General features: G+C 65.3%; 105 protein-coding genes (2 of these 105 cut by a window edge). 43 read left to right on the top strand and 62 right to left on the bottom strand.

Annotated features, from left to right (window positions below; translation table 11 throughout):
• A protein-coding gene (locus tag IT430_13765; GenBank protein MCC6909006.1) for an exo-alpha-sialidase crosses the window boundary here: on the top strand, positions 1-432 show its 3' portion. It extends 690 nt beyond the left edge of the window; only the last 432 of its 1,122 coding nucleotides appear in the window; its start codon lies beyond the left edge, outside the window; it ends in the stop codon at positions 430-432.
• A gap of 14 nt (positions 433-446) precedes the next feature.
• Here the strand turns inward: IT430_13765 and argH are convergent, their stop codons facing one another.
• From argH to argG, 5 genes are all read right to left on the bottom strand, one after another.
• The gene (gene argH, locus IT430_13760; GenBank protein MCC6909005.1) at positions 447-1,745 is read right to left on the bottom strand and encodes an argininosuccinate lyase; all 1,299 of its coding nucleotides are present in this window, start codon (positions 1,743-1,745) and stop codon (positions 447-449) included.
• A complete protein-coding gene (locus IT430_13755) occupies positions 1,738-2,700 on the bottom strand; it encodes an N-acetyl-gamma-glutamyl-phosphate reductase (GenBank protein ID MCC6909004.1) in 963 nt (320 codons plus the stop codon). Before IT430_13755 ends, argH begins: the two co-directional genes overlap by 8 nt.
• The gene (locus tag IT430_13750; GenBank protein MCC6909003.1) at positions 2,697-4,022 is read right to left on the bottom strand and encodes an acetylglutamate kinase; all 1,326 of its coding nucleotides are present in this window, start codon (positions 4,020-4,022) and stop codon (positions 2,697-2,699) included. Before IT430_13750 ends, IT430_13755 begins: the two co-directional genes overlap by 4 nt.
• A gap of 41 nt (positions 4,023-4,063) precedes the next feature.
• Entirely contained in the window at positions 4,064-5,179 is a 1,116-nt protein-coding gene (locus IT430_13745) for an acetylornithine deacetylase (protein MCC6909002.1), read from the bottom strand.
• Between the two features lie 79 nt (positions 5,180-5,258).
• Positions 5,259-6,464: an argininosuccinate synthase gene (argG, locus tag IT430_13740; protein MCC6909001.1), complete on the bottom strand. Its 1,206-nt coding sequence runs from the start codon at positions 6,462-6,464 to the stop codon at positions 5,259-5,261.
• A 193-nt stretch (positions 6,465-6,657) separates the two neighbouring features.
• Between argG and modA the strand changes: the two genes are divergently transcribed.
• The 4 genes from modA to IT430_13720 all read left to right on the top strand — a co-directional run bounded on the left by modA (position 6,658) and on the right by IT430_13720 (position 10,088).
• Positions 6,658-7,449: a molybdate ABC transporter substrate-binding protein gene (gene modA, locus IT430_13735; GenBank protein ID MCC6909000.1), complete on the top strand. Its 792-nt coding sequence runs from the start codon at positions 6,658-6,660 to the stop codon at positions 7,447-7,449.
• Entirely contained in the window at positions 7,446-8,135 is a 690-nt protein-coding gene (modB, locus tag IT430_13730) for a molybdate ABC transporter permease subunit (GenBank protein ID MCC6908999.1), read from the top strand. The genes modA and modB overlap by 4 nt, the downstream gene beginning before the upstream one ends.
• Entirely contained in the window at positions 8,132-9,217 is a 1,086-nt protein-coding gene (modC, locus tag IT430_13725) for a molybdenum ABC transporter ATP-binding protein (protein MCC6908998.1), read from the top strand. Before modB ends, modC begins: the two co-directional genes overlap by 4 nt.
• A 193-nt stretch (positions 9,218-9,410) precedes the next feature.
• A complete protein-coding gene (locus tag IT430_13720) occupies positions 9,411-10,088 on the top strand; it encodes a hypothetical protein (GenBank protein ID MCC6908997.1) in 678 nt (225 codons plus the stop codon).
• A gap of 25 nt (positions 10,089-10,113) precedes the next feature.
• On the opposite strand, the gene IT430_13715 is transcribed toward IT430_13720, so the two are convergent.
• Entirely contained in the window at positions 10,114-11,622 is a 1,509-nt protein-coding gene (locus IT430_13715) for a hypothetical protein (protein MCC6908996.1), read from the bottom strand.
• A gap of 118 nt (positions 11,623-11,740) precedes the next feature.
• Positions 11,741-12,124 (bottom strand): VOC family protein, encoded by a 384-nt coding sequence (locus IT430_13710; protein MCC6908995.1) that lies wholly within the window; start codon positions 12,122-12,124, stop codon positions 11,741-11,743.
• A 92-nt stretch (positions 12,125-12,216) separates the two neighbouring features.
• On the opposite strand from IT430_13710, the gene IT430_13705 reads away from it, so the two are divergent.
• On the top strand, positions 12,217-12,867 hold the full coding sequence (locus IT430_13705; GenBank protein ID MCC6908994.1) for a winged helix-turn-helix transcriptional regulator: 651 nt from the start codon (positions 12,217-12,219) through the stop codon (positions 12,865-12,867).
• 17 nt (positions 12,868-12,884) lie between these two features.
• On the opposite strand, the gene IT430_13700 is transcribed toward IT430_13705, so the two are convergent.
• The 3 genes from IT430_13700 to IT430_13690 all read right to left on the bottom strand — a co-directional run bounded on the left by IT430_13700 (position 12,885) and on the right by IT430_13690 (position 18,862).
• The gene (locus IT430_13700) at positions 12,885-14,591 is read right to left on the bottom strand and encodes a cobalamin-dependent protein (protein ID MCC6908993.1); all 1,707 of its coding nucleotides are present in this window, start codon (positions 14,589-14,591) and stop codon (positions 12,885-12,887) included.
• 301 nt (positions 14,592-14,892) lie between these two features.
• The gene (locus tag IT430_13695; protein MCC6908992.1) at positions 14,893-16,974 is read right to left on the bottom strand and encodes a S8 family serine peptidase; all 2,082 of its coding nucleotides are present in this window, start codon (positions 16,972-16,974) and stop codon (positions 14,893-14,895) included.
• 115 nt (positions 16,975-17,089) lie between these two features.
• Positions 17,090-18,862 (bottom strand): S8 family serine peptidase, encoded by a 1,773-nt coding sequence (locus IT430_13690; GenBank protein MCC6908991.1) that lies wholly within the window; start codon positions 18,860-18,862, stop codon positions 17,090-17,092.
• 464 nt (positions 18,863-19,326) lie between these two features.
• Here IT430_13690 and IT430_13685 point away from each other — a divergent pair, with 464 nt between their 5' ends.
• The 5 genes from IT430_13685 to IT430_13665 all read left to right on the top strand — a co-directional run bounded on the left by IT430_13685 (position 19,327) and on the right by IT430_13665 (position 27,507).
• The gene (locus IT430_13685; GenBank protein ID MCC6908990.1) at positions 19,327-21,951 is read left to right on the top strand and encodes a VCBS repeat-containing protein; all 2,625 of its coding nucleotides are present in this window, start codon (positions 19,327-19,329) and stop codon (positions 21,949-21,951) included.
• Between the two features lie 108 nt (positions 21,952-22,059).
• Complete coding sequence (locus IT430_13680) at positions 22,060-24,717, top strand: VCBS repeat-containing protein (protein ID MCC6908989.1); 2,658 nt, start codon at positions 22,060-22,062, stop codon at positions 24,715-24,717.
• 141 nt (positions 24,718-24,858) lie between these two features.
• Complete coding sequence (locus IT430_13675) at positions 24,859-25,278, top strand: alkyl hydroperoxide reductase (GenBank protein ID MCC6908988.1); 420 nt, start codon at positions 24,859-24,861, stop codon at positions 25,276-25,278.
• Positions 25,279-25,410: 132 nt separating this feature from the next.
• Complete coding sequence (dnaX, locus tag IT430_13670; GenBank protein MCC6908987.1) at positions 25,411-27,090, top strand: DNA polymerase III subunit gamma/tau; 1,680 nt, start codon at positions 25,411-25,413, stop codon at positions 27,088-27,090.
• A 33-nt stretch (positions 27,091-27,123) separates the two neighbouring features.
• Complete coding sequence (locus tag IT430_13665) at positions 27,124-27,507, top strand: YbaB/EbfC family nucleoid-associated protein (protein ID MCC6908986.1); 384 nt, start codon at positions 27,124-27,126, stop codon at positions 27,505-27,507.
• Between the two features lie 88 nt (positions 27,508-27,595).
• Here the strand turns inward: IT430_13665 and IT430_13660 are convergent, their stop codons facing one another.
• The gene (locus IT430_13660; protein MCC6908985.1) at positions 27,596-28,636 is read right to left on the bottom strand and encodes a hypothetical protein; all 1,041 of its coding nucleotides are present in this window, start codon (positions 28,634-28,636) and stop codon (positions 27,596-27,598) included.
• Positions 28,637-28,811: 175 nt separating this feature from the next.
• Between IT430_13660 and recR the strand changes: the two genes are divergently transcribed.
• The 8 genes from recR (at position 28,812) to IT430_13620 (ending at position 37,803) form a co-directional block, all read left to right on the top strand.
• On the top strand, positions 28,812-29,444 hold the full coding sequence (recR, locus tag IT430_13655) for a recombination protein RecR (GenBank protein MCC6908984.1): 633 nt from the start codon (positions 28,812-28,814) through the stop codon (positions 29,442-29,444).
• A gap of 78 nt (positions 29,445-29,522) precedes the next feature.
• Positions 29,523-31,022: an RNA polymerase factor sigma-54 gene (gene rpoN, locus IT430_13650; protein ID MCC6908983.1), complete on the top strand. Its 1,500-nt coding sequence runs from the start codon at positions 29,523-29,525 to the stop codon at positions 31,020-31,022.
• Positions 31,023-31,126: 104 nt separating this feature from the next.
• Positions 31,127-32,929: a signal peptide peptidase SppA gene (gene sppA, locus IT430_13645; GenBank protein ID MCC6908982.1), complete on the top strand. Its 1,803-nt coding sequence runs from the start codon at positions 31,127-31,129 to the stop codon at positions 32,927-32,929.
• 59 nt (positions 32,930-32,988) lie between these two features.
• Complete coding sequence (thiL, locus tag IT430_13640) at positions 32,989-33,897, top strand: thiamine-phosphate kinase (protein MCC6908981.1); 909 nt, start codon at positions 32,989-32,991, stop codon at positions 33,895-33,897.
• A complete protein-coding gene (tsaE, locus tag IT430_13635; GenBank protein MCC6908980.1) occupies positions 33,894-34,523 on the top strand; it encodes a tRNA (adenosine(37)-N6)-threonylcarbamoyltransferase complex ATPase subunit type 1 TsaE in 630 nt (209 codons plus the stop codon). Before thiL ends, tsaE begins: the two co-directional genes overlap by 4 nt.
• Positions 34,524-34,562: 39 nt before the next feature.
• A complete protein-coding gene (locus IT430_13630; protein ID MCC6908979.1) occupies positions 34,563-35,786 on the top strand; it encodes a Gfo/Idh/MocA family oxidoreductase in 1,224 nt (407 codons plus the stop codon).
• 40 nt (positions 35,787-35,826) lie between these two features.
• A complete protein-coding gene (locus IT430_13625; GenBank protein MCC6908978.1) occupies positions 35,827-36,237 on the top strand; it encodes a hypothetical protein in 411 nt (136 codons plus the stop codon).
• A 6-nt stretch (positions 36,238-36,243) separates the two neighbouring features.
• Positions 36,244-37,803, top strand: a complete 1,560-nt coding sequence (locus IT430_13620) for a hypothetical protein (protein MCC6908977.1) — start codon at positions 36,244-36,246, stop codon at positions 37,801-37,803.
• Positions 37,804-37,816: 13 nt separating this feature from the next.
• On the opposite strand, the gene carB is transcribed toward IT430_13620, so the two are convergent.
• Positions 37,817-41,362: a carbamoyl-phosphate synthase large subunit gene (gene carB / locus IT430_13615; protein MCC6908976.1), complete on the bottom strand. Its 3,546-nt coding sequence runs from the start codon at positions 41,360-41,362 to the stop codon at positions 37,817-37,819.
• Between the two features lie 359 nt (positions 41,363-41,721).
• Between carB and IT430_13610 the strand changes: the two genes are divergently transcribed.
• From IT430_13610 to IT430_13580, 7 genes are all read left to right on the top strand, one after another.
• Positions 41,722-42,522: a 1-acyl-sn-glycerol-3-phosphate acyltransferase gene (locus IT430_13610; GenBank protein MCC6908975.1), complete on the top strand. Its 801-nt coding sequence runs from the start codon at positions 41,722-41,724 to the stop codon at positions 42,520-42,522.
• Positions 42,506-43,135 (top strand): hypothetical protein, encoded by a 630-nt coding sequence (locus IT430_13605; protein ID MCC6908974.1) that lies wholly within the window; start codon positions 42,506-42,508, stop codon positions 43,133-43,135. The genes IT430_13610 and IT430_13605 overlap by 17 nt, the downstream gene beginning before the upstream one ends.
• Before the next feature lie 21 nt (positions 43,136-43,156).
• Positions 43,157-43,432 carry a hypothetical protein gene (locus tag IT430_13600; GenBank protein ID MCC6908973.1) on the top strand — a complete coding sequence of 92 codons (276 nt, stop codon included), beginning with the start codon at positions 43,157-43,159 and terminating at the stop codon, positions 43,430-43,432.
• 7 nt (positions 43,433-43,439) lie between these two features.
• Positions 43,440-44,516: a mannose-1-phosphate guanylyltransferase gene (locus tag IT430_13595; GenBank protein ID MCC6908972.1), complete on the top strand. Its 1,077-nt coding sequence runs from the start codon at positions 43,440-43,442 to the stop codon at positions 44,514-44,516.
• 75 nt (positions 44,517-44,591) lie between these two features.
• A complete protein-coding gene (gene nuoH, locus IT430_13590) occupies positions 44,592-45,827 on the top strand; it encodes an NADH-quinone oxidoreductase subunit NuoH (GenBank protein ID MCC6908971.1) in 1,236 nt (411 codons plus the stop codon).
• Between the two features lie 33 nt (positions 45,828-45,860).
• Positions 45,861-46,289 carry a hypothetical protein gene (locus IT430_13585; GenBank protein MCC6908970.1) on the top strand — a complete coding sequence of 143 codons (429 nt, stop codon included), beginning with the start codon at positions 45,861-45,863 and terminating at the stop codon, positions 46,287-46,289.
• A 14-nt stretch (positions 46,290-46,303) separates the two neighbouring features.
• Positions 46,304-46,876, top strand: a complete 573-nt coding sequence (locus IT430_13580; GenBank protein MCC6908969.1) for a hypothetical protein — start codon at positions 46,304-46,306, stop codon at positions 46,874-46,876.
• A gap of 231 nt (positions 46,877-47,107) precedes the next feature.
• On the opposite strand, the gene IT430_13575 is transcribed toward IT430_13580, so the two are convergent.
• Together IT430_13575 and IT430_13570 are read right to left on the bottom strand one after the other, a co-directional pair.
• Positions 47,108-50,272: a tetratricopeptide repeat protein gene (locus tag IT430_13575; GenBank protein ID MCC6908968.1), complete on the bottom strand. Its 3,165-nt coding sequence runs from the start codon at positions 50,270-50,272 to the stop codon at positions 47,108-47,110.
• Positions 50,273-50,329: 57 nt separating this feature from the next.
• Positions 50,330-50,803 (bottom strand): BlaI/MecI/CopY family transcriptional regulator, encoded by a 474-nt coding sequence (locus tag IT430_13570; GenBank protein ID MCC6908967.1) that lies wholly within the window; start codon positions 50,801-50,803, stop codon positions 50,330-50,332.
• 301 nt (positions 50,804-51,104) lie between these two features.
• On the opposite strand from IT430_13570, the gene IT430_13565 reads away from it, so the two are divergent.
• The 3 genes from IT430_13565 (at position 51,105) to IT430_13555 (ending at position 55,380) form a co-directional block, all read left to right on the top strand.
• Positions 51,105-52,520: a hypothetical protein gene (locus IT430_13565; protein ID MCC6908966.1), complete on the top strand. Its 1,416-nt coding sequence runs from the start codon at positions 51,105-51,107 to the stop codon at positions 52,518-52,520.
• On the top strand, positions 52,517-53,911 hold the full coding sequence (locus IT430_13560) for a hypothetical protein (GenBank protein ID MCC6908965.1): 1,395 nt from the start codon (positions 52,517-52,519) through the stop codon (positions 53,909-53,911). The genes IT430_13565 and IT430_13560 overlap by 4 nt, the downstream gene beginning before the upstream one ends.
• Before the next feature lie 494 nt (positions 53,912-54,405).
• The gene (locus IT430_13555) at positions 54,406-55,380 is read left to right on the top strand and encodes a hypothetical protein (GenBank protein MCC6908964.1); all 975 of its coding nucleotides are present in this window, start codon (positions 54,406-54,408) and stop codon (positions 55,378-55,380) included.
• 223 nt (positions 55,381-55,603) lie between these two features.
• On the opposite strand, the gene IT430_13550 is transcribed toward IT430_13555, so the two are convergent.
• Positions 55,604-57,142, bottom strand: coding sequence for a DUF4080 domain-containing protein (locus IT430_13550; GenBank protein ID MCC6908963.1), 1,539 nt, complete (start codon positions 57,140-57,142; stop codon positions 55,604-55,606).
• An 18-nt stretch (positions 57,143-57,160) separates the two neighbouring features.
• Positions 57,161-59,590 carry a UvrD-helicase domain-containing protein gene (locus IT430_13545; GenBank protein MCC6908962.1) on the bottom strand — a complete coding sequence of 810 codons (2,430 nt, stop codon included), beginning with the start codon at positions 59,588-59,590 and terminating at the stop codon, positions 57,161-57,163.
• A gap of 194 nt (positions 59,591-59,784) precedes the next feature.
• Here IT430_13545 and IT430_13540 point away from each other — a divergent pair, with 194 nt between their 5' ends.
• The 3 genes from IT430_13540 to ilvE all read left to right on the top strand — a co-directional run bounded on the left by IT430_13540 (position 59,785) and on the right by ilvE (position 63,999).
• Positions 59,785-60,516 carry a sigma-70 family RNA polymerase sigma factor gene (locus IT430_13540; GenBank protein MCC6908961.1) on the top strand — a complete coding sequence of 244 codons (732 nt, stop codon included), beginning with the start codon at positions 59,785-59,787 and terminating at the stop codon, positions 60,514-60,516.
• Positions 60,517-60,540: 24 nt separating this feature from the next.
• Positions 60,541-62,955, top strand: a complete 2,415-nt coding sequence (locus IT430_13535) for a hypothetical protein (GenBank protein MCC6908960.1) — start codon at positions 60,541-60,543, stop codon at positions 62,953-62,955.
• Between the two features lie 183 nt (positions 62,956-63,138).
• Entirely contained in the window at positions 63,139-63,999 is an 861-nt protein-coding gene (gene ilvE, locus IT430_13530; GenBank protein ID MCC6908959.1) for a branched-chain-amino-acid transaminase, read from the top strand.
• Between the two features lie 23 nt (positions 64,000-64,022).
• Here ilvE and IT430_13525 read toward each other — a convergent pair whose 3' ends face one another.
• From IT430_13525 to guaA, 42 genes are all read right to left on the bottom strand, one after another.
• Entirely contained in the window at positions 64,023-65,027 is a 1,005-nt protein-coding gene (locus IT430_13525; protein MCC6908958.1) for a magnesium transporter, read from the bottom strand.
• 65 nt (positions 65,028-65,092) lie between these two features.
• Complete coding sequence (gene folK / locus IT430_13520; GenBank protein MCC6908957.1) at positions 65,093-65,584, bottom strand: 2-amino-4-hydroxy-6-hydroxymethyldihydropteridine diphosphokinase; 492 nt, start codon at positions 65,582-65,584, stop codon at positions 65,093-65,095.
• Between the two features lie 85 nt (positions 65,585-65,669).
• Positions 65,670-66,494 (bottom strand): FliA/WhiG family RNA polymerase sigma factor, encoded by an 825-nt coding sequence (locus IT430_13515; GenBank protein MCC6908956.1) that lies wholly within the window; start codon positions 66,492-66,494, stop codon positions 65,670-65,672.
• Between the two features lie 105 nt (positions 66,495-66,599).
• A complete protein-coding gene (locus IT430_13510; protein ID MCC6908955.1) occupies positions 66,600-67,361 on the bottom strand; it encodes a FliA/WhiG family RNA polymerase sigma factor in 762 nt (253 codons plus the stop codon).
• A gap of 195 nt (positions 67,362-67,556) precedes the next feature.
• Positions 67,557-67,904, bottom strand: a complete 348-nt coding sequence (locus tag IT430_13505) for a hypothetical protein (GenBank protein MCC6908954.1) — start codon at positions 67,902-67,904, stop codon at positions 67,557-67,559.
• A gap of 59 nt (positions 67,905-67,963) precedes the next feature.
• On the bottom strand, positions 67,964-69,001 hold the full coding sequence (locus tag IT430_13500) for a MinD/ParA family protein (protein MCC6908953.1): 1,038 nt from the start codon (positions 68,999-69,001) through the stop codon (positions 67,964-67,966).
• Positions 69,002-69,003: 2 nt separating this feature from the next.
• The gene (gene flhF / locus IT430_13495; GenBank protein ID MCC6908952.1) at positions 69,004-70,593 is read right to left on the bottom strand and encodes a flagellar biosynthesis protein FlhF; all 1,590 of its coding nucleotides are present in this window, start codon (positions 70,591-70,593) and stop codon (positions 69,004-69,006) included.
• A gap of 109 nt (positions 70,594-70,702) precedes the next feature.
• Positions 70,703-72,859 (bottom strand): flagellar biosynthesis protein FlhA, encoded by a 2,157-nt coding sequence (gene flhA, locus IT430_13490; protein ID MCC6908951.1) that lies wholly within the window; start codon positions 72,857-72,859, stop codon positions 70,703-70,705.
• Positions 72,860-72,899: 40 nt separating this feature from the next.
• The gene (gene flhB / locus IT430_13485) at positions 72,900-73,976 is read right to left on the bottom strand and encodes a flagellar biosynthesis protein FlhB (GenBank protein MCC6908950.1); all 1,077 of its coding nucleotides are present in this window, start codon (positions 73,974-73,976) and stop codon (positions 72,900-72,902) included.
• A gap of 17 nt (positions 73,977-73,993) precedes the next feature.
• Positions 73,994-74,785 (bottom strand): flagellar biosynthetic protein FliR, encoded by a 792-nt coding sequence (locus tag IT430_13480; GenBank protein ID MCC6908949.1) that lies wholly within the window; start codon positions 74,783-74,785, stop codon positions 73,994-73,996.
• A gap of 12 nt (positions 74,786-74,797) precedes the next feature.
• The gene (gene fliQ / locus IT430_13475) at positions 74,798-75,028 is read right to left on the bottom strand and encodes a flagellar type III secretion system protein FliQ (protein ID MCC6908948.1); all 231 of its coding nucleotides are present in this window, start codon (positions 75,026-75,028) and stop codon (positions 74,798-74,800) included.
• 45 nt (positions 75,029-75,073) lie between these two features.
• A complete protein-coding gene (gene fliP, locus IT430_13470; GenBank protein ID MCC6908947.1) occupies positions 75,074-75,943 on the bottom strand; it encodes a flagellar type III secretion system pore protein FliP in 870 nt (289 codons plus the stop codon).
• Between the two features lie 17 nt (positions 75,944-75,960).
• Complete coding sequence (locus IT430_13465; protein MCC6908946.1) at positions 75,961-76,632, bottom strand: flagellar biosynthetic protein FliO; 672 nt, start codon at positions 76,630-76,632, stop codon at positions 75,961-75,963.
• Between the two features lie 99 nt (positions 76,633-76,731).
• Positions 76,732-77,208 carry a flagellar motor switch protein FliN gene (gene fliN, locus IT430_13460; protein ID MCC6908945.1) on the bottom strand — a complete coding sequence of 159 codons (477 nt, stop codon included), beginning with the start codon at positions 77,206-77,208 and terminating at the stop codon, positions 76,732-76,734.
• Positions 77,209-77,339: 131 nt separating this feature from the next.
• Complete coding sequence (locus IT430_13455) at positions 77,340-77,879, bottom strand: hypothetical protein (protein ID MCC6908944.1); 540 nt, start codon at positions 77,877-77,879, stop codon at positions 77,340-77,342.
• A 3-nt stretch (positions 77,880-77,882) separates the two neighbouring features.
• A complete protein-coding gene (locus IT430_13450; protein MCC6908943.1) occupies positions 77,883-78,656 on the bottom strand; it encodes a flagellar motor protein MotB in 774 nt (257 codons plus the stop codon).
• 9 nt (positions 78,657-78,665) lie between these two features.
• Entirely contained in the window at positions 78,666-79,448 is a 783-nt protein-coding gene (locus tag IT430_13445) for a motility protein A (protein ID MCC6908942.1), read from the bottom strand.
• A 108-nt stretch (positions 79,449-79,556) separates the two neighbouring features.
• Entirely contained in the window at positions 79,557-79,757 is a 201-nt protein-coding gene (locus IT430_13440) for a flagellar FlbD family protein (protein MCC6908941.1), read from the bottom strand.
• 29 nt (positions 79,758-79,786) lie between these two features.
• On the bottom strand, positions 79,787-81,505 hold the full coding sequence (locus IT430_13435) for a flagellar hook-basal body complex protein (GenBank protein MCC6908940.1): 1,719 nt from the start codon (positions 81,503-81,505) through the stop codon (positions 79,787-79,789).
• Between the two features lie 38 nt (positions 81,506-81,543).
• Positions 81,544-82,071: a hypothetical protein gene (locus IT430_13430; GenBank protein MCC6908939.1), complete on the bottom strand. Its 528-nt coding sequence runs from the start codon at positions 82,069-82,071 to the stop codon at positions 81,544-81,546.
• Positions 82,072-82,090: 19 nt separating this feature from the next.
• The gene (locus tag IT430_13425; protein ID MCC6908938.1) at positions 82,091-82,510 is read right to left on the bottom strand and encodes a hypothetical protein; all 420 of its coding nucleotides are present in this window, start codon (positions 82,508-82,510) and stop codon (positions 82,091-82,093) included.
• Positions 82,511-82,524: 14 nt separating this feature from the next.
• Entirely contained in the window at positions 82,525-84,015 is a 1,491-nt protein-coding gene (locus tag IT430_13420; GenBank protein ID MCC6908937.1) for a flagellar hook-length control protein FliK, read from the bottom strand.
• Positions 83,987-84,709, bottom strand: coding sequence for a hypothetical protein (locus IT430_13415; protein ID MCC6908936.1), 723 nt, complete (start codon positions 84,707-84,709; stop codon positions 83,987-83,989). The genes IT430_13420 and IT430_13415 overlap by 29 nt, the downstream gene beginning before the upstream one ends.
• Positions 84,706-85,155 carry a flagellar FliJ family protein gene (locus IT430_13410; protein MCC6908935.1) on the bottom strand — a complete coding sequence of 150 codons (450 nt, stop codon included), beginning with the start codon at positions 85,153-85,155 and terminating at the stop codon, positions 84,706-84,708. Before IT430_13410 ends, IT430_13415 begins: the two co-directional genes overlap by 4 nt.
• 12 nt (positions 85,156-85,167) lie before the next feature.
• Positions 85,168-86,529, bottom strand: a complete 1,362-nt coding sequence (locus IT430_13405; GenBank protein MCC6908934.1) for a FliI/YscN family ATPase — start codon at positions 86,527-86,529, stop codon at positions 85,168-85,170.
• Positions 86,526-87,290: a hypothetical protein gene (locus tag IT430_13400; protein MCC6908933.1), complete on the bottom strand. Its 765-nt coding sequence runs from the start codon at positions 87,288-87,290 to the stop codon at positions 86,526-86,528. Before IT430_13400 ends, IT430_13405 begins: the two co-directional genes overlap by 4 nt.
• 10 nt (positions 87,291-87,300) lie before the next feature.
• Positions 87,301-88,335, bottom strand: a complete 1,035-nt coding sequence (fliG, locus tag IT430_13395; protein MCC6908932.1) for a flagellar motor switch protein FliG — start codon at positions 88,333-88,335, stop codon at positions 87,301-87,303.
• Positions 88,336-88,344: 9 nt separating this feature from the next.
• The gene (locus tag IT430_13390) at positions 88,345-90,030 is read right to left on the bottom strand and encodes a hypothetical protein (protein MCC6908931.1); all 1,686 of its coding nucleotides are present in this window, start codon (positions 90,028-90,030) and stop codon (positions 88,345-88,347) included.
• A 123-nt stretch (positions 90,031-90,153) separates the two neighbouring features.
• Positions 90,154-90,468, bottom strand: a complete 315-nt coding sequence (gene fliE, locus IT430_13385) for a flagellar hook-basal body complex protein FliE (protein ID MCC6908930.1) — start codon at positions 90,466-90,468, stop codon at positions 90,154-90,156.
• Positions 90,469-90,621: 153 nt separating this feature from the next.
• A complete protein-coding gene (flgC, locus tag IT430_13380; GenBank protein ID MCC6908929.1) occupies positions 90,622-91,026 on the bottom strand; it encodes a flagellar basal body rod protein FlgC in 405 nt (134 codons plus the stop codon).
• 21 nt (positions 91,027-91,047) lie between these two features.
• Entirely contained in the window at positions 91,048-91,488 is a 441-nt protein-coding gene (locus IT430_13375) for a hypothetical protein (GenBank protein MCC6908928.1), read from the bottom strand.
• 126 nt (positions 91,489-91,614) lie between these two features.
• Positions 91,615-93,126, bottom strand: coding sequence for a sigma-54-dependent Fis family transcriptional regulator (locus IT430_13370; protein ID MCC6908927.1), 1,512 nt, complete (start codon positions 93,124-93,126; stop codon positions 91,615-91,617).
• 24 nt (positions 93,127-93,150) lie between these two features.
• A complete protein-coding gene (locus IT430_13365; protein ID MCC6908926.1) occupies positions 93,151-94,134 on the bottom strand; it encodes a hypothetical protein in 984 nt (327 codons plus the stop codon).
• A 3-nt stretch (positions 94,135-94,137) separates the two neighbouring features.
• The gene (gene fliT, locus IT430_13360) at positions 94,138-94,623 is read right to left on the bottom strand and encodes a flagellar protein FliT (GenBank protein ID MCC6908925.1); all 486 of its coding nucleotides are present in this window, start codon (positions 94,621-94,623) and stop codon (positions 94,138-94,140) included.
• 107 nt (positions 94,624-94,730) lie between these two features.
• Positions 94,731-97,247, bottom strand: coding sequence for a tetratricopeptide repeat protein (locus IT430_13355; protein MCC6908924.1), 2,517 nt, complete (start codon positions 97,245-97,247; stop codon positions 94,731-94,733).
• A 146-nt stretch (positions 97,248-97,393) separates the two neighbouring features.
• Positions 97,394-97,786 carry a hypothetical protein gene (locus IT430_13350; GenBank protein MCC6908923.1) on the bottom strand — a complete coding sequence of 131 codons (393 nt, stop codon included), beginning with the start codon at positions 97,784-97,786 and terminating at the stop codon, positions 97,394-97,396.
• 10 nt (positions 97,787-97,796) lie between these two features.
• Complete coding sequence (locus tag IT430_13345; GenBank protein MCC6908922.1) at positions 97,797-98,108, bottom strand: hypothetical protein; 312 nt, start codon at positions 98,106-98,108, stop codon at positions 97,797-97,799.
• A gap of 5 nt (positions 98,109-98,113) precedes the next feature.
• Complete coding sequence (locus IT430_13340) at positions 98,114-98,542, bottom strand: response regulator (protein ID MCC6908921.1); 429 nt, start codon at positions 98,540-98,542, stop codon at positions 98,114-98,116.
• A gap of 118 nt (positions 98,543-98,660) precedes the next feature.
• The gene (aroB, locus tag IT430_13335; protein MCC6908920.1) at positions 98,661-99,785 is read right to left on the bottom strand and encodes a 3-dehydroquinate synthase; all 1,125 of its coding nucleotides are present in this window, start codon (positions 99,783-99,785) and stop codon (positions 98,661-98,663) included.
• On the bottom strand, positions 99,778-100,560 hold the full coding sequence (locus IT430_13330; protein ID MCC6908919.1) for a hypothetical protein: 783 nt from the start codon (positions 100,558-100,560) through the stop codon (positions 99,778-99,780). Before IT430_13330 ends, aroB begins: the two co-directional genes overlap by 8 nt.
• Positions 100,561-100,611: 51 nt before the next feature.
• The gene (locus IT430_13325) at positions 100,612-100,812 is read right to left on the bottom strand and encodes a hypothetical protein (GenBank protein MCC6908918.1); all 201 of its coding nucleotides are present in this window, start codon (positions 100,810-100,812) and stop codon (positions 100,612-100,614) included.
• Between the two features lie 151 nt (positions 100,813-100,963).
• A complete protein-coding gene (gene guaA / locus IT430_13320; protein ID MCC6908917.1) occupies positions 100,964-102,544 on the bottom strand; it encodes a glutamine-hydrolyzing GMP synthase in 1,581 nt (526 codons plus the stop codon).
• Between the two features lie 149 nt (positions 102,545-102,693).
• Here guaA and IT430_13315 point away from each other — a divergent pair, with 149 nt between their 5' ends.
• The 4 genes from IT430_13315 to IT430_13300 are packed head-to-tail and all read left to right on the top strand — an operon-like array spanning position 102,694 to position 104,812.
• On the top strand, positions 102,694-103,122 hold the full coding sequence (locus IT430_13315; GenBank protein ID MCC6908916.1) for a hypothetical protein: 429 nt from the start codon (positions 102,694-102,696) through the stop codon (positions 103,120-103,122).
• On the top strand, positions 103,112-103,573 hold the full coding sequence (locus tag IT430_13310; protein ID MCC6908915.1) for an ATP-binding protein: 462 nt from the start codon (positions 103,112-103,114) through the stop codon (positions 103,571-103,573). Before IT430_13315 ends, IT430_13310 begins: the two co-directional genes overlap by 11 nt.
• A 1-nt stretch (position 103,574) precedes the next feature.
• The gene (locus IT430_13305; GenBank protein MCC6908914.1) at positions 103,575-103,922 is read left to right on the top strand and encodes an STAS domain-containing protein; all 348 of its coding nucleotides are present in this window, start codon (positions 103,575-103,577) and stop codon (positions 103,920-103,922) included.
• Positions 103,923-103,966: 44 nt separating this feature from the next.
• Complete coding sequence (locus tag IT430_13300; protein ID MCC6908913.1) at positions 103,967-104,812, top strand: ABC transporter permease; 846 nt, start codon at positions 103,967-103,969, stop codon at positions 104,810-104,812.
• A gap of 1 nt (position 104,813) precedes the next feature.
• On the opposite strand, the gene IT430_13295 is transcribed toward IT430_13300, so the two are convergent.
• The gene (locus tag IT430_13295; protein ID MCC6908912.1) at positions 104,814-105,791 is read right to left on the bottom strand and encodes a UbiA family prenyltransferase; all 978 of its coding nucleotides are present in this window, start codon (positions 105,789-105,791) and stop codon (positions 104,814-104,816) included.
• A 121-nt stretch (positions 105,792-105,912) separates the two neighbouring features.
• Between IT430_13295 and IT430_13290 the strand changes: the two genes are divergently transcribed.
• The 6 genes from IT430_13290 (at position 105,913) to IT430_13265 (ending at position 110,035) form a co-directional block, all read left to right on the top strand.
• Positions 105,913-106,401 (top strand): 6,7-dimethyl-8-ribityllumazine synthase, encoded by a 489-nt coding sequence (locus IT430_13290; GenBank protein MCC6908911.1) that lies wholly within the window; start codon positions 105,913-105,915, stop codon positions 106,399-106,401.
• Positions 106,402-106,406: 5 nt separating this feature from the next.
• Positions 106,407-106,946 (top strand): transcription antitermination factor NusB, encoded by a 540-nt coding sequence (nusB, locus tag IT430_13285; protein MCC6908910.1) that lies wholly within the window; start codon positions 106,407-106,409, stop codon positions 106,944-106,946.
• A gap of 4 nt (positions 106,947-106,950) precedes the next feature.
• Positions 106,951-107,874, top strand: coding sequence for a signal recognition particle-docking protein FtsY (gene ftsY / locus IT430_13280; GenBank protein MCC6908909.1), 924 nt, complete (start codon positions 106,951-106,953; stop codon positions 107,872-107,874).
• 172 nt (positions 107,875-108,046) lie between these two features.
• The gene (locus tag IT430_13275; GenBank protein MCC6908908.1) at positions 108,047-108,766 is read left to right on the top strand and encodes a hypothetical protein; all 720 of its coding nucleotides are present in this window, start codon (positions 108,047-108,049) and stop codon (positions 108,764-108,766) included.
• Between the two features lie 27 nt (positions 108,767-108,793).
• On the top strand, positions 108,794-109,630 hold the full coding sequence (rsmA, locus tag IT430_13270) for a ribosomal RNA small subunit methyltransferase A (GenBank protein ID MCC6908907.1): 837 nt from the start codon (positions 108,794-108,796) through the stop codon (positions 109,628-109,630).
• A 159-nt stretch (positions 109,631-109,789) separates the two neighbouring features.
• Positions 109,790-110,035: a DUF2934 domain-containing protein gene (locus IT430_13265; GenBank protein ID MCC6908906.1), complete on the top strand. Its 246-nt coding sequence runs from the start codon at positions 109,790-109,792 to the stop codon at positions 110,033-110,035.
• Positions 110,036-110,053: 18 nt separating this feature from the next.
• Here the strand turns inward: IT430_13265 and uvrA are convergent, their stop codons facing one another.
• Together uvrA and IT430_13255 are read right to left on the bottom strand one after the other, a co-directional pair.
• The gene (gene uvrA / locus IT430_13260) at positions 110,054-113,053 is read right to left on the bottom strand and encodes an excinuclease ABC subunit UvrA (protein ID MCC6908905.1); all 3,000 of its coding nucleotides are present in this window, start codon (positions 113,051-113,053) and stop codon (positions 110,054-110,056) included.
• A 368-nt stretch (positions 113,054-113,421) separates the two neighbouring features.
• Positions 113,422-113,814 carry a hypothetical protein gene (locus IT430_13255; protein MCC6908904.1) on the bottom strand — a complete coding sequence of 131 codons (393 nt, stop codon included), beginning with the start codon at positions 113,812-113,814 and terminating at the stop codon, positions 113,422-113,424.
• A gap of 131 nt (positions 113,815-113,945) precedes the next feature.
• On the opposite strand from IT430_13255, the gene IT430_13250 reads away from it, so the two are divergent.
• Complete coding sequence (locus tag IT430_13250) at positions 113,946-115,157, top strand: glycosyltransferase family 4 protein (GenBank protein MCC6908903.1); 1,212 nt, start codon at positions 113,946-113,948, stop codon at positions 115,155-115,157.
• On the opposite strand, the gene IT430_13245 is transcribed toward IT430_13250, so the two are convergent.
• On the bottom strand, positions 115,106-115,343 hold the end of the coding sequence (locus tag IT430_13245; GenBank protein ID MCC6908902.1) for a homoserine dehydrogenase. Its footprint extends 1,055 nt past the window's final position; 238 of the gene's 1,293 nt are visible here — the last part of the coding sequence; its start codon lies beyond the right edge, outside the window — the gene reads right to left on this strand; the stop codon is at positions 115,106-115,108. The genes IT430_13250 and IT430_13245 overlap by 52 nt on opposite strands.

The raw sequence follows: 115,343 nt of genomic DNA, 5'->3' as shown, positions 1-115,343 counted from the left end.
GGCAACACGAGCCACCTCTGGCAGCAGAACCACTGCGGCATCTGGAAGAGCACGGATGACGGCCGCTCGTGGGTGAATGTGTCTGAAAAGAGCGGACCGGCCTCGTTTGGCTTTGCCGTCGCGGTGGATGAGCTTGATCCGCACCAGGCCTGGGTGGCGCCGGCGATCGCCGATGAGTGCCGCGTGGCGGTGGATGGCGCGCTGTGCATCAGTCGCACGACCGACGGCGGAAAGACTTGGAAGGTGCTGCGCGAGGGACTGCCGCAGGATCAGTGCTATGACGTGGTGTACCGCCACGGCCTCGACAAGGTCGGCGACACGCTCGCCTTCGGCACGACCACGGGCAACGTGTACGTCTCGACCGATCGCGGCGAGCGCTGGAAGTGTCTCGGGCATCACTTCCCGCTGGTGTATTCGCTGCGCTTCGCGTGAGAGGCGCCTGCGCGTCAGGCGCGGAGGCTGTCGAGACGCTGGCGAAGCACGTCGAGGCCCAAATTGCCGCTGCCGCCCAGCGAGGTGCGCTGCGCGATGCTCTGCTCGATGGGCAGGTCTCTCATCGCTTCGATCTCGCGACCGACCTGGCGATAGGCCTCGCGGAACGGCACGCCCTCGGCCGCGAGTTGGATGGCGCGATCCGTCGCGAACATGGCCGGCGTGATGGCTTCGCGCATGCGCGGGCGGTCGAACTCCATCGACGCGACGAGGTCGGGCACGATCGCCAGCGCCGCCAGGCCGCGCGAGAATGCACGGATCATCGGTTCCTTGGTCGCCTGCAGGTCGCGCTGATAGCCGCTGGGAAGAGACAAGACGGCGGCAAGTTCCGCCACCGCGCCTTCGACCACGCCGCACGACGCTCGGAGCAGTTCGACGACATCAGGGTTGCGCTTGTTGGGCATGATGGAGCTGCCCGTCGTGAAGCGCTGCGGCAGCGCGACGAAGCCGAACTCCTCGGTCGTAAAGAGGCTCAGGTCCCACGCGAAGCGGCGCACTTCGAGCAGCGCCTGGTGCAGCGCATGCATCGCACCCAGCTCGAAGCGGCCCCGGCTGTTCTGGGCGTACATGGCGTTGATCTGCACGCGCGTGAAGCCGAGTTCATCGGCGACGCCCTGCCGATCGAGATCCAGATTCACGCCGTAGCCCGCCGCGGTGCCCAGCGGGCTTGCGTCGATCCAGCGGCGCATGCCTTGGGCGAGTGCGGCGATGTCGCTGAACGACTCGGTAAACGCGGCGCACCACAGGCCGACCGTCGAAGGCACGGCCCGCTGCAGATGCGTGTAACCGGGCATCGGCGTGGCCGCGTCGGCTTTGGCGCGCTCAAGGAACATCTCAGCGGTGTCCAGCGCCAGCGCGGTGAGCCGGTCGAGCTGGTCGCGCAGATACAGACGCGTAGCGACGAGCACCTGGTCGTTGCGGCTGCGGCCGGTGTGCACCTTGCGGCCGATGTCGCCGAGTTGCTCGGTGAGGTGCGCTTCGATGGCGGAGTGGCCGTCTTCGTAGCGATCGTCGAGCACGAACTGGCCGGCTGCGACGAGTTGCCGCAGGCTTTCGAGCGCGGCGACGAGCGCTTTGGTCTCCTTGCCGTCGAGAATGCCGATGCGATGCAGCCCATTCACATGCGCGATTGATGCGCGGATGTCGTAAGGCAGCAGGTGCTGGTCGAGCCGCACGTCTTCGCCGGCGAGGAACCGCATGAGGCGCTCGTCGATGCTCGCGCCGCCCTTGTCCCAGAGAGGCTGTTCAGCCATTGGCGATGCCCTCCAGCTCATCGAAGCCGCAGGCAAGGTTGACGTTCTGTATGGCTTGCGTGGCGGCGCCCTTGAGCAGGTTGTCGATCGTCGCAATGACGGCAGCGCGAAGCGGCTCATCGCCCACCGCCCAGCCGCCGATGCAGACTTCGTGCCGATCGGCGATATCGCGAACGAGTGGCGGACTGGCTGTCAGGCGGATGAGTGGCTCATGGCCATAGGCTCGCTCGTAGCGCTGCTGCATCTCTTCAGTGGTGATGGCACGGGCCAGAGGCAGCGAAACCGTAACCGTGATGCCGCGGAAGAACGGCGCAACGTGCGGCAGGAAGTGCACCGGCCAGCCGGTGTGCCGCGCCACTTCGCGCTCGTGGATGTGGCCGGTCAACGAATAGGGCAGCAGATTATCGCGGAGAATTTCAGGGTTGTTCTTGTCCGAGGGCGTGGCGCCCGCGCCGCTGTAGCCCGACACGCCGAACACCGTCGCCGGGCCGCCCAGCGCATCGAGCATCGGCGCGATGGCGAGCTGCGCGGCGGTGGCGTAGCAGCCGGGATTGGAAATGCGCCGGGCGCCGCGAATGCGTTCCCTAAAGCGCTCCGGCTGGCCGTAGACCCAACTATCGTCGAATCGATAATCGGCGCTGACGTCAACGATGACTCGATCCGGGCGATCGCCGGCGTCGATCGCGGCGACGTAGCGGTGCGCCTCCCCGTTGGGTAGCGCCAGGATGATGACATCCGCCGACGAAGCCGCGACTTCGGGCGCGTCGAGGCTGCTGAACTTCAGCCCGGCGGGCGCGCCTCTCACGTGTGCTGCAACATCCTGTCCGGCGGTGGAACGCGAACTGACGAACGCAATTTCGAGATGGGGATGGGCCGCGATCAGGCGCACGAGTTCGCCGCCCACGTAGCCGCGTGCGCCGACCACGCCGATGCTGGTGCGCTTGCCGGCGCTCACGGCTCGACCGATCCGTGGGCGATGAGCGACGGCGGCATCGCCAGCGCCATTTCGATGCAGTGCTGCACCTCGGCAAAGCCGTCCAGGCCGTACCAGAACACCGTCCACTTCTCCGTGCGGTAACTGCCGTCGGCCTTCTCGAAGTACCACGGGTTGATCGGATTCTCGGTTCGGCTGCGCCAGAACATCTTCGGATTGTCCTCGCGCATGCGCAGCCAGAGCGTGGCACCCAGGCCGATGCCCTGCGCCTCCTTCGTGACGGCAAACTTGTCCAGGTAGGGAATGTCGTCTTCGAGCGTCAGAATCGCCGTCGCGCGGTACGAGTCAGAGAGATAGAGGCGGTAGCACTGCTTTTTTTCGAAGTAGTTGTCGTCGAGCTTCCGCTGAAAGCAGCTCTCAACCAAAGCCCGCAGGCGCGGCTCATCCGCCTCGCCGAACGACGAGTAGCAGCGGACGCGCTCGCCGGCGCGCACCAGCGTGCCCGAGCCGCGATGCGTGAACAGTTCGCGCGCGAGATGCTCGGGCGAGGTAATCGAGACCGACGAAGTATGCGGCAACTGTTCGAGCAGATCGTTGATCTCTTTGAGCTTCAGCCGCATTCCGCCGCCGAGCCACGCCTGGCTCATGAGGTGCTCGTACTCCTCGGCGAGGTTGATGGCCGGGATGATCCTCCCGTGCTGGTCGAGCAGCCCGCCCGTGGGCGTGAGGAAGATGATCTTGTGCGGCTGGAGTTTGAGCGCCAGCTCCGACGCCGCCACGTCGGCGTTGATGTTGAGAATCTGCCCGCCCGAAGTTTCGCCCAGGCACGCGAGAATCGGCAGGTGCCCCGAGCGGATGCTCGAATCGATCGCGTCGAGGTGGATGCCGGTGACTTCGCCAACCAGGCCGAGGCGCTCGTCCTGCACCGGCCGGGCTTCGAAGACGCCGGCGGTAATGGGGCGGGCCCGCGTGCCGAGGTTCTCGAGCGCTTCGACGAGTTTGAGATTCTCGCGTTGAAAGACTTTGCGCGCCACGTCGAGCACGGCGGGAGTGGTGACGCGCAGGCCGTCGATGCGGCTGGTTTCGATCCCCGCTTCCTTGAGCGCCACATCCAGTTGCGGCCCGGCGCCGTGGAGGACGATGGGATACAGGCCGACGTGGTGCAGAAACGTCAGCGCCGAAGTCAGCGCTTCGAGATGGTGCGTGACGATGCCGCCGCCGACCTTGACGACCGCGAAACGCTTGGAGTCCACGCTGCTGAACTGCTTGAGGTACTGATCGACTTCCTTGCGCGAGCCGATGTTCGAGAGCAGGGTGGTGATGATTTCGCGGGTCTGTCGCATGGGCCGGCACCGGAGGGCAAGCAAACTTTGAATCCAACGAGTCAGGATGATAGAAGCCGCGCATAGGTCGCGGCGGCGCTTTGCAGGTCGGCCAGCGGGATGGACTCGTCGGGCCGGTGAGCCTGGGCGATGTCGCCGGGGCCGAAGACCAGGCTTGGCAACCCCGCCTCGGAAAACAGCGACGCCTCCGACCAGAAGTCCACCGGCTCGCCCGGCGGCAGGCCGAAGCGCTCCGCCAGCGCTTGCGCCTTTGCCACGGCCTGCCCCACATCAGCCGGCGCGGCCGGAAGCGACGGACCCGAAAAGCCCGTGCTCCAGCGGACGCGCCCGGCGTCGAGCGCCCGCTCCTGAAAGGCGCGGATCAGGTCATCGCTCGATTGGCCCGGCAGAGGGCGCAATCCGAAACGGACGCGGGCCTCGGCGGCGATCATGTTCGCCTTCACGCCGCCTTCGAACGTGCCGATGTTGAAGCGCACCCCGTTGAGCGGGCCGAATGATGCGCCTTCCCAGCCGCGGGCGTGCTCGATGGCAGACGCGGCCCAGCGGCAGGCCTCGTGGATGGCGCTGTCGCGCAGCGCGCGGGCCGCCGAGCCGTGACCCGGCGTGCCGAGAAAAACGCCCGAAGCCGTCGCCAAACCGCGGTGCGCCATCACGGCCCGGCAGCCGGTCGGTTCAGCAACGATCGCAGCATCGAATGAATTGAGCAGATCGCGTCGGGCCTTGATGAACGATCGAACGCACACGCTCTGGCCGGCTTCTTCATCGGTCGTGAAGAGCATGGCCGCGTCGGCATCGGTTGCCCGGGCCGCAGCCAGCCAGCACGCCGCCGCGCCCTTGACATCGCACGCGCCCAAGCCGACGGCCTGATCATCCGCGAATCGCAATTGGAATGGCTCGCCGCTCCAGCCCTCCGCAACGGGAACCGTGTCGAGATGGTTGTTGAAGAGCACGCGCGGCGTGCCGCGGATCGCCAGCAGCGCCAGGCACCCCTCGCCGAAATCCATCATTTCGCACGTGAAGCCGCTCTCGTCGAGCGCGGCGCGGGCAATCGCCAGCGCTTGGCCGGCCCGCTGCGAATCGCGCGGCGGATTGGTCGTGTTCACCGCGACGAGGTCGCCCAGCAGATCCAGCGCCGAGTTGAGAAGGGGCGAAGTCATGTCGCGCATCTGCCGGGCAATTCGCTCGCTCCCCTGCGCAGAGTCTTCGGGTCGGGGCTGAACGAATTGCAGGGGCCGGTTACAACTTGTGGATCGGGTTGATCAGCGCCGAGATCGTCGAACTCTGGCCGAACAGTTTGATGAATCCAACGGCTTCGGTGACGGTCCAGTCGGCACTCTGCGCATAGGAAGCGCCTGGGCGTTCGAGCACGTGCTTCGAATCGACCTTGACAGCACAGAGCGAGCCGCCGTGCGTCTCCAGCGTGACCTCGCCGGTGACGAATCGCTGCGAACTGGCCAAGGCCGCTTCGAGATCGGATTTGAGCGGTTCGTAGAAGAATCCCTTGTAGACGAGCTGCACCCACCAGTCCGCCGCCTGTCGCTTGAAGTTCGCCTGCCAGGACGTGTGGATTGCCTCTTCGAGGCCGCGATGCGCGTGCATGAGCGCTTCGATGCCGGGGCATTCGAACACGATGCGGGCCTTGAGGCCGATGGTCGTGTCGCTGGAGTAGATGTGCCGGCCGACGCCGTAGGCGCCGAAGATCTTGTTCAGGCGGCCGAGCATCTTCGGCCCGCTCATCTTCTCGCCGTCCACGCTCACCGGCACTCCCCTGTCAAAACCGATGCGCACCCGCAGCCGCTCGCGGGGCCAGGTGCTCGGGTGAGCGCACATCTTCCACGTGTCGTCATCGGGGGCGTCGTAGCGATCGATTTCCGATCCACTGATGGTCACGCCGAGCACGTTCTCATTGATCGAGTACTTGCTCGTACTCGTGCGCACTTCGATGCCGCGCTCCCTGAGGTAGGCCTGCTCGAAGGCGCGCACCTGCTTGTGCTCGTGCTGGATGTCGCGGATCGGCGAGAGGATGTTGAAATCGCCCAGGGAGCGCACGGTCTGGTCGAAGCGGACCTGATCGTTGCCCATGCCCGTGCAGCCGTGCGCGAAGTTCTTCGTGCCGATGGCCCGGCAGTGTTCGAGGCTCTTGCGCACGATGACGTAGCGATCCGAGCAGAGCATGGGGTACTGGTCCTGGTACGAGCCGCCGAACTGCACGAGCGGCACGACGAATTCGTCCCACAGATCCTGCGCGGCGTCGACGGTGATGTGATCCGCCGCGCCGACGTCCTTGCTGCGCTTCTCGATGTAGGCACGTTCCTTCTCGCTCGTGCCGCCTGTGTCGACGAAGAGCGTGCTGACTTCGTAGCCCCTTTCTCTCAGCCAGGGAACGCAGAAGCTCGTGTCGAGCCCGCCTGAAAACGCCAGTACCACCTTCTCGCCGGCCATGGTTTCGCTCCGTTACGCAGTAGAGGATGAGGATAGGAGAGAGCGAGAGGGCATCAAGGCGGGGGTCGAGGCATCGAGGCATCAAGGCGTCAAGGCGCAAGGCATCGAGGCGGCGTGGCAGGTGGCGGCGGTCTCGCCGGAAATAGCGCGTTTGCCCGGTTGTGGCGGTTCGTCGATAATCACGGCGGCATCTATGCGGATTCCCGCCGTCATCCTGCTCCTTGCCGCCCTTGCCGGCGCTGCGTGTTCGCGCTCGGCTCCGGGCCCGCCGGCGGTGACGGTCTTCGCGGCTGCCAGCACCACCGACGTGATGCGCCACGCGGGGCGGCGATTCGAGGACGCGACGGGTATCCGCGTCGTCTTCAGTTTCGATTCATCCTCGAATCTCGCGCGGCAGATCAGGGCCGGCTCGCCGGCCGACGTCTATCTGTCCGCCGATGTGAAGTGGATGGACGAGCTGGCTGCGGCCGGCGCAATTCAGGAAAGCACCCGCCGTGATCTGCTGGCCAATGATCTGGTCATGATCGCGCCTGTGAACAGTGAGGCTGTGCCTGTGGAGATGTCGAGCGACTTTGACTTCGCGGAGCGGTTGCCGCAGATCGAGCGCATCGCCGTCGGCGATCCCGACCACGTCCCGGCCGGGCGCTATGCAAAGCAGGCGCTCATCGCGCTGGGCTGGTGGGAGACGCTGCAGCCGCGGGTCATCCCGGCGCAGGATGTGCGGGCGGCGCTGCGCCTCGTCGAGATGTCAGAGGCGGATGCCGGCATCGTCTACTTCACCGACGCGATCGCCAGCGCCAACGTCAAGGTCATCGGGCGCTTTCCCGCGGAGTTGCACGAGCCGATCGTGTATCCGATCGCGCAGTGCGGCGACTCCGCCCGGGCCATGGATTTCATCGAGTTTCTGGAGTCGCCCGAGATGATCGAGGCTTTCCGGGAGGCGGGCTTTCGCGTGCTGGGCGAGCCGCAGGATGGTGGCGGATGAGCAGCGCGGAATGGTCGGCCTTGTCGCTCTCGCTGCAGGTGGCGCTGTGGAGCATGCTCATCATGCTGCTGCCCGGCATCGCGTGCGCAGCGCTGCTGGCCCGCAAGCAGTTTCCCGGCAAGGCGCTGATTGACGCCATCATCCATCTGCCGCTCGTGCTGCCGCCGGTGGTGGTCGGCTACGTGCTGCTGCTGTCGCTCGGGCGCCACGGCTGGTTGGGCGGGTTCTTCTACGACACGTGGGGGATCGAGATCGCCTTCACCTGGAAGGCGGCGGCGATCGCCTCGGCCTTCATGGGCTTTCCGCTGCTCGTGCGCGCCGTGCGACTGGCGATGGAACTCGTCGATCGTCGGCTCGAACAGGCGGCGCGGACGCTCGGCGCCAGCCCGTGGCGGGTCTTTCTCACCATCACCCTGCCGCTGGCGCTGCCCGGCGTGCTTACGGGGATGGTGCTCGCCTTTGCGCGCAGCCTTGGCGAATTCGGCGCGACCATCACCTTTGCGGGCAACATCGAGGGGATGACGCGCACGCTGCCCAGCGCGATCTACACCTACACGCAGACGCCCGGCGGCGACGGGCCGGCGCTCCGCCTCGTGTGCATTTCCATTGCCATCTCGCTGGCCGCGCTCGTGGCGTCCGAACTCAGCGCCCGTTGGCTGTCGCGGCGCATTGGCCTGGCATCGTGATCACCGCAACCGTCCAAATTGCGCGCGGCACGTTCACGCTGGATGTCCAGTTCGAGGCAACGGGGCCGGTGCTGGGCGTCTTCGGGCCTTCAGGCGCGGGGAAGTCGACGCTCATCCATCTCATCGCCGGACTGGCCCGGCCCCATCGCGGCTCGATTGTCCTGCGCGAGCAGCCCTTGTTCGACGATGCACGCCATATCAACGTCCCGACGCACCGCCGGCGCATCGGGGTGGTGTTTCAGGAGCACCGGCTGTTTCCGCACTACTCGGTGAAGGGCAATCTCCTCTACGGCGCCAAGGGACACGGTCGGGAAGAACTCGACCGCATCGTTGCACTGCTCGAACTGGCGCCGCTGCTGGATCGGCGCATCAACGATCTTTCCGGCGGCGAGCGCCAGCGCATCGCCCTGGGCCGGGCGCTGCTCAGCGCGCCGCAATTGCTGCTGCTTGATGAGCCGCTCGCTTCGCTCGACCTGCGCCTGCGGCGGCAGATCATCCCGTACCTGCGCCGGGTGCGCGATGAACTGAACGTGCCGATGCTGTACGTCAGTCACGACTTGACGGAGATCCTGCAACTGACCGAAGAGATTCTCGTGCTCGAGCGCGGCCGATCCGTGGGCTGCGGCCGCTACGGCGAGATCGTGCACCGCGACGCCGTGCTCGCACTCGTGCACGATCGCGGGATGAACAACGTGCTGGCCGCGCGGGTGCTTGAGCACAAGGCCGAAGACGGCGTCTCGGTGCTCCAGATCGGGGCGGGCGGGCACACGGGCGCGGCAGGGCGGCTCTTTGCGCCTCTGTGCCCGGCGCAAGTCGGGGAGAGCGTGTCGATCTCGATTCGTCCCTGGGATATCGCGCTGGCGGCTCAACCCGTCAGCGGCGTGTCGATCCTCAACCAGGTGCGCGGCATGGTGTTGCGCTGCACCGAGCACGAACGCCGCATGCTGGTGGATGTGGACATCGGCGCGCCGCTGATTGTCGAAATCAGCCGTCGCAGCGCCGCGGCACTGCACATCGAGCCGGGGGGGTCGGTCGTTTGTTTGATCAAGAGTCACAGCGTGCAATACATTGGCGGCCCTTAGCGGGTGGGCCAGCGGCGCCTATGCTTGCCTCGATCACTCCGGAGGTCCGGCGTTGCGCAACAGTTTCGTGAATCTGGCGCTTGCAGGCGTGCTGGTGTGCCTGTGCTCGTGTGGTAAATCCGAGTCGCAAGAGCGAACGAGTGATCCCTCGGCCGGAGGCGGAGCAACGACGGCGACTCCCGCGTCCCCTCCTGTGCCCGTTGAATCGGGCTTTGCAGATCCGCCCGAGTGGCTCAAGCCGGCGCTCTTCGGCTCGTTTGACGACAGCGGCTACGATCGCGCGCTGAAGCAGATAACAGACGTCCCCGATCACGCGGAGCAGATCGTCGCGTTCGCCCAGGAGGCGAACGACTCGTTGTGCCTGAGCCTGGTGTACATCGTCGCCGCATTGGCCGAACGAAGCCAGGATCCGAAGTACCTCCAGGTTGCCGCCGCATTGAGCGATCGACTTGACGCACTGCAGGTGACGGATGCCGGGCGCATGCTCGTGCCGATGCTCTACCCACCCGAAGTCGTCGGAACGCAGATGCTCAGCGCGCTGCATGATGATTCCTTGACGGCTCTGGATCAATGCGGCGCTGTCAACTGGCTGAGCGAGTGGAATCGGCGCGATCCGCAGGCCGTGGCCGGCATCATCGATTCATCCGCGGACCGGCTGCGGCAGTTTTTCGAAGCATCGATGCGGCACTCCGATCGCGATCACGGCGCCCTGGGGCTTGTGGTCACGCGCACATTGCGCGAGTGCAAACGCATCACACGCGAAGAGAGCCTGCAGATGCTCGACGAGTGGCAATCCCACTATGGTCATATTGCCGGATTCGCGACAATGCATGATCGCATTCGCCAGCAGTGCGACCAGCCGGACAAGTAGGCTGTGTTGCAGCGTCCGCGCCTGGTCACTCCATCTTGTGCAGCCGCCCGATGCGCTGGCGCTTGAACTCGCAGAAGTAGATGTCGCCGGTGGTCGGATCGACGGAGATGCCCGCGGCATCCGCGTACGTGCGCGCGGGGAACGCGTTCAGATCCGGAAGGCGCACGCAGGTCTGCCAGTCGGCCGTGATGAAACCCAGCGAAGTATCTCCCTCCGCCACGGCGGACTGTGTGAACCACAGCCTGCCCTCGAGGTCATAGGCGATCGAATGCACGCGCTGGTTGCGCAGATCGGCGCCGGGCACCACCCACTCGACAATGCAGGGGTTGCGGCCCTCGCCGTTGAGCGACTGGCACGCGGGATCGAGCACCCGGCTGGCGATGAAGCGATCAATCGTGCTGTCGAAGAACTCGCAGAAGATAATGTCGCCGTTTGGCGCCTCGACCATCTGCCACGGGCCTGAGCCGACCACCCACACCGGATCGCCCAAGCCGATGGGCTCGGGCAGGGGGTATTCGATGATGCGGCCCGATTCGGGGTGCAGCACACCGATGCGATTGCCCCAGTACGCGGTGTACCAGACCAGGCCGTGATCGTCAACCACCATGTGTGCGGGGTGCTTGGAGCCGGGCGGCAGGCGATACACGCGATAGCAGTCGTCCGTCGGCTCACCCTGCTCGCAGATCTGATGCAGCAGTGAGGTGCTGAAGTCGAAGTGGTTGTCGAAGGGGATGCGCTCAGGGTCAAAACTGGCGAGGATTGGCCCGGTCTCGAGGCTGCCCTGCGCGACCCACATGCGGCCGCGCGGCTCATCCCACGCCAGGCCGATGATCTCGTTCCAGTCGCCGGGCATGTTGTAGACGCGCCACTCGCTGCCGCCGGGCGCGTGCGGGTCGAAGCAGACCACGCGACTGTGATTGGGGTACGCGCCGCTGTAGAGCGAGCCGCCGCCCTGCGTGAACCAGATGCGTCCCTGCGGATCCACCAGCACATCTTCGCCGAGCACGCTGGTTTGGGTGCGGTGATCTCCAAAGAGTGTGGTGGCGAACGGGCCCGGGTTGGGCGGCTTGGGAATCGCCAGCCCGGTGACGACGCCAGCGCCGGGGTCGAGATGCTGGAACTCGAGATGGAACTCCTGGTTCACCCAGACCTGGCCCTGCCCGTCCGCCTCGATCGACAGCGGCGCACCGTTGGTGCCGGGCGTGGGCGGGATGTCGAACCAGTCGTAGGAGAACACGTCGATCCGGCTGGGCGGGCTGATTCCTTCTGGCGTGCGGACGCGGATCGAACCGCTCCGCGCGAACTCATCCACGGCGAGAACGATCTTCTGGTCGTCCCATGAGACGATCGCATCAGCCGTCGAGGGAATGGTGAGGCGCTGACCGCCGACCCGCGCAATGATGGACGAACCCGGTCCGGGCTGGCCAAAGCCGCTGCCGGGGATGGCGAGCGTGGTCTGCTGGATCGCCGCGAGCAGGGGTGAATCGATCTGCGGCGGAGTGAGTGCGGCTGCGAGCGCAAGCATCGTGAACATGAGATTCTCCGGGTGCGTTGACGGCTACGCTGGGTTAAACCGCCCAGCGTCCCCGGATGTTTCATGTGTCGGAGGCATTCGGCTCATTCAGCCGCTCATCGGGGCCGATGCCTGCACGTCACTCCTGCCCGAGCGACTGGTAGAGCATGAGCGAGTTGCCGTCCGGGTCGTAGAACGTCGCGAGGCGCACCATGCCGGGGTACTCGCGCGTGGGCCCGTCAAAGCGGACCCTCTTCGATTCGAGTGTGGCGCGGGCCTTATCGATGTCTTTCACGCCAAACGTCGGCGTGGGGCCGCCGGGCGTGACTTTTTCGACCTGCGAGAGGCCGAGGTTGACGCGGCCGCCCTCGACGGGCGTCTGGAGTTCGCACCAGCCGATCTCCTCGACGGTGTAGAGGTGCGTGAAGCCGAGGACGCTGGTGTACCAGTCGATGGACTTCTTCAGGTTGGTGACGCTGCTGGAGATCGTGAGTCCGCCGTTGTATTCGATGGGTGATGGCATGGGTTCTCCATTGGTTTGGGCCGGCGGGCCGGCGGTTGATTCACGGAATATAGCCACTATACTTTCTATGTCAAGTGGGGGGGGCGGCGGCGATGAATCAGTTGCGCGACACGCCCTCGCCCCGCCTGCAGCGCCGGACGGTGCTGCGGTGGTTTGCGGCCCTTCTGGTCGCGCCTGGCCTGTTAATCTCGGGGAATCTCACTGCGATGGACCGCCTCGATCGTCTCATGGCCCTGTTTCGACGCCGCTGGGCGTGCCCCATCATGGCTGAACTGGACCGCGCCCAGGGCGCCAAGTTCGTTTCACTCGTCCATGCGCTCGGGGCCAATGCCGGATCCGTGCGGCAGGCGCTCGATGAACTCATCGATCTCGGCTGGATCCGGCGCAATCCGGGCTACGGCCACCCCCTTCGGCCCGAGTACATCCTCACGCGGCGCGGCGAGCGCCTCGCGCCGGCGTGCGGCCGGCTCGAGTGGGCCATGCAGCGGACGGACGCGACCGAGATCGCGCTGCGCAAGTGGTCGATGCCCGCGCTGTTTGTCATCGGCCCAGGGCCCGCGCGATTTACGCAGGTCGCACAGGCACTGGACACGGCCACCGACCGGGCTGTTTCGATTGCGCTCAAGGACCTGTCCCGCGCCGACCTGATCGCGCGGGAACTGCTGGACGGCCCGCCGCCGGGCAGCATCTACCTCCCGACGCGGCGGGGCGAGCAGTACCTGCCCATCCTTGATCAGATCTGACGCGTCGACGCGGCCGATCAGGTCGCGGCGCCGAGGCGCACGTGCGCGTTGTGTTCGTAGAACGTCGGCGGTTCATAGGTCCAATGGTTGGCCAGCCGCTGTTCTTCGCGAGCGAGCATCTTCAGCAGGTAGCGGCCGACCAGCGGCGCTGCGAGTCGAGCCTTCCAGCCGAACTCCTTCTTGATCTCGTCAAGACTGTGCGCGATGCGGGCCGATAGCGCGGCGTTGGCGTGCCTGAAGTGCTCTCGGGCGGCCCAGAGCGCCCCGGCGTACGTCACCGCCAAGTCGCGCGCTTCCCAGGCGAAGCGCGAGCGGATGCGCCGATCCGGGTGGTTCTTGTAGCGCTTCCAGCCCTGAAGCACGGTTCGTGCGATGCGAACGACGCTGGGCCCGTTGACTTCGAAGTCGCGCTGGAACGCGCGGAGGATCAGCCGGCCCTCTTCGCCGCGCGGGATGTGCGGGTGCCGGAAGTTGAACATCAACTGCCCATGGATGTCCGACTCGACGTACTCATCGGGCGGCAGCATTGTGCCGGCCTGCTGGTGCTCTTTGTAGAGCGGTGTGCCGGGGATCGGCGTGTAGAGCATGAACTGGTGAAACTCCGTGTCGTGCTCGACCGCGTAATCGATCGCGTCATCGATGTTGTCGAGCGTGTGATTCTCCATGCCGATGATGCTCGAGCCGAGTACGCGGATGCCGTGCGACTGCAGGGTCCGCACCAGCGTGCGGGTGTCGGCGTCGCGCAGCTTGGTGTAGGCCGCATCCTTGCCCTCCAGGCCCATCCAGACCCACGAGATTCCCAGCGCGACGATCTGCTCGATCGAGTAGGCGCGAAGCACATTGGCCGAAGCGAAGATGTACAGCGACCAGGCCTTGTGGTGCTGCTGCATCAGTTCGAGTAGTCGCAGGGCCCGCTTGCGATGCAGCAGAAAGTTTTCGTCCATCACGAAGAAGGATCGCACTTTCATGTCTGCTTCAAGGCCGCACATGACGTCGAAGAGTTCATCGCCGGTTTCGTAGAAGTGGATGCACGCGCCTTTGCCGCCGAACATGGCTGAAGTGGCGCAGAAGTTGCACCCCATGGGGCAGCCGACGGAGGGCAGGAGCACGGCCGCCACGTCGCCCTGCTTCTCGCGCATGGCGACTCCCATCGTGCGTGAGCCAATCCCCGAGGAGATGCGCGGATGCCTGATCGGCGCGGCGGTGTCTTCGCCAAGATAGCGGCGCATCCACTCAACCCCCTCGCCGCGCACGATGTGGTCGGCGTCGACAAGGCGGTCGAGGTCTGGGTAGTTCGCCACGTGGCCGCCGATCACGAGCGTCGCCTGCGGCTGGTGCCGGCGGATGATCTCGCACATGTGGCGCACCTTGGACAGATTCGGAATGATCGCTCCGATGCCGATGATGTCGTAAGGCTCGGTGCGCAGCTCTTCGATGAGCCGATCGAGCGTCGGAAAGTCCAGCAGCGTGCAGGGGGCGGTGATGTTGCTCTGAATGAGCATCAATCCCCAGGACCGATGGAACATGCGCAGCGAGAAGGCCCGCTGCACGCGCGTGACCTGATTGTGATACAGCTCCATCGGATTCAGCGATCGGCTGCCGTATTCATCATCCCGGGCGTAGGGACCGAACACGCTGGTGAGCAGGACGCGGGCGTTGGAGCCGCGCGGGTGAGTCGGATAGGTCGCGGGTCGATAAGCAGAGTGCGCAACAACTGTGGTCATTCGCTGGGTGCCTTTGGGTGGTTCGACGCACGCGGTCGAGGACTGACCGGCGCGCTGGGTTGCAAAGAGGAGTCGACGAGGTCATGATCCACGCACTTGAACGAGTCGGCTTGGCGACTCGAATAGGGACAATTATATCCATTTAGTGGCGCTCCGGCGCGAGCGGCTCCGGCAAGAACTTTCGCGAAGCTGGAAGCCGTGGGGTTGCCGCCGCGCCGGTCGCGGAAAAGGAACAGCCCCGCGGGCGAGGGCCCGCGGGGCTGATTCTGAACTCGATTGACGTGCTCTTCGAGCGAGCTGGCTACTCGATGTCCTGCTCGACGAGATTGGACTTGCTCCGCTGCTCGACGGCCTGCATCCAGACATGCCGCCCCTGCAGTTCGATCGGGATCAGCTGGCGCAACAGCGCGTAGCCGTTCTGGTCGGCGACGCGCGTGCCCGCCGTGACGGGGTTGAGCAGGTCAACTGTCACGTTGAATTGCGGGATGAAGGTGCTGCCCGTGCCGTCGAAACTGGCCAGGAAGGCGACCGTGGCGCCGGGAGTGGCGCCGAAGACCTCCGCGTCTCCGCGCACGCCGGCGAGCCAGCGCGACACTTCGAGCGTCAGGCGGTACTCGACGGGCTGATCGACGACGTTGGATTTGCGCTGGAATTCGGCGGCCTGCATCCACACGTGCGTGCCTTCGGAGCCGAAGGGAACGAGCATGTGGTGCAGCGCGTAGCCGTCCTGGTCGGCGGTTTCAATGCCGGCGAGGCGCGGCGAGGCGAGATCGAGCGTCACATCCAGCTGGGGCACGTAGGTGCTGCCCGTTCCCTGAATGCTGTAGACGAACGCGACGTGGCTGCCGGGCGTGGCGCGGAAGACTTCGAGATCCGTCTCGACGCCGGCCGTCCACGAAGCCGCGCGAAGCCGCATCGGGATATCGCCACTGATGGCGGCGACGACCGCTTCGTACGCATCCACCATGCCGTAGCCGTAGTTGTTGTCTTCGCCCGGATCGCCGAGGTCGAACGCGGTGTCATAGATGATCTGCTTGATGTCATCAACCGACAGATCGGGGTTGACTTCGCGCATCAGGCAGACCACGCCGTTGATGTGCGGAGAGGCCATCGAGGTGCCGCTGAGGTTGCCGTAGGAGTTGCCCGGCAGAGCGGAACGGACGTTGACGCCCGGGCCGGAGATGTCCGGCTTGATCGCCGGCTGGCCGTTGGGCGTGCAGTTCGTCGGCCCGCGCGAGGAGAAGCCCGCAATGGGCCAGCCCTGCTGGTTGGCGTCTACTGCGGCCACCGCAAAAGTGCGATACTCGTCGGTCGCGCGATCGGACGGGCGGCCGAGCCCCGAGAAGCCTTCGTTGCCGGCCGAGAAGGTGATGAGCGTGCCGGCGGCTTCACAGGCATCCAGGTGCGTCCAGAACGTTTCATCGCACGGCGGATAGCCGTGGCCCGTGACGAGGCGCCACGAGTTGGAGCAGACCGCCGGGACGTCCCAGTTCGTGTTCGGGTCGCCATCCGGATCGACGAGCCACTCGAAGGCGAGCAGCGCATCGGCAACGGTGCGCTGGATGCTCACGCGGTCGATGACGGCCGCGTGGATCCAGGTGGCGCCCGGAGCGACGCCGATTTCATCGCCCGGTGCGCCGCCGCACACCGTGCCCATGGTGTGGGTGCCGTGGCTGCCGAATGCGGTCGGGAAGGTGGTGTTGGTCACCGGATCGAACCACGCCCACTCGGGGTGGCCGGCGTAGCGCGAGTCGGCCACGCCTGCCCAGCGGCTGGCTAGCGCGGGGTGGTTGCCGTCAACGCCGGTATCCAGCGTCGAGGTGAGCACGCCATTGCCCATGACGCCGAACTCGGTCCAGACTTCCGGAGCGCGAATGGCGACGAGACCGGGCTCGGGATTGTCGAGCCCGCCGTTGCCGCCTTGCTCGACGGCGACGGGCGCCCCCATCGGCGCGACGGTTTCAATCGGATAGTTGAAGTAGATGCGGAGCACATCCTGACGACCGGCCAGTTGCACAATCTCGCTGCGTGTGGCGTCAACGCGGATCGCGTTGGAGAGCCAGTAGGGGTGGAAGTCGGAAATGCGTCCGGCGTCCTTCAGGTCCGTCAGATGCTCGACGAGGTCGCCTTGCGTCAGGCCGGCCTTTTCCTGCAGCGAAGTGACGACGAGCCGGTGCCGCTCGCGCAGATTGACTTTCGCCTGGTTCATTGCTGTGTTCATCTGCGCGATGTTGACCTGGTCGTTGAGGAAGACCAGCGTAGAGAGCACCTCGTTGTCGGGTGTCTTGAGGATGATCCGCCGCAAGTCAGGGTCGATTTCACCGGCCAGGACCGGCGTCGCCAGGATCGCTGCCGCAGTTCCCATGAGGAGGAGTCGCTTCATTGTTCCCCGCCTTTCAAGCCACGAAGGGCAAAAAGAGTTAGATGCCGCTCAAGCCACACCGCGGGCCGACTGGCCCGCGGTGCGACTTGGGGACGCTGCGCGCCGAAGCGCGGTATTACTCAATCACCTGATCGGTGACGTTTGACTTGCGCTGGAACTCGCACGCCTGCATGTACACGCGCACGCCCACGGTGTTCGACGGAATGCGCTTGCGGAGCAGGGCGTAGCCATCCTGATCCGCGGTGCGAATGCCGGCCTGGCGCGGCTGGGCGAGATCGAGCGTGACATCCAGTTGCGGCACATAGGTGCTGCCGGCGCCCTGGGTGCTGTACACGAACACGACCGTCGCGCCGGGCGTGGCGCGGAACACTTCCGCGTCGCCGTTCACGCCGGAGACAAACCGCGACGTCACCAGTCGCATCGGGATGTCGCCGGTCATGGCCGCGACGACGGCTTCGTACGCATCAACCATGCCCCAGCCGTAGCTGTTGTCCTCGCCCTGGGTGCCGAGATCGACGGCGGTGTCGAAGATGATCTGCTTGATGTCATCGACGGGCAGATCCGGATTGACTTCGCGCATGAGGCAGACCACGCCGTTGATGTGCGGCGAAGCCATCGACGTTCCGCTGAGCAGGCCGTACGAATTACCCGGCATGGCGGATCGCACATTGACGCCCGGCGCGGAGATGTCCGGCTTGATCGCCGGCTGGCCGTTGGGCGTGCAGTTCGTCGGCCCGCGCGAGGAGAACGACGCGATCGGCCAGCCCTGCTGGTTGCCGTCCACCGCCGCCACCGCAAAGGTGCGGTAGTCGTCGGTCGCGCGATCGGCAGGGCGCCGCAGACCAGAAGATCCCTCGTTTCCGGCCGAGAAAGTGATGAGCGTGCCCGCGGCTTCGCAGGCGTCCAGGTGCGTCCAGAAGGTCTGATCGCAGGGCTGGTAGCCGTGGCCGGTCACCAGTCCCCATGAGTTCGAGCACACGGCAGGAACGTCCCAGTTGGTATTCGGATCGCCATCCGGATCGATCAACCACTCGAATGCGAGCAGCGAATCGGCGACGGTGCGCTGAATGCTCACGCGATCGATGACCGCCGCGTGGATCCACGTAGCGCCGGGGGCCACGCCGACTTCATCGCCGGGCGCGCCTCCGCACACTGTGCCCATGGTGTGGGTGCCGTGGCTGCCGAATGCCGTCGGGAAGGTCGTGTTGGTCACCGGATCGAACCACGCCCACTCGGGGTGGCCGGCGTAGCGCGAGTCGGCCACGCCCGCCCAGCGGCTGGCCAGCGCCGGGTGATTACCGTCCACGCCGGTGTCGAGAGTTGAAGTGAGCACGCCATTGCCCATGACGCCGAACTCGGTCCAGACTTCCGGAGCGCGAATGGCAACAAGACCGGGCTCGGGGTTGTCAAGGCCGCCGTTTCCGCCCTGCTCAACTTCAATCGGTTCGCCGACGGGGGCGACCAGTTCGATCGGGTAATTGAAATAAACACGAAGCACATCGCCGCGGCCGGCGAGACGGACGATTTCGCCTCGCGTGGCGTCAACGCGAATGACATTGGAGATCCAATAGGACTGGTAGTCAGCGATGCGACCGGCGTCCTTGAGTGCGGTCAGGTGGGCGAGCAGCGCTCCCTGCGTGTTGGCCGCCTTTTCATGGAGCGTGGTAACGACCAGACGATGCCGCTCGCTCAGAGGCAGGTTCTGGCGATTGAAATCGTGGTTCATTTGCGCGATATTGACCTGGTCGGAGAGGTAGACCAGCGTCGAGATCACTTCATTATCGCGCGCTTCGAGCAGGATCTTCCGCAGGTCGCCGTCGATTTCGCCTGCCAGCGCCGGGGCCGACAAGGCGGCGGCCGCAGCGCCGACACACACCAATCGTTTCATCTTCTTCTCGCTTTCCAAAGACCAGGTGACTTGGGCACAGTGACGCAAGCTCCAGCCGCACCGCGAGCGCGGGCGACCAAGAGACGCCGATAGAATACCTCAACATAACCGCCGACGGAAGCGAATTTATCCAAACTTCCTGCGGAAATCGCGCCGGATCGCGTCGCGGCGCTGTTCTCACACCTGAAGCGAGTTGCCTGCTTACCCAGTTTCGCGCGGCCGGCGCAGAGGCTGGGCACGCGCCCAGACCCCCGGCGCATCGGGGCGGTTTCCCCGGTTCTCGCCTGTTTCAGCGGTTTGCTCATGCCGCTACCCCCATGGCACCGCCATTGCATTTCGTGAGGCAACAGGCCCAACGGCTGCCCGGCAAGCCGCGAGTGGGCCCGACTTGAGACAACTGGCAGAAATTTTGATCACCGAGGCGAGTGGTGCTCACCGCTGGCCAACTTCGGAAGGAGTGAACCGTGAGTCGAAGGAATTCAAGCATTGCCGCACGAATCACCGGCTTCGCCGCAGGCCTGGCCGCGACGGCGGCCCTCGCCCAGCCTCAAGGAGGCGCTGACCTCGTCGATTCGGCGTGGCGCGCCTACGCGAGCGGCGCGTTCCCCTATTTCGCACCGGTCGCGATTGATTACGCCGACCTCGACGGCGACACCGACTTGGATGTGGTCGTGGCCAACGAGTACTACGGTCAACCGGGCCTCGTCGTCATGCTCAACCAGGGCGGCGGCGTCTTCGAGTTGGCTTCGCGCAACGACGTACCGTACGGCGATGACCTGGCCGACCTCGTGCTCCATGACATCGACGGCGACGGCCATGTGGACGCGATTGCAACCGTGCCGAGCGACTTCAGTCAGGCGCGAAAGGTCTACTGGTGGCACGGCAACGCCAACGGCACCTTCGCCAACCCCTACCGGCTGGTGACCAGCGGGCCGGGCCCGATCGGCCTCGTCGTGGCCGACTTCACCGGCGACGGCTTTCCTGACATCGTCACGGCGGATGGCGACTTCTATGGCAACGGCTCGACCGTCTCGCTGATGGTCCACAACCGGCAGTCGGGCAACCAGACCGGCTTTGCGGCGCCGCGCACCACCATGGTCGGCGCCAACGTTCAGCGCGTCGCTGCCGCCGACATCGACGGCGATGATGATCTCGACCTGCTCGTCGGGCGTCAGAACGCCACCGGAAACGCGATCCTCCTCAACGACGGCGCGGGCAACTTCGGCGCGCCCGTCTTCTATCTGCACGCCAACGATACCCAGTACGCCAATTCGCGCGTTGCGCTGGTCGACGTCGATCGCGACGGCGATCCCGACCTCGTTGCGACTACGGCCACTAACGGCAGCCCGAATCGCGGTATTGTGACCGTTCGGCGCAACGACGGCCAGGGCGTCTTCGGACCCTTCACCACCTACCCCATGGGCGACTGGTCGTGGACGGTTGTCTCGCTCAACGCCGCAGATGTGAACGACGATGGCTGGCCCGATCTCATCGCCGCCAACCCCTCCGGCCGCTCGTATGACGGCTTTGATCTGCTCCTCAATGATCGCACCGGTAACTTCCTGCCCTCCGTCACCTACCGGGCGGCCAAGTGGACGAGTGACGCGGTCGGATTCGACGCCGACGGCGACGGCGATACGGAAGTCGTCACCGTCGCCAACGACTCGACGGTCCTGACGGTGCACGAGAACACCGGCAATGGAGTGTTGACCAGACTGCCCCAGTACCGCATCGGCACGCTCACGCACAACATCGACGAGGCCGACATCGATCGCGACGGCGATCTGGACATCGTCAGCGTCGATTCGCAGGCGTTCATCCTTCGAAACAACGGCGACGGCACCTTCGCGCCGGCCACGACCTACCAGCCGCCGATGAACCCCGGCTCCGTGCTGCTGCGTGACATGAACAACGACGAGTACCCCGACATGGTGTTCGGCCCGGATCGCAGTTCGCCGCCGTACAACTTCGCGGTGTCGCTCAATCGCGGCGACGGGACGTTCTTGCCCGGCGTGATCACGCCCGTGGGCGCTTCGCAAGCCGGCGAACTCGATGCGGTCGATCTGAATCACGACACCATCCGCGACGTAGTCCTGACTGACCCGGGACCGAGTTCGGGCATCTACATCTTCCGCGGCAACGGCAGCGGCACGTCGTTCACGTTCATGCAGAAGATTCAGTCGTCGATTCCAAACGGCCTCAAGGTGGTCGATCTCGATCACGACACCCATCCCGATCTGCTCTCGAACACGGCGCTGGGTATCACCAACTGGCCCGGCCGCGGAGACTTCACGTTTGATCCGGTAATCACGCAGGGCGAGCAGGCCTCCAGGTTTGACGTGGCCGACTTCAACGGCGACGGGCACCTCGATCTGTGTACGCTGCTGCCCCAGCCCTCCTTTGGCACGACTCAAGTCTCCCTGATGCCCGGTTACGGCGACGGCGACTTCGGATTTCCCGTCATCTATCCCGGCCCGACCGGACGTGAAAGCGCCTATCGCATCGCGTCCAACTGCGACGCCGCCGACATCGACGGCGATGGCAACATGGATCTCGTGCTCACCGCCAACGCACCCGGGGACATTTCGATTTACCTGGGCAACGGCGACGGAACGCTTCAATCGCCCCAGCGCTACGGCGCGGGGTACTCGGCTAGCTCGTCGCTCTTTGGCGACTTCACCGGTGATGAGGTCATCGACATCGCGACAATCGTCAGCCTGCCGCCTGGCGGATTTACGGACATGGTCACGATCCTCGAGGGCTACGGCTCCACAGGCGGCGGTTTTTCGCTCGCCATCGACGGACTCTGCCCCGGGACGATCACCCTGACCGCGGACGGCGCCGCGCCGGGGGCCAACGTCGCGTTCATCTACGCCTTCGGCACCGGCTCGGTCGCCATCCCCACCGGCCCGTGTGCGGGCACGCGCCTGGGCCTGAACGGCACCGCGACTCTGCTTCGGACGGCCCGGGCCGACGCCAACGGCCTCGCCATCATCACCGGCAACGCGCCCTCGGGCGCGTGCGGCCGCGTGTACCTGCAGGCGCTCGACGTGTCGAACTGCGCGACTTCCAACGTCGAGGGTCTCTGATCGACGGCGGCAGCGCGGCCCTTCACGCCGCGCTGCCGACTTGCACAACTCCAACTCCGCAATGACCTACACCGCGCTTGCTTCAAGCGCACCCGATGGAGAAAACCCATGAATGCCCGAATGATTCAGTCCCGCGATCGCCTCGCCGCATCGAGCGCCGCGATCGCCGCCGCGGTGCTTCTCGCAATCGCCGGCTCCGCGTCGTCGCAGACGCGTACCGTGCCCTTTGACGTGCCGTGGCTCTCGTATGAGACGGCGGTGTATCCGGAGGGCATTTTCCCCGCCGCATCGCGCGTGGCCGACTTCAACGCCGACCTTGTTCCCGATCTGGCCGTCGTGAGTTTCGGCGGAACGGCGCACCTCTCCATCCTCGTGGGAGATGGCGTCGGCGGCTATGAGCCATTTGTCACCTATCCGCTCACGCTGGAAAGCAATGACGTCGAAGTGGGCGACTTCGATCGCGACGGCGACATCGACGTTGCAGTCGCCGAGACCGGCCGGTTCTGGGAAGGCAACCTCATCTCAATCTGGTCCAACAACGGATCAGGTCAGTTCACCCGCACGCGCCTTCTGGGCGCCGGCTCCACCGGACCCAACGGTCTGACAACCGCCGATCTGAATGGAGACGGCTGGCTCGACTTTGCCGTCGCGCACGATCGATACATCGAATACGGCAACTCGATCGCGGTCATCCTGAGCGACGGCGTCGGCGGCTTTCGCACGCCTGCCGTGTACACGCTTACCGCCGGCACGAATCGCATCACCGTGGGCGACCTCGACGGCGACACCGACGTCGATCTGGCTGTCGGCCATGAAACGAACCGGTGGACGTTTATGCGCAACGGCGGCAGCGGCCAGTTCACCTCTGCCGGCACGTTCACGGGCATCGAGCAGGGCTCGCTGCCGGAAGATCCCGCCATCCACGTCGTCGACTTCGATCGCGACGGCGATCAGGACGTGTTCTATGGCCACGCGGACAGCGGCGGATTCTACGAGGGCGCCTTCGGTTTCTGGCGCAACAGTGGGGGCGGCAGTTTCCCGCCGCCCGAAGCGATCGAACTCAACTCGTACACGCGCGGCCCCAGCAGCATCCGCACCGCCGACGTTACAGGAGACGGCTGGCTTGATGCTCTCGTCGCCACCAGCAGCAGCCAGTGGTATCTTGTGGCGGGCAACGGCAGCGGCGGCTTCGCCGCCCCCCAACGCTTCCGCTGCGGGCGCAATCCGCGCTCCATTCACGCGACCGATCTCGACGGCGACACCGACCTGGAGGTTGTCGTGGTCTGCTCCGAGTCGATGGGCGCATGTGTCTACGAAAACCCCGGCGACGGCACGTTCATCCAGCCGCCCGTCATTGACATGACCAGCCCGGGCCTCTCGCCGGCCTTTCCGACGAACCTTTTGGCGGGCGACATCGACAGCGACGGCGACCTCGATCTCGTCGCCGGCTTCCGCGCGGACTTCGCCGAGCAGCACGGCATCACCGTGCGCCGCAACCAAGGCGACGGCAGCTTCGCCGCGATCGAAACCTACAGCGCGTCAACCTATCCCACTGTCGTGCGCCTTGCCGACATCAGCGGCGACGGCCGACTCGATCTGGTTTTCCGCGACAGCACCGGCGCCATCCGCGCCCGGCTCAACAGCGGCAACGGCTCGTTTGGAGCGATGCAGTTCATCACGTCCGCGTACGTCGAAGGGGACATGAACCTCTGGGATGTCAACGCCGACGGCGCCCTCGACGTCGTGTTCAGCGGATTCTTCGAAGTCAATGTCGCGATCAATCGAGGCACCGGTTCGTTTAATGCGCCGGTGCGCAACACCACGACCGATTTCGTCCGCAAGATCGGCATGGGTGACTTCAATGGCGACGGCTGGCCCGATCTGCTCACTGACTCCGGCCTGCAGGGCAGCGCCACGGTTGCCTTCGGGCTCGGAGACGGTCGTTTCCAGGCGTCGTTCGAGGTTCCGGCCGGTCGTGGCGTGCGCGCCTTCGGCGCCGCCGACTTCGACCGCAACGCCTCGATCGACTTCGCCACCATCTACAACCTCGATGAGACGGGCCTGGGCGTGCGGCGCAACCGGGGCAACGGTGACTTCCACATCCTCGATACGTACCACGGCTCATACGGCTATGCCGATCACACCGCTGGCCTCTACTTCGGCGACGCCGAAGGTGACGGCGAGATCGACGCCTTCACCGCGAACTTCAGCGCGCAGGACGTCTCCTACTGGAAGGGCGTCGGCAACGGCGCCTTCGACCGGCTCATGCGCCTGGGCGTCGGCCAGGATGCCTTTGACATGATCACCGGCGACTTTGACGGCGATGGCACCGTCGATCTGGCGGTGCTCTGCCAGGTTGACAACGGCCGCTGGTGGTACCCCGGCGTGAGCATCTTCCGTGGCGTTGCGCCGTCGGACTATGACATCATCCTCTCACAGACGCCGCTCCGCCGCGGGCAGACGGCGACGCTCCACGCGCAGGGGGCCGTGCCCGGCGAGCAGGTGCACTTCCTCTACAGCACGCGCGGCCTCGGCCAAGGCGCCTGCCCGCCGCAACTCGGTGGTCTGTGCCTCGATCTGCGCAACCCGCTGACGATCATCGACTCGGCCAGAGCGGACGCTTCCGGCGTGGCCTCGCTTCGCCTGAGCATTCCAGGAGGCGCGCCGCTCGGCACGCCGGTGTTCACGCAGGCCGTGATCCGGCGCGGCCCCGGCGGCGCGTGGAGCGTCAAGAGCCGGCCCGTCGAATCTCAGATCACCCAGTAGAAACTCCACGCGACTTCATCCACGTTCCTCCTTCCAGACCGCCGCCGTCGCTCGCTCGCCACAAGCAGCGCACGGCGGCGGTCGCTTTTGGTGTGTGGCCCGCCACAGCTCGCGCGACGCGGCGGCGATATGCTCAACGCCATGCGTGAAGACGTGGGGCCATCCCGGCCGGCTGGGTGGATGCGCTGGGCGCTGATCGCAGCCGGTGTTTACAACATCGCGTGGGGGTTGAGCGCGCTGCTGTCGCCCAACACCGCGTTCGACCTGATGGGCCTGGCGCGGCCGAACTGGCCGCAGGTCTGGCAATGCCTTGGCATGGTCATCGGCGTGTACGGCATCGGCTACCTCATCGCCTCGGCCAATCCGCTGCGCCACTGGCCGCTCGTACTCGTGGGACTGCTGGGAAAGGTGTTCGGCCCGATCGGCTTCGTCGTGTATGCTGTCAAGGGCGAGTTCCCTTGGACGTTCGGCTGGCTCATCCTCTTCAACGACGTGATCTGGTGGCTGCCATTCGGTGTGGTACTGTGGAAGGCACGCCGGCAGCACGCCATCAGCCGCTGAGCTGAGAACGAGCCGTCTGCGGTCGAACCCGGCGCGGGCGCGGCGAGTGGTTTCGGCCCTTGGAGGAGGATGGATGGCGATCTTTCCGGCAACTTTTGCCCACTCGGGGTTTGGCCCCTTCAATAGGGTTCCATGGCCTACACCGTTCTCGCTCGCCGGTATCGCTCCCAGGACTTTGATGAAGTCATCGGGCAGGAGGCGATTGCGCGCACGCTCAGTCGGGCGATCGAGTCCGACCGCGTCGCCCACGCCTATCTCTTCACCGGCACGCGCGGAGTGGGCAAGACCTCGATGGCGCGCATCTTCGCCAAGGCGCTCAACGTCACACCCGAACTCACCGACGCCGAGGCGATCGGCAAGGCGATCATGCAGGGCGGCGACATCGATGTCATCGAGATTGACGGCGCCTCGAACCGCGGCGTGGATGAGGCTCGCGATCTCATCGCCAACAGCATCTACCGTCCCAATCGCTGCCCGTACAAGATCTACATCATCGACGAAGTGCACATGCTCACGCGCGAGGCGTTCAACGCGCTGCTCAAGACGATGGAGGAGCCTCCCTCTCACGTGAAGTTCATCCTCTGCACGACCGAGCCGCACAAGGTGCCGGCGACGATCCAATCGCGCTGCCAGAGGTTCGACTTCCGCATGATCCCCACCAAGCGCATCGCCGAGCACCTGCGGGCGGTGCTCAAAAGCGAGAAGGTCAAGGCCGATGAACGCCTGGTGCTGCAGGTGGCGCGGCTGGGGCACGGCTCGATGCGCGATGCGCTGAGCCTGCTCGATCGATTGCTCTCCGAGGGCGAGAAGACGATCACGGTCGAGATGCTCGCTGAGACCCTCGGCCTGCCCGACCAGGCGCTGGTGCACCAGTTCGTCGAGGCCGTAGCCGATGGCCAGCCCGCTGCGGCGCTGGATCAGATGAACGAGATGCTCAATCGCGGCGTCTCGCCCGATCAGTTCATCGAGATCGTCATCGATCGGCTGCGGCTGCTCATGCTCGCGTGCGCGTGCGGCGTGGAGAGCGAACTGCTCGAACTGGCTGATGATGAACGCGAGGAAATCGCAGCGCAGGCGGGCCGCTTCGACGCACCGGGCCTCGTGTACATGATCGCGCTTCTTGAAAATGTGCAGCGATCAATCAAGTCGAGCGTGACGGGACGGGCGCTGCTCGATGCGGCGGTGGTGCGGCTGGCGCTGAGCGAAAAGTTCGCCGACGCCGCGGCGCTGCTCAAGGGCAGCCCGGCTGGAGACGGGCGCCTCAGCGGCGCTGGCAGCGCGGGCGCCACTCAAAAAAAAAGTCCACAGCGCGCTGAACCGCCGCCGAAACTGAGCGAACTGGCGGCTGCGACGGCTGCCAGGAGCGCCGCCTCGCCGGTCCCGAGTGAGCCCGAGGCGCCGCCGCCGACCGCCGCTCGCGTAGATGTCGATCCTGAGCAGGTGTGGCGGCAGGTGGTGGAAGAGGCGCATGGGAATGCCCGCCTCGGCCCGGTGGTCGATGCGCTGAGTTGGGATCAGCGCCTCGATGGGCCGTCGATCAGCCTCACGCTCAACGACGGCTCGCTGCTCGCCTACGCGCGGACCTGCCTGGGCGCGATCGAGAAGATCTTCGCTTCGGCGCTGGGCCGGCCCGTACGCATCGAATTGATCGCCAGCGCCGCGGCGGCCGCCAACGGCCACGGACCCGGTCCGGCCTTGCCGTCTTCGTCGCAGTTCGCCCAGGCTGCGCAGATTCCGATCGTGCGCAAAGCGATGGAACTTCTCGACGCGCGCATCGTGGATGTGAAGCCCGCGCCGCGGAAATCAAAGTGACTCATTCAGCGCACGGCGCTGCGGGAGAATCTCGTGTTCGACCAGTTCAAGAATCTCGGGCAGTTGTCGAGCATGCTGCGCAACGCCGGCCAGTTGCGCGAGCAGATGAAGCAGGTGCAGGACAAACTCAAGACGATGAAGGCTTCAGCCGAAACCGGCGGCGGCGCCGTCAAGGCGACCGTTACCGGCGCCATGCGCGTGGCGTCGCTCCAAATCGACCCGGCGATGTTCGCGGCCCTCATCGACGCAGGCAGCGACGCGGATCGACAGATGGCTGAAGACCTCATCGCCGGCGCGATCAACGCGGCGATGGAGAAGGCGCAGCGCATGGCGGCGGATGAGATGTCCCGCCGCGCCCGCGAACTCGGCCTGCCCATCGACCCGGGCGCCGACCTCGGCGGCCTGCTGGGGGAGTGAGGTCTCGACACATAGAAAGCGCAAACAAAGACCCGCGGATCGAGTCCGCGGGTCTGTGCGCCTTTCATTTATCCGGTGTTGCTGCCGGTTACGGCAACTGAGCCACGTTGCTCGTCTCGCATGGACTCTCCACTGCGACGAGTTGCAGGTACCCGCCGCAGGCGCCGGTGCCGGCCTGACCGTTCACACTTCCTGAGCCGTTGCCCGTGGCGACCGTATTGACGAGTTGCAGTTGGCTCGTCCCCAGGCCCAGTTGCGTTCCCTGGCACGGGCCGTTGGGAATCACGAACGAGCCGGTGTTGCGCGCAAAGACAATGCCCTGTTGCGTCTGCGGCGGCGCGTTGTTCCATGTGACGCGGATGGTGCCGGGGCACTGGCCGCTGAGCGAGAGCGAGTAGCCGCCGCCGCCGAACTGGAACTCGCCCGCGAGCGCGTTCTGCGTTTCCAGGCCCGGCACGACAACGGTGTTGAGCAACGAACCGCTGCGCGACCACTGTTCGAGGGTGCCCTGGCGATTTCGATCGTGAATCCACAGCGTGCCGTCGGCCGGGTCGATCGCGACGGCCATGTTCTTGGTGTGGCCGGTGGTGAATGAACTGATGATGTTCCCGCTCAGGTCGTACTGCGTGAGATTCGACCCTGAAAACGTGCCGACCCAGAGGGTGTCGTTCTCGGTGTCATAGGCCAGGGCGCCGATGCCGCCGGCGGTGAAGAGGCGCAGCGGATTGGTCCAGTCGCCATCGAACTGCCAGACCACGCCGGCGGTGTCGATGGAGTAGTTGTGCGTGCCGTCGGTCGCGCCGTCCCAGCAGCGCGATGTGCCTTCGGGATGGGTATAGCGAGGGCCGAGATCGACGCCTGTCAGGCTGTAGTCGGCGCCGATGTCGCCGACGTCCGCGCCCATGGTGCGAACCGTGTCTCGAACGACCATCGGATACTGGTAGCGATCGGTGCCGGGGGCGAGATTCCACTGCCGCAGGATCGATCCATTCTGGACGACGGTGAACGTGTCCTGGTCGCCGGAGTGAAGGTAGTACTCGCTCAGCTGGCCCAGGGCGCTGCCGGCGATGCCAAGGGTGAGGGTGGTGGCGGCAGCAAGCGCCAGGCGATTGAGATAGCAGATCCGCATGATTCTCTCCTCTCGAGACGGTGAACCGAAGGTGGCGGTACATTCTAACGCGCGGCGGGAGCCCCAGAGAGGGAACGGCACCCCGAAGTGACGAAAATCTGCCTGCAAGGGCCGGTAATTGAAGCGAAGTGGCCGCCGGCCAATGGCGGGCGCAAGGCTGCGAATACAATGGCCCATGGACCGAAGCGGCCCGTATCCCGATTCGATGGTGCGGCTCATCGATGAGTTCGCCAACCTGCCCGGCATCGGGCGGCGCAGCGCTGAGCGCCTCGCCTTTCACGTGCTCAAGAGCGATCGGGCGACGGCGATGAAACTCGCCCAGGCGATCAGCGACGTCAAGACGCACGTGAAGCACTGCTCGATCTGCTACAACCTCGCCGACCGCGATCCGTGCCCGATCTGCAGCGATCCGCGGCGCGAGCACCAGACCGTACTCGTGGTTGAGCAGCCCAAGGACCTTATCAGCCTCGAGCAGACGGGGATGTACCGCGGCGGCTACCACGTGCTGCTGGGCCACATCGCGCCCCTCGATGGTATCGAACCCGAAGATCTCACGGTCGGCGCGCTGCTCAAGCGCGTGGATGACCCCGCAGGCAACGCGTGCGGCGTGCGGATCGCGGAAGTGATTTTCGGCCTGAGCCCGAACCTGGAGGGCGACGGCACGGCGTTGTACTTGGCCGAACAACTCAAGAGCCGGGGCGTGAAACTGAGCCGCCTGGCGCGCGGCCTGCCCAGCGGCTCGCAGATCGAATACGCGAGCAAGGCGGTGCTCGCGGACGCGATCATCGGCCGCCAGGGGGTTGAGTGACGTTCAAACGCGCCAGCCTCGGCGCTACGATGGCCCGAGCGATGGAGCATCGAGTTCCCAGCCAGAAAACAGCCCGCCATGCGATTTGAAACCTCCCAACATCTTCGCCTCAGCCAGCAGATGAAGATGTCGCCGCGGATGATCCAATCCATGGAGATCCTGCAACTGGCGGCCCCGGCGCTCGAGGAGCGGATCGAGCAGGAACTCGAAGGCAACATCGCGCTGGAGATCGACGAGCCTACGGCAGACGGCATGTCGCTGGCCGAGCAGCAGCGCGATGAGGATCGCGACGCCGCCGAGGGCGAGCGAGCCATGGTCACCGACGATGCAAACGCCGGCGAGGGGTTTGATCGGCTCAACCGCCTGACCAACGAATACCGCGATGTGCTCGACGACCAGTTCGGCGATTCATACCGCCGCCCGCGCCAGGATGGCGAACCCGACGGCAAGATGGCGGCCATGGCCAACACCGCGGCGCGAGGCGAGAGCCTGCAAGCGCAACTGCTCAGCCAGTGGGCGTTGTCGGACGTCGATGAGCGGCACCTGCTCGCCGGCGAGCAGCTCATCGGCTTCATCGACGACGACGGCTACCTCCGCGTCGAGATGGAGACGGTGCTGGGCCAGGCACCGCCGGGGATCACGCTCGAACTGCTTGAAGAGGCGCTGCCCGTCCTGCAGGAGACGCTCGAGCCCGCCGGAATCGGCGCTCGAAACCTGCGCGAATGCCTGCTCATTCAGATCGATGCGCTGGAGCGAGAGAATCCAGGCGTTGATCTTGAAGTCGAGCGGCTTCTCGTGCTCAATCATCTGTCCGACATCGAACAGAACCGCCTGCCAAGGATCGCCGAGACCACGGGGCTGACGATCGACGAGGTCAAGGCGGGGCTCGAAGGGCTGCGGCATCTGGACCCGAGGCCGGGGCGGCAACTGGTCAGCGAGTCGCCCGAGGTTGTCATCCCCGACGCCATCGTCGAGTACGACGACGAGGCGGACGATTACGTGGCGATGCTGTTCGACGGCCGCCTGCCGCGCCTGCGCATCAACCCGCGCTACGCGGCGATGCTCAAGGACGAAAAGGTCGAGAAGGCCACGCGAGAATTCGTCGATTCGAACGTGCGCAACGCTCGCTGGCTCATCGAGGCGATCGACCTGCGCAAGAACACGCTTTTGCGCGTGATTCGCGTCGTGGTCGCGCATCAGCGCGATTTCTTCGACCAGGGCCCGGCAGCGCTCAAGCCGCTGCCCATGTCGCAGGTGGCCGAACAACTCGGCGTGCACGTGGCGACGATTTCGCGCGCCGTGAGCGGCAAGTGGATCCAGACGCCGCGCGGCGTGCTGCCCCTGCGCAAGTTCTTCTCGTCGGGCACGGAGACCGAATCCGGCGAGGACATGAGTTGGGACGCCGTAAAGCAGAATCTCAAAGAAATCATCGACGCCGAAGACAAGCGAGAGCCGCTGGGCGATGACAAACTGGCGGCGGCGCTCAAGGAGCGCGGCATCACCATCGCCCGCCGCACCGTCGCCAAGTACCGCGACCAGCTGGGCATTCCCGCAGCCAAGATGCGAAAGACCTATTGAACGCAGCCCCGCGGCCGGAACCGCTGACCTCAATCCCACTACAATTCGTGTCCGCACGCTTCGGCGGCGGCACGTCCAGAACTCCGTCCGAGCAAGGAGCCGGCATGTCCACGCCCCGTCATTGGTTTGTGTCACTGGTTACTCTGATTCTCATCGCGGCCGCGCTCCCCGCCACGGCGCTGGCCCGGCAGGATCAGCGCATCGGCTGGATCGTCATTGACGGGCCGATCGTCGAGCAGCCCTCGCCGCTTGCGTGGCTCTTTGGCGCCGACGTCGAGCCGACGGTCCGGCACATGACGGCGATGATCCAGGACGCGGCAGAGAGCGACGACATCGCGGCGCTGGTCATTCACCTCAAGGACTTCCAGTGTGGCTTCTCGCAGGTGCTCGCACTGGGCGCCGCGATGGACGATGTCCGGGCCGCCAACAAGAGGGTGCACGTCTTCAGCGAGAACTACGGCCCCATGGAGCTGTTGCTCGGCGCCAGCGCCGACGAGGTGATCATGCAGACGGGCGGCGCCGTCAGCTTTCCCGGCCTCTACAGCGAAGAGTTGTATCTCGCCGATGCGCTCGGCCTGGTCGGGCTCCAGGCCGACATGGTGCAGGTGGGCGATTACAAAGGCGCTGCCGATCAGATGGCGCGCAGCAGCGCCAGCCCTGAGTGGTCGCAGAACATCGATGCGCTGCTCGACGACCTCTGGGCCCAGATGGGCGAACGGCTTCGCGAGGGGCGCCACCTCGATGACGCCCAGTGGCAGCGCGTGCTCGACGAGGGCTGGTCGGCGGACGCCAAGCAGGCCCGCTCGCTTGGACTCATCGACACCCACCTCGACATCCTCGATCTCAAGGATCACGTGGCCAGCCAGTGCGGCACCGATCGCGTCACGCTCGATCTTGGCCCGGAGACCGACGAACTGCAAATGGACATGACCAATCCCTTCGCGATGATGGCGATGCTCATGAGCGAGCCGGACCACACGCCCACCCGGCCGACCGTCGCGGTCGTGCACATCGACGGGCCGATCGTGGATGGCGAGTCAACCGAAGGCGGCCTGTTTGGCGGCGCCAGCGTCGGCAGCCGCACCGTGCGCGAAGCGCTCAAGCGGATCGAAGATGAAGACCTGATCAAGGGAGTCGTCGTGCGCATCGATTCGCCCGGCGGCTCGGCGATCGCTTCTGAGATCATCTGGCAGGGCTTGCGCCGCCTCGCCGAGCACAAGCCGGTGTTCGTTTCCGTCGGGTCGATGGCGGCGTCGGGTGGCTATTACATCGCCGTCGGCGGCGATCGCATCTACGTAGATCCCGCATCGATCGTCGGCTCCATCGGCGTGGTCGGCGGCAAGATCGTCACCGGCGGCCTCTTCGAGAAGATCAACATCGGCGTCACCGCCCGCGCCCGCGGCCCGCACGCGCAGCTCATGAGCAGCACGCAGCCGTGGGACGACAGCCAGAGGGCGATGGTCCGGGCCGAGATGAAGAAGATCTATGACTTGTTCACTTCGCGGGTCGCGGCGGGTCGTGGCAACAAGGTCGATCTCTCGAAGATCGCCGAAGGCCGCCTGTTCACCGGGAGGCAGGCGATTGGCAACGGCATGGCCGACGGCATCGCCGACTTCGACCAGACCATCGGCATGCTCGCGGCCAAGTGCGGCCTCAGCGAAGGCGCCTATGACGTGATGACCTACCCGGGCCCGCAGAGCATCCCAGAGATGCTCGAGTCCATGCTGCCCGGCGGCGTGCACTCGCCTCGTGCGCAGGCCGCCTCGCCGCTCATCAACGTCGAAGCGATCAGAACGCTCGTGGGCGAAGGGGCATGGGAGCAGATCCGCGATTCGCTCAATGCACTGATGCAACTCCGCGAGCGCCGCGTGCTGCTCATCTCGCCGCGGGCGGTGGTGGTGAAGTAGGATCGGAGCTGCGACTCCCGAGGCAGGGCCTGCGCGTTGAACGGCTAGAATTGCAGGACGTGAAGGAATTCCGCCTGCTATCCCGTGTGTACGAGCACAACGCGGCTCTTGATGCGCGCGTGCTGATCCCGCCGGGCGATGACATGGGGATGGTCCGCATCGACGGCGCCGAGGTGCTGGCCGCGGTCGATCAGATCGTCGCCGGCCGGCATTTCACGCTCGATTTGACGCCGTTGCATCTCATCGGCCGCAAAGCCATCACTCGCAACCTCAGCGACATCGCGGCCATGGCGGCCCGGCCGGTGGCGGCGCTGGCGGCTGTCGTGCTGCCGCTGGACTGGCAGGAGTCGCAGGCGCTGGAACTCTTCGAAGCCATGCGGACCACCGCCGAGCAGTACGACTGCCCGCTCATCGGCGGCGACATCTCGATGGCGGAGGCACCGCTGATGTGCAGCGTGACGGTGCTCGCCCGGCCGGGGCCGCGCGGGGCGATTCGGCGCAGCGGCGCCGGGCCAGGCGATGCTGTTTACGTCACCGGACGACTTGGCGGGAGCGTTGCCGCCGACGGGAGCGGGCGTCACCTGACCTTCGAGCCGCGCATCGAACTGGCGCTGGCACTGGCGGAGCGATTCGACGTGCACGCGATGATTGACATCAGCGACGGCCTTGGGCGCGACGCGGGCCACATTGCCGAAATGTCCGGCGTGCAGATCGAGATCGACGCCGCACGAGTGCCGTGCTCGCCCGGCTGCGACTGGCGCCGCGCGATGAGCGACGGCGAAGACTACGAATTGTGCTTCACGGTGCAGGCCGGCGTGGAGCTGCCGGGCGAACTGGCCGGCGTAGGGCTGACGCGCGTGGGCGCCGCAAGGAGCCGGGCGGCGGACGAGCCGGCGATCGTCGTGCGCGCGGGCGGCGACGTGATTGACGGCTCAAGCCTCGGCTGGGAACACGGAGCGGCGACGTGACGCAACAACTCTCGCACAGCGCTGAAGACACCATGCGCATCGCCGCCGACCTGGCGCGCACGCTCAAGGGCGGCGAACTGATCGCGCTGCGCGGCGAGCTGGGCGCGGGTAAGACGTGCTTCGTGCGCGGCCTGGCGCGCGGCATGGGAATTGATCCCGCCGTCGTGAGCAGCCCGACGTTCGTCATCATGCACGAATACGAATCGAAGCAGGATCTGCGGCCGCGCGTGCTCATTCACATCGACGCCTACCGCCTGCGAGGCAGCGATGAACTCGAGAGCATCGGCTGGGATGAACTCGTCGAGAAGCACGATGCGGTCATCGCCCTCGAATGGCCCGAGCGCGTGGCGGGCGTGCTGCCGCATGATCACCTCGACATCACGCTCGAACATCGCGGAGATGAGGAGCGGCTCATCACAATTCAGCCGCGCGGCGATGCGGCGCCGGGCGCGACTCGAGCCAAGCCGTGTCCGATCTGCCAGATGGAAGTGGCCCCCGAAACCGAGACGTTTCCGTTCTGCTCGACTCGCTGCCGGCTGGCGGATCTGAACCGGTGGATGGGCGGCGCCTATCGCGTGAGTCGCCCGGCGACGGATCCGCGCGACTGGGAGGAGAATGCTCTGTAGGCGAGGGGATACACTGCCTCTGCACGTCTGGAAGGAGCGATGGGCATGGGTGGAGGCAGCGGGGCGGTCCGGGTCGGACTCATCGGCACCAAGTTCATGGGCCGGGCCCATTCGAACGCGTGGCTCAAGGTCGGCCGCTTTTTCGATCTGCCGCTTTCTGTCGAGATGTACGCGGTGTGCGGGCGCGACCGGGTGGAGACGCCGAATTTTGCCCAGCGCTGGGGCTGGCGCAACGCGCTGACCGACTGGCGCGAACTGATCGCGGATGAGCAGGTCAATCTCATCGACGTCGGCACGCCAAACGACATGCACGCCGAGCAGTCGATTGCCGCGCTCGAGGCGGGCAGGCACGTGGCGTGCGAAAAGCCGCTGGCGGGAACGCTCGCCGAGGCGCGGCAGATGCGCGACGCAGCCCGCAAGGCGCGCAAGTGCAAAACGTTTGTCTGGTTTAACTACCGCCGCTGCCCGGCGGTCGCGCTGGCGCACCAACTGGTCGCCTCGGGCCGGCTCGGGCGGATTTACCACGTCCGCGCGGCCTATCTACAGGACTGGGGCGGGCCCGACACGCCGCTCGTCTGGCGCTTCAAGGGCAGCGTCGCCGGGTCAGGCGCGCACGGCGATCTCAACGCCCACATCATCGACATGGCCCGGTTCATCACCGACGACGAGATAACCGAGGTCGCTGGCGCGATCGAGGAGACGTTCATCAAGCAGCGATTGATTCCCGAGGGCGTGGGGGCGGCGATCAAGGGCAGCGCCGCGAAGGGCGCCGCGAAGCCGCAAGCGGCAAAGGGGCGCACGGGCCGCTCGACCGTCGATGATGCGGTGCTGTTCCTGGCGCGATTCAAGCGCGGCGCCGTCGCCAGTTTCGAAGCAACCCGCCTCGCCACCGGCAACAAGAACCGCAACACGATTGAAGTCAACGGCGAGCGCGGCGCCCTGCGGTTCAACTTCGAGCGCATGAACGAACTTGAGTTCTACGACGCCACCGCGGATGCCACGACGCGCGGCTGGACAACGATCATGTGCACCGACGCCGCGAAGCACCCGTACGCCGCTGCATGGTGGCCGGACGCCCACGTGCTCGGTTACGAGCACGGATTCGTCAACCAGGCGGCCGACATCGTGCGCATGCTCGCTGGAAAAAAACCGGAAGTTCCCATGCCCGATTTTGAAGACGCGTACAAGACGCAGTGCGTGCTTGAAGCGGCAATCGTCTCGGCGCGGCAGAAACGGCCGGTGGCGATCTCCGAATTCAGGTGAAGCCGCACGGCGCCGGCCGCGGAAAGGAGTACCGTTCACCATGGTGGTCGATCCCTACGACACAGCGGCCCCGTCTGCGCAGCGCCCGGCGTTCCAGGGCGAGTCGATCGGCTCGCTGGTGCTCGGTGCGGCGATTTTCGGCCTGTTCGGCTTTGGTTTGACCTGGATCACTACGTCTCCGGCCTCGCAGTTCGCCATGTGGACTCTCCGCGTCCTGGCCATCGCTTTTGCGCTGACGATCGCCGTGGTGTTCATTTCACCGCGCGTTGGTGAAATCGTGCGCCTGCTGGTGATCGCGCTGGCGGCCGTGCTGCTCTCCGCCGCCGGAGTCTGGGGACTGATCGAACTGGGCCTGAACAACATCACCGGCTGGCTGCTGTTGATCATGGGGGTGTTCGACGGCATGGAGATTGTGAGGTATATTGCCGCGCGGCGCGCGGCGGGAGGATGAAAGATTGTGCGACGATTCCTGATCATCGGTGCGGCGCTGGTCGTTCTGATCGGCGCCGGCGGATACGTGCTGTACCGCTCGGTCGGCCGCGAAGGTTCGGGCCAACTTGAGAACTGGGTCGGCCGTAGCGTGGTGGGCATCATCGAATCGCATCTGACGGCCACGGCCGAGTTCGACCGGCTGGACTACCAGGCGCCGGCGACGGTCGTGCTCGACGGGCTGAAACTGACCGGCGCTGCGGGGCAGCCGCTCGTGCAGGTCGATCGCCTGCAACTGACGCTGGCCCGCACGCCGCGGCTGAATGAGCCGGTGCAGATCGCACGGGTGCAGCTCGATTCACCATGCCTGCACTTCCGTCAGGATGCAGAAGGTGAGCTGGTTGGGTGGAGCAATCTGGTCGATTCGGCGGTGGCTGAAGAGGGGCTCGATGCCGTGCCCGAGCCGTACCGCCTGAGCGAAGTGCTCGTCATGCGCGAGATCGACATCCGCGACGGACGCATCGAGTATCACAGCAGTGGCGATGAGGAGCCGATGGTGCTGCATGGCGTAACGCTGACGCTGCACACCGCCCCCGATGAGGATGACCCAGGCTGGTACGGGCTCAACGGTTCGATGAGCCGTGCGCCGCAACTCGAAATCGACTTCGACGGGCGGGCCAATCTCGATTCGATGCTGCTCGATCTGGCGCGCCTGGAGGTGTCGATGCGGCTGGAGCAGGAGCAGTACGAGTCGCTGCCGCCGCAGTTGCAGACATTGGTGCGGCGCTACGAGTTGCGCGGCCAACTCGAAGCGGCGGGCGGGGGCACTTTTCCGGTATCTGATCTGTCCGGCGGCAACGCGTGGCTCGAAATGACCCTCAGCGATGCGTTTGCTTCGTTCGGCGAGAGCGTGCTGCCGGTGAAGCAGGTGCGTCTCAAGGCAGCCATGGCGGACCGGACGGTGAGTCTGGACGCGATGGCTGATCTTCTTTCAGGCAGCGCCAGCGCCAAGGCGACGGCCAACCTCTACGAAATCATGAGCGTGAACCTCACGTACAGCGCTGCGCAGATTAACCTGCGCCAGACCCTTGCAACGACCGGCCGCGACGCGCCGCCGAAGTACGATGGAATCCTCAGCGCCGCCGGCCAGGTGCGAACGAGCGCGCTTTCGCCGCTCGAATCGATCAGTGGCAGCGGTGACCTCACGGTAGAACAAGGGCGGCTGGTGAACCTGCCCGTCATCTCCGATCTGACGCGCGCGATCTCATCTCCATTCGGCGGCGACAGCGATTCCGGAAGCGATGCGGCGCAGGTTGATTACGACTTCAAACCGGATCGTCTTGAGATCAGCGAGTTTGAACTCGTCTCGCCGCTCATCGTCGCGCGCGGCGACGGTCGGATCTACTACGACCAGCGGCTGTCGCTGGCCGTGAACGCCGGACCGATGGAGAAGGTGCAGAAGGGACTGGGCAAGATCGGCGCGGTGCTCGGCGGCATTACCGATCGGCTCGTCAAGTACTACGTGAGCGGGACGATCGAAGATCCGAGCATTTCGGTCAAGCCTCTGGGCATCGGCGCCGGCAGGTGAGCAGTGCGGCGGCTCAGCGGGCGGCGACGCGCTCAGCCGGTTTGCGGATCGTCGGAGCCGTCGAGTTGGTGGGGTAATGATCCTGCAGCGCCGAAACGCGCCACTGCGAGGCGCGCAGCGCCTCGATGGCGCGGACCACTGCCGCGGCGCACGTGCGCGTCGTTGCCATGGGGATGCCCTGGCGGACCACGGCCGCGCGAATCTTGCCTTCGTCGGTCTTGGCGCCCTTGCGCGTCGGCGTGTTGATGATCATCTGCAGTTCGCGGTTCTTGATCATGTCGAGCACGTTGGGCCGCACGCCCTCGCTGATCTTGCGCAGCACTTTCGTCTCGATGCCGTGTTCGGTGAGCACTTTGTTCGTGCCGCTGGTGGTGTAGACGCCGAATCCCAGGGCCTTGAGTTTGCGAACCAGATCGACGATCGCTTCCTTGTCGCTCTCGCGCACGGAAATGAAGACGTTGCCCTCGGTCGGCAGGAACACCCCGGCGCCCATGAGCGCCTTGGCGTAAGCGAGTTCGAAGTCGCGATCGATCCCCATGACTTCCCCAGTCGAGCGCATCTCGGGGCCGAGGATGACATCGACGCCCGGGAACTTCTTGAAGGGGAAGACGGACTCCTTGACGGAGATGAAGCGCGGATTGGTGTTTTCGGCGAGGTTGAGGCCGTCGATCGTCTCGCCGGCCATGATCTTCGCGGCGGCGCGCGCCCAGGAAACGCCCGTGGCCTTGCTGACAAACGGCACAGTGCGCGAGGCGCGCGGGTTGACTTCGAGGATGAAGATCTCATCGCCGAGTTCGCTGTTTTCCTTGACGGCAAGTTGAACGTTCATCAGCCCCTGCACGCGCAGGCCCTCGGCCAGTTGACGCGAAACGGCCTTGATGCGATTGACGATCGGCGGGTGCAGGCTGTAGGGCGGCAGGGTGCAGGCGGAGTCGCCGCTGTGCACGCCGGCCTGTTCGATGTGCTCCATCACGCCGCAGACCAGCGCTCGTCCGCCCTCGCGCTCGTGTGAATAGTCGGCGATGACATCGACATCCACCTCGAAGGCGTCGTCGAGGAACTGGTCGATGAGAATGGGCGCGTTGGCCAGGTCGCTGGCGACCACGGCCTTGGCCATGTAGCCCAGCAGCGACTTCTGGTCGTCGCAGATTTCCATGCCGCGTCCGCCCAGCACATAACTCGGGCGCACGAGCACGGGATAGCCGATGCGGCCGGCGATCTCTACGGCCTGATCGATGCTCCGGGCGATGCCGCTGCGCGGCTGCATGAGGCCAAGCCGGTTGAGCAGGTCGCGGAAGCGGTCGCGATCCTCGGCGAGATCGATCGAATCGACGCTGGTGCCGATGATCGGCGCTCCTCCGGCGAGCAGGCCGTGTGCGAGGTTGAGCGGCGTCTGGCCGCCGTACTGCACGATCACGCCGTGGACCAACCCGTTGCGGCCGAGTTCATCGGTGCCGTGCCCGCCCAGCGGCCGGCCGTTGAGGCGCTCGATGACGTTGAGCGTGTCTTCGAGCGTGAGCGGCTCGAAGAAGAGCAGATCCGAGGTGTCGAAATCGGTTGAGACGGTTTCAGGATTCGAGTTGATCATGACCGACTCGAAGCCCATCTCGCGCATGGCGAAGGACGCCTGGCAGCAGCAGTAGTCGAACTCGATCCCCTGGCCGATGCGGTTGGGGCCGCCGCCGAGGATGACGACCTTGCGCCGGTCGCTGATGCGGATTTCGTCATCGCAACCCCCAGCCTTCGCCAAAGCTGAGCGTCGATCACCTTCGCTGCGTTGGAACGGCGTCTCGTACGTCGAGTAGTAGTACGGCGTGATCGCTTCGAACTCGGCGGCGCACGTGTCTACGAGTTTGTACACCGGCTCGATGCCCAGGCGCTGGCGGTGCTCGCGCACGCGCATGATGGACGGCGTGGAGATGTCGCCGATGTAGAGATTGGCCAGTTGCGGATCGGAATAGCCCAGCCGCTTGGCCTCGGCGATGACTTCGCGCGGCACCTGTTCAAGCGTCGAATACGAGCAGAGCAGATCCTCAAACTCAACGAGCTGGCGGATCTGATCGAGGAACCAGCGGTCGATGCGCGTAAGGTCGTGGATCTGATCGTCGGTCCAGCCCATCTTCATCGCGTAGCGGATGTAGTACAGCCGGCCCTGGCTCGGCACGCCGAGTTTGCGCCGCAGTTTTTCGAGGTCGATGGGCCAGACGAGCGGCGAGCCGTCCGCCGCGAGCCCCGTCGGGCTGTTGATGTCCAGCGAGAGCTGGCGGTTGTGCTCGATGGCGCGAGCCGCCTCGAGCCACTTGTCGTTCTTGTCCAGGCCCAGCCCGAAGCGCTTGACCTCCATCGACCGGATCGCCTTCTGCAGGCTCTCCTTGAACGTGCGGCCGATCGCCATTGCTTCGCCGACGCTCTTCATCTGCGTGGTGAGCGTCTCATCCGCCTCGGGGAACTTCTCGAACGTCCAGCGCGGCATCTTCGTCACGACGTAGTCAATCGTCGGCTCGAAGCACGCGCTGGTCGTGCCGGTGATGTCATTGCGCAGTTCATCGAGCGTGTAGCCGATCGCGAGTTTGGTGGCGATGCGGGCGATGGGAAAGCCCGTGGCCTTGGACGCCAGGGCCGAGGATCGCGACACACGCGGATTCATCTCGACGACGATCATGCGGCCGGTCTGCGGGTTGGTGGCAAACTGGATGTTCGAGCCGCCTGTTTCAACGCCGATGGCGCGGATGATGGCGATGGCCGCATCGCGCATCCGCTGGTATTCCTTGTCGGTGAGTGTGAGGATCGGCGCGACGGTAATCGAATCGCCGGTGTGCACGCCCATGGGATCGATGTTCTCGATGCCGCAGACGATGACGACGTTGTCGGCCTTGTCGCGGACGACTTCGAGTTCGAATTCTTTCCAGCCCAGCAGCGATTCGTCGATGAGCACCTGCCCGATGGGCGAGGCGTCCAGGCCGCGGCGGACGATTTCCTCGAACTCGTCGACGTTGTAGGCGATGCCGCCGCCGCTGCCGCCGAGGGTGAAGGCGGGTCTGATGATCGCCGGCAGCCCGACCTCGGCCATGAACTCGCGGGCCTGGTCCATGTCGGTTACGGTCCGCGCCCGGGCCTGCTCGAGTCCGATGGCTTCGATGGTTCGGCGGAATTGCTCGCGGTCTTCCGCGCGGTGGATGACCTCTCGGGTGGCGCCGATCATCTCGACGCCGAACTCGTCAAGCGTGCCGTTGTCGTAGAGGGCGCACGCGCAGTTGAGGGCGGTCTGCCCGCCGAGAGTGGGCAGCAGGGCGTCGATGGGATTGCCCAGCCGCTTCTCGTTGGCGATGATCTTGCGGACAGCCTCGGGGGTGATGGGCTCGATGTAGGTCCGGTCCGAGAAGCCCGGGTCGGTCATGATGGTGGCGGGATTGGAATTGACCAGCACGACGCGGTAGCCCTCTTCTTTGAGGGCCTTGCACGCCTGTGTTCCGGAGTAGTCAAATTCGCAACCCTGTCCGATCACGATGGGACCGGAGCCGATGATCAGGATCGTACGGATATCAGAGCGCCGCGGCATGAGTCTCCCTGTTGGGGGGCGTTGCAGGCATGGGACGGTCCGCTTGCATGGCGGGTTTCGGTGGGATGGCTCTAAACTCCGACAGGTTAGCCGCGCAGCCCGAAAGGCTCAAGTGATCGTAATCCTCCGGGGCGGATGGTGCGCAGAAAAATGGACCCGAATCGTCACGCGACGAGCCGGGTCCGCGAAGGAAACGGTGCACCATGCACCGGAGCGATCTGGATTGAGAGGCGGCCCCGTCGGCGCCGCCGCCATCCCGGATGCGCCGATCGCCACCGTCTGGCGGGATTTGCTGCGTCAGGCCGTCATTGCAGCCCGGCGGGGGTTGACTTCGGCCGGCGGCTGCCGATTCTCTGCTTGTGATGCGAGTCGAACTGGTGGTGCCGTTGGTTCTCCTGACCGTCGCGCTGAGCGTCGGCGCCGCCCAGCAACTCGATGCGCTGCGGCGCCGCTGTCCAAGGCCGACCTGGTCAGGTGTGCTCGTCTGGATCGCGTTTCGACTCTTCGCGCGGCTCGTGCATCGGGCTCGGTACGTCGGCGGAGAAGCGCTGGAAGCGGCTGGTCGCCCATTGCTGCTCGTCTCCAACCACACCGGCGCGGCAGACCCGATTCTCCTCCAGGCCGGCTGCCCGTTCGAAGTCCGGTGGATGATGATGCGCGAGATGAACCGCGGCGCGGTGGACTGGTTCACCCGCTACGGCCGAATCATCCTCGTCGAGCGCGATGGCAAAGACCTCGCCTCAACGCGCGAGGCCCTGCGCCACCTCCGTGGAGGCGGGGTCATCGGCATCTTCCCCGAAGGCGGCATCGAACGACCGCCTGAAATGCTCCGGCGATTCCACAGCGGCGTCGGATTCCTCGTGGCGCGATCCGGTGCGGCCGTGGCGCCCGTCTGGATCAGCGGCACGCCCAAGGTGGATAACGCGATGGCCAGCCTCTATACGCGCGGCCGGGCCCGTGTGCAGTTCGGTCCGATCATGCGCTTTGACGACATCAACGACGCCGACGAGATCACGCGACGGATCCGCGACTGCATCGCCTCCATGTCGGGCTGGCCGACCAGCGACGCAATCGCCGACGATCCCATGCAGCCGCCGCCCAAATCCGGCGACGCGAGCCCCGCCTGCCCTACGATGTCTCCACATGATCGTCCGCATTGAAGGAGAGATCGTGGCCGTTGAGGGGCCGTGCGTGCACTTACGCGTCGGGCCGATGGTCTACGAACTGTTCGTCCCCGCCTCGGACCTGCAGAGCCTGCACGGCCGCATCGGCCAGAGCGCATCCTTCGACACGTTCCACTACTTCGAGGCGCAAGGGCAGGGAACGACCATGCTGCCCCGTCTCATCGGCTTCACGACGGCGCTCGACCGCGAGTTCTTCGAGTTGTTCATCTTGGTCAAAGGCATCGGCAACCGCAAGGCGCTGCGGGCGATGGCCCTGCCGACGCGGACCATCGTCGCTGCGATTGCGGCGCGCGATCTCGACACGCTCAAGACTCTGCCCGAGATCGGCCGCAAGAGCGCCGAGACCATCGTCGCCGAACTGCACGAAAAGGTGCGGCCGCTGCTGGCCGGCGGCGCGCCAGCTTCGACGGCCGAGGTGAAGGACGCCGGCCGCAGCGCTGTGGCCCATGATGCGCTGGCCGTGCTCATCCGCCTCGGCGAGCCGCGCCACCTGGCGGTTCAATGGATCGATCGAGCTCTGACGCTGGAACCGGAGATCGCCGACGCCCAGGCGCTGGTGACCGCGGCGTTTCGGATCAAGACGGGCTGAATCACGCAGAGGAGAGACCCGGTGCCCTATATCGCTCGCAAGGATCGCGCTCAGTACCAGAGCGCCATCGACGAACTCGCCCGCCTCGTGCCCAAAGATCGCATGGCTCGGCCGGGCCACATGAACTACGTCATCAGTCTGCTCATCAATCGCGTGTACGGCAACGCCATGCGGTACGCCGATCACAACGAAGTGGTGGGTCTGCTCAATTGCGTGCAGCAGGAGTTCTACCGCCGCCTTACCGCGCCCTATGAGGATGAGAAGATCGAGCAGGAAGGCGATCTGACGGAACTGTGAGTCACTGATGCGGTACATTGTCATCATCGCGGGCGGCTCGGGGACGCGGCTGTGGCCCATGAGCCGGGCTGACCGGCCTAAGCAACTGCTGCCGCTCGTAAATGGCCGCAGCCTGCTCGAACTCGCCGTGCGCCGCGGTGAGGCGCTGGTCGACCCGGACCGACTCTACATCTGCGCCGGAGAGTCCATGCGTGCGGCCGTGCTCGACGCAGGGCTGGTCAGCACGGACCGGTACATTGCCGAGCCGCAGGGGCGCGACACGTGCGCAGCCATCGCGCTCAGCGCTGCGGTTCTCTCAACGTGCGATCCGGACGCAGTCTTCGGCGTGCTGACGGCGGACCATCTCATCGACCCGATCGACCGCTTCGCGCGCACGTTCGAACTCGGGCTGGCGCTCGTGGAAACTCACCCGCAGCGAGCCGTCGTCTTTGCCGTCACGCCGACGTATCCGGCGACGGGCTATGGCTACATCGAGCAGGGCGAGGTCATCGATGGCTTTGCGCCCGCGTGCCGGGTGACCTCGTTTACGGAAAAGCCCGATGAGCAGCGGGCCTGCGCCTTCATCGAGTCCGGCCGCTACGGCTGGAACAGCGGGATGTTCGTCTTCTCGGCGCGCGGCTTTCTGGAGGCGCTCGGCTGCCATCAGCCGGAGATTGCCGCCGGCGTGGCCGAAATCGGTCGGACGTGGGGTACGCCGCAGCAGGCCGAAGTGCTCGCCCGCGTGTACCCGACGCTGCCGCGCATCAGCGTGGACTTCGGCGTCATGGAGCCGCTGTCGCGCGAGGCGGGTGACCTGGTCTGCGCGGTGCCGCTCGATGTGAACTGGCTCGACATTGGCAGTTGGCCGGCGCTGGCGCAGACCCTGGCCGCCGACGAACGCGGCAACCGGACCAACGCGCTGCTGCGCACCATCGACTCGCGCGGCGTCACCGCCTTGAGCGACGACCCCACCCACACGATCGCCGCAATCGGCTGCGAGAATCTCATCATCGTCCGCACCGCCGACGCGACGCTTGTCGTGCCGGCTTCTCAGGCCGAGAAGGTCAAGATGATCGCCGGAATGGTGGACCGGCGCGTGCAGTAGGCGGTGGGCGTCGACTTCAATGGCGGAATTCGCCTCAGTTGAGCCGGGCCGGGCGGCGGTTAGCATTGCCCTTCCATGCCGCACGTCGATTCGATTCCGGCCCAGGTCTTTGTCAGCGTGATCGTCTGTCTCGTCGTCTTCGGCGCGATCCAGGGCGTCATTGCGTACCTGATCCTGTGGGAGCGCAAGGTCGTCTCGTGGATTCAGGACCGCATCGGCCCCAACCGCGTCGGCCCCGCCGGGCTTCTCCAGCCGCTGGCCGACGGGCTGAAGCTTTTCTTCAAGGAAGACTACACCCCCGGCCAGGTCGATCGCCGCCTGTTCATCCTCGCGCCGGCGTTCATCATCATCCCCGCGCTGATCGGCTGGGCGATCGTGCCGTGGGGCGGGCAGTGGAACTTCCCGGGCATGACGCTCTGGGGCTGGCTGCCCATCATCGGCGGGGCGGTGATCGAACCCGCGCGCGTGAACGTCGCCGCGGCGGGCAGCGTGAGTGTCGGCATCGTCTACGTCATCGCCACGGCCAGCATCGGCGTGTACGGCGTCGTGCTCGGCGGCTGGGCCTCCAACAGCAAGTACGCCTTTCTCGGCGGCCTGCGCGCCGGCGCCCAGATGATCAGCTACGAGATCCCGCTGGGCGTGGCGATCCTTATCGTGCTGCTCACGAGCGGGTCGCTGCGGCCCGACGTGATCATCGAATCGCAGACGGCCGGGGCGTGGTTCCTCATCGCGCATCCTCTCGCGGCGGTCATCTGCTTCGTCTCGATGCTTGCCGAGGCGAATCGCGCGCCCTTCGATCTCGCTGAAGCCGAGCAGGAACTCGTCGGCGGATACCACACCGAGTATGCGGCGATGAAGTGGGCTCTGTTCTTCTTCGCCGAATACGGCCACATGATCACGAGCAGCGCGATCTTTACCGTGCTGTTTCTCGGCGGCTGGCACCTGTTCCCCTTCGTTCCGCAGCCGGTTGCGGGCGGGCTGATCGCGGTGCTGCTCAAGGTGATCGTCTTCGCCGCCAAGGTGGGCCTGCTCATCACCTTTATGATCGTGATCCGCTGGACGCTGCCGCGTTTTCGCTACGACCAGCTCATGAATCTCGCCTGGAGGATGCTCATTCCGCTCTCGGCGCTGCTGCTCGTGGGCACCTCGGTCCTGGTCTACCTCGGCCTGACCCAGTGGTGGTGGATGCTGGCGATGAACATCGTGATCGGCGGAGTCATCTACCTCGCGCAGCCGATGTTGCCCAGAACCCGCAGCAGCAATGAAAAGGTCCGCCTGCTCGGCTCGCGGTTCCACGCTCCGCAGGCATGATCAGGCTTCCGCAGCGGGAGAGTCGCCATCCTCATGAACGTCAGCGACCCGCCGCGGTACTCGAGCACGGCGTTCATTCTCTTGGCGAACATCTTCGGCTCGCTGCTGCTTTTCGTCGGCGGGCCGTGCGGAGCGCCGCTGGTCGGCATCGCCTTTCTGCCCTGGACCTGCGAGATGATGCGCTATCGCGCGGCGTGGCTGGTGTGGTGCATGGTTTACCTGCCGCCGATCGTGCTGGGCATCGTCCTGTGGCAGACCGTGGCCGATAGCGCCGCGATCCTCGGCACGATTGTAACGTTCATCATCATGGTTCCGCTGGCGGACCGGCTCCTGCAGGAATATCCGCCGCCGCCCAACGCCTGTCGCCAGTGCGGCTACGACCTGCGCGGTCTGAAGCACGAGCGATGTCCGGAGTGCGGATCGGAACAACAGTGTGATCCGCCTGCGCCTGATCATCAATAGTGCGGGACTGCTGCATGGACTGGATTGTAATCATCCTGCTCGTACTTGCCGTGATTGTGGCGGTGGTGCTTTGGGAGTATATCGAAAGGTGGTTCCTCAAGCGTCATCCCGACTTCTGGCGCAAGCAATCTGCGGCCATGAGAGAAGCAATAGAGAGCATGGGGCGCACCTGCCGTCAGTGCGGATACGACCTGCACGGATTGGAGGGAGACCGGTGTCCGGAATGCGGCGCCCAACGACACACTCTCGAAAACTGGAAGCGCGGGAGGATCGAGGTTCGGTCGACTGAGTTGCAATATGAATCGCCGAGAGGCAGAATCACCCAGGTTCCGTTCGCGTGCACCAGGTGCATCACGGCGTACAAGATCGATGTGTTTGCCTATGAACGTGTTTGTCTCCTCTTCGAATACGAGGTGGCCGGCCGGGTAGAGCGCCTTGAAGTCGATGAAGAGATGGTCGGGTTTGCCGAACTGACTCGTGCACTACCCCAGCACTTCGCTCTTCGGGATGAGGGCTGGTGGCACAAGGTGGCATTCCCGGCATTTGCGGCCAACACAACGGTACTCTGGCGGCGAGAATCGGAATAGGCGAGTGGGCTCGATTTACGCAACGAGGTTTTTGCGGCGTCAATCTCGATGTCCGGTGCATCCGTTCCAAGTGCGGTGCAGCACTGGAACGACCGAATCAGCGGCTCGCACAAGATCGGCGCGACGGTTCAGAAAAAGAACCGGGCGCCGCGCGGCGCCCGGTTTCTCTCTCCTCCATGAGCAGGTCCGGCCGGGGGCGGTGGCGGACCTGCATGCAGGCGCGGTTGCGACTCAGCGGGCCGGCTCGTCGTGCTCGGCTTCGTTTGTCACTTCCCAGTGGACCTCGTGCGAGCCGTCGTGGCTCTCGACGTGCACGGTCTTTTCCATCTGCTCATCGTGCTTTTCGAACGCGGCGACGATCTCCTTGAAGCGTGGATGGTTGTGCAGAGCCTTCAGATCGGGATCGGAGTTCACGAATGCGGCGTTGAGGATCCCGCCGTGGTCCTGCGTCGCGAGCTGGGCGAGTACCTCGATGGCCCGGTCGTGCCGGCCCAGGGCCGTTTCGCAGCAGGCGATGTTGTACGAGGCGATCGACGGGGCAAAGCCCAGTTCGCTCTGCCGCGCGAAGGCCGCGCGGGCGTCTTCGTAGCGGCCCAGGCGCAGCAGGGCCCATCCCTGCCGCAGGTGCGCGCCGCCGTTGGTCGAGTCCTTGGCGATCTGCTTCTCGGACTGGCTCAGGAGGTGATTCCAGTCTGCAGCGCCGAAGTTCTCAAGGATGCGCGAATCGTTGGCGAGGTTGATGATGTCCTCGAAGCGCTTCTCGTCGCGGATCGAGGCGAGATCGTCGTCGCCTTGCATGTGCTCGGCGTCGAGGAATCCCGCGTGCACCGCCGCTTCGAGATAGCCCAGCGCCGCAGTGGTGCGGCCCTGGCGGGCCGCGCAGCACGCGAGGTTGTAGACAGCGTCGCCGGCGTCGTGACCGCGCTGCAGGGCGCGAAGGAACGACTGCTCCGCCTGCGCATATTCACCGTCGCCGAACTGGGCATAGCCGAGCGACCACGAGAGATCGCCATTCTGATCGGCCATCTTGCCGGCCGCCTGGAGCAGTTTCGCCGCGTGCTGATAGTCGCCGGCCTCGATCGCATCGGCGATCTCCTGTTTGGGCCGCGGCGCGCTCTCGACTGAGGCGACGAGGTCGTTGAATCGGCTGTTGCCGCGCAGCCCGTCGAGATCGGGGTCTCCGCGCACCAGTTCGAAGTCGCGGAAGCCGAGATTGATCGACGCGGCCAGATGATCCAGCCCCGAATCGACGCGGCCCTGAATCGCATCCACGCACGCCGCGTTGTAGTGGCCCACGGCCGGGAGGTGATCGAGTTCGATCTGCCGCGCCTGGGCGGCGCGGGCCGTCGCGAGATACTCATCGCGCCGGGCGTCGCTGTCGGCGTCGCGGCTGGCGAGGATACTGGCGTAACTGAGCATGTGCTGCGCCTGGCCGTCATTGGGCGCGAGCCTGGCCAGTTTGCCGAAGTGGACCGCCGCCGCGGCCCAGTCTTCCTCGTTGATGGCCTGCTGGCCCTGCTTCTGAAGCGAATCGACGAAGTTCACGTCGCCGGCGAAGGCGCGGAAGCGGTCATCGTCGCGCAGGGCGTCGAGATCGGAATCCGTGTTGACGAGTTCGAGTTGATCGAAGCCGTACTTCACGGCGGCGGTGAGTTGTTCGAAAGCCGCGTTCGTCTGCCCCCGGCGCGCGAGCACGCAGGCCAGGTTGTAGTGCGCGATCGCCGGCTCGCGACTCTTTTCGATCTGCTGCTCGAGGAGTTGTTGAGCGCGGTCGAGTTCGCCCATGGCCATGAGGCAGTACGACAGGCGACTCGCGGCATGGGAATGGTCCGGCTGGGCCTGCAGGATCGCTTCGTAGGCGCCGGCGGCGCGCTGCCAGTCTTTGGTGTTGTAGAAGGTTTCCGCGCGGCGTTGGAGAATGGCCTCACGGATCAGATCGCCGTGTTCGGCCGCGATGGCCGGATCGATGCTGACTTCAGTCGGGGGCGCGAGCCAACCCGAAGCGCCACCGGCCCACGAAGGCACCAGCGCCGCCACGCCCAGCAATGCGGCCAGAGCAGCCGCGGGCGACAGCCGGCACACCGTCCGTTCTTTCACGATCATGATGAGTCTCCTTTCAACCAGGGAGCGACGTGACGAAGTCCCCACCCCCAGCGCCAACGCTGCCCGGGGAGCCGTCGAAAGTTGTTCAATCAGGTCCACGATCGACGCCGCGTAGAGCCCGCGATGCGTCGGGAGCATCGACACGACCCACGAATCGCATGCGAGATCGGCGTACTCGTGCAGCCGGCGGCACGCCAGGTGCGCCAGCGGATGCCACCAGAGCAGCGAGACCGCGAAGACCTCAAACCACGCCAGCCAGTGGTCTCGGCGGCGCAGGTGGGCCAGTTCGTGGACGACGATGCCATCGCAGCGCTGCGCATCGTGCTGGGCCAGCGCGGCGTCGCCCGTCGGCCAGAGCAGCGTTGGAGCGCCGAATCCCCAGATCACCGGCGAGCTCAGGCCGCGCATCGTCCGCACCGCCGGCGCGGCGAGTCCCAGTTCATCCGCGAGTCGATCGACTCGGTCTGCCAGCCACCGCGGCGCCATCGGCGCCTGCCGCGCTGCCGCGTGGAAGCGGGCGATGCGCCGGATGTGAATCGCCAGCGCGACCAGCGCGCCGACGGCCCAGATCGCCAGCAGGGCCAGACCCAGAGTGCGCAGCGAGCGCGCGGCCCAGGGCGGCAGGGTCATCGAGCCGTCCGCGTCGCCGGCCGCGGCGCGGAGCAACTTCTTGTCGGCGTAGAGATCTTTCCACGCGACCTGCTCGCGCTTCATTTCCGCGAGCGTCATTTCAGACGCCATCGGCTCGGCTGACTCGGCTTCATCCGGCTGAGTCGGCTGAGCCTTCGGATCGCTGTTCCACGCGTTCGTGGCATATTGAACGGCATTCGACTCTGCCGGCGGCGAAGGCTGCGCGGTGGGGGCGATCCGCGAAGCCGGCTCGGACGAAGAGGAGTCTGCCAGCGGCTGCGGCGACGCGGCCGCAGCGGCTGGCGCGGTCTGCTCTTCCGGGAGCAGCGCCGGTTCAATGGGGTTGGGTTGAACCGGCGCTGCGGAACCTGCGCTGACGGAGCGGTTGTCAGCATGCAGCGCTCCTCCCGAAAGAGACAGGTAATGTGCAAATTGAGACGCGATCTGCGTCGAATGCGAATCGACGAAGCCGCTGATGCGATCGCGCATCGGCTCGGGCGGCCAGTGCGTGATCGACACCGGCGGCGCGACGAGGCGCACCAGCACGAGCACCCAGAGGAAGTGGCACACGGCCGGCCGGGCTTTGAACAGTCGGCAGGCGATGCACACGCCTGCGGCCAGGACCAGCGCCATCACGGTGTTTTCAACGATCCACTCAAGCATGGTTCGACTCCGCTCTCTCTTCGTGGCTCCCACCCCGACGTGTGAACTGTGGTTCGCTCAGGCGCGCGGCTCATCGCGCCCGCCGCGCCGACGGCGCTTGCGCAGCCGGGCCGGCGAAGGCGGCGCGGCCGCCTCGTCGCGCGGCGACTCGTGCTCCATCTGTTTGAGCAGTTGGCGCAGTTCGCTGATGTCCTGCGACGACAGCGAGCGCCGCTGGACGAGCGAAAGCAGCAGGGGAGAGGCCTGGCCCTCGCACAGCCGCTGCATGAGGTCATCGAGTTGGCTGCCCAGCAGGTCTTCACGCGAGACGGCGGCCTTGAAGACGTGGGCCCGCTCCGAGGCGTCCTTGCGGATGCAGCCCTTTTCTTCGAGGCGCTGGAGCAGCGTCTGCACGGTGGTGTAGGCCCAGTCGCGGCCGGCCGAGCGGAGCGCCTCGTGGAGGGCGCGGACGGTGGCGCCGCCCTGGCTGTCCCACAACTGCTTGAGGACTTCGAGTTCCGCATCGCTGATTGGCTTGCTCGGTTCAACCATCTCGGCCGGTCTCCGGATGCAGGTCGCGGTGGATTCGGTGGAGTTATACGGAGTCCGACAGGTTGTAGTAGCACAAATCTGAGAAAAATCCTACAAGTTGTCGGATTCGAGGGCCGGTAAGTGTGCCCGCTGTTGTCCGCCGGGGAAAAACCGGCCGAAACGGATGAGAAAGTCCGAAAAATAGAGCCGCCCAGACGGCCTGTGACCGTCAGGAGCCGAGGATCGCTGCGCGCCCGCGCCGAGCTGGAGCGGTTGTTACGACGCGGCCAGTTGCCCCGAAGCCCGTTGCGCGGACAATGCGATGGTGCTCTGGCTCGTCACATCCTGGTTGCTGTTCGGCGCTGCATTGGGCTGGGCGGGGTGGTTTGTCGGCCGGCGGGTGTGGCGGCGTCGGCGCTTCCGACTCTACTGCGAGTCCTGCGGCTACGACTTGCGCGGCGGCGCCGCTCCGCGCTGCACCGAGTGCGGGCATGACACCTCTCGACCGATGCGATTGATCCGCTTCCGCCGCGCCCTGCTGCACTCGATGGTCGTCTTCGCGCTGCTGACTGCGTCGCATCTCGTGTATCGCGTCGAGGCGATCCAGAAGCGAGGCTGGATCGCCGCCGTGCCGACGACAGTGCTGATTGCGCTGCTGCCGTTCGAGCGTGGATCTACTGACTACGAAGGATCAGTGCTTGTGCAGGAGGTGCTGTCCTTCCGGGCGCAGCGCGCCGATGCTGCGCCAGACGCTCAGCGTCGCAGTGTGCATGGTCCGGAGTACCCGATGGCGAGATGGCAGTGGTGGTGCGCCATCGAAATGGCCCTGAAAACGGAGTTCACCTTTTTTGATACACCCACCTGTTGGCAGATGAGCGCCGAGTGGCTGCTGAATGCGGCGGAGTCTGCCGACGCCGCAACGCGCGACCAGCTCCGTCGCATACTCGATGTTGTCGTTCTGGACCTTCGTACTCGTCCCCAATGGCCTGAGGGGGTGGAGATGCGGGCTGACTTTGGTGTGTTGTCGATAGACAGCGGATGGCGATTCGATTTTGAGATACATCCTCTCGAGCCGCACCGGCATTTGGCTTCATTTCGTCCAACGGGCACTTCAAGTGGAACCTATCCGGACTGGAATGACTACACCGATGTGCTTGGAATGGCCGAATCGCTCGGGCCAGTTCAATACGAGTTCATCATTCAGCGACGCGATGGTACCGAACATCCCTGGCGGGAGCTGAGTCGAGAAATCCGCACCGTCACGACGGTCGTGCCCGCAGACACACCGCTTCTTGATCCCATCCTGATCGCCGATGAGGTGGTTGCGGGGATTGGCGTTCGTATGAAGATCATTGAGAGTCCGCTTCCCGGCTCAGAGTCCTGTCTCGTCTATCTCAACTTTGTCCGGAACCGATCGCTGATCGACGCCGTCGGTGCCGGCACCTTCGCCGTTCGGATTCGATTGAAACTGAATGGCGAGCTTGTTGGCGAGAGCATCGGCTGGTGGTCAAACCGCCTTCCGTGGAAGAACTCAGTGGATCGCGATGAGTGGATCATCGAATACGACCTGGACAACGAATTGCTGGAGCGAGCCCGCAAAGCTGGTCATTCGGACTGGTCGTTGGAAATCGAAGGCGACCCCATCCTCGCCCTGCGCGACTTTCAATCTACCTCCTACTGGGCCGGAAAACACGAGTTCAGGAATATCCCCGTCGAGCGCGTGGAGAGCGGCAAGTGATGTGGCTCGTCACATCCTGGATCTTGTTCGGCGCTGCTCTGGCGTGGGCGGGGTGGTTTGTCGGCCGGCGCGTGTGGCGGCGTCGGCGCTTCCGACTCTACTGCGAGTCCTGCGGCTACGACCTGCGCGGCGGCGCCGCTCCGCGCTGCCCGGAATGCGGGCATGACACCTCTCGACCGATGCGATTGATCCGCTTCCGCCGCGCCCTGCTGCACTCGATGGTCGTCTTCGCGCTGCTGACGGCGTCGCATCTCGTGTATCGCGTCGAGGCGATCCAGAAGCGAGGCTGGGTCGCCGCCGTGCCCACGACGGTGCTGATTGCGCTCGTCGCGCCGGAGGAGCCGGACCCGGGCCTTCCGTTCGGTCACGACTCGCCCTTGCTCGTCGAACTGGGCTACCGAACGGATCTTCTGTTCCTCCCGAGGGTGCCCGTGCTGCAGTCCGCCGGCGATGGAGTGATGCACTGGCAGGAACTCTGGCTCGTACGCAAGGCGTTGCGCGTCAAGTACGGTCCGGAACTCGGAGCCCCGGATTGGCAGATACCCGCCGTAGGTATTCTGCAGTCAGCCTACGAAAGGGGACTGCTCACCGATCAGCAGATGCGGCAACTCGAGGATTCGTGGTATGTCCACGTGGAGACACGCAGTGCGTGGCCCTTGGGTGCGACGGTCACGGCGCGTTTCCACCCGCAACTCGCGATTTTCAATGACGGCTACCGGCTGACCGCGCATGCCCTGACTCCCGGCTTTCAGCGCTATGTCGAGTCGTACCGGATCATCGACTCAGTTATCCCCTTACCGTCAAGCCGATCGATCGGCGTCGCCGAGCAGACTGGTGCGGTGGAATACGAGTTCATTATGGAGCGCTACCACGACTCCGCGAACACTTGGGAGGAGATTGGTCGCCAGAAGCAAGTGATCACGACGGTCTCGGCCTCGAACAATCATGGGCTTCAAGCACGGGAAGTTCCCGCTGAGTTGATTGCGACGCTCAGTCCTCGACTCAGGCACCTGCCCTCTGGAAAGGTGGAGATCTTGTTTGACATGGACGCCGATCCGAAGTTCGGCGAGGCGCTCGGGTCTGCGGCGTTTGCCATCACGCTTACGCTGTACTGCGACGGCGAGCAGGTTGGCAGCGGATCAGGAATGTGGATTTCGCCGGACCGGCCGGCCAGCGTGTGGGAATACATCCCGCGCCTCGCCTCGCCGCCTTGGCGAGTACCCGTGACCATTACGAGCCAACCGACTCCACCAGCAATACCAATGGTCCACCGCTGGACCCTCATCATCGAAGGCGATCCCGCCGGCGCTCTTGCCGACATCGACTCGACGCTCTACTGGTCGGGCAGGTACGAGTTCGCCGACATCGTTGTGGACAGCAATGGCCCGTAGTTCTAACGGTTGATCGCCGATCGGCCAGATCACTCGCACTCCACCGGCGCGCTCACGCGGAACTTGTGGCCGTCGGGGTGCTGGAGGTGGAACTCGCGCACATGCCATGGCTCGTTTTCGGCGGCCGGGTGATCATCATGGCCAGCCTCCTGGCCAATGCGTGAACTTCATCGACCTCGGCGGGCGTTCTGAGCCACCACGACATCCACGCGCCGCGGGTGCCATCATCGCCGGGCCGTCGCGGCGGACGGCCGTGGTGGGGCCTCTGGCCGGCGCAGCGGCGAAAGACCACACTGGACTGGCGGGTTGGGCGGGGCGGCGGAACGCCGTTTTCAGCCCGAGAACGGCCATGGCGACGGCGGTCTGGGGCCGGATGGGCCTGCCGTGAAAAATCCCCGGTCCGGCCTGAAATCCTGTTCCCCGGCCGCCCAACAACTTGCTGACGACCACACGTACACATCCACGCCTCGTCAGCAGTGGGAAAGGATCAAGCCATGTACATCGGCAAAACCATCTTTCGAACGGCTCTCATCGGGGGTCTGGCGGTCGGCGGATTGACTCTGCTGGTCGGTCCTCAGCGCGTCATGGCTGGGGCAGCCCAGATCCAGCACCACTTCATCTCGTGGTTCGACAGCAATGTCGAGGACCCCACGCTGATCCGCTATCAACTCAAGCAGTTGCAGAAGGAGTACCCGGAGAAGATCCGCGAAACGATCCGCAACCTCGCTGAGATCGACGCCGAGATCGGCGCTGTGCAGCGCGACCGCGACGTGGCCGAGCGGATGATCGCCACCGGCCAGTCGGACCTCGCTTCGCTGCGGAGCCTGGTGGACAAGGCCAGTTACGTGCAGCAGGCGTCGTACGGCGACCGCCCGGTGCTCGTCAAGTTCCAGGGCCAGCACCTGAGCGTCGAGCAGGCCTATTCCAAGGCGGCGACGATCCAGCAGACGGCCATGAACTACAGCGAACGCCTCGCCGTCAACGAGCGTGACCTCAAACTCCTGCTTGGCCAGCGCGACCGCATGACGGCTCAGCTGGATGAACTGCAGAATGAATACGCCCAGTTCCAGGCCAAGACGGCCCAGATCGAACGGCAGATCGCCTCGATCGAGCGCAACGAGTCCATCACCAAATCACTCGAAGAGCGCGAGGAAATGCTGACGGACAGCGACCGCTGGAACGTCTGCAATCTGGACCAGATCGTGAATCGGCTGTCTGCCGTGCAGAGCGAGCAGGCGGCGATGCTCGAAGCCCTGAGCAAGCGGGCGGTCGAGCGGGACTACGAGAAGGAGGCCCTGGGCCGCATCGCCCTCGAGAATATCAAGGCTGACCCCTTCTCGATCACGCACTCGGCGACGAAAGCCGCCTTCCCCGTCGCCCCGATCGTGGTCGATGAATCGACGCCTGACCCGGCCCCAGCCGACGACGCCGGTGAAACCGTGGCTGCTCTTCCGCAGGGTGGCAACTGACCCGCAACCGGCCGGTATACCCCTCCGGCCGATCATCCGGCGAGACTCCGTCGCCTGATCCGATCCGTCTCCGTCGAACACACTGCCCGGGACTCGTTCCCGGGCCGGTGTGTTTTTGCGATGGGGCGCGTGACTCATCGGCGCCACCTTATCGGATCTCAATGCGTACTCAGCGGTCTCTGCGGTAATCATGCAGTCCAGGGCAGGGCGGGATGAGCAGGTCCTATTCCGACTGACGCGCCACGACGTGCCGCGCCTGCCGCGCAGGTGCGTCAACGGTCGGCCGCGTGACTGCCCGGCGCTCTTCCTCGCTCAGATGTCCTCGCAGCACGACCGGGACATCGGACCGGCCGCCGCGCGTGTAATCGCGCCACAGTTTCGGCGCCACTTCCGCTGGGTTCAGGTCGCGCGTATCGATGAGGAATGACCAGACGAGTTCGACGAGTCGGTGCAGCGAGATGCCGTGAGCCCGACCTTCCGCCGCGTGCAGCGCCTCACTGAGCGACATGAACCCTGCAAAGGGACTGCTCTTGCCCCAGATGAGCGGCAATGTCTCGATGAAGTTGCCGCTGTTGGCGATCATGTCCCAGTAGCGCGCAAAGCGGCGCAGGCGCTGCATGCCTTCGAAGTCGATGAGTTTCGTCTGCAGGACTTCATACGGCGGCGCGGCGCCGTAGACCATCTGCCACGCCTGGTCGTGCCGCACGATTGGCGTGCCGCGCAGCCGCTTGAGCATGCCCACCTGGATCTCCTGCGGCCGCATCGCCACGAGCCAGTCGAACCCGGCCGCGAAGCTCTCCACGTCTTCGCCGGGCAGGCCGACGATGAGATCCGCGTGCACGTGCACACCTGTTTCATCACAGAGAAACGCGAGATTGTCGACGATGCGATCGTGTTCCTGGCGGCGGCTGATGAGTTCTTCGACCGCCGGGTTGAGCGTCTGAATGCCGACTTCAAATTGCAGCGCGCCCGGCGGGAATGCGCGAATCGGCGCGCGCAGCGCTTCGGGCAGCCGGTCGGGAATCATCTCAAAGTGCAGGAACAGCCCCGGCTCGTAACGCTGCAGGAAGAAATCGAGAATCGCGCGGCTCACCTTGAGATTCAGATTGAATGTGCGATCGACGAACTTGAACTGCCGCACGCCGCGATCGAGCAGCGACTGCATGGCACTCAGAAACGGCTCAAGCGGCGCCTGGCGCAGCGGTACGTCAAGTGAGGAGAGGCAGAACTCGCACTTGAACGGGCAGCCGCGGCTGGCTTCGACGTAGATGACGCGATGCGCGATGTCGCGCTCGTCGTAAAGGTCGTAGGGGAGTTCGAGCAGATCGAACTCGGGCAGGTCCGCGGGGATCACCTTGAGCAGCGGCCGCTGCCCGCCCAGAACCCGCCCGCACAGCGCTGCAAAGGCAAGATCGGCTTCACCCGTAATCGTGTAGTCAGCCAGCGCGATGATCGGCTGCTGATCGGTTTCGTAACTGACTTCAGGTCCACCGAGGATGACGGTGATGTGCGGCGCGGCTCGCTTGAGGTCGGCAACCAGTTGGAGCGACTCGGCCGCGTTCCAGATGTAGACGCCGATGCCGACGATGCGCGGCTGCTCGCGGAGGATCGCTTCGAGAATGTCGGTGGTGCGCTGGCTGATGTCGAACTCGAGCAGGGCGGCGCGGTCGTGCAGGTCGCCGAGGTTCGCCATGAGGTAGCGCAGCCCGAATGACGCATGGGCGTAGCGCGCGTTGAGGGTGGTGAGAACGATCTCGGGCACGCACAAGTCTATCTGGCGTTACGACAACCGCTCCAGCCGCGCGTACTCGGCGATGAGTGTCTTGGTGCCCACATCGCGGAATCGAACGCGGATGCGGGTGTGCCGGCCGGTGCGGGTGACGGACTCGACCTGCCCGTCGCCGAACTGCGGGTGGCGGACGCGGCAGCCTGCGGGAAAGCCGCCGGCGTCGTCCGCGGTTCGCTGTTGCGTCCACTGCTTGACGTTGCGGACCTCTTCCGCATCATCGAACTCGCTGCGCTCGCGCCTGCCGCTCTGTGAACCGAACCCGCTTCGCCGCCCGGGCCAGCCTGATTCCGATTCGGCCTCGAAGTCGCCGTGGTGGCGCGCCGCCTGCTCGCGCCCGTGCCATTCGATGCCGTCTTCGGGCAGTTCGCCGAGGAACCGGCTCATGATGGTCGGCTCGCGCAGGCCGCGCCACGACCGCACCGTCGCGTGAGTCAGCACGAGGCGCTGTTTGGCGCGGGTGATGCCGACGAACGCCAGCCGGCGTTCTTCCTCCAGTTCGGCGTCGCTCTCACGGCTGCGCGAGTGCGGGAGCAGGTTTTCCTCAAGGCCGATCATGACGACGACGGGAAACTCGAGCCCTTTGGCTGCGTGCAGGGTCATGAGCGTGACAGCCCCGGCGTCCGGATCGAATGCTTCGACATCGGACACGAGCGCGACCTGTTCGAGATAGGCCCGGAGACGCGCCATGAGCGGCGGCTCCTGCGCGGCGACTGAAAATGTCTCGACTTCAAACCCGAACGGATCAGTCATGGCGTCGGCGCCGCCGGCCTGCTGGCTGGCAAATTTTTCTTCGAATTCGGCGACGGCCGTGACGAGTTCATTGAGGTTGTCGAGCCGCTGGGCGTCTTCCTCGCTCTTGCCGGCGTTCAGGGCGGCCTCCATGCCCGAATCGGTCACGACGCGGCGAACGAGTTCGGCCAGTTCGCCGACGGTTTCCATGCCCATGAACGAACTCTCGCCGCGCCACGATTCGAGGAGCCGGCCGAAGCGCTCGAGCGCGCCGATGGCGCGCGCGTTGAGGTCAGCCATTTCGCGGCAGCGGCCGATCGCGTCGACGAGGGTGATCTGGTGTTCGGCGGCGAACTGTTCGAGGCGGTTCACCGTCGTCTTGCCGATCCCGCGCGCCGGCTCGTTGATGATGCGCTTGAGCGAGACGCTGTCGCCTGGATTGAGAATGACGCGGAGATAGGCGAGCGCATCGCGGATTTCCTTGCGGTCGTAGAAGGCCGTGCCGCGCACGAGCACATGAGGGATCTGCCGCTCGCGCAGCGCCGCTTCGATGTTTCGGCTCAGCGCGTTGGTGCGGTAGAACACGGCCATGTCCTTCCAGGTCAGGCCGTGCTCGCGGTTCATCGAATCGAGGTAGTTGGCGACGAACTCGGCTTCGTGATGCTCGTCGATGCAGGTCATCACGATGGGCTTCTCGCCGCCGTGGCGCCTTGTGAACAGCGGCTTGTCCTTGCGCCTGACGTTGTGCTTGATGAGATGGTCGGCGACGTGGAGAATGGGCGCAGTCGAGCGGAAGTTCTCGCCGAGCTTGACAACCTGTGCCTCGGGATAGTGCTCCTGAAACTCGAGGATGTTGGAGATGTCCGCCCCGCGCCATCCGTAAATTGATTGGTCAGGGTCGCCCACGACGCAGATGCGGCGGTGGCCGGCGGCGAGGCCGTCGGCGATGAGAAACTGGGCATGGTTCGTGTCCTGGTACTCATCAATGAGGACATGCCGGAACCGGTTGCGCAGTTCTTCGCGCACCTGTGCATCATCGCGCAGCAGGGTCGCGATATGCAGCAGCAGGTCGTCGAAGTCCACCGCGTTGTTCTGCCGCAGCGTCTTTTCGTACTCCTCGTACACGCGCGCGAACTGCTTCGTCCAGAAATCGCCGCCCGCGGCGCGGACGTCCTGCACGCGCTGCATGGCGTTCTTGGCGTTGCTGATGCGAGCTGACATCGCATCAGGCGGGAAGTTGCTGCGAGAGAGATCGAGGCGATCGAGCGCATCCTTGATCGCGGCCTTCTGGTCGCTCGCGTCATAAATTGTGTAGTTGCCGCTCAGGCCGACGCGCTCGGCGTATCGCCTCAAAAGTCGGGCGCAGAAGGCGTGAAACGTGCTGATCACCAGCCCGCGGGCGGTGCCGGCTTGCGGCGGGATGAGCCGCTCAATCCGCTCGCGCATCTCGGTGGCGGCTTTGTTGGTGAACGTCAACGCCAGGATCGACCACGGCGGGTTGCCCTGCGCGATGAGGTGCGCCACCCGACGGGTGATCGTCAGAGTCTTTCCCGAACCGGCCGCCGCCAGGACCAGCAGCGGGCCCTCGGTGTGAAGCACGGCCTGGGCCTGGGCTTGGGTCAGGCCGTGCAGAAGCGGGTCGGCGTCAGAATCGGTCGGGAGAGATGTGTCGGCGGAGGCGGGTGTGGACATCGGGCAATCGTACCAGGGGCGGCGTGACTCGCACGACGGGCTATTTGGGCCCGCCGGATTTGACGCGGAGAGGATCGGTGGCACCTTATAATGCGGGAGTTGCTCAAGGCCCCGCAGGATGATAGGGCAAAGTTCGGTATCCCGCCGCCTGTGAAACTGCGGCCCCCCAAAGCGGAACAAGGACGGTGAAGGGTATGAACGCGCTGACGACCAACTTCGTTCGCCGCCTCCGCTCGGGAGATGACGCCGCCTGGTTCGAACTCTGGGAGGTGTTCGGCCCGGTGCTGCAGGCGCAACTGGCCAAGTGGGGCCGGGGCAAGGTTGGGGCGGAAACGGTGCGCGACCTGAGCCAGGAGACGCTGGCAGCACTCTCCAAATCCATCGATCGCTATGACCCGGCACGCGGGGCGCGGTTCAGCACCTGGCTGCTGAGCATCGCCCGCCACACGCTGGGCGACGAGATGGACCGGCGCGGCGCGCTCAAGCGAGGCGGCGGCAGCCGGGGCATCAGCCTCGACGAGTCTTTCATGGGAAACTCCGCCGTCCTCGAAGCCGACGAAACCTACGAGCGAAGCGTCTTTCGCGCCAAGGTCGAGGCTGCGGTGCGAAAAGTTGAGAGCGATTCCGACTTTGTCAGTTTCCAGGTCTACCGCATGCGCGTCTTCGACGGCATGAGCGGCAAGGACGTCTCGTCGCAATTGGGCATCTCCGAGCCGACGGTCAGCCGACACCTTGCCAAGGTGCGCCAGAGTCTGCGGCGGAGGCTGGCGGAGACTGTGGCCACGTTCAGTTTTACCGATGAAGAAGCGCGCGAGGCCGAAGAGGCGGGCCTGTACCAGGATGATGAACTCTTCGATAACGCGCTGAGCGAGATCTATCACCAGCAGTTGCAGTCGCCGATGAATCGGATCACCGATCGATTCTGAGCGAGCAGTGCGGAGGCCGGAGCCATGGTAGCAATTGGACCCATCGTGGCAGTGATCGCAGCGCTGGTCGGCGCTGTGCTCCTGACGGGCATCGTCATGTTCATCATCGTGCCGATCTTCAAGGGCATCGGCTTTCTGCTGGCCCACCTCGGGCAATTCATCGGCGGCATGTTCCGCGACATCTTCCGCTTCATCGGCGCCGTTCCCGCCGCCATCGTCTTCGCCACGCTGAGCGTGCTCAATGTGATCATCGGAAGGTGGTCGGCCAGTGCCCATTTTGGCGCCAACGTCCAGCGCGAACTCAAGACGATGGCCTCATGCGTGTATCGCGTGGGCATCGGTCACCCGCTGCGCCTCATCGGCCTGGGGTCGATGCTTGAGGGCATCGAGCAGCGCGTGCCTGCCGCGGTCGCCGAGTCTCCGGGCCGCGAGCGGCCCAGCCGCCGCGCCGGCCAGTTCGACGGCTACACGATTGTCGGTTCACTGCCCGGCGGGGGCAGCGGCGGTCGCCTGTACGTCGCCGAGCCCTCTCCCGCCAAGCGCGAGCGCATCGCGCGGCAAATGGGAGACTGCCCCGACCGCGTCGTCATCAAGTCGTTCGCCATTGCCGACGGTTCGAGCCTGCCGCAGATCGTTCGCGAATCGCGCGCCCTCGAAGGCGCCCGGCAGATCGGATTGATCCTTGAGCACGAATTGACGGACGACCGCTTCTTCTACGTCATGCCCTATGTGCCGGGTGAGAACCTCGGCGTGCTCGCCCGCCAGTGCCACGCCGCTTCGGGCGAGCAGGGCCTGGGGGACCGGCATCTGCACGAGATGCTCGGCTACATGTCAGACGTCGTGGCCACGCTCAACCACTATCACCGCGGTGGACTGTGGCACAAGGACATCAAGCCGGAGAACATCGTCGTCCACGCCGGCCAGGCGCACGTGGTCGATCTCGGCCTGGTGACGTCGCTGCGATCGGCGATGACGCTCACCACGCACGGCACCGAGTATTTCCGCGATCCCGAGATGGTGCGAATGGCGCTGCGCGGCGTCAAGGTGCACGAAGTGGACGGCGCCAGGTTTGACATCTACGGCGCCGCTGCGGTTATGTACTTCATCTTCGAGGGCACGTTCCCGTCGCACGGCGGCCTGAGCACGGTCACGCGCCGCTGCCCCGACGCGGTCAAGTGGATCGTCCGGCGCGGCATGACCGACTACAACCAGCGCTACGCATCGGCCGAGCTGATGCTTCGCGATCTCGAGGCCGTTCGTCGTCACCCCAACATCTGGGCGATGAAGCCGATCGAACTGCCGAGCATGAAGGCGGCCGGCGCTGCCGACCAGCAGGCCGAGCCACAGCCTCAGCCACAGTTCGCTTCCTTCGGCTCGATGCCAGGCGCCGCGGCTGCCTCTGCGGCGGTCGGCGCCGTCGGAGCCGGCGGGGATTATGGGCGGCCCGGCGTTCAGGTTGCCAACTGGTGGACCGGGCGCATCGGCAACGTGACGCCGCGTACGGCGTCGATGGCCGGGATCGCCGGCCTGCACGAGGCCAAGGACGAGATCCGCAAGGCCGCACACACGATTCGCTCGGAAGTCCGCCGCGCGTGGCAGGACATGCGAGGCGATCAAGCCGCCGGCACCGCCGGTCCGGTTGTCACGCCGGGTCCCGAGGCGGTGCGCATCAACTTCGGTGACGGGCCGCGGCATTCCGCCTTTGAACAGATCTCCCGAGCGCGGGCACGGGCCCAGGAGCGCCGTCGCACGGCGCGCGCCCGCCGACATCAGTACCAGCATCCCGCCGAACGCATCAACGGCGGGATGGTCGTTGCGGCCATCGCCGTGCTCGGCGTGATCGGCTTGGCTTCGATGATCACGTGGGGCGGAGCGCGGCGGATGCGGACTGCGACCGCGACGATCGAATCGGGAATGGACAACGCGCTCACCTATGGCAGCCGCTCCATCTCCATCAGCCCCACGCACGGCGTAGTGGTCAACATTCCCGGCGCGCCCGAAGCGCCGGCGGCCGAGGCACGCGACGCGGCATTGGCTGCTTCCGTGGCAAGTCTGCCCGACCACTACCTGATCATCAACGATCATCCGGATCTGCGCAGCGCCGAAGTGCGCGACCGCGTGGCGCAGATCGCCCAGGTGCTGACGACGCTCGGATTCGAACCGCTCGAAGACAGCGCTCAGGAGGCGACGCTCGACGCCCGCATCCGCACCGAGGTCAGCCGCGTCGGTCCCGTGAACATCGAGAAGAACGAAGTGCTCGACGCCGAGGTCGCCGTCGGTTCGCTCCTGGGCAGCGATGATGAACTGGCCGACATCGGCTGCGTCGTCTGGCTGTCCCGCGGTTCGAGCGACCGCATTCTGACCTGGGTGCTTACGCCGCAGTGCGCCACGTCGGAGATCGACGACCGGATCCTGGCCCGCCTCAGCAGCATTCACTGATCCGAATGCAACCTCCGTCTTTACCCCGCCTGCCGCCGAACGCGGCAGGCGTCATTTTTCAGGGCGACAGCCCTGATTCTGCCCAGGGAACCGGTGATTGTGGCTGGACGGCATATACTGCCGGCGCACCGCGACCCCCGGTTTCGGGCGGCGGGCTCAGGAGGAAAGGGCGGACACTTGCAGATCTGGATGGATGGGAACCTGGTGCCGCGCGAGCAGGCCGTCGTGAGCGTCTTCGATCATGGCGTGCTCTACGGCGACGGCTGCTTCGAGGGCATTCGCGCCTACAACGGCCGCATTTTCAAGGCCGCGTCGCACATCAACCGGCTCTTTGCCTCGGCCGAGGCGATCCGGCTCAAGTCGCCCTATACCCATGAGCAGTGGATCGAGGCCATGCGCAAGACGCTCAGCGCCAATGGCCTGCGCAACGCCTACATCCGCGTGGTCGTGACGCGCGGCGTGGGCACGCTGGGCCTGAACCCCTTCCGATGCCCGCACCCGACTTGCTTCATCATCGCTGATTCGATCGAGTTGTATCCGCCGGCCCTCTACGAGAGCGGCATGAAGGTCATCACGGCGCGCCGGCCGCGCAATCTTCCCGCGGCACTGGACCCCAGCATCAAGAGCCTCAACTACCTCAACAACATCCTCGCCAAGATCGAGGCGATCGACGCGGGCGTGCTCGAGGCGATCATGCTCAACCACGAAGGCTACGTGGCCGAGTGCACCGGCGACAACATCTTCATGGTCAAGGATGGCCGGATCGCCACGCCGCCTGACTCGGCCGGCCTGCTCAAGGGCGTGACGCGCGCGTTCGTGCGGTCGCTGTGCAGTGACTTCAAGATCAAGTGCGAGGAGCGGCTTTTCCGGCTTGACGAGCTCAAGCAGGCCGACGAGGTATTCCTCACTGGCACCGCGGCGGAGATCATCGCCGTCTCGCAGATCGACGAGACGATCATCGGGGACGGCGCCATCGGCCCCATCTGCCGCCGGTTGACGGATGAGTTCCGCACGCGCGTGGCGAGCAATGCGCCTGAAGATTAAGTCGCGGCCCGGCGGCCGGTCGGTCAGAGCAGCAGACCGGCGAGATTGAGATAGAACAGAAGCGTCGCGACGTCAGCGGTTGCAAGCACGATGGGCCCGGACGCGATGCGCGGGTCCTGACGCAGCGCCCGCATGACCATCGGCAGCGCCACGCCCACGAGGCAGGAGGTGACCATGGCCACGGCGATGCTCAGGCCAATGACCATCGCGACGATCATCTCTCCGCGCCACAGAGCTGAAATTGTGAACAGCGCCAGCCCGCACGCCGAGCCCAGCAGCGAGGCCGTAAGGAACTCTCTGCCGATGCCCACGCCTGCTCGCTTCCAGTTCAGCCGCCCGCCGTGCAGGCTCTGAAGCGTGATCGTCATCGACTGGATGCTCACACTTTCGGAAAGCGCCAGAACCACCGGAATAAACAGCGCCAGGGTGATGACCTGGTTGAGCAGCGAGTCGTACAGGCTTGCCAACAGCGCGCACAGCGTGCCGCCGGCAATGTTGCACAGCAGCCAGGGGAAACGATCTCTGAACGCGGCCCACGGCGAACCGCGCCGACTCAGCGCGACGTGCACGCCGATGAGTTGGAAGAGGTCGTCCGCTTCGCGGCGCTCGGCCAAGGAGAAGACCTCATCGGTGAACAGATCGACGTCGGCCACGCCCAGCAGCCGATTCTCGTCATCGACCACCGGGCAGGCGAGGAATCGATGTATCGCAAAGAACTCGCACGCGGTCAGCACACTGGCGGATGCAGGGATAGAGACGACGTTGCCGTCCATGATGCCCGAGATCAGTTCCGTGGGGCTCGCAAGCAGCAACTGCCGTGTCGGGACGACGCCGACGAGGCGATCGTCGTTGTCGAGCACGTAGAAGTAGATGATCGTCTGCGTAATCCCCCGCTTGCGGAGTGCATCGAGCGACTCTCCGACCGTCTGGTCGGCGCGCAGTGTCAGCACGTCACGCCGAATGTGCGGCAGGAGCGGCTGATCGAGATTATCTATACCGATGGCGGATTTGGCGCGGTCAGGTGTCACGGTCGCGTTCAGGTCAGACGGCGAGAGTGCCGGTGCGGCGGTCAATGGTATGCGCTGACCGGTGTTCAGACCGACCGTGAGCGGGATGAACTGCACAGCTCTGACATCGTGAGATCCAGAGTCGGATGACGTACCTCACCGGCAATGATCGCAAGCGGTTCAAGAACAAACTGCCGCTCGTGCATTCTTGGGTGCGGGATGCGCAGACCGGGTTCATCGACGACGGCGTTGCCGTAGAGCAGCAGGTCGAGATCGATCGTGCGCGGGCCCCATCGCTCTCGGCGCTCGCGCCCGAGTTGCGCTTCGATGCCCAGCAGCAGGTCGAGCAGTTCGCGCGGCGAGCGGGCGGTGTGCAGTTCGCATGCGGCGTTGAGAAACGCTCCCTGTCCGGGCGGGCCGCCTACCGCCGCGGTTTCGACCAGCGGACTGCTCTTGATCACCCTCGTGCGGTCGTCCGCATCCAGCATTGCCAAGGCGCTCTCGATGAACGCGCGGCGGTCGCCGAGGTTCGATCCCAGCGCGATGTACGCCGTAGCGGGTTGGGGGGGCGATGTCACGCGTCGATCATACGACGCACGGGCCGCAAATCGCGGATTCGTCGTCGGCTACGACGGCTCGCAGTTTCGTCTCGAGGCGACCTCCTCACGCATCGACCAACTCGCGCTCGCGGTGGCCGAGTTGGGCCCGGAGCCTGGCGAGGACGGACTTGTGCATCTGCGACACGCGCGACTCGGAGAGGCCCAGCGTGTGGCCGATCTCCTTCATCGACAGCTCCTCGTAGTAGTAGAGCACCACGATGAGGCGCTCGACCCGGCTCAGGCCGCGCGTGATGAAGTTTCGGATATCCCGCTTCTGCATGACCGACAGTGCATCGGGCTGCGACGCATCCTCGATCGTGAACGCCTGCTCCTCATCGCGATCGGTTTCCGTGGGACGCCAGCAGTCGCTCGTGCAGGTACACCTGACGAGCGCACTGCCATCGAGGATGCGCTGAGCCATCTTACGCTGCGGATGGAGGAGCGGCAGCAGCTCGAGGTCGGTGGGGTTGTAGCCGTGGCTGGCAAAGAACTTCTGGCGGGCTTCCTGCACCATCCGGTACCGCGTCCGCGCTCCGCGCGACGCATCATCGATCGATCGAAGGTAGTCGACCATGGCGCCATTGACGCGCTGGATGCAGAAGGTTTCGAACTTGGCGCCGTGATCCGGGTCGAACGCGCTGATGGCGTCGAGCAGCCCGAACGATCCCTGCTGAATGAGATCGCTGAGATCGACCGCGCGGGGCAGCCGCGCGTGCAGTCGCTCCGCCCGGGAGCAAACGAGCGGGAAGTAGCGCTCGACCAGCCAGTTGCGCGTCGGTTCGTCGAGCGTTTGCTTGTAGCGGCGCCAGATGGAGTCGATCGACTGCTCCTGGCTATCTGCAGACGTTGACGTGCGTCGGGCGCGTTCGCGAATCATCGCAACGGTCATGAACACCCTCCCGTTCTTCACTTGACATGGCGGCGCACGAGACGCAGGGCGCGCAGGGCGCAGCAGAATGCCGCGCCCCGCAGGTCGCGGCGGGAAAAAGCAAAATCAGCCGGCGTAGAACTCGCGCTCGCGATGAAGCATCTGCGCTCGCAGGCGAGCCAGAATAGACGAGTGCATCTGCGAGACGCGCGACTCGGAAAGGTCCAGCGTCTGGCCGATCTCCTTCATCGTCATCTCCTCATAGTAGTAGAGGACGACGATGAGTCGTTCGGCGCGGCTGAGGCCCTTGGTGATGAGGTCCTTGAGGTCGCCCTTCTGCGTTTCAGAGAGCGGATTGGCCTGAGTCTCATCTTCGAGGACGTCGATTTCACGCACGTCCTTGTTTGAGTCGGTCTCGAAGCACTTTCGGTTCAGGCTCACCACGCCCACGGCCCGGCCGTCCTTGAGGAGCTTCTTCATCTCCTCTTCGTCGGCGCCGATGTGCGTGGCCAGTTCCTGGTGATCGGGGTTGCGCCCGAGGCGGGCCTTGAGCGACTTGCGGGCGGACTCGATCTTGCTCGTGCGCGAGCGGACGAGGCGCGGCACCCAGTCCATCGACCGCAGTTCGTCGAGGATGGCGCCGCGGATGCGCTGGGCGCAGTAGGTTTCGAACTTCACACCGTAGCCGAGATCAAACGCGTCGATGGCGTCGAGCAGGCCGAAGAACCCGGCTTGCACGAGATCATTGACGTCAACCTCGACGGGAAGTTTGGCGTGCTGGCGCTCGGCGTTGTAGCGGACGAGGTGCAGATAATGCTCGGTAAGCCAGTTGCGAAGTGTCTCGCTTCCGGTCTTCTTGTATTCGAGCCAGACCTCGTTGATGGGCATATCGTCGAGTGACGATACGGAAACTCGGCGCGAAACCTTGCGCGAGGACGCTTTCACCTTCGTCATCGGGTCGTCTCCCTGACCTCGAGCCACAGTCCGTTGCAGCCGGTCCGTCCTTGGACCGCTTGGGCTAAGTATAAGTTATTCGACGCCTACTGCAAGACTTTCGGCCAACTTTGCCCAAAATAACTACGCTTACGCCGATTTCGCGGCGATGTTCGGTTTCGATTCGGTGGACTTATCCACACGCAACTCGCCGACAATGTCATCAAGTGAGATATCGGAATTCGGGATCGGGTGGTCGGCGACGTATTGGCGCAGGTGATCGCGAATGGCGAACGAAAGAATCTCGCCCGCAACCAGACCCATCAGATAGGCGCCAAAGAGCGCGATGAGCGCGCGCGAGAGCACGACGCTCGGCGGATTGGCCGCGAAAATTCCGCAGACGATCGCGATGGAAAAGGCACACATGCCAAAGCACCCCGCAATGACCCTCGCGGGCGGCGGTACCGGCTCTCGCAACTGGCTGGAATGTTCCGCCATGGCGTATCCGTGGATATCGGATGATCAGCCTTGCGGATCAACAAAAACGGAAGAAAAAGTCAAGTTGCGGCCGGTCGGCGCGCCGCGGCGAACCACTTGCCCAGCCGCGCGAAGAACCCGGTGCGGCCCGGGCCGGTGAGTTCATCCGCCCTCGCCGTGCGGCGAACCAGCGCCGCGCCGAGGTGCCCGACCGCCAGCGATGCCCGCCCGTTCGGATACGCCAGACAGAAGGGCACGCGCCGGAGTACGCTCGCGCCCACGGACCGGTCGAGCGGAATCGAGCCCGCAAAACCAACTTCGCGCTGGAGAAAGCGGCGGGCGACCATCGCGATGCGCTGGTGCACCTCTTTGCCCTGCAGTTCATTCTCAACCTGGTTCACAAGCAGGTAGAGATTCGCCAGCGGCGTGCGCTTGAGCACCGACTTGACCAGGCCGTACGCGTCGGTGACGGCCGTGGGCTCGGGCGTCGTGACGACAAGCACGGTATCGGCCATGCCCGCGAAGGCGATGACGGCCGAATTGATGCCCGCGCTGGTGTCCAGGATGACAAAATCGCACTGCGACTCAATCTGCGTGAGGTGGTTGATCAGGCGATCGAGCATCGGTGCCGGAAGATCCGCCATGTCGCTGATGCCGTTGGCGCCCGGGATGAGTTTGAAGCCTCCCGGGGCATCGACGGCGATCTCGCGGAGTTTGCGCTTCTGCGGCCCGATGAGGTGCGCGAGGTTGTAGGGCGCCTTGACGCCGCAGATCACGTCGGCGTTCGCCAGGCCCATGTCCACGTCCACCAGCGCGACTTTCTTTCGCAGCTGCGCCAGTGCGACCGCGAGGTTGACGGCTACGTTGGTCTTGCCCACGCCGCCCTTGCCGCTGGCCACGGCGATGACGTGGGCTTTAGGGCGCGGCTGAGCCGGCGTGGCTTCATCGTCCTGCCGCCCGCACGGCGCGGCGGCCGGGCGCGGCGGCGCGGCGGTCGGCGGCTGAGAGCGCACCGGACGCGACGCCGTCGGCGCCTGCTGCTTGGCGTCTGCTTCGGTGCGGGCGGCCTCGCCGCGAACGAGGTCGCGCAACCGCTGGGCCTGATCTGCCACCGCCATCGTTATCCCTTCTCCCCGAGCACCAGAGCGGCGAGCCGTTCCGGACTGCCTGCCTCGATGTGATCAGGAACTTCCTGACCGGTGGTGATGAACGAGAGTTCCTTGCCCGCCTTGCGCATCACGTTGATCAGGACGCCCAGGCTCACGGCTTCGTCCGTCTTTGTAAAGATGACGCGATCGGTCTTGACCGTCGAGAATCGTTCGATGGTTCGCATGAGGGCCGGTTCGCTGCAAGTGCTGGAAAGGACGAGATGGATCTCGTGAGGGTCTGCCGCCGTGGCAAACGCCCTGATCTCGTCAAGCCGAGCACCATCGTTGGGCGAGCGACCCGCGGTGTCAATGAGGATCACGTCGCAGTTGGCAAGCGATTCGCAGGCTTCGGCCATCTCGTCGGGAGTAAGCGCGACCTTCAGCGGCAGGCCGATGATGTTGGCGTAGGTCCGCAGCTGGTCCACCGCAGCGATCCGGTAGGTGTCGGTCGTGATCAGCCCGACGCGCTTGCCGTGGCGGAGTTTGAAGGCGGCGGCCAGCTTGGCGACGGTGGTCGTCTTGCCCACCCCGGTTGGGCCCACCAAGGCGATCGTCAGCGGCCGGCCGTCGTGTGACTCCACGAGCAGCGAATCCGGCGCCACGGGGACATACTGGGCGAGGTGCCGGCGGAAAGCGTCGCGCACCGCGCGAGGGTTCTTCAAGTCGGCCTCGGACAGTTCCCGGCGAACGACGTCGCAGAGTTCATCCGCGATCTCCTGCGCCACTTCGTTTTGGATGAGGCTGACGTACTCATTGAACAGGGCCTCGGGCATGGCGGGCTGGAGGGTGCCCGACTGCCGTTGAAGCACCTGGCCCACCATCTGCTTGAGTGTGGTGAGTTCGTCGTGCAGCGCTGTCTCCGCGCGACCGGAGTGAAGGGGTTCGGCGCTGCGGGCAGCCTTGGTGACCGGTGCTTTGCCGTTGGATCGGGGCAGTTGCCTTTGTGGCGGGGGCGCGGACGATGAGGGCGGCGAGGCCACCGGCGCATCGGGCGACAGCACATACCGCCGTGCCACGGGCAGCGGAGCGGGCTCCTGGCGCGGCCGGCCGGGCGTCTTCTGGTCGGCCGGTAGCGCCGGCGCGACCTGCCGTCGGACAGGAGGGGCCGGCCTTGGCAGCTGCGGCGCGGCGGGAGCGTCTGCAGCATCGACCAGCGGGCGGCTGAGTTCGACTTCGATGCCCGGCCGTGAGAAGCGCGTCACTGGCGGAGCGGGCGAAGGTGCATCGGCGGGAAGTGGCGGCGTGGCGGACTGCTGCCGCCGGCGCGCCTGCTCGGCCAAGGCGAGGGCCATCGCCGCCGTGCGAGCCGAATCATCGGCCACGGTCCGATCGAGGTCGCGCCGGCGCATCGCGGCAGCGCGCTGGAGCGATTGGGGCTTCACCTCAGCCCGCGGGGCCGGCGGAGACGCGGTGACTTCATAGATGAGTTGGCCGCCCAGCCCGAGCATGCCGCCGCGCCGGAATGTGCGCGAATGGAGGACGACGGCGTCCTCGCCGAGATCAGCCTTGATCCGCGTCAGTGCTTCGGTGAGTGAAAGTGCCTGATAGGTTCGAAGGTTCAACGTCGCGCCCTTCCTAGGCCTGAAGATCGGGTCGGCCTCCTGCCAGTGTCCAGTCGCCTTCGGCTGCGCTCCATCATACCACGATCACCCTGCTTCTTGCAAGCCTGTCTCAAGCGGCCGGCGCGGACTTTGCCTGTTTGACCTCGGGCGGCTGGACGAGCGCCAGCGATTCGACTTCGAGCCCCTGCGGCACTTCGTTGAACCCGAGCACCGCCGCCTGCGGCAGGTGCGGCTCGATGATCCGCCGCAACGGGCCGCGTACCTGCGGCGAGGTGAGGATGACCGGCGGCCGCCCCGCATGGATCAGCGATTTGAGCGATGCATCGAGCGACTGCACAATTCGATTCGAAACCGACGGCGGCATCGTGATGGTCGTGCCCACGTCGGATCGCTCAACAAAGGACGCGATGAGGTCTTCCAGCCGCGGGTCGATCGTGATGCAATACAAGCGCGGCCGGCCCTGCTCGTCGGCCGTCGTGTACTGCGCTGCGATCGTCCGCCGCAGGCCGTTGCGCACGTATTCGACGAGCACGTCCGTGTCGCGCGTGTGGCCGATCCAGTCGCCAAGCGTCTCGAGAATCGTTTCGAGATCGCGGATCGGCAGGCGTTCGCGCAGCAGGGCCTGGAGCACCTTCTGCAGTTCGCCGGGTTTGACCTTGTCCGGGACGATTTCTTCGGCGAGTTTGGGCGCCCGCTGCTTGAGCGTCGAGAGCAGGTTGTTCACTTCCTCGCGCGTGAGCAGTTCGTCGGCGTATCGCTTGACCGTCTCGGTGAAGTGGGTGATGAGCACGCTGGTGGCGTCAACGACGGTGTAGCCCTGAGCCTCGGCCCGCGCCCGGAGGTGCTCGGGAATCCACCACGCGTCGAGGCCGAAGGCCGGCTCTTTCGTCGGCTCGCCGTCGATCGGCCCCTGGGCTACGCCTGAATCCATCGCCAGCCACGAACCGGGGTAGGTCTGCCCGTCCGCCACCTGCGCGCTGCGGATCTTGATGCGGTAGGAGGTCGTTTCGAGTTGCGAGTTGTCGCGGATGCGAACGGGCGGCAGGATCAGGCCGAGTTCCGCGGCGAGTTGGCGGCGCACCATCGAGATGCGTTCGAGCAGATTGCCGCCTTCGGATTCATTGACCAGGCGGACCAGCCCGTAGCCCACTTCGAGTTCGAGCAGATCGACTTTGAGCAGATCGTCGGGCGACGGCGCCTCGGGCTTGGACTTGGCTGATTCGCTGGCTTCACTCGCGAGCCGTTCGGCTCTGACGGCCTCGACGCCGCGCGAAACAACGTAGCCCATGCCCGCGATCGCCGCGGCGCACGAGAGCATGGGGATGAGCGGCAGGCCGGTGAGGGACATCAGCACCAGGAAGCCCGAGGTGATGTAGAGCGCGCGCGGCTTGCTCGTGAGTTGATTGGTGAGATCGGTGCCGAGGTCCTGCTTGGCGCCGCTGCGCGCGACGATGAGGCCGGCGGCGATGGCGATGATGAAGGCGGGAATCTGCGAGACCAAGCCGTCGCCGATGGTGAGTTTCGTAAACACGGCGAGGCTTTCGCGGATGCTCCAGCCTTTGGAGATTGCGCCGACGGCAAAGCCGCCGAGCACGTTGATCAACGTGATGATGATGCCCGCGATCGCGTCGCCGCGCACGAACTTCGAGGCGCCGTCCATGGCGCCGTAGAAGTCGGCTTCGCGCATGATGGTCTCGCGCCGCTCGCGCGCTTCGGATTCTGTGATGAGCCCGGCGGTGAGGTCGGCGTCGATGGCCATCTGCTTGCCGGGCATCGCGTCGAGGGTGAAGCGGGCCGCGACTTCGGAGATGCGCGTCGAGCCCTTGGTGATGACGACGAACTGCACGATGACGAGGATGCAGAAGATGACCGTGCCGACGATGGGCGAGTCGCCGGCAACGAAGCGGCCGAAGGCGCGGATGACCTCGCCGGCGACGCCCTCGGCCTCGGCCGGTGAATTGACATCCGCCGAGAGGATCAGTCTCGTGGTGGCGACGTTGAGACACAGGCGATAGAGCGTGGTGCCCAGCAGCAGGGCCGGGAAGACGGAGAAATCGAGCGGCCGCTCCATGTAGACGACGGTGAGCAGGATCACCGCCGCGCCGCTGATGTTGGCCGCGATGAGCACGTCGAGCATTGCCGGCGGCAGCGGCACGACGAGCACGACCATCATGCAGATGAACAGCATGGGTACCGCCAGCGTTTTCCAGCGCGCTGCGCTGCCGCTGAATCGCAATGCCGGATTGCCCAGGGCCCTGTCAGCCATCACACCTGCCGTCTGTCAGTGGCGCTTTGTCTCGGCGCATTCAGCCCGCCTTCTGTTTCCGGTTGAGCCGGTACACGTAGGCGAGCACTTCCGCGACCGCCTGGAAAAAGTTGGATGGGATTTCCTGTCCGACCTGCACAACGGGGTACATGGCGCGCGCCAGCGGCTTGCGCTCCACGATCGGCACGCGATTGGCGATGGCGATCTGTCGGATGCGCAGGGCGATGTAGTCGGTGCCCTTGGCCAGCACTTTGGGCGCATTCATGGTCTGCGGATCCCACTTGAGCGCGATGGAAATGTGTTCGGGGTTGGTGACGACGACGTCAGCCTTGGGCACGGTCTGGTTCAGGCGCTGGCTGAGGATCTTGCGAGCGAACGATCGCTGCCTCTGTTTGACCATTGGATCGCCCATGGTCATGCGCATTTCTTCCTTGACTTCGTGCTTGGTCATGCGATTCTGCCGCTCCCACTGCCACTTCTGAAAGGCATAGTCGAGGATGCCCAGAATGATGAGGACCGCAGCCAGCCAAAGCAGCAGTTCAACGAGATACCATCCTGACTTGGCGGCCGCCTGCGCGAATTCGAAGCGCGGCAGCATGAGCACATCCGTCCAGCGCCGCGCGATGAAAGCGACGGAGACGGCGAGGATGAGCAGCACCTTGCCGAAACTCATGCCGGCCCGCCCGGCGGCCTGGGCGCTGAAAAATTTCTTGAAGCCGGCGATCGGATCGAGTTTGGAGAACCTCGGCCGCAGCGGCTTGGCGGTGAACAGCCAGCCGACCTGCCACACCGCCGCGAGATAGCCGACGATGAACATGAGACCGACGAACGGTCCGGCCGCGGCGACGAGGATCTTCAGGCCCCGCTCCAGTTCATCCCCGCCCGCATAGCCGTGCGTGCCTACGTCTTTTGAGCTGTCCTCAAGCACTTCGCGCAGGTAGATCGTCAGATCGCGCATCATCAGCGGAGTGAGCCAGAGCAGAAGAATGACGGCCCCGAAGAGGCAGATCGCCGCGGTGAGATCCATAGACCGCGCGATGCTGCCGTCTTCCCTGGCTTCGCGCCTGCGGCGCGGGCTGGCGGCTTCGGTTTTTTCGCCGAGGTCCTGTTCGGCCATGGCTGGTGGTTACCTGGTCAATGAGTGACTCTGAAGAAATCCGCCATCGCGTTGAGCATGTCGCCGGTCTGGTCGAGCACACCCTCGTTGATGGCTCCGAGCGACGCGATCAGCGCGATCGTTCCGAGGATGATGCGAATCGGAAAGCCGAGAGAGAGAATGTTGAACGCCGGCGCGGTCTTGTTCATGAAGCCAAGCGCGAACGACTCGAGAAAGATGAGGCAGAGCACGGGCGCCGCGATGCGGACCGCCAGCTCGAACGCGCTGGTCAGCAGCGCCGCGATCAGCGCCACGAAGTCTTCCGTGATGCGGAACTCGCCGGGCGGGATGCGGCCGAACGTGTTGAGCAGCATCGAGAAGATGATCTCGAGTCCGCCGAGGCCGATAAAGACGCACAGCGCCATGTAGAACAGCATCTGACCGATTACGTCGGCATCCGACTCCATCGCCGGGTTGTAGACGCGGGCAAACCCCAGGCCGAGCTGCTGACCGACGATCAGGCCGCCCAGTTCGGTGGACAGCATCGGCAGCGAGGCAAGAAAGCCGATGGCCACACCCACGAGCAGTTCGAACGCGATCATTGGCCCCAGTTCGAGCAGCGAAACCGGTAGCGGGATCGGACTCTGCGCGCCAATCGCCGGATAGAGCACCGGGTACGCCGCGGCGGTGATCGCCAGGGCCAGCAGCGCCTTGATGCGCATGGGAATCATCGAACTGCTCAGCACCGGCGCGAAGACGAACAGACCCGTCACGCGGCTGAGGACGATCAGCAGCGGGCCGATGTGGGGAAGGAGGGGACGAAGATCCATCGCGGGGCGTCATCAGTTTCCGGTGAACATGGCGGTGGCGTAGTCGATCATCACGTTGATGATCCACGGGATGATCGCGATGCCGACGAGGATCATGCCCGCGATCTTGGGAACGAAACTCAGCGTCTGTTCCTGCACCTGCGTCACGGTCTGGAAGATCGAGACGATCAGGCCGATGACCAGACCGGCCAGCAGGATCGGCGCGGCCAGGAGCAGCGCCTGCGAGAGCGCTTCACGCACCAGATCGACTCCTAAATCAACCACGCGACACCTCCACTTGCACGCCCGTCACGCGAACCCGCCGGCCGCCAGCGCATGCTGCAGAGCCGGGAGCAGCGCGGAGTAGGTTTCCGTGTGCGCCACCGTTCCGTGCAGCAGGTTGCCCAGCATGAGCGTCCAGCCGTCCACGAGCACGAACAGGAGCAGTTTGAACGGTAGAGAGATCAGCACCGGCGGCAGCATGAGCATGCCCATCGAGATCAGCAGGCTCGACACGACCATGTCGATGATGAGAAACGGCAGGTAGATGCGAAATCCGATGAGGAATGAGACCTTCAATTCGCTGAGAATGAATGCCGGCACGAGCGTGAGCATGTCTACGTCGTCGTAAGTGAGTTCCTCGGGTTTCGACGTGTCTACGCCGCGGTAGTCGAGGATCATGTACACGCCATCCCAGTTTTCGGCGGCTTCGATCTGGGCGAACATGAAATCGCGCAGCGGGTCCTTGGCGCGGTTCCACACGTCGATCTGGCTTTGAACGTCGGGATCACCCTGCTTGTAGGGCAGGTAGGCCTCGTTGTACATGCGCGTGAACGTGGGCTCCATGACCAGAATCGTCATGAACACGCTCAGCCCGACGATGATCTGGCTGGGCGGCAGCGTCGCGGTGCCGATCGCCTGGCGCACGAGGCTGAGCACGACGACGAATCGGGTGAAGCACGTGCACATCATCAGGATCGACGGCGCGATGGTGAGCACCGTGAGCAGGATGAGCACGTTGAGCGCGCCGCTGAGTCCGCCTTCGAATCCGGGAATGGCTTCTGATGCGCTTTCCAGCGCACCGACCGGGTTCAGGTCGGTGATCGAGGCGGCCGGGGCGGCGTCCTGCGCCAGCGCCGGGCCGGCCGCGAACAGAACCGTCGCCAGCAGTGCAAGCATGATCAGCGCCAGTCGTCTCACGCGCGGCCTCCATCCGCGAGCATACTGGCCACGCGCCGGGCCGCCGCGACCCGGCGCGACCGAGTCAGGTCGATGACGGTGGGTGACGGTTCACCCGCATCGGCCTCGTCCCGCACCGGCGTGATGAGCCGCTCGAACTGGCGCGAGAAGGAGTCGCCGCGGTCGTTGCGAATGCGTCCGATGAGCGAGGCAACCTGCTCTGCATCCGTGATCTCAGAGAGCGTGGAGAGGCCTTGGGGCGTCTGGGCGACGAGCAGGATGCGCCGGTCTACTTTAAGGAGTAGCAGTGTCTGGCCGCGCGCCAGTGGAAACCGGCCGAGCACTTCGACGACTCCGGCTGGCGCCTTGGCTCGCCCGAGCGGGCTGCCGCCCAGCCGCAGCATTGCAGATCGCAGCAGGAGGATCAGGCCGATCACGCCAGCCAGGGCGCCGATCGTCCGCCACGTGCCTCCGGGAACCTGCAGCGGAAAGCGGGCTGAGGTCTGGTCGCGCGAGCCTGAGCGGGACGTGCGCGGCGGGAGTGCGGGGGCGCTGGGCGCATCGTCGCGAGATTCAATCAGGGGAGGTGCGGTGACGGGATCCGCCAGCGTCGGCGCTGGTTGGAGCAGCGCGCTCAGGCCGACCACAAGGCCGAGCAGCAGACGAAGGCAGTGGGGTGGTCGGTTCATGGTTCGCCATCCTGGCGCTGTGCGATCATGGATCGCGGCCCGGCTCCGCCGGACGGTTGAAGACGTGTCGCACCGATCCATCTGGACCGGCGCTGGGGTTCAGTTGTCACCACCTTCGTCGCCGCGCGAGAAGATCTCGCTGATGCGAACGCAGAAGGTGTCGTTGAGCACGAGCACTTCACCGCAGGCCACGTGGCGGTCGTTGACGTAGACATCCACCGGGTCGCCCGCGAGTTTGTCGAGTTCGACGACGCTCCCCTGGTTGAGGCGCAGCACATCTTCGACGAGCATGCGCGTGCGGCCCAGTTCGATCCGCACGTTGAGGTTCACCTTTGCCAGCAGGTCGATGCCGCTGACGGGATGCTCGGCGTCGTAGCCGGCGAACTCGGGCAGTTCGAGCGTGGATTGATCGGTCGTCGCCGCGGTGGCCTCCTGCGAGATTTCCTCGACCGCTTCGCGCGCCGATTCCAGGGCCTCCTGGGGATCGGGGGCGCCCTGCGGATCGGGCGAGTGCGGCTCGCCGCCCGGCTGCTCCGGCGGGTCGGGGTGTCTCGTGATGAAGCGATTGTGGTTCATGCGCTTAGCCTCCGCCACCACAAGGAGGCGGAGTCCATCGGTTATCGGCAGCATCCGCGCGGCCTCTGCAAGATCAGCGCTGAGCGCAAAATATGCCGCTTGACGGGTTGACCCGGGCGGGTGCGGTGCGGTCAGATGCCGGCGCGGTAGGGCGTGACGCCCTCGAGCAGAATCGCATCGAGCAGGCTCTCGCCGGTCGTCGGATCGCGCGGCATGATTTCTTTGAGCGTCTCGGTGGCCTGGCGCGTGAGTGTGCTCAGCAGCGGCTCGTCGAAGTGTCGCGGCTCAGCATTGCGCCACAGCGCCGCGATGCTGGTCTTGATCAGCGCCTGGTTGGCCTCCACGAATTCCGTGATGGCCTTCTCGTGGCGCGCCTTGACGCGCGCGGTGATCTGCGTGTCATACAGGTAGAGGATGCCCTGCTTGCTGTTGGGAAAGCGATCATGCACGATGGCCACTTCGACGATGCGGTTCAGCGCCGCCTCCTGCTCCGTGACGAACCCGCTGTCGGCCTTGACGGCGGGAGTGCTCGTGAACATCGCCACGCCCAGAAGTACGCCCGCCTCGATGACCATGATGACCGCGATCATGATGATCACCTTGAGCGGCGACTTTTTGCTCTCGCTGGCGGCTTCGGCGGGCTTGGACTTGTCGTGTTTGGCGTCTGGCATGGTTCACCCTCCTCGTGCGTTGGACGGGTCGGTGTAATCGCTGTCGGGGTTGAAGTCATCGACCACGCTCTCGCTGAGAATGATCTCGACGCGCCGGTTCACCTGCGACGCCTCGCCGCCCTGGGCCCGGGCGTTGATGGGTTCGCTGTCAGCGCAGGATTCGACGCGAAAAAGTTCCTGCCGCATGCCGACTTCCTCCGTCAGGAAGAGCATGACCGCCTCGGCCCGCGCGAAGCCGAGTTCATAAAGGTTCTTCCACGGCGCCGAGGGCGAAAGCCGCTTGGTGTCCGTGTGGCCGCGGACAAAGATGCGGTTGTTGCGGCCTTCGATGAGCCTGGCGATCGAGCGCAGTTCTTCCTTGACCTCGTCCTTGAGCACTGCTGACTCGCGATCGAACGTGCTCGAGCCGCCGATCGTGAAGACGAGCCCTTCGCGCACCGTCTTGACGGTCGTGTGCTTGCCCTGCACGCCCTGCACGTCGCTCTGGCTGATGGCGAACTTCGGATCGTGCGCGCTGGCGGCCTGGCTGAGCATGGTGACGACGGATTGCATCGATGCCTGGTCGGTCGGGATCGCGCCGCCGCTGCCCTGCGTGAAGCCGAAGGCCATCATGATGCTGTGGGCCACGACAGTGTACTCTTCCTCCTGCTTGAGTTCCGAGAACGCGGCGAGCAGAATGAAAAAGCACAGCAGCAGCGACATCATGTCGCCATACGTCACGATCCAGCCAGGTACACCCTCGGGGCAGGGTTTGGGTTTACACTTGCACTTGCCCATGGCGTGCCCTTACGCGGCCTTGCGGTTCTCGTCGGCGGCGGGACGGCTTGAAGGCGGGATGAACGTGAGGAGCTTCTGCTCGACGATGCGCGGATTGTCGCCTTGCTGGATGCTCATGACCCCGCGGATGATGATCTGTTTGATAAACGCTTCCTCCCCGGCCCGCAGCGCGAGTTTGTCCGACATCGGGAGGCAGACGAGGTTCGAGATGAGCGCGCCGTAGAGGGTGGTGAGCAGCGCGACGGCCATGCCCGGGCCGATCTTCGACGGGTCATCCATGTTCTGCAGCATGGCCACCAGGCCCAGCAGCGTGCCGATCATGCCGAACGCGGGCGCATACTTGGCGTAGGCGTCGAGCATCGACTTGCCCTGCTGGTGCCGGGCCGTTTCGTTCTCCACTTCCGATTCGAGGATGGACTCGATCAGTTCAGGATCGGTGCCGTCCACCGCCATCCCGATGGCGCGCACGATGAAGGGGTCGCCCATCTCGCTGGTCATGCTTTCGAGGCTGAGGATGCCATCGCGGCGTGCGATCTCTGCATAACTGACGAGCTTCTTGATCAGTTCGGCCGGATTCTGCGGCTTGGCGAAAACCGTCTTGAGGACGACCCGGGGAATCGACGTCAGGACGGTGATCGGAAAGGAGATGATGACGGCGCAGAAGCCGCCGAACACCACGAGGATGATCGAAGGCAGGTCAACGTATGCGGCCAGCGCGTTGCCGCCGACGACGATGCTCAGGATGGTGAGCGCCCAGCCCACAATGAGGCCGAAGACCGTCGCAATGTCCACCTCTGCGCCTCCTCACCGGTCAGCCGACCGCGCACCGCGGTCCTGCCGGTTGTATCGTCTGAGGCGAGAGGAGACTTGAGTCCCATACCGGCGGCGCGGCACGGGCCGTCAGTCCAGGGCCGGAAACGGCGAGCGCAGCCGCCGCCCATACTCGATCGCCCGCTCGACGACCTCCTCCATCGGCTCGCGCACGATGATGTGATCGCCGTTGGTGAGCATGATCGTCGTGTCCGGATTCTCCTCGATCGTGCGGATGAGTTCCGCATTGAGGATGAACGGCTTGTTATTGAGGCGCGTGAGAACGATCATGGGCAGGATCCGACGTCAGGGGCGACTCATTATCGGCCCAGCAGCAGCAACTGCTGCATGAGGTCGTTGGCGGTGGTGATGATGCGCGTCGAGGCGGAGTAGCCGGTGGACGCAAGGATGAGGTTGATGAACTGCGCGCTGAGATCGACGTTGGACAGCTCCAGGGCGCTGCTGATGACCCGGCCGGCGCCGAACGACAGCGGCGTGGCGACGACCGGCGAACCCGAGTTGGGGCCCGTCGCGAAGAGGTTGTTGCCCTTGTCCACCAGGCCCTCGGGGTTGCTGAACGTCGCAAGCGCAATCTGCCCGAGGTCGCGGATCAGGCCGTTGCTGAACGCACCGACGACGACGCCGGATTCCGCAATGCTGTAGTCCACCAGCGTGCCGATCGGCGAGCCGTCCTGGAACACCGCCGCCAGGTTCGTTCCGGTGTCGCTGAACGCGGTGACCGAGTTGCCGTTCGCGTCGAACGACAGCGTCATGGCCAGCGGCGTCGCCGCGCCGGTGTTCGATCGGTCGAGCGAAATGGGGATGTCCGGCAGCGAACTCACCTGGCCGTCGGTGCCGAAACTCATGGTCCCGGTGCCTACGCGGATGTCGCCGCCGACGTTGTCGGCCGACTCGGCGTAGTAGCGCCACGTCGTGCCCGTGGAGTCCTTCGACTCCAGCACGAGCGTGAGATCCACCTGCAGCGGAGTGCCGAGCGAGTCGTAGACAAGGAAGGACGTGCGCACCGATTCGCCGGCCGACTCTCCGGACTTGGTCGTCGTGAACGGCTGGCCGAGCGTGGTCCCACCCGAGTCGACGGTGGAGAGGCTGCTGCTCTCGACGGTGAGATCGTTCGCTTCGCCCATGTTGCCTTCGATGGTGATCACGCCAGTCGTGTTGTCGATCGTCACGCCGCCCGGTTCGCCCGGCACGGAGGTGTCGATGCCCAGCGACTCCTCAAGAAACGCCATGTAGTCGGCGATGGTCGTGGTGTTATCAATGGCGAGCGTCGCGTCGGGCAGCCGGGCGCCGTTCTTCTCCGCACCCGAGAGCAGAACCGAATCGCCGTTTGTGAACATGGGGTTGCCCGAGCCGTCATCAAGATCAACCAGGCGCGTCGTGGAGTCGGCAAAGGGCGGATTGGCCGGCGGCGGGACCGCCGTTCCCAGGGCCATCATGGGATCGAAGGTGATGATCGACCCCGTCGTGCCCACGTCGCCGGCCGCGTTGAGATTGCCGCTGAACGAGACGTTGCGCGTGGCTTCGGCGATCGTCAGGTTGCCCACGGGAATGGTCATGTCCTGCAGCGTGCCGGTCTGCACGTTGAACTGGCTGTCCACGCCAAAGCCCTGCACGCGCGCGCCCGAGGTCGTGACGAGTTCATTCTGGGCGTTGAGTTGGAACGAGCCGGCGCGCGTGTAGAACGTGTCGGCGCCCTGGCTGACGATGAACATGCCTTCGCCCTCGATGGCGAGATCGGTGTTCACGCCGGTGACGCTGATCGAACCGTTGTTCATGTTGCGCTGCGTGCCGGCGACGCTCACGCCCAGGCCGATCTGGCTCGGGTTCGATCCGCCGCTCTGTGCCGTCGGCGCCGTGCCGATGCCCAGCGTGCGGCTGAAGGTGGGCGCGAACGTCAGGCGATTGGACTTGAAGCCTTCAGTGTTGACGTTCGCGATGTTGTTGCCGATCACGTCGAGCATCTTGCTGTTGGCGAGAATGCCCGAAAATCCGGTGAGCAGCGCGGTTGTCGATGCCATGTCTCTGTTCCTCCGATGGAATCGCGGTTCTGGCCGCGTCAATCTCCGATGGTGTCGTGCGCTCGGCGCGATGGATCGCGCTCGTCGCCTTGAATCAACTTTGAAACGGCCCCGGCGCCGAGGCGCCCTGAAAGTCGGCCCAGCATCAGGTCGTGAACGGGACGGCCGTCCTTATCCGGCGCGAGCCGCGAAACGACAACGGTGTCCACGTCGGTGATGATGCGCTCCGACTCCCGCTGGCCGCGCAGGTCTTCGTGCACCTCTCGGCCCTGGACGTCCAGAAGCAGCGCCTGGCCGTCGAGCAGCACGAGCGCGGTGCGGCTGTCGTGGGCGAGCGCAGCGTCGGCGGCCCGCTCCAGGCGGCCATGCTGTTCCGTCGTCAGTGAAATCCCCGACGCCACCGTCACGGGCCGATTTGTGCGGCGGATGTCGTCCTGAGCCGTCGCGATGAGCGTGCGGAAGTCGGCCTCGCCGACTCTGCGTCGCGATGCGGCATCAGCGCGGCGGATCGCCGCGGGGGCCGAAACCGGCTCGAGATGGCGCAGGATGTCCGTTCGACTCGCCACGGTCCACTCCCGATCCTGGTCAGCCGAGAGGATCCTCGGTTTCAGAGATGCTCTCGATGTTGTCCATCGGCACGCGTTCGCCGGTGGCGAGCGTGAGCACGATCTGGTTGCCTTCCACCGCCGCGGATTTCACGCGCCCCTGGACGGGAAGGAACGTCTCATCCAGACCCGTGATGGTCTTGCCGACCAGCGTGCCGGCCATGGCGAACTGATTCTGTGAGACGAGTTGCGTCAACTGGTCCATCAGTTGGACGTTCGACTCGATGCTGCGCACCGTGTTGATCTGGTTGAGCAGCGCCTGCGTGTCCTGCGGCTGAAGCGGGTCCTGGTTGGACAGTTCCGTGAACATGATCTTCATGAAGTCCTCGCTGGTGAGGTCTTCGAAGCGGTTGCGCGTGCGCGAAGCGCCGGGCAATTGTGAGGTCGGCGGGATTTCCATGATGATCTCCTTGCTCAGGATGCCTGGACCGGCACGTGACTTGGATCGGCGGCGGAGGCGGTGTTCCACTGCTGGCTCCACGCGGCTTGGCGCTGCGCCTGCCGGGCAAACTGCCGCGCGGCCTGTCGGTATTGCGCCTCGCGCTCAGATGTGTCGGCGTGGCCGCGGCTCTGCTGTCCGCCGGCGTCGTGCTTGTTGGACTGGTCGCCGCCGCTGTTGGAATTCGATTGTGGCGATGACTGTTCCTGGCCCGTCGAAGCCGAAGAGCCAGACCGGGCAAGCGTGTGAATCTGTACCGCATCGAGTTTCAAGCCGTGCGCCTCCATGGCCTGCCGCAGCGTCTGCACGTGCTGGCTGAGCAATCCCCGTGCCTCGGCCGTTTCGGCGTGAAACTGGATGGCGACGCGGCCCTGGCTCAACTGCATCTGGATTCGCAGCGAGCCGAGAGTTTCCGGTTCGAGCCGCATGGTCATCACTCCGCCGGTTGTGCGCGTCATCGCCAGCGCGCCGCGCACAATCTGCGGGCCCAGTGAGTCCGGCCGCGGTTCAGGGGCTGGTGGAGTCGGCGCGCCGGGGGAGGATGTGGAGCCGGTCGTCGGGCTGCCGTTCGGGGTGCTGGCAGCATGGCCGCTGCTCGCCGTGGCCGCTTGAGGTTGCAAGTCAAGGAAACTCGCTCCCTGTCCCTGAGAAGTCGGCGCGGCAGTCGACGACGAGGTCGAACCCGGAGTTGACTTCACCGCGGGCGCTTCCTCGGTAGCGCCGCGCTTCTCTGACGCGGACAATTCGAAAGCCTGCGGCGCCGCAAACCGAGAGCCGTCGGCGGTGTGACTTGGTGCGCCGCCAGCGGCTCCGCTCGCAACTGCCGCGTTGCGGGAGACCACAGGCGGACGCTGCTGCGGCACAGTCTGCTCGGCCGATTCAGGCGACGGTGCAATGTTGAGCGAGGCATCTCGGTGCTGATGGGACTGCGGCGCTTCAGGCGCGACACAGCGCGTCGAATCGTCAGGCGGCGCCGGCTGCCGCTGGGAGCCATCCGGCGAAGGTGCCGCGGGCGCGGCGGGCTTCGATTGCTCGCTGGCGCGCTGCGGAGCAGGCGCTGCCGGCTCGGGCGACTGATCGACGGGCTGATCGTCCTCGCTGGAGTGCGGCTGCTCCGGTCCGTGCTGATTCTCCGCTTCAGGTGGCGTCTCGTCCGCGGACTCGGCGCGAGGCGGCAATTCCTGCGCGACTTGCGCGGGTTCCTCGCCCTCCTGCGCAACGATCTCCTCGTCGGCGATGGCCGACCCTGGCGCCTGAGCCTGCTCGGTTGTGGGTCGAGGCTGCGCGGCTGGTTCAGGCCGTGCCGCCGGCTCGGCGAGCGCCTGTTGACGCGACGCGTTGACGAGATGATGCTCGAAATCGGCGGCGTTTTCGGTCAACCGCGCTGCGGGCGCCGACGGAACCGCCTCGGCCGCGGGCACGAGGCTGCAGGCAAACTCACGGCTGCTGGTTTGAAGAAGTTCCATCCCCGATCCCCAAAGGCGCGGCGCCAGTGCCGCGGTCCTTGAGGCGCAGGAGCAAATTCGCTGCCAGCCGGTTGTCCGTCTGATCGGCGTACAGCGCCAGCAGTTTGGATGCGGTGCGCGCGGGCAGCGCTTCGAGCAGATCCACGACGAAGTCGTAGCGCTCATCCGCAAGGTAGACGTCCACCTTGGCTTTCAGGTCGTCAGGCTTGAGACCGGCCAGCAGCGACACCGTCTTCTGAAACTGCTCGTCCTTTGCCAGCGTCCGATCGCGCTCGATGGCGTCGAGCACTTCCTGCTCGCGGCGCGCCAGCTCAGCCTCGCGCCGCTCGACTTCGGCCAGGCGGAGTTCGATCAGTTGGTTGATGGCTTCGACGTCGCGCTGTGCGCGATTCACGATTTCCTGCTGTGCCTGCTCCATCGTGCGAAAGTGCTCGTTGCGCGACTCGACGCCGGCGTTGGCCACATCCGTCTGCGCTTCCCGGCGCGCCTGCTCAGCGGCCTCCTGCTCGGCCTGCCTGGTTTGCTCGGTCTGCTCCTGCTGCTGCGTGATGGTCACGGCCAGGATGCTGCGAATCTGCTCGAGTCGGTCGCGGCTAAGGCGATCGCTGACGCCCAGAAACGTGATGAACCCGGCGAGCGCCACGAGGTGGGCAATGGCCAGGATCGACAAGGCTGAAAAAAGCGCTTTCTTCATGATGGCGTGCTCCATGCGGCTCGCACCGTCGTCAGGTCATCGACAATCGCGGCCTCGCGCTTGCTGATCGCTTGCTTCCACTCCTGATATCGGCGGTCGCGAAGACGCTCGATCGCCTTGGCTCGCGTGCGAGCCTCAAGCAGTTCCACCCGCGCGCGATCGATTCGACGGTATACCTCGGCGAGCACCACCACCAGCCGGCGCGTCTGCGCGTCGAGTTGCATCGACATGGCCGCCTGGCTGCGAATGGCCGACGTGTCGACCGAGCCGATCAGGCTGCGACTCAGTTCGGACTTGTTGTCGGCGATGCGCTGCTGCATGGCACGAATGTGATCCTCGATCTCCAGGCGGCGGCGCTCCAGCACCGCCAGGGCTCGCTGCTTCTCGCGCTCGAGGCGCTGGCGGTGCTTGAGCAGCGGGTCGAGATTGAATCGGAAACGGGCCATGGCTCGCGTGCCTTACGATCGCGCCTGCTGCGGGCGGCGCTGGCTGAGCAGATGCCCCGCCTCCACCGCGAGTGAAGTCAGCGCGCCGGCGGTGCTCTCAAACGGGGCGGAGTCCGAAGATGGCTGCTGCAGCAGCGCGTCGATGCGGGGCTTGAGTTCGATCGCCACGTCGCACTCGGGGTTCGAGCCGCGCACGTAGGCGCCGATGTTGATCAGATCTTCGATCTCGGCGTAGACGGCCAGCAGGCGCGCGATCATCCGCCGCGCCTGGATATGCGTGGAGGTGCAGACGGAGTCGGCGACGCGGCTGACCGAATCGAGAATGTCGATGGCTGGATAGTGGCCGCGATTGGCGAGTTTTCGCGTCAGCGAGATGTGGCCGTCGAGGATGCCGCGGGCCGCGTCGGAGATCGGCTCGGTCATGTCATCGCCTTCGACGAGCACGGCGTAGAACCCGGTGATGGAGCCGGAGTTCTCAATCGCGCCGGCTCGCTCGAGCAATGACGGCAACAGCGAAAAGACGCTCGGAGTGTAGCCCTTAGTCGTGGGCGGCTCGCCGGCGGCCAGGCCGATCTGCCGCTGCGCCTGGCACAGTCGCGTGATCGAATCCATGATGAGTACGACATCCGCGCCATTGTCGCGGAACAACTCGGCGGCGGCAGTCGCAATCATCGCGGCCCGGATGCGCATCAGCGGCGACTCATCACCGGTCGAGACGAACACCACGCTCCGCGCCAGCCCCTCGGGGCCGAGCGTGCGCTCGATGAATTCGCGCACTTCACGGCCGCGTTCGCCGATGAGCGCGATGACGCTCACGTCGGCCCGGGTGTTGCGGGCGATAGAGCCCAGCAGCGTGGACTTTCCCACTCCCGGCCCGGCGAACACGCCCAGCCGCTGGCCCTTGCCCGCCGTGAGCATGCCGTCGATGGCTCGCACGCCCGTTGCCAGCGGGCTGGTGATCGGCTCGCGGTGAAGCGAGGACATGGGCAGCGGCGAAACCGGTCTCAGTTCAACATCACGCAGCGGCCCTGCGCCATCCAGCGGGCGGCCCAGGCCGTCAAGCACCCGGCCGAGCATGTTGACGCTCAGCGCCGCCGTGGGCGCCGTCTGCACGGCGGTGATGCGGTCGCCCGGGCCCAGACCCGTCGCACTCGAGAAGAGCATGATGATGGTTCCAGCGTGATCCGCGGCGATGACTTCGCCAAACGTCGGCCGGGTGGCGCCGCGACGGCTCTCGATACTCACCAGCGCACCGACCGGCAGGCTGAGAGGTTGCGTCGTCACCGTCTGGCCGCGCACGCTGCTGATGCAACTGCTGATCTGCCTCGTCTGGAGGCGATCGAGCATGTACCAGGCTGGAGCGAGGACCGTCATGATGCGGAATCGGCTGAGTCGGTGGTGGGCGGAAATTCGCGCGTATCCTGCTGCTGCAGTCCCGGATCATCGGGCAGCAGCGTCGCAATGATTCGGTCGACTTGCGTCTCCAGGGTCGCGTCGATGGTCGTGGTGCCTGCGTCGAGGATGCAGCCGCCGGGCGTGATCGACTCATCGGCGCTCAGCGCGGCGTGTTCGCACTGATGCATCCTTGCAGTCAGCGCCGGCAGCACTTCCTGCGCATGCGCGAGGTCAGAAGGGTGCACCCGGATGACGACGGCCGATCGTCGCGCCAGCAGGCTCATCGCTTCGGCCATCTGGTCTTCGATGACGGTCGGGTCGAGTTCGACGGTGCGGAACACGACGCGCTCCGCGATCGCCAGCGCCAGGCGGAGCACATCGAGCCTGGCTTCGATGAGCAGGCCCTTTCGCGCCTCGGTGAAGCCGGCGAGCGATTCAGCCCACCTTGCTTCGAGTTGCTCGAGTTGGGCACGGCGTTCTTCGAGCGCCTGCTTCTGCCCGGCTTCGTGACCCTGACGGCGCCCTTCGGCCAAACCTTTCTGCAAGCCCTCCTCATAGCCGCGCTTCGAGGCGCTCTGGGCGAGTTGACGCGCTTCATCGTGGGCCTGTTTGAGAATCTGATCGGCCTGGGCCTGCGCGCGCTGCTTGAGTGCTTCACCCTGCCGGGCGAGATCGCCCAGGTCGAGGACGACGGCCTCGCGCACGAGTGCGGCGGCTTGCTTGCTGCGAATCAGTGCCATGCGCTGAGCCTCAAACGATCAGATCCTTCTCGCCGCCGCGGCCCGCAATGATGATCTCGCCTGCGTCTTCGAGCCGGCGCACAATATCCACAATCCGCTGCTGGGCGGCTTCGACGTCGCTGACGCGCACGGGGCCCATGTACTGCATGTCTTCCTTGATGAGTTCCGCGGCGCGCTCGGACATGTTGCCGAAGATCTTCTCCTGCAGTTCCTTGCTCGCCGTCTTGAGCGCCAGGGCGAGTTCGTCGTTGTCGATCTCCTTGAGGACCGCCTGGATGCCCTTGCCGTCCACGTGGATGATGTCGTCGAAGACGAACATGAGCCGGCGGATCTGCTCGACGAGGTCCGGATCTTCCGACTCGAGGCCCTCCATGATTGACTTCTCCGTCGAGCGGTCGGCGAGGTTGAGAATCTCCGCGACCGTTTCCACGCCGCCCGCCTTCTCCATCGACTGCATGAGCATGTTCGAGAGGCGCGACTCGAGGGCCCGCTCGACGGTCCGAATGACTTCGGGGTTGGTCTGATCCATGTTGGCGATGCGCTTGACGACTTCGATCTGCTTCTGCGCCGGCAGTCCGATGAGGATCTCCGCCGCCTTGTGGTGGGCCAGGTGGCTGATGATCAGCGCGATCGTCTGCGGGTGCTCGTCCTGGATGAAGGTCAGGAGGTTCTCCGATTCCGCCTTCTGCAGGAAGTTGAACGGCGTCTTCTGCACGTGCGTCTGGATGCCCGACATGATTTTGTCGGCCATCTTTGGATCGACCGAGCGCGACAGCAGCGAGCGAGCGTACTCCAGTCCGCCTTCGTTGGCGTACTTGCTCGCGAGGATCGTGGTGTAAAACTCCTCGACGACGGAATTTCTCAGCGAGCGCGGAACCGGGCCCAGCGACGCCAGTTCGCGCACAACGTCGTTGACGACCTGCTCGTCGAGCCCCTTGAGAATGGCCGAAGCCGTTTCCTGGTCCACGCTGACAAGCAGCACCGCCGCCTTGGTGGTGCCGTCGAGTTCGGCGATGGTTTCAGGAAGTTTCTGGCCGGCCTTCATCGCCACGGGTCATTCCTCGGAAGAGATCCATCGATTCACGACGCGCGTCGCATCGGTCGCGTCATGGCTTACGAGTTCGCCGATCTGCTGCATGATGGTGCGGGTTCGCAGTTCTTCGTCGTCAAGTTCGACGGCGTCGATGGCCGGATCGGACTCGTCCGCCTCGCCGATCAATTCGTCGATCGAAGGCGTCAACGACGGCGGGATGCCCACCAGTTCTTCGGCCGAAGGCAGATCGCGAGCCGACGTCGTGCTCCGCACGAGCCGGAACATCATGAACAGGCTCAGCCCCGCCAGCAGCGCCATGCCCATCGATCCCCACGGCAGATTGACGAAATCGCCCGGCATGCCGAGGAAGCCGGCGTCGGCATTCGACTCCGGTGCGAGTGCGGCGATCGGCTGCAGGTCGGTGTAGCTGTTGACCACGACGGTCCCGATGTAACTCTGCGAACCATCGATGGCGTTGGTCGCCTCGGTGTCGATCAGCACGTTCACTTCCTGGCTGATCTTGGCGATCTCGTCGGTTTCGATCGGCTTGAGCGCTGCGTCGTTCGGCGGGCTGGTCGCGTCGGGGTTGCGCTTCTCCCAGATCCGCTGGAAGTAACTGCGGGGAATCTTGACGGTGGCGTTGATCTTGCGGGCGTAGCCCTTGGGATCTTCGCGCGTCGTTTCGCGCACGCCGGTTTGAGGGGCGAACTCGCTGGTGGATTCAGATGTCGTATTGCTCGGGGTTGCGGAATTGCTCAGGCTGATGCCCTGGCCGGTGTTGGGCTGCACGCCCGCCACGCCGCCCGAACTCGCTTCGGTGGATTGCGTCTTGCTTTCGGTTTCCAGCGTGATGGGGGTAACGGAGCCTTCGCCTTCTTTCTTGTAGGACACGTCATTGCTGCGCTCGCGCGAGGCGTCCACAGTGGCGTTAACCTGCACGATGACGCCGGGAATGTGCCGCAGGTTGTCCTCGATCTTGGCCCGCCAGTAACTGTCGATGCGGGTCTGCAGTTCCATGTAGGCACCGTTCGAGCGGTCGTTTTCGTCAGGCGTGCGCATCGGGTTGCCGGTGCGCGAGTTGATGACGGTGACGCCCTCGGGTTCCAGGCCCGCGACCGAGCCGCTGACGAACATGGCAATGCCTTCAACCTGCTCGGTGGTCAGGCCGGTGCCGACGGGGGTGATCGAAACCGAGGCGGTCGGCTTGGAGGCGCGGCGGCCGATCGCGCCCGGACCCTCCTCGGGCGGGGTGAGGATGACCTCCGCCTTCTGGACGTAGGTCCAGCGGCCGATGATGTCGCTGAGCACCTGGTTCAGGGCCGCGTAATACTGCTGCTTGTTCTGATGCCGGTTCGCATACCAAGGCTGCTCTTTAATGAGCCCAAGCAGCACGGACGAACCGGCCGCGCTCTTGTCCACCTCTCCCACGATGGCCAGTGCATCCATCTGCTGACGGCGCGGCACGAGGAAGTCATTGCCTGCAGGAGTCGCGGTGATTCCCTGGGCGGCGAAGCGGGTGAGCACCGCATCGCGCGAATCGGGCGAGACTTCGACGAGTTCCATGCTCGACTTGCCGGCGTACTGCGCGACGATGAACATGGCCATCAGAAAGACAAGCAGGCCCGAGCCGACGAGCACCTTGTGCAGGGGCTTGAGGTCGGCGAGCCGGCCGCGAACGAACTCGAATGACTGGCGAAATCGGTCCACCGTGCGGGCCTCCATGCCTCAGCCGGCGCTGTCCAACCGAACTCGTCGCAGCAGCCGGACTGCTGCGACGCGCGACGAGCCGGCATCCTCCTGACGCCGTGCGCCGCCGCGCCCGAAGTGGCGCTACACGCGGATCTGCTTGACCTCGTTGTAGGCGTCCATCACCTTGTTGCGCACCTGCAGCAGCATCTGAAAAGCCGTATCCGCCTTGCGCTGGGCGGTGAACACGGCGTCAAAGTCGGTTCGCTTGCCGGTCGTGAAGTCTTCAAGCGCCTGGGTCGTCTCCTGCTCGAGGCGATTGACCTCGCGCAACTGATCGAGGAGCATGTTCTTGAAGGAGCCCTGGGTGCCATCCTGCGCGCCCGGCAGGGGCTGATGCGCGCGCGCGAGCGGCTGCGCGGCGCCGGCCGATTGGATCAGTCCAAGTGGATCACTCACGTCAGGCCTCCTCAACCCGCCTCAATCGGGCGGGCGTGCGAGCCGTCGCAGCCGGATGGCCCGTGTCGGCCCGGTCCCATGCGCCGCTCGCGGACGGTTTCGCACATCGCTTCATCGGTTCGACTCCGTGCAATCCTTCAAATCCGGCCCGGCTCACGCCAGGATTCTCAACGAGGCCGAGAGCATCGCCTTGGTCGCCTCGGCCGCCATGATGTTTGCTTCGTACGCGCGCGACGCTTCGATCGCGTTGACGGTTTCGGTCGTGATGTCGATATCCGGCGTGTAGACCATGCCCTGCTCGTTCGCGAACGGGCTGCCGGGCATGTACCTGGGGCGAAACTCGCCGTCCGCCAGATCGATCCTGGCCACGTGGACACCCATGGAATCGCCCGAAACCGGATCGCCCGGCGCGAGCATCGCGATGCGGCGGCGAAACGGCTCGTTGTTGCCATTTGGATCGAGAATGCTGTTGGCGTTGGCGATGTTGGCGGTCGCCACTTCCACGCGCGTTCGCTGTGCGATCATGCCGGAGGTTGAAACGTCGAGCAGGCCGTACATCGGGCGGTGGTCCTCTCAGTATCAGACGCGCTCGCGAATGGCGGTCTGGAGCGTGGCGAAACGGGCTCGGAGCAGTTCGGTCGCGGTGCGGTGCGTCAGGGTGTTTTCCGCCAGTTCGGCCATGAGCCCTTCGAGATCGCGGTCGTTGCGGTCATGAAAGAGAATGCCCCGGCCGGTCGGGCGCGGCTTGAAGTGCATGCCGTGATTGGTGAACTCGATGTCAGCCGTGTCCTTGGGTCGAATCGGCGTCTCGGAGCGCAGCCCTGGATGCGTGGCGCGACGCCGGCCGAGCGCCTTGGCCATCGACTCGCGAAAGGCGCCGGCATCCACATCTGTCGGACGGTAGTTTGGTGTGGACAGGTTTGCGATGTTGTTGACGATGAGGCGGTGGCGCTGCCCTGCGAACTGGACGGTCCGCTCGAGCACATCGATGCCGGATTCGCGAAAGAGTCCCTCGATCATGGTGCCGGTCCTCGGCGGAAGTTGCGCCTTCACATCCCCGCAGGGCGGATGAGCAACCGGCGCGCCAGCCTCCGACCCCACCCAACGCCGATCGGATCGCGTTCTCGCGCAACAGTTGCGCGACGATCAGAGATCGGCGGCGACGAGGTCCAGTTCCTTCCACTTGCGCAGTTTCAGGCCAAGCGTGCGCACGCCAATGCGAAGTTCGCTGGCCGTCTTCTGGCGATGGCCCTTGTGCCGGTGCAGGGTCGCGACGATAACATCGCGCTCGATGTCTTCGAGCGGCCGGTCGAAGACGGGAATGGCGATCTGCTCGCCGCCGATGGGGGGAATTGCGGAATCGGCGGGTATCCGGGCGGTGCGAGGGGCGAGACCGTTGCCCAGAGGCTGGCGAACGACGACGTCGCAGATCACGTCCATCGGATCCGCAGGATCGGCCGCTGCCGCGCCAGCGGACATCGTCATCTGCAGCCAGGGCGCCACCAAGTCCGCCGGGATGGTCTCGCCCGGCGAGAGGATGCTCGCCCGCTCGCAGATGTTGTAGAGTTCGCGCACGTTGCCAGGCCAGTCGTAGGCCGCGAGCAGCTGCAGCGCCGGTTCGTCAAAGCGGCGCTGGGGCCGGCCCTCTCGGCGCGCCACCAGGCCGAGGAAGTGGTCCGCCAGCAGAGCCACGTCGGGCCGGCGCGTGCGCAGGGGTGGGACGCGCACGGGCAGCACGTTGAGCCGGAAGTACAGGTCCTGGCGGAATGCGCCGCGATTGACGGACTCTTCAAGGTCCCGGTTGGTCGTGGCAATGACGCGCACGTCGGTGCGTTGCGTGACGCTCGACCCGACGCGCTCGAAGGCCCGCTCCTGCAGCACGCGCAGCAGTTTGGCCTGAATCTGCGGCGGAATCTCGCTGATTTCATCGAGCAGCAGGGTTCCGCCATCGGCGAGTTCAAACCGGCCCTTACGCAAGCGGTCCGCGCCGGTGAAGGCGCCCTTTTCGTGGCCGAAGAGTTCCGACTCGAGCAGCGAAGGCGAGAGTGCGGCGCAATTGAGCGTGAGCAGCGGTCCGGTCGCGCGGTCGCTCAGCGCGTGGACGAGTTGCGCGACGACTTCCTTGCCCGAGCCTGACTCACCAGAGATCAGCACCGTTCCCTGCGTGGGCGCGATGCGCTCGATCTGCTGGCGCAACTGGGCCATGAGCGGCGTCTGGCCCACCAGGGTGGGCTTGTCGCTTCCGCGGCCGCGCGTCGATTCGAGCTTGCTCTGCAGCACGGCGTTTTCGCGCAGGAGCCGGGCGTGCTCAACGGCGCGCCGGAGCGTTGCGACGAGTTGATCGCCTTCGAAGGGCTTGGTGATGTAATCGAAGGCGCCCGTCTTCATGGCCTGCACCGCCGTCTGCACCGTGGCGTAGGCCGTCATCAGCACGACGGGCAATTGCTCGTCGTGCCGCCTGATTTCGGCGAGCAGTTCGAGACCGGTCATGCCGGGCATCTGCAGGTCGGTAATCACCGCCGCAGGTCGCTGCTCGGCGATCATCTTCATGGCTACAGCGCCGTCGGGAGCCACGGCGGCCTGCATGCCGGCCCTGGCCAGCGTGGTGGCCACACTGTCGCGCATCAGTTCCTTGTCATCCACTACAAGCACTCGCACGATGGTCGGCTCCTCCCGAAGTCGTCAGGTGTGATGTGAAGCGGCCGGCGCCGCGGCCGGCCTCGATGCCGTGGGCAGACGCAGCGCGATCGACGCGCCGCCCGCGCCGTTGCGTCCGACGGTGATCTCGCCGCCGTGCGCATCGACGATGCGGTGCACGATCGCCAGCCCCAGGCCGGTGCCGCTCTGTCGCGTGGTGAAGAAGGGATTGAAGATCCGCTCGACGATTTCCGGCGGGATTCCGGGGCCGGTGTCGTCGATCGTGAGGATGCACCATTCGTCTCCGGCGCCATCGTCATCTGGCGCCGACGGCGGGCGATCTGCGCGGAGGGCGGCCGAAAGGGTCAAGGTGCCGTCGCCCGACATGGCTTCGATCGCGTTGCGGATCAGGTTGACCAGCGCCTGGTTGAGCACGGCGGCGTCGACGTGCAGTGCAGGCAAGCGTGATTCGTTCTTGAGGTTCCGTCGAACCTCGACGCGCGAGTCGTGCAGCAGCCCGCGGCAGGCTTCGATCGCCTGGTCGAGCAGCGAGGTCACGCGCGCCGCGGCCGGGTTTATCTTCAACTCGCGCGCAAAGTTGAGCACGTCGCCGACAACCGCATCCAGGTCGCGCACGGCGCGGGCGATCTGCGCCGCCAGGCGGTTTGAATCCGGCCGGTCCGAAAGATCTTCCGCCAGCATCGAGGCGTACAGGCGGATCGAAGCCAGCGGATTGCGAATCTCGTGCGCGATGCCTGCGGCCATCTGGCCAAGCGCCGCCAACTGACGCGAGCGGCGCAACTGCTCGTTCGTCTCGTGCAGTTCATGGTTGAGCCGCCGGACTTCGGCCTGCAGCGTCTGGTGCGCGCCCTGCAGGCGGTCGGTGACCTGCGTGAATGCGGTCATGATCTCCGCGAGGTCCTGGGCCTCGCGGGCGGCGAGCGCGGAGTCGATTGGGGGGCGCTGATCGGTCTCTTCACGTTCGATCAATGCCGGCTGCTCAAGATGTTCGATCACACTCGGGCTCATGGGTCAGCCTCGCCTGTCCATGAAGCGCGTTCGACCCGGCGCTGCTGCCGCGGTCGTCCCCGTGACGTAAGCGCGATTGGAGTTGCGCCCCGTGAGCAGTTCGCCCAGCGCGTCGCTGACTTCGGTCCTGATCTCGCTCAGCCGCTCGCTGAGCAGTGCATCAATCGTGCGAACACGCTGGAGCAGATCGTCGAATCGGCCGGCGAGCGTTTCGGCCTCGCGCCGCGGCGCGGGTCCGAGCGTGGCAAGGTGAGCGGGCCACGAAGGACAGCACGCAGCGAACTGGCGATTCAGGCGGCACAACTCGTCCACAAGCGGGCGCCGGGCGTCGAGCAGCGGCATCGCCTCGTCAGATTGCCCTTGCTTGAGTTGATCGAGGAGGTCGCCCGAGAACCGTTCGAGTTGCAGGCAGATCTCGACCTGCTGGCCCAGGAGATGAACCGGGTCGTGGTCTTTGAAAGCGACGGTGCTGGTGCGTGTTGCGGTCATCCTGACCTTCCGTCCGTGGCCGGCTCCGCCGGCCGTCGCTGTGATGCGTCAATCTTCCTCTACATCATCCATCGCCGCGTGAAATCATGAACTTTTCGCCTCGCTCGCTACGGCGAAGGGCTCTGGGCCGAAGTCAGTTCGCCCTGCGCGGTCATCTCGTTGGAGCGAAGCACGCGCTCCCAGGCATCGCGATCGAGCGGCAGCGGGCTGCTCTCGAATGCTGCGGCCGGCAGATCGCGCAGCAGCCGCCAGGCCCGGTTCTGTGCCGTGCGGGCGGCGGGCAGGTCATTCAGCGCCGCGTAGGCGTTGACGATCTGGATCAGCGCCACAATCGCCGTGGCGTCCTCGCTGTAGCGGTCCGCAACGCCCGAGTAGAGCCGGATCGCTTCGTGATAGGAGCCCTGGTCAAAAGCGCAGTCCGCCCGCCAGAACGCGGCAAACTTGAGGTTCTGGCTCACCTCGGGCGAGCGCTTGTAGGGTTCGATTGACTCGAAGCCGCCGATGGCGATCGCGTAGTGCCTGGCCGCCTCGGCGAGATGTTCATCACGTGTCTGGTTCAACTGGATCCGCTCGGCCTCGGGCCGCTCCAGCGCGAGTTCCTCCTCGATGGATTTGGCGCTGAGCCGGTAGGCGTGGGCCAGTTCGTAGTGCAGATGGTTGAGTCGTGGGTCCGCGGGGTAGCGTTCGATCGCCTCGGTGAGACGGCGGATGGCCTCGGGGTAGTACTCGGCCGGGGGGCGGGGCATTGGATATTCGGCGGCGTGGCTGTAGAGCCTGCCCAGTTCGATGAGCGCATCGGCGAATTCCCATGCATCCGGATCAAGTTCAGCGCCGCCATCCACCACGTGCGTGAGCAGTCGTTCAGCCTCGGCGGGATTCGGCCGCTCCAGTCTGAGATAGCACTGCGCCAAGGGCACGTAAGAGCGGTGCGCTTCGATTGAGTTGTGGTGGTCGGCGATGAGCGTCTTGAACTGGGCGATGGCGCCCTCGTAGTCGCCCAGAGACTGGTAGGACCGGCCAAGCATGTGCACTCCCCAGAGTTCGCGCGACTGGCCGGCACTCAGGCGGACAAACTCCTTGAGGCACTGGACGGCCACGAGGTATTCGCCGCCGCGGTCGAAACACCTCGCCGCCCAGCGCAGCGATTCTGCCGCCGCGTCGGGATCGAGTTGAATCGCCATTTCCGCCAGCAGGCGGTAGTACTCTCCGCCATCAAGGAAGAAGCGCTGCGCCTGGCGGCGCGTAGCGGCATCGACGCGCGACGCATCATCCGGCTGGACGGGCAGGCCTTCGGCGTCGAGCTGGACGCCGGCGGCGGACCACGCCTCGGCCAGGATCTGGTCACCCAGCGACCAGTTCGTCTCCGCCAGCCGCAGCACGAGATCCTGAGGCATGTCCCTGGCCGTGGGATAGAGGCTCTCCGCCAGCTTCGCGAATTCCAGTGCCTCGAGCAGCCGTCCGTCATCGCGCCGCCGGTCATGCCAGACGAGCAGACTGGTGCAGACCTGGCGCGGGGTCAATTGCGGCGTCTCATCCGGGCGTTGCCGCGCCGCCTCAAGAGCGCGCACGACCGCATGGTAGTCGTTGACCGACTCATTATGGTTACCGAGCTGGGCTTGCACCTCCGCCCTGGCCATCAGGGCGGGCAGGTAAGCGCGCGTGCCGGGATAGGTGACGACGACATCGTCGAGCATCTGGTATGCGTCATCCCATTTCTGCCGCTGCTGGACGATGCGAGCCTGGAGCAGTAGCGCTTCGCCGCGCAGCGCGCTGGAATTGGAAAGCCCCTCGGCCGCGGTCTGGAGGTGCTCCTCGGCGCGTGCGTAGTGGCCCAATTCGAAGTAGCCGCGGCCCAGAAGCAGGTAGAGTTCAGGAAAGTCCCGTACGCCGTCGGCGCGCAACTGCTGCATGGCCACGAGCAGTTTGTCGATCGCCTCGTTGACAAATCCCTGGCCGAGCCGCAGTTCCGTCAGCCGCGCATAGGTCCAGATCCGATCCTCAGGCGCGAGATCGGGTTCGGTCATGAGTTTCATAAGCAGATCGACGGTCTCGGCGTACCGGTCTTCGGACATCGCCAGATTCTGATCGACAAGAGACTTGATCAGGCGCTGGCGGAGCGGCGCGGCGGTGGGAGGCAGCCGTTCGATGAGCGGCGGCACTTCGTCCGCCCGGTTCAGGCGGATGAGCGCATCGGCCTGCTGAAAAACCTGCTGGGGCGTCAGCGTTGCGCCGCTTTCCTCGGCGTCAACGTAACCGTCCACGGCTTGAGTCAGGTTGTGCGAGGCGTCCCCACCATCCGCCAACTGCCGGGCGTAAAAGAGATCCGCCCGCGTCGCGAGGAACCGGCGGATGTCTTCCTCGGTCATCCTGAGGCCATAGCGTTCGGTTTCGACGAGTTTATCGATCGCGGCCTCGTACTCGCCGGCGTCCCCGAGCCGCTTCACTTCCCTGAGCACCTCGGGAAAATCGATTGAAGGCCGGGTCGTGAACATGAGCACGACCGCCAGCAGCACCAGGCCCGCGCTGGCCACCGCGGCAGGCAACTGCCACACGTGTGCCCATGAAACCGGTGCGGCGGCCGGCGCCTGGTCGGGAGTCGGATTCTGATTCTGCTCAGGCGCCACGGCTGACTTTCATCTGACGAGGCGGCTGAACGCGGCCGCCGAGGTCCAGATCGTTTATCGGCAGCCCGCGGCCGGCGGCTGCATCTCAGCGCAGAATCTGCCGGTCGAAAGCTCGCGGCAGCGATCGATGTTCGGCGGCGACCTTTTTATGAGGACGATTGAGCGTCCGCAGCTGCACGCTTCTCCGCCAGGCGCCGGGCGTACTGCCGCACCCACGTCTCCCAACTCTTGCCCAAGGCCGTGTCGCGCCCCGTGAAGGCGAGCCGGCGGATCTGCCGCGCGGGGACAGTCTCCTTGGCCGGCGAGGAGGTCAGCATGAGCCGAACCAGCAGCCGGCCCTGCTCATCGTGGCGACGGTCGAACAGGTAGCCTTCGACGGTTCGGCCGCCATCGAGCGTGAGCGTCACGTCGCCGCGGTAGTCGAAGGCCAGTTCGAGCGCTTCTTCCGCTTGGCGAGGGTCGGCAAAGTCGTAGACCCGGCCCTCGGGCGAATCGGCGGCTGCGGCCGGAACATGATGTTCGTGTTCGACTTCAGACATGAGGGATTGGTCAGGAGAACGAGAGCGAGCGGCCGGATTCGAGATCGAGCAGTTGCCAGTGCGTCGTCTTGCAGATTCGCGTCAGCACCGTCCAGGCGATGTCCTCGTCGAGCACGGCGACGAGCATCTGGCTCAGTTCTTCGGCGCCCGGCGTCATCTGCATGGTCAGGCCCGGGCCGTAAAGGAATTCGCCGCCTTCGACATCGGGACAGGTGTTGAACTTCGAAAGCGTGGCGAGCACTTCGCGCTTTGAGCCGAGGGTGGGTGCTTCATCCGGATCGCTGGGCGCCGGGCCGGTGATGACAAGTTGCCGCTTGGCCAAGGGCTTCAGTCCTTTGTGCGCGAGCCGGCCCGCGCCTTGACCTCATCGGCCTGCTTGAGCAGCTCGACGGATTTTTCAACCAGCACATCCATCGAAAACGGTTTCTGCAGGTACAGATCGGCGCCGAGCCCCGTCGCGAAAGAGCGGTGCCGCTTGCCCTCGTTGGCCGTGATCATGATCACCACGGGCGAGTCTTCGTAGCCCTTGATCTTCTCAAGGACCAGGAAGCCGCTGCGGCCGGGAAGCATCATGTCCAGAACCACCAGGTCGGGCTTTTCGTCGAGGCAGATTCGAACCGCCGAGTTGCCGTCGGACACGGTTCGCGTGCGCGCGCCTTCCGCCTTGAACACCGTCTCGACGGACTCGCGTATGTCAGATTCGTCATCGACAATGAGCACGGATCGGTCGGCAAGTTGGCCTTGCGGCTGGGGCATCGCATCTTCTCCTCTGCTGCGCGGCAGCCACGGTGGCGACAGGCGCCATGGCGGATCAGCGGCGCGGGCGGGCGGTGGGTGTCCATAAGGATACGCGCCGCCCGCCAAGCGGGGAAGGTCAGGGGGAAATGGACGCCAGCCCAGCTTCCACAGCCGAATCCGGAGCCGACCGGACCATCTCCACCACTCCCACGTCGACCGGAATGAGCAGCCGCAGCTTCCCGTCCTCGGTCTTTTTATCTGCGTTCATGGCGCTGAGCACTTCGGCCAGAGGTGGGCTGGAGGTGAGGCGCACGGGGAGCCCGAGCTGCCCGATGACCGCGCGCAGCCTGGGCCGCAATTCGAGGTCGGTGATCTTGAGATGCTCGCCCGCGGCGCAGGCCGCCAGCAGACCAAGCGCTACGGCCTCGCCATGTTCAAGGCCGAGTTCCGGCCGCGTTTCGATGGCGTGCGCGAAGGTGTGGCCGAGGTTGAGCAGCAGGCGCTGACCGGTTTCTCGCTCATCGCCGGCGACGACGTCGGCTTTGATCCGGGCGTTTCGTGCAATGAAGTCGATGAGTTCACCGCTTCGGGCCGGCTGAAGCGCGGCGCTGTGAGCCTCGATCCAGTCGAGCATTGACGGGTCGGCGATGAGCGCGTGTTTGAGGCACTCGGCCAGGCCGCAGCGAAAGGCGCGCGGCGGGAGCGTGTGCAGCGTCGCGGCGTCCATGAGCACGGCCGCGGGGTGGTGAAACGCGCCGACGAGGTTCTTGCCCAGGACTGCGGAACCGGGCAGGGGAAAGTTGACTCCCGTCTTGCCGCCGATTGACGCATCCACCATGCCCAGCAGCGTGGTCGGCGCGTTGATGAGCGTGATGCCGCGCATGAACGTTGCGGCGGCGAATCCGGCGAGGTCGGTCGTTACTCCTCCGCCGAGCGCGATCAGGGCGCTCGACCGATCCAGCGAGGCTGCAAGCATCGCCTCGTACAGGCGAGCGGCCGATTCGACGGTTTTATGTGCCTCGCCGGACGGCACGGCAATCTGATGGCAATCGAAGCCCGATCTGGAGCACGCGCGTGCAAGCGTCTGCCCGTGCGTTTGAGCGACGGCGGCGTCGCAGATGATGGCCAGGCGCCGGCCGCGAACGTGCGGCGAGAGGATTTCACCCGCCTCTTCGAGCAGCCCGGAGCCGACGTGGATGGCGCATTCGCGCGGCGCTGAGGCCACGTGCAGATCGATGCGAACGCGGTGGCGATCACTCATGCGTCATCGTATCTTCGCCGCGCCGGCGGAGTTCGGCCAGCGCCTCGGCGGGCTCATCGGGAAGATCCGCGTCGTTCCACTGCGGCTCCCCGGCATCGACGCCTGAAACAGGACCGCCCGCCAACCGCGGTCGTGCCGCTCTTCGCACAATCAGCAGCATTGCCCCGCCGACCACCAGTGCTGCGACCAGCCCGGTCCATTCGTCGATGCCGCCGCTCCGAAGCGGCGTATAGCGAGGACTGGTGCCGACGAAAACGAGAATGCGCCGCGGCAGCGGCGTCGCGCGCACAGTTTGAACCATGGTTTCGCGTAGGGGGTGAAGATCCGCCATTGCGGTCTTCCAGAATGCCGCATCGAGTTCGATCGAGTCGATGTACGTTGGCGCTGCCGCCGCATCGGGCGATGATGGTGTTGGCGGTTCATAGACGAGCAGCAGAATCGGTTCGACGATCGCCGGAGAACTCGTCTGCCACGCGCTGAGGCCGTCGATGCCAAAAGCCCGCTCGGCAACGCGCGTCGCAGGCCCGGTCATGAAGTGAAATGTCCGGCCACGGAACTCAGCCGGAGTTTGGGCGATGGCGATCCAGTCCGGTGCGGCAGCGCCGCTCGAGGCGGTCGCGATCAGGGCCGGTGAGATGAGCGCATCCAGGCCTGCGTCCGCCGCGAGCGGCTGATCGTCGACGACATCGCCGAGCGCTTCGAGCGCTGTCGGCGTCAGGCCGGCCGGTGGGGAGGACAGCAGGACCAGAAGCGCCAGATGCAGGGGCATCAACATGGTGGATTCTAACGCAAAGCCTCCACTGGCTCTGGCGCGCCGAGTGGCCATCTACCACTCGTAGCCCATGTCTTCAGCGATGCGGTAGACGCTGGCGAACAGGACGGCGGCGTATTGGCACGTGCGCGCAGCCGGTGCATCCCCTTCACTCTGCCAGTGCGCTGCCAACTGCTCAAGTTCGTGGATGATGGGTAGGGCGTTACGGGCCCCCGCAATTGTCGCACTCGCCTCTGAGTCACTTCCGGAATGCATGACGGATTCGGTCATCCGAAAGGAATCTGACGACGTCACCCGAGCGAAGAACTCGCGATCGCGGGATGTTGGTCACCGCGGGGTGGTTCATGCCTTGATTATCGGCGCGATCTCGGCTGGATGCCAAATGCCTTCGGTGACCCTTCGCCGCCTACTCCCACTCGATCGTCGCCGGGGGCTTGGAGCTGATGTCGTAGACCACCCGGTTTACGCCGCGGATTTCGTTGATGATCCGCGAACTGATCGTCGCCAGCACGCTGAAGGGAATCCGCGCCCAGTCGGCGGTCATGAAGTCCTGCGTCTCCACCGCGCGGATCGCCACCACGCTTTCGTAGGTCCGCCCGTCGCCCATCACGCCGACCGACTGGATGGGCAGCAGGACGGCGAAGACCTGGCTGGTGCTGCGGTAGAGGTTGTTGGCCACGATCTCTTCGAGCAGGATTTCATCGCAGTCGCGCAGCAGATCGAGCCGCGCTTTGGTCACCTCGCCGACGATGCGCACCGCCAGCCCCGGGCCGGGGAACGGATGGCGCCAGATGATCTGGTCCGGCAGGCCGAGTACGGCCCCGAGTTTTCGCACCTCATCCTTGAAGAGATCGCGGAGCGGCTCGATGAGTTTGAAGCCAAGTTGCTCAGGCAGGCCGCCGACGTTGTGGTGCAACTTGATGTTCGCCGCGGTCCCGGCGTGGCTGTGGCCGGATTCAATCACGTCGGGATAGAGCGTGCCTTGCGCGAGGAATTCGAAATCGCCGATCTCGGCGGCCGTCTGCTTGAAAACTTCGATGAATCGATGGCCGATGCGGCGGCGCTTCTCCTGCGGGTCGAGCACGCCCTTGAGATCCCCCAGAAACTGCTCTGACGCATCGACGACGCGCAGGTCCGCCTGGAAGTGATCGCGAAAAGTGGATTCGACCAGTTGCCGTTCCGCTTTGCGAAGCAATCCATTGTCGACAAAGACGCAGGTCAGTTGCTCGCCGATGGCCCGAATGAGCATCGCCGCCAGCACCGATGAGTCGACGCCGCCCGAGAGGCCGCAGATGACGCGCTTGGCGCCCACTTCCTCACGGATGCGTCTGCACTCACTTTCGAGGAATTCGCTCATTCGCCACGTGCCCTTGCACTGGCAGATCTCGAAGATGAAGTTGCGCAGGATGTCGATGCCGTGCGGCGTGTGGGTCACTTCCGGATGGAACTGGATGCCGTAGAACTTGTGCTTGAGGTGACGCACCGCGGCGATGGGGCAGGTGGGAGTCGTTGCGATGGCTTCGAACTCCTGCGGCAGCGTCTCGACCTGGTCGCCGTGACTCATCCACACAGTCGTCGAGGCGGGCAGGTCGACAAGCAGCCCGCGCTCCTCCACGGGCAGGATGTTCAGGTTCGCCCGGCCGAACTCGCGCTTGCCTGCGCTGCGGACGTCGGCGCCGAGCATCTGGCAGCCCAGTTGCATGCCGTAGCAGATGCCCAGGACCGGCACGCCCATCTCAAAGAGCCGCTCATCGCAGCGCGGGGCGCCGAATTCGTTGACGCTCGCCGGCCCGCCCGAGAGGATAATGCCCTTCGGACGGAACTGCGCCAGCGTTTCAATCGGCGCAGACGGCGCAACCAGCACGCTGAACGCCCCGGCCTCGCGCACCCGCCGAGCGATCAGTTGCGCGTATTGCGAGCCGAAGTCCAGAATGACGATGACTTCTGTGTTGTCGGGAATGCGGATGGTCGGTGAAGTGACGGCCATGGACGCGCGACCCTTTTCGAGGTGGGAAACGAGAGTGTATGGCTGATTCGCCGCCCATCCAATCCACGAGGTTCCCGAACCGCCGGTCCGAGTCGCGCCTCCGGGGGCGAACGGCTCTCGGCATGCGCCTGAGGCCCTACCATTGGCCGATGCGGTGTGCCTCCTTTCTTGTGCCGGCTGTGATTGGCGCGACCCTGCTCGGCCCGGCGTCATGTGGTCCGCCGGCGATCACGGGCGACTTCGACTCGCCGCAGCCGGCGGCACGGCTCTTCGCCACCCGTCGCGCCGCAGCCGAGACCGACCCCGGCAAGGTCCGGGCCGCCATCCCCGGTCTCATCCGCAACCTCGAATCGGACGATCCCGCGGTTCGCCTGCTCAGCGCCGAGGCGCTCTACGAACTGACGGGGGAGACCTGCGGCTACCGGCACTATGACCCGGAGTGGGTGCGGTCCCCCGCAGTGAAGCGATGGAGCGAAGCCTGGCTCGGCGGCGAACTCACCCTGCGCGACGGCACGCCGCTGCTGCCGGATACACTTGAAACGACCTCAGCGAGCGAAAGGACGCTCCTTGACCGCTGACCCTCACGTGAAGATCGACATGCTCTCTCAGCCGCGCTACCTCGCCGGAGCGCGGGCGATGATCGCGTCGGTGGCCCGGCGGCTGGGCTTTCGCGAGGCCGACTGCGCCCACGTGGCGCTGGCGCTCGATGAAGCGCTGTGCAACGTGATCAAGCACGGCTATGGGAAGCGTGAAGACCAGCACATCTGGATCAGCGTCTGGCCGCTTGAGGGTCAGTGTTGCGGCATCCGCATTCTCATCGAAGATCGCGGGCGCCAGGTCGAGCCGTCGGAGATCCGGTCGCGCCAACTCGATGACATCCGGCCCGGCGGCCTCGGCGTGCACATCATCAGCCAGGTGATGGATCGAGTGCAGTACGAGAAGCGCGACGGCGGCGGCATGTCGCTGCTCATGGAAAAACACATCGCGGGCGAGCAGTCGATGCCGCAAGCCAGGAAGGAACCGGCCTGACATGGCCAGCACAGACGAAGTCCCGGTTGAATTTGAGCAGCAAGGCGACGCCGTCGTCCTGCGCCCTTCGGGGGAGATCGATCTGGCGCGCTCGCCGTCGCTGCGCACGACCATCAGCCGCGCGCAGACCGACAAGCCGCGGCGTCTGATCTTCGACCTCACGGAAGTGCCCTATATGGACAGTTCGGGCGTGGCAACGCTCGTCGAGGCCATGCAGGTTGCCCGCCGCTACCACGGATCCGTGATTCTCTGCGGCCTGCACGAGCGGGTTCGTTCAATCTTCGAGATCGCCCGGCTCGATATGGTTTTCAAGATCGTCGATTCGCTTGACGAGGCGCTGCTGGCCTAGGCTGCACCGCCTCGACTGCCGCCTGTTGATTTGCACTGCATCCCATGAGCGAAGCTGAGCCCCAGACCGAGCCCGCCTCCTCCCGCGCCGTGCAGGGCGTCGCGTTTGTCGGTGAGCGGTGGCTCGACTTCCAGCACAACGTCGGGGGCGTGTGGTACCTCTTCGTTGACGTGATGCGCTGGATCACCAAGGCGCTCGCCTCGCGCCGCATCCGGCTGGGCCGCGTCGCTATCGTCAGCCAGGTCGTCCGCCTTGGCGCGCGGGCCATCGGCATCGTGATGCTGCTCTCGATGGCCATCGGCGCCATCCTGGCGCTGCAGATGGAGCCGCCGCTGCGCGATTTCGGCCAGACGGACAAGATCGCCAACATCATCGGGGTGGCGGTGCTGCGCGAACTGGGCCCGCTCATCAGCGCCGTTATCCTCACCGGCTTTGCCGGCGCCGCCGTCGCCGCCGAGGTCGGGACCATGGTGGTCGGCGAGGAAATCGAAGCGCTCGAGGCACACGCGCTCAATCCGGTGCGGTTTCTCGTGGTGCCGCGCGTGATCGCGACCACGTTCTCGCTGGTGTGCCTGACGGTGATCTCCAACATCGTCGCGATCGCCGCGGGCATGTTTATTTCGGTCTACGTGCACGATGTGCCGGCGGTGCAGTACTGGGACAACACGCTCAGCCAGTGCAAACCCGGTGACCTGCTCACGGGGCTGGTCAAGGCGGCGGTGTTCGGGATGCTCATCGGACTGATTTCGTGCTACAACGGCCTGCGCGTAACCGGCGGCGCCGCGGGCGTCGGTCGCGCCACCACCGCGACCGTGGTGGCGAGCGTGGTGTCGGTCATCTTCGCCGACCTGATCTTCACCACGATCTTCTTCTCACTCGAGTGGACGTGATTCACCATCGGTAGCCGATGGGCTGCTCAATCCACGCGCCCAGGTCGCGCACCACCATCATCCAGAGGACGGCGGCGGCGACGAGGCAGGCGAGAATTGCCGCGCCCGTCCAGAGGCCGGTGCCAAGCAACCAGCAGATGCCGTACACGCCGATCCAGAGCGAGCCGTAGCGCTGGAGTTTTTCGGCCGCAAAAGTTGGGCTGGACGCAAAGCGCACTTTGTGGACGCTGCTGATGAGAAAGAGCAGAGCCGCGGCGACAGGCCAGATGATCCCCACCCACGGAAAGGCCGGGTCCCACAGCCAGCCCTTCTCGCGCGATTGCCAGAGCAGAAACACGCAGATCGCGATGTACCCGATCACGCCGCCGATGATCGTCAGCGGAGTGAGGCGCGGCCGCTTCTGCTCGAGCCGGTAAGCGGCGGCCTGCACCACCATGGCATGCGCCACCACGAGCATGATCGGCCAGACGAAGCGCAGGCCGAAGTTGAGAATGAGCATCTCTGACGCGTAGACCACTCCCAGCGTGACCAGGCCGACTCCCGGCACGTACTTGGCCGCGGCGTTGTAGAAGAGAATCGCCGCGGCGCAGAAAAGCGTCATCAGCAGCACCGTCTGATCGAGAATCGCCGCGACCAGAAGCGCGCTGAGCAGCGAAACAAAGCCGATGATCGCCGCGGCCTGGGCCGAGATGCGTCCCGAGGGGATTGGCCGGTTGGGCGCGAAGGTGGTGTCCCGGTTGGCGTCAAAGACGTCGTTGAGCGCGCCGCCGTAGGTCGAAAGCCCCACGCCGAGGATCGACGCCAGGGCTAAGGCGATCCAGAGAGGCGATTCGCCGATCCTCGCCGCCATCTGGTGCTCGAGATTGACATCCCGCGACCACAGGATGATGAACCACAGGTTGGCCACGGCGGCGAACGCGTGCGTCAGCCGGGTGAGTTGCACCGTCGAGAGCAGGTTGACGACGAGCGGGCGGATCATTGGCTCTCATGGTAGAACCCGCCGCAACCGGGCGGCAGCCGTTTCCATCGCCTCCAGCATGCGCCGGCCGCCACCTGTCTGGAACCCCGCCCCGCCAGCTCGTACCATCCCTTCTCGATTCATGGTTCAAACTCTCGATCCACAGCGTGATGTTGCCTCGCTTCGCGTGGCGATCGTCCGAAGCACCTACCATTCCTGGGCTACGGGAAAGATGCTCGAAGCAGCCGTCGATCGCTGGCGGCGCCTCGGCGGGCATGAGCAGTCGCTGGTTGTGGCCAGCGCTGCGGGCACATGGGAGTTGCCCGCCATCGCCCGCGCCTTGGCGCAGAGCGGAGCAGTGGATGCCATCGTCGCCCTGGGCGCGGTCATTCGCGGTGAGACGGACCATTTCGAGTACATCTGCCAGGGAGTTACGCAGGCGCTGGCTGACGTGACCTCGCGCACTGGCGTGCCCGTTGGTTTTGGCGTGCTCACCTGCGACACCGCCGAGCAGGTCAAGGCCCGCACGGGAGGCGATGCAGGCAACAAGGGCGCGGAGGCCATGGACGCCGCCGTGCAGACCGCACTCATGATTCGGGCCGTGCAGGCAATGCGGCCAGGGGAAAGTTGAACCACGTGTCTACTCCGACTCCGCACAACGTCCGCCGCCTCGCCCTGCAGATGCTCTATCAGCTCGATGCGCGTCAGGGTGAAGACGCGGATGCGATTCGCGATTCGCTGCTCAACGCGTCGCGCGGCGAGCAATTCTCCGGGCCGTGGGCCGTGCCCACGCTCGACGACCCGAGCGCCCATCGCCAGGCGTTTGTCACGGCGCTGGCCGCATGGAACGCGCGCGGCCAGGCCGATCAGATGGCCACGGCCCTGGCGCCCGAATGGCCGACGCACCGCCAGCCCGTGGTCGATCGCAATGTGATCCGCCTGTGCTGGTACGAGATGACCGAAGGCGGCGTGCCCCCCAAGGCCGCCGTGAACGAAGCCATCGAACTGGCCAAGGAATTCGGCACCGACCGCAGCGGCGCGTTTCTCAACGGCGTGCTCGATCGCATGCTCAAGCGCGTGCTCAACGCCGAGCACGAGCACGAGCACGAAGCCGGCGAAGCGCGCGAGCCGGTGGACAACCCGGTCCTGCACACCGAGTACTGGAGTTCCGAATAGACCGATGGGGCTCTTCTCCTCGACCGTCGGAGCGATCAAAAAGGGGCTGTCGCGCACCCGCGACTCGTTCGTGGGGGGCCTGCGGTCGCTGTTGCGCGGTCGGAAGCTCTCCGAAGACGTCATCGACGAGATCGAATCGCGCCTCATCCAGGCCGACGTGGGGGTCCGCACGACCACGCGGCTGATCGAGCATCTGCGCGAGCAGTATCGGGCAGGCAAAGTCACACAGGGCGAGCAGGTCATCGGGTTCCTCAAGACGGAACTCAAGTCTTACTGGCCCGCGGCAAATCGACAGATCGCGCGCGCTGCATGCAAGCCGACGGTGATCCTCGTCGCCGGCATCAATGGCGCGGGCAAAACCACCAGCGTCGCCAAGATTGCCAAGAGCCTGCTCGACGAGAAGCGCAGCGTCATGCTGGCCGCGTGCGACACGTTCCGAGCCGGGGCGGTGAATCAACTGACGATCTGGTCTCAACGCCTCGGCGTTCCGATCATCAAGGGCCAGCAGAATTCCGATCCCGCCTCCGTGGCGTTCGACGCCTGCGAAGCGGCGATGGCGCGCGGCGTGGATGTACTCGTCATCGACACCGCCGGTCGGCTGCACACGCAGGATCCGCTGATGAAGCAGCTCATCAAGATCCGCGACGTGGTCGCCAAGCGCATTGCCGGCGCGCCGCACGAGGTGCTGCTTGTGCTCGACGCGACCACCGGCCAGAATGCCATTGAGCAGGCGAAGAAGTTCAAGGAGGCGATCAACGTCACGGGCATCTTCCTCGCCAAACTCGACGGCACGGCCAAGGGCGGCATCGTCATCGCGATCCGCGAGGCGGTGGACATCCCCGTCAAACTCATCGGCGTCGGCGAATCGCCCGAAGACGTCGAACCCTTCGACCCCGAAACGTTCATCGAGTCGATGTTCGCGGAATAGTTTCGCACAATACCAGACCGACGCGCCAGCGAGGACGAAGCCGACGACCTCGCACGAACTCGCCGCGCGCGCATCTGTCATGCTCGCGCTTCGATCTGGCATCGCTCACTCATTCAAGCCCGCGCGATCCAACCTCCGATCTCTACCACCAGCCAGTGCGATGGGAGGCACGATGAGCGAAGTTAGCCGAATCCTGTTTGAAGTGGGAGCGGGAACGCTTGCGACGGTGCTCGGCATCCTCTCCCAATGTCGCGCCGCTCGCCGCTCGCGCCAGGAAGCGGATTCCGGTGGCGGGATGTCTCTCGAAGAGATCGGCCTCCAACTCGACGCGCTCGATGCGTTGATCGAGGCGGAGACTGAGCCCGCCGTGCGAGTGCGACGTGAAGACCACGAGTGGCGGGCAATGATCCGGCGGACTCTGCTCGACATTGACGACCTGGCGGCCCTGCCCGATCCGCCGCCGCGCGGAGCGCACGACGAACTGCTTCAACTCGGCCCGCTCGGGACTGCGGTCGCCGACGCGATCTCCTCTGATCCGCAAGCCGGCCCGGGCGAGCGGGCGCGGGTGTTCCTGTCCACCGGACGGTTCTTTAATGGCAACGGCGGTTCATTCTCATTCCTGCTGGTTGGCAATCGCGGCCGCCAGCAGCTCACGATATCCTCAGGGGCGAGCCAGTCCGACATCGTTGCTTGGATTCGGCAGTTCTCCGAGTTCACGGGTATGGTCGGGCTTGTGGACACTGCGAACCCCGACCTGATCCGCCTGACGTCGTTGCGTCGCGGCGCAAATCACTTCGTCGGAGCCGGACGCATATCCGGCAGTCCGCATAACGCCTTCTACGACGAAAACCGCGCCAACCCCGCCGATCGCCAGCTCGATTTCGGCGCGTGAGCCGCGTCGGCCATACGATCCGCCGAGGTGCAGACGCTTTCGCAGATCCGTGAACTTCTCGCCCAGCGCGACCTGCGGCCGAAGCACCGCTTCGGGCAGAACTTTCTCCACGACCAGAACCAGCTGCGCAAACTGATCGCCGCCGCGGATGTGCGGCCAGGCGAATTGATCCTCGAAGTCGGCCCCGGCACCGGCACACTCACCGAGGCCCTGCTCGAAGCGGGCGCAGAAGTAGTCGCGTGCGAAATCGACGCCGACATGGCGGGCATCGTCGCCGAGCACGTGACGCCGCGATTCCCCGATCGCCTCACGCTCATCGAGACGGATTGCCTCTCCACCAAGCACGAGATTGCGCCGGAAGTGACGGCACATCTCCGCCGTCCGTTCAAGCTCGTGGCGAATCTGCCCTACCAGATCGCCAGCCCGCTGCTCTCGACGCTGCTCATCGACTGGGTCGACCCGGCGCCCGCCACGCCCTGCACGGGCATGTTCATCACCGTGCAGCGCGAGGCGGCCGAGCGCATCGTCAGTGGCCCGCGGACGAAGCAGTACGGCGTTCTTTCGGTGCTTTGCCAGGCGCTGGCCGAAGTTGAGATGATCGCCAGGCTCGGGCCGCAGTGCTTCTGGCCCGCGCCGAAGGTGGACAGCGCCATGATCGCCATCCGGCCGCGACCCGAACCGGCCGTGCACGACCGCCGCGGCTTTGCGGCCTTTCTGCAGCGTCTCTTCAGCAGTCGGCGCAAGCAGTTGGGCGGCATTCTCGGCCGCGACTGCCGCTGGCCTGAAGGGATAGATCCCTCGCAGCGACCTGAGGAACTTTCGGTGTCGCAGATCGCCGCGCTGCTCGAAGCCGTCAGAGGGTGAGTCACCCTGTTTTGATCCAGCGCAGCGTGAATTCTCCCGACAAGTCCGTCTTCGCGCGAACCTTCAGAGGGCCAGCCCCTATCATCGTTAAACAAGGTAATCTGGATCGTCTGGGAGTCCGACTCGACTCGCAGACCTGACACGTTGGGAGGGATTGGCATGGCAACAAACCGCTCAGGCAACATCAGACCCGGGGGCACAGGCGTCGCCACCCGCTCGCGGTCGGAACGCTCGGTCGCGCCGCCGGCGCCCGTGGAGGTCCCAGCGCTCGCCCGTCGGCAGACGCCGGGCGTCATCACGCACGACATGATTGCCGCGCGGGCCTACGAACTCTGGAAGATGCGCGGCGGCGATGCCGACCAGAACTGGCGCGAGGCCGAGCAGCTGCTGCGCAGCGGGATGTAGTCGTTCCGCCTGGCCGGTTCACTTCCGCTTGACGCTCTGCCGCACCTTCTTGCGAGGAGCAGGCGATTGCTTCTTGGGTGAGCGCTTGGCGCTGCGCGGCTTGGCCGGGCTCGCGCCATCGCCGCCGCCGAGATGTTTGCGCATCCACCGTCCGGTGTGGCTCGCGTCGATGCGCATCACGTCTTCGGGCGTGCCCGCGGCCACGACGCTGCCGCCCGCCTCGCCGCCTTCGGGGCCGAGGTCAATGATCCAGTCGGCGCACTTGACCACATCCAGGTTGTGTTCGATGACGACGAGCGTGTTGCCCTGTTCAGCGAGTCGATTCAGCACCGACAGCAGTTTCTTGATGTCGGCAAAGTGCAGCCCGGTGGTGGGCTCGTCGAGGATGTAGAGCGTGTGCTGGCTCTGGCCGTGCAGCGTCGAACCCTTGCCCAGTTCGGCGGCGAGTTTGATGCGCTGCGCTTCGCCGCCTGAGAGCGTCGTCGAAGGCTGGCCGATCTGGATGTAATCGAGCCCCACGTCGTGCAGGCACTCGAGCATGCGCAGAATCGCCGGGTGGGCTTCGAAAAACTCGACGCCCTCTTCGACGGTCATCGCCAGCACCTGAGCGATGTTCTTGCCCTTGAAGGTGATTTCGAGCGTTTCGCGGTTGTAGCGGGTGCCGCCGCACGCCTCGCACTCGACATAGACGTCGGGCAGGAAGTGCATCTCGATCTTCTTGGTGCCCTGGCCCTCGCAGACTTCACAGCGCCCGCCCTTGACGTTGAAACTGAACCGGCCCGGCTGGTAGCCGCGCACGCGGGCTTCCTTCGTCTTCGTGAAGAGTTTGCGGATGTCATCAAAGAAGCCGGTGTACGTCGCGGGATTGCTGCGCGGCGTGCGGCCGATGGGAGATTGATCCACGTCGATGATGCGGTCGATCTTGTTCAATCCGGTGATGCGCTTGTGCTCGCCGGGCTTGTCGCGGCCGAGGCTGAGATGGCGCCGTACGGCCTTGAGCAGCACTTCGTTTACGAGCGTCGATTTGCCCGAGCCGCTCACGCCGGTCACGCAGATGACGCCGCCCAGAGGAAATGAGACGTCAATGTTCTTGAGGTTGTTGGCGCTGGCGCCCTTGACGGTGATGGCCGTGCTCGCGCTCATCTCGCGCCGCTGCTGGGGAAGTTCAATGCGTTCTCTGCCCGAGAGATACTGTCCGGTGATCGAGTCCTTCGACGCAATAATGGCCGCCACGTCGCCCTGCGCGACGATGAGACCGCCGTGCACGCCCGGCCCGGGGCCGAGATCGAGAATGTGGTCGGCGGCGCGGATCATGTCTTCATCGTGCTCGACGACGATGACGGTGTTGCCGATGTCGCTCAGGTGTCGCAGCGTCGCAATGAGCCGGTCGTTGTCGCGCTGGTGCAGGCCGATGGTCGGCTCGTCGAGGACGTAGCACACGCCCACGAGTCCCGTTCCCACCTGCGTCGCCAGGCGGATCCGCTGCGCTTCGCCGCCCGAGAGCGTGCCCGTGCGCCGGTTGAGATTGAGATAGCCCAGGCCGACGCTGCGCAGGAAGCCGAGCCGGGCAAGAATCTCCTTGAGAATCGGCCGGGCGATCTCCTGCTGCTCGCGCGTCAGGACGAGGCCCGCGGCGAAGTCGTCCGCTTGCTCGACGGTCATCTCCGTGAAGTCGGCGATGTTGATGCGCCGCTCGCCGGGGCCGGTCAGGAAGACGTGCAGCGCTTCGACCCGCAGGCGCCGCCCGCGGCAGGCCGGGCAGGGTGTCTGGCTCAGCAGCATGCTCAGTCGCTCTTTCACCCGCTCGTTCTGCGTGTTGGCGAAGCGCTCCTTGAGGATCGGAATCACGCCGGTGAAGTGGGGGGCCGCCTTGCCGTTGCGCTTGCGGCCGCTCTGGCCCGAGCCGTCGAGGAGAATCGAGCGGTGCTCGCGCGGCAGCGAGGCAAATGGCGTGTGCATGTCGATGCCGAAGCGCTTGCACGCCCGCCGGATCGCCGCCGAAAACCACGAGCGGTACGCGTGGCCGATCTTCGCGAACGCGCTGATGGCGCCCTCCGCGATCGTCAGCGAAGGATCGTCAACGATGAGATCGAGATCGAACTCCTGGATCGTGCCCAGACCCAGGCACGTCGGGCAGGCGCCAAAAGGCGAGTTGAAACTGAACAGGCGCGGCTCGAGTTCCGGCAGACTGCACTCCGGATGCACCGGGCAGGCGAAGTGTTCGCTGTAAAGTTGATCCAACCAGGTGTCGGTTCCCTCCGCCCCTTGCTGGGTCGAGACGATCAGCAGCCCCTCGCCCAACCGCAACCCCGTCTCGACCGAATCCGCCATGCGCCCGCGCCCGTCCGCCCGGACGATCACGCGATCGATGACGGCTTCGATGCTGTGCTGTTCGTAGCGCCCGAGATTGAGCGGATTCTCGCCCGGCTCCTTGAGCGCTTCGCGCAGGTCGATGATGCCGCCGTTCACGCGGGCGCGGACGAAGCCTTCCGTTTGCAGCTTCTCGAGGACGTCACGGTGGTAGCCCTTCTTGCCGCGCACCAGTGGCGCCAGCAGCATGAGTTTCGTGCCTTCAGGCAGGGCCATGATGGCATCGACGATCTGCGTGGCGCTGGATCGCTGGATGACGCGATCGCAGAGAGGTTCGCTGCCGTCAGCGCCATGCCAGCAGCGCGGCGTGCCGCAGCGCGCAAAGAGCAATCTCAGGTAGTCGTAGATTTCCGTCGTCGTGGCAACGGTCGAGCGCGGATTGTGTCCGCTGGCGCGCTGCTCGATGGCGATAGTCGGCGGCAGGCCCTCGATGGTCTCGACATTGGGCTTCTGCAACTGGTCGAGGAATTGCCGCGCATACGCCGACAGCGACTCCATGTACTTCCGCTGACCTTCGGCGAAGATCGTGTCAAACGCGAGTGAACTCTTTCCCGAGCCCGACAGGCCGGTGACGACGATGAGCTGGTCGCGCGGTATATCTACGTCGATGCCGCGCAGGTTGTGCTCCCGCGCGCCGCGCACGCGGATGCTCTGGCTGGTTGAAGTCCGATTGGGCAAAGGCCGCTCCTGGTTGGAGTCAATGATATGCTCGGGCCACGGAATCACGGCCGGCCGGGCGTGCCACAAGGCCGAGACGGATGCGGCGAGACTCTTCCTCTACTGCCTCCGCTGCGCGCACGAGAAAAAATTCTTTATCCGAACAGCGGTGGGCTGGGCGGCGGCGATACTCGCACGCCAAGCGGCGGGCGGTGCGCGCCTTCCCGAGCAGGCACAAGACGGAGCCATCAGGGTTGAGTTTTCGCGAGGGGGCGAAGCAGTTGCTGCGCGCGAAAGAGATGGAAAGGGTCCAGCGAGGGTGCTGTGAGACCGGGCCGCCGCAGATGCTCACATGCGAATCAGTGAAGATTGGCAATCTGATCGCAGTGCTGTTTGAGCGAATCGAGAACGCCAGCTTCGTCTTGGTATTCAATGTTTTTCAATTGGTGAATTGCGGCAATTGCGTCGTCTTTCAGTCCCGGATAGTTGAGTACGAGCTGATACAACAGCCCGGGGAGTTGGCACGCCGCTTCATCGCGAGTTTGGCGCAGCGGCTCGGAAGGCATCTCTATGACGACCTCATCCAAGTGGTCGATGAGGAGGCGGGCAAAGTTCTCGGAATGATCGAATCGAACTGCGTGGTCAAAAGCGGGATCAAACGTGTGACACAGTTCGTCAAGTCCCGGTCCGTCGCCAATCGGATAGGCGTTGCGCAACATTCGGCGAAAGTCATCAAAAGAAAGATCTGGCATTCATCTCTCTGCCTGTGCAAGCCGCCCCCGAGAGAGTGGGAGCAGATCGCGCACACAAACCATAGGCCCGAAGGCGTCGCAGGCGGCGCTGCTAAACTTCGTTGCCTCCGGCTCTCCCTGATGCCTGCTTCATGCTCATCCTCCACCTCTCAACCCGGCTCATACTCGGCGGCTCGCAGGAGAACACCGTTCTCTCCTGCGAAGGGCAGGCGCGGGCCGGGCATGAAGTGCACCTCGCATTTGGCCCCATCTACGGGCCCGAAGGCTCGCTGCTCGAACGCGTTCAGGCGTTTCGCACGGCCGATGCTCGCGGCATAACGACGCACACCGTGCCTCATCTCGTGCGCGAACTATCGCCCTGGCGCGATCGGATGGCTTACAGCGAGTGCCGCCGCCTCATCGCGAAGATCGATCCCGACATCGTGCACACGCACTCATCCAAGGCCGGCATCCTCGGCCGCCTCGCCGGGTGGAAGGAGGGTGGCGCTGCCGGTCGGCGCGGCATCATCCACACCATCCACGGCCTGCCCTTCCACCCCTACGAGTCGCGCTGGCGTAACTGGGTCTACATTCAGGCCGAACGCATTGCGGCGCGGCGCTGCCACGCCATCGTGACCGTCTGCGACGCCATGAAGACCCAGGCGCTGGCTGCGAAGATCGGCCGCGACGACCTTTACACCACCGCCTACAGCGGCATGGAGACCGAGCAGTTTCTCGATCCCGGCGTGACGCGCGAGCAGGTGCGCGAGCAACTCGGCCTGTCACCCGAGGATTTCGTCATCGGCACCGTGGCGCGCCTTGCCGAACTCAAGGGTCACGATGATCTGCTCGACGCGATCGGCGAGATCATGCGCGTCAGTCCGAACTGGAAAATGCTCTGGGTGGGCGACGGCTGGTGGCGCGATCGGCTCATGAGCAGGGTGCGCGAACTCGGGCTCGAGAAGCAGGTCATCCTGACGGGCCTGGTTCCGCCGGAACAAGTGCCGGCGATGATGCGCGCGATGGATGTGCTCGTTCACCCGAGTTACCGCGAGGGGCTGCCGCGCACGGTGCCGCAGGCGCTGCTCAGCGGTGTGCCCGTCGTCGCGTACAGCGTAGATGGCGCGCCGGAGGTCTGCATCGACGGACAGACCGGTCGGCTCGTTGCGCCCGGACAGCGCCGGGCGCTGAGCGAGGCGATCGCCTGGATGGCGGATCACCCCGCCGAGCGGGCAGCAATGGCCGAGCGTGGCCGCGAACTCTGCCGCGAACGCTTCAGCGTGCAGCGCATGGTCGACGATCTGCAGGTGGTCTACGAACGCGTCCTCCAGCGGCTGACGGGCCGGTCGTCCGGCTCGACATAAGGCGCCACGAGGCAGTGGCGCATCTCATCATTGACGAGATGACGCGCCAGCGCCAGGGCGCGATCGCGGCCGACGGGCATGGTGTGCACCACGGCGCGCTGATCCACGAGCTCGGTCGTGTCCACATCGATTCCATGCAGATTCAGGGCCGCGAATACCCGCTCCGGAGAGAAGGCTCTGCCCGGC

It is taken from the genome of Phycisphaerales bacterium, assembly GCA_020852515.1.
Lineage (GTDB): Bacteria > Planctomycetota > Phycisphaerae > Phycisphaerales > UBA5793 > UBA5793.
The sequence above is the reverse complement of the archived record's forward strand: the minus strand, read 5'-3'. Positions and strand labels throughout refer to the sequence as shown.

What these genes read in the sequence shown, in the direction of transcription:
- carB (MCC6908976.1), bottom strand. Translation starts at nt 41,362, where the DNA reads ATGCCGCGGCGCTCTGATATCCGTACGATCCTGATCATCGGCTCCGGT.
- IT430_13365 (MCC6908926.1), bottom strand. Translation starts at nt 94,134, where the DNA reads ATGAGCCCGAGTGTGATCGAACATCTTGAGCAGCCGGCATTGATCGAA.
- IT430_13605 (MCC6908974.1), top strand. Translation starts at nt 42,506, where the DNA reads ATGATCGTCCGCATTGAAGGAGAGATCGTGGCCGTTGAGGGGCCGTGC.
- IT430_13300 (MCC6908913.1), top strand. Translation starts at nt 103,967, where the DNA reads ATGAGCGAAGCTGAGCCCCAGACCGAGCCCGCCTCCTCCCGCGCCGTG.
- IT430_13700 (MCC6908993.1), bottom strand. Translation starts at nt 14,591, where the DNA reads ATGACCACAGTTGTTGCGCACTCTGCTTATCGACCCGCGACCTATCCG.
- IT430_13505 (MCC6908954.1), bottom strand. Translation starts at nt 67,904, where the DNA reads ATGGCGGAACATTCCAGCCAGTTGCGAGAGCCGGTACCGCCGCCCGCG.
- IT430_13425 (MCC6908938.1), bottom strand. Translation starts at nt 82,510, where the DNA reads ATGGAAATCCCGCCGACCTCACAATTGCCCGGCGCTTCGCGCACGCGC.
- IT430_13455 (MCC6908944.1), bottom strand. Translation starts at nt 77,879, where the DNA reads ATGCCAGACGCCAAACACGACAAGTCCAAGCCCGCCGAAGCCGCCAGC.
- IT430_13400 (MCC6908933.1), bottom strand. Translation starts at nt 87,290, where the DNA reads ATGGCACTGATTCGCAGCAAGCAAGCCGCCGCACTCGTGCGCGAGGCC.
- IT430_13745 (MCC6909002.1), bottom strand. Translation starts at nt 5,179, where the DNA reads ATGACTTCGCCCCTTCTCAACTCGGCGCTGGATCTGCTGGGCGACCTC.
- flhB (MCC6908950.1), bottom strand. Translation starts at nt 73,976, where the DNA reads ATGGCCGAACAGGACCTCGGCGAAAAAACCGAAGCCGCCAGCCCGCGC.
- flgC (MCC6908929.1), bottom strand. Translation starts at nt 91,026, where the DNA reads ATGTACGGCCTGCTCGACGTTTCAACCTCCGGCATGATCGCACAGCGA.
- IT430_13330 (MCC6908919.1), bottom strand. Translation starts at nt 100,560, where the DNA reads ATGTTGATGCCCCTGCATCTGGCGCTTCTGGTCCTGCTGTCCTCCCCA.
- IT430_13250 (MCC6908903.1), top strand. Translation starts at nt 113,946, where the DNA reads ATGCTCATCCTCCACCTCTCAACCCGGCTCATACTCGGCGGCTCGCAG.
- IT430_13575 (MCC6908968.1), bottom strand. Translation starts at nt 50,272, where the DNA reads ATGCTTGAGTGGATCGTTGAAAACACCGTGATGGCGCTGGTCCTGGCC.
- ftsY (MCC6908909.1), top strand. Translation starts at nt 106,951, where the DNA reads ATGGGGCTCTTCTCCTCGACCGTCGGAGCGATCAAAAAGGGGCTGTCG.
- IT430_13555 (MCC6908964.1), top strand. Translation starts at nt 54,406, where the DNA reads ATGTACATCGGCAAAACCATCTTTCGAACGGCTCTCATCGGGGGTCTG.
- IT430_13420 (MCC6908937.1), bottom strand. Translation starts at nt 84,015, where the DNA reads ATGGAACTTCTTCAAACCAGCAGCCGTGAGTTTGCCTGCAGCCTCGTG.
- IT430_13290 (MCC6908911.1), top strand. Translation starts at nt 105,913, where the DNA reads ATGGTTCAAACTCTCGATCCACAGCGTGATGTTGCCTCGCTTCGCGTG.
- IT430_13625 (MCC6908978.1), top strand. Translation starts at nt 35,827, where the DNA reads ATGGTGGTCGATCCCTACGACACAGCGGCCCCGTCTGCGCAGCGCCCG.
- IT430_13255 (MCC6908904.1), bottom strand. Translation starts at nt 113,814, where the DNA reads ATGCCAGATCTTTCTTTTGATGACTTTCGCCGAATGTTGCGCAACGCC.
- IT430_13350 (MCC6908923.1), bottom strand. Translation starts at nt 97,786, where the DNA reads ATGTCTGAAGTCGAACACGAACATCATGTTCCGGCCGCAGCCGCCGAT.
- fliP (MCC6908947.1), bottom strand. Translation starts at nt 75,943, where the DNA reads ATGCTTGCACTGCTGGCGACGGTTCTGTTCGCGGCCGGCCCGGCGCTG.
- IT430_13535 (MCC6908960.1), top strand. Translation starts at nt 60,541, where the DNA reads ATGGTAGCAATTGGACCCATCGTGGCAGTGATCGCAGCGCTGGTCGGC.
- sppA (MCC6908982.1), top strand. Translation starts at nt 31,127, where the DNA reads ATGTCCACGCCCCGTCATTGGTTTGTGTCACTGGTTACTCTGATTCTC.
- IT430_13675 (MCC6908988.1), top strand. Translation starts at nt 24,859, where the DNA reads ATGCGTGAAGACGTGGGGCCATCCCGGCCGGCTGGGTGGATGCGCTGG.
- IT430_13585 (MCC6908970.1), top strand. Translation starts at nt 45,861, where the DNA reads ATGAACGTCAGCGACCCGCCGCGGTACTCGAGCACGGCGTTCATTCTC.
- IT430_13305 (MCC6908914.1), top strand. Translation starts at nt 103,575, where the DNA reads ATGGCCAGCACAGACGAAGTCCCGGTTGAATTTGAGCAGCAAGGCGAC.
- IT430_13630 (MCC6908979.1), top strand. Translation starts at nt 34,563, where the DNA reads ATGGGCATGGGTGGAGGCAGCGGGGCGGTCCGGGTCGGACTCATCGGC.
- IT430_13680 (MCC6908989.1), top strand. Translation starts at nt 22,060, where the DNA reads ATGAATGCCCGAATGATTCAGTCCCGCGATCGCCTCGCCGCATCGAGC.
- IT430_13435 (MCC6908940.1), bottom strand. Translation starts at nt 81,505, where the DNA reads ATGGCATCGACAACCGCGCTGCTCACCGGATTTTCGGGCATTCTCGCC.
- IT430_13515 (MCC6908956.1), bottom strand. Translation starts at nt 66,494, where the DNA reads ATGACCGTTGCGATGATTCGCGAACGCGCCCGACGCACGTCAACGTCT.
- IT430_13570 (MCC6908967.1), bottom strand. Translation starts at nt 50,803, where the DNA reads ATGGTTGAACCGAGCAAGCCAATCAGCGATGCGGAACTCGAAGTCCTC.
- modA (MCC6909000.1), top strand. Translation starts at nt 6,658, where the DNA reads ATGCGGATTCCCGCCGTCATCCTGCTCCTTGCCGCCCTTGCCGGCGCT.
- IT430_13265 (MCC6908906.1), top strand. Translation starts at nt 109,790, where the DNA reads ATGGCAACAAACCGCTCAGGCAACATCAGACCCGGGGGCACAGGCGTC.
- IT430_13275 (MCC6908908.1), top strand. Translation starts at nt 108,047, where the DNA reads ATGAGCGAAGTTAGCCGAATCCTGTTTGAAGTGGGAGCGGGAACGCTT.
- IT430_13715 (MCC6908996.1), bottom strand. Translation starts at nt 11,622, where the DNA reads ATGTTCACGATGCTTGCGCTCGCAGCCGCACTCACTCCGCCGCAGATC.
- IT430_13440 (MCC6908941.1), bottom strand. Translation starts at nt 79,757, where the DNA reads ATGATCGTTCTCACGCGCCTCAATAACAAGCCGTTCATCCTCAATGCG.
- aroB (MCC6908920.1), bottom strand. Translation starts at nt 99,785, where the DNA reads ATGAGTGATCGCCACCGCGTTCGCATCGATCTGCACGTGGCCTCAGCG.
- flhA (MCC6908951.1), bottom strand. Translation starts at nt 72,859, where the DNA reads ATGGCTGACAGGGCCCTGGGCAATCCGGCATTGCGATTCAGCGGCAGC.
- IT430_13315 (MCC6908916.1), top strand. Translation starts at nt 102,694, where the DNA reads ATGCGGTGTGCCTCCTTTCTTGTGCCGGCTGTGATTGGCGCGACCCTG.
- IT430_13405 (MCC6908934.1), bottom strand. Translation starts at nt 86,529, where the DNA reads ATGACGGTCCTCGCTCCAGCCTGGTACATGCTCGATCGCCTCCAGACG.
- IT430_13705 (MCC6908994.1), top strand. Translation starts at nt 12,217, where the DNA reads ATGAATCAGTTGCGCGACACGCCCTCGCCCCGCCTGCAGCGCCGGACG.
- argG (MCC6909001.1), bottom strand. Translation starts at nt 6,464, where the DNA reads ATGGCCGGCGAGAAGGTGGTACTGGCGTTTTCAGGCGGGCTCGACACG.
- IT430_13545 (MCC6908962.1), bottom strand. Translation starts at nt 59,590, where the DNA reads ATGTCCACACCCGCCTCCGCCGACACATCTCTCCCGACCGATTCTGAC.
- IT430_13450 (MCC6908943.1), bottom strand. Translation starts at nt 78,656, where the DNA reads ATGGGCAAGTGCAAGTGTAAACCCAAACCCTGCCCCGAGGGTGTACCT.
- IT430_13595 (MCC6908972.1), top strand. Translation starts at nt 43,440, where the DNA reads ATGCGGTACATTGTCATCATCGCGGGCGGCTCGGGGACGCGGCTGTGG.
- IT430_13295 (MCC6908912.1), bottom strand. Translation starts at nt 105,791, where the DNA reads ATGATCCGCCCGCTCGTCGTCAACCTGCTCTCGACGGTGCAACTCACC.
- IT430_13510 (MCC6908955.1), bottom strand. Translation starts at nt 67,361, where the DNA reads ATGCCCATCAACGAGGTCTGGCTCGAATACAAGAAGACCGGAAGCGAG.
- IT430_13480 (MCC6908949.1), bottom strand. Translation starts at nt 74,785, where the DNA reads ATGGATCTTCGTCCCCTCCTTCCCCACATCGGCCCGCTGCTGATCGTC.
- fliT (MCC6908925.1), bottom strand. Translation starts at nt 94,623, where the DNA reads ATGACCGCAACACGCACCAGCACCGTCGCTTTCAAAGACCACGACCCG.
- IT430_13690 (MCC6908991.1), bottom strand. Translation starts at nt 18,862, where the DNA reads ATGAAACGATTGGTGTGTGTCGGCGCTGCGGCCGCCGCCTTGTCGGCC.
- IT430_13540 (MCC6908961.1), top strand. Translation starts at nt 59,785, where the DNA reads ATGAACGCGCTGACGACCAACTTCGTTCGCCGCCTCCGCTCGGGAGAT.
- guaA (MCC6908917.1), bottom strand. Translation starts at nt 102,544, where the DNA reads ATGGCCGTCACTTCACCGACCATCCGCATTCCCGACAACACAGAAGTC.
- IT430_13695 (MCC6908992.1), bottom strand. Translation starts at nt 16,974, where the DNA reads ATGAAGCGACTCCTCCTCATGGGAACTGCGGCAGCGATCCTGGCGACG.
- IT430_13340 (MCC6908921.1), bottom strand. Translation starts at nt 98,542, where the DNA reads ATGCCCCAGCCGCAAGGCCAACTTGCCGACCGATCCGTGCTCATTGTC.
- IT430_13565 (MCC6908966.1), top strand. Translation starts at nt 51,105, where the DNA reads ATGGTGCTCTGGCTCGTCACATCCTGGTTGCTGTTCGGCGCTGCATTG.
- IT430_13410 (MCC6908935.1), bottom strand. Translation starts at nt 85,155, where the DNA reads ATGGCCCGTTTCCGATTCAATCTCGACCCGCTGCTCAAGCACCGCCAG.
- argH (MCC6909005.1), bottom strand. Translation starts at nt 1,745, where the DNA reads ATGGCTGAACAGCCTCTCTGGGACAAGGGCGGCGCGAGCATCGACGAG.
- fliG (MCC6908932.1), bottom strand. Translation starts at nt 88,335, where the DNA reads ATGAAGGCCGGCCAGAAACTTCCTGAAACCATCGCCGAACTCGACGGC.
- IT430_13710 (MCC6908995.1), bottom strand. Translation starts at nt 12,124, where the DNA reads ATGCCATCACCCATCGAATACAACGGCGGACTCACGATCTCCAGCAGC.
- IT430_13500 (MCC6908953.1), bottom strand. Translation starts at nt 69,001, where the DNA reads ATGGCGGTGGCAGATCAGGCCCAGCGGTTGCGCGACCTCGTTCGCGGC.
- IT430_13325 (MCC6908918.1), bottom strand. Translation starts at nt 100,812, where the DNA reads ATGCATTCCGGAAGTGACTCAGAGGCGAGTGCGACAATTGCGGGGGCC.
- IT430_13415 (MCC6908936.1), bottom strand. Translation starts at nt 84,709, where the DNA reads ATGAAGAAAGCGCTTTTTTCAGCCTTGTCGATCCTGGCCATTGCCCAC.
- rpoN (MCC6908983.1), top strand. Translation starts at nt 29,523, where the DNA reads ATGCGATTTGAAACCTCCCAACATCTTCGCCTCAGCCAGCAGATGAAG.
- IT430_13375 (MCC6908928.1), bottom strand. Translation starts at nt 91,488, where the DNA reads ATGATCGAGGGACTCTTTCGCGAATCCGGCATCGATGTGCTCGAGCGG.
- IT430_13660 (MCC6908985.1), bottom strand. Translation starts at nt 28,636, where the DNA reads ATGCGGATCTGCTATCTCAATCGCCTGGCGCTTGCTGCCGCCACCACC.
- IT430_13465 (MCC6908946.1), bottom strand. Translation starts at nt 76,632, where the DNA reads ATGAACCGACCACCCCACTGCCTTCGTCTGCTGCTCGGCCTTGTGGTC.
- IT430_13750 (MCC6909003.1), bottom strand. Translation starts at nt 4,022, where the DNA reads ATGCGACAGACCCGCGAAATCATCACCACCCTGCTCTCGAACATCGGC.
- IT430_13580 (MCC6908969.1), top strand. Translation starts at nt 46,304, where the DNA reads ATGGACTGGATTGTAATCATCCTGCTCGTACTTGCCGTGATTGTGGCG.
- modB (MCC6908999.1), top strand. Translation starts at nt 7,446, where the DNA reads ATGAGCAGCGCGGAATGGTCGGCCTTGTCGCTCTCGCTGCAGGTGGCG.
- dnaX (MCC6908987.1), top strand. Translation starts at nt 25,411, where the DNA reads ATGGCCTACACCGTTCTCGCTCGCCGGTATCGCTCCCAGGACTTTGAT.
- nuoH (MCC6908971.1), top strand. Translation starts at nt 44,592, where the DNA reads ATGCCGCACGTCGATTCGATTCCGGCCCAGGTCTTTGTCAGCGTGATC.
- fliN (MCC6908945.1), bottom strand. Translation starts at nt 77,208, where the DNA reads ATGAACCACAATCGCTTCATCACGAGACACCCCGACCCGCCGGAGCAG.
- recR (MCC6908984.1), top strand. Translation starts at nt 28,812, where the DNA reads ATGGACCGAAGCGGCCCGTATCCCGATTCGATGGTGCGGCTCATCGAT.